102 protein-coding genes, 2 tRNA genes and 1 riboswitch (1 of these 105 running past the window's edge) are annotated in these 115,343 nt (G+C 52.9%); of the genes, 36 read left to right on the plus strand and 68 right to left on the minus strand.

From position 1 onward, the window contains the following. Positions 1-202: 202 nt before the first annotated feature. The gene (locus HUF18_RS00005) at positions 203-649 is read right to left on the minus strand and encodes a DoxX family protein (RefSeq protein WP_225690602.1); all 447 of its coding nucleotides are present in this window, start codon (positions 647-649) and stop codon (positions 203-205) included. 129 nt (positions 650-778) lie between these two features. Here HUF18_RS00005 and HUF18_RS00010 point away from each other — a divergent pair, with 129 nt between their 5' ends. Next, a complete protein-coding gene (locus tag HUF18_RS00010) occupies positions 779-1,678 on the plus strand; it encodes a LysR family transcriptional regulator (protein WP_225690603.1) in 900 nt (299 codons plus the stop codon). Between the two features lie 64 nt (positions 1,679-1,742). On the opposite strand, the gene HUF18_RS00015 is transcribed toward HUF18_RS00010, so the two are convergent. The 3 genes from HUF18_RS00015 to HUF18_RS00025 form a co-directional block, all read right to left on the minus strand. Beyond that, positions 1,743-3,776: a bifunctional 2',3'-cyclic-nucleotide 2'-phosphodiesterase/3'-nucleotidase gene (locus HUF18_RS00015; RefSeq protein ID WP_225690605.1), complete on the minus strand. Its 2,034-nt coding sequence runs from the start codon at positions 3,774-3,776 to the stop codon at positions 1,743-1,745. Positions 3,777-4,047: 271 nt separating this feature from the next. After that, positions 4,048-4,995, minus strand: coding sequence for an MBL fold metallo-hydrolase (locus HUF18_RS00020; protein WP_225690606.1), 948 nt, complete (start codon positions 4,993-4,995; stop codon positions 4,048-4,050). Between the two features lie 325 nt (positions 4,996-5,320). Continuing rightward, positions 5,321-5,917, minus strand: coding sequence for a TetR/AcrR family transcriptional regulator (locus tag HUF18_RS00025; protein ID WP_225690607.1), 597 nt, complete (start codon positions 5,915-5,917; stop codon positions 5,321-5,323). A gap of 85 nt (positions 5,918-6,002) precedes the next feature. Here HUF18_RS00025 and HUF18_RS00030 point away from each other — a divergent pair, with 85 nt between their 5' ends. Together HUF18_RS00030 and HUF18_RS00035 are read left to right on the plus strand one after the other, a co-directional pair. After that, on the plus strand, positions 6,003-6,794 hold the full coding sequence (locus tag HUF18_RS00030) for a crotonase/enoyl-CoA hydratase family protein (RefSeq protein ID WP_225690608.1): 792 nt from the start codon (positions 6,003-6,005) through the stop codon (positions 6,792-6,794). Positions 6,795-7,494: 700 nt separating this feature from the next. Then, complete coding sequence (locus HUF18_RS00035; RefSeq protein WP_225690610.1) at positions 7,495-8,430, plus strand: DUF4334 domain-containing protein; 936 nt, start codon at positions 7,495-7,497, stop codon at positions 8,428-8,430. Between the two features lie 109 nt (positions 8,431-8,539). Here the strand turns inward: HUF18_RS00035 and HUF18_RS00040 are convergent, their stop codons facing one another. From HUF18_RS00040 to HUF18_RS00075, 8 genes are all read right to left on the minus strand, one after another. Then, entirely contained in the window at positions 8,540-8,794 is a 255-nt protein-coding gene (locus HUF18_RS00040) for a DUF5676 family membrane protein (RefSeq protein ID WP_225690612.1), read from the minus strand. Between the two features lie 99 nt (positions 8,795-8,893). After that, a complete protein-coding gene (locus HUF18_RS00045; RefSeq protein ID WP_255605502.1) occupies positions 8,894-9,343 on the minus strand; it encodes a cation transporter in 450 nt (149 codons plus the stop codon). Between the two features lie 109 nt (positions 9,344-9,452). After that, positions 9,453-9,809 carry a cupredoxin domain-containing protein gene (locus HUF18_RS00050; protein WP_342453552.1) on the minus strand — a complete coding sequence of 119 codons (357 nt, stop codon included), beginning with the start codon at positions 9,807-9,809 and terminating at the stop codon, positions 9,453-9,455. Positions 9,810-9,820: 11 nt separating this feature from the next. After that, positions 9,821-12,052: a heavy metal translocating P-type ATPase gene (locus HUF18_RS00055; RefSeq protein ID WP_225690964.1), complete on the minus strand. Its 2,232-nt coding sequence runs from the start codon at positions 12,050-12,052 to the stop codon at positions 9,821-9,823. 168 nt (positions 12,053-12,220) lie between these two features. Next, entirely contained in the window at positions 12,221-12,775 is a 555-nt protein-coding gene (locus HUF18_RS00060; protein WP_225690614.1) for a c-type cytochrome, read from the minus strand. A gap of 57 nt (positions 12,776-12,832) precedes the next feature. Beyond that, positions 12,833-13,186 carry a hypothetical protein gene (locus tag HUF18_RS00065; RefSeq protein WP_225690616.1) on the minus strand — a complete coding sequence of 118 codons (354 nt, stop codon included), beginning with the start codon at positions 13,184-13,186 and terminating at the stop codon, positions 12,833-12,835. Between the two features lie 36 nt (positions 13,187-13,222). Beyond that, positions 13,223-14,134, minus strand: a complete 912-nt coding sequence (locus tag HUF18_RS00070; protein ID WP_225690619.1) for a copper resistance protein B — start codon at positions 14,132-14,134, stop codon at positions 13,223-13,225. Beyond that, positions 14,131-16,056 carry a copper resistance system multicopper oxidase gene (locus tag HUF18_RS00075; protein ID WP_225690622.1) on the minus strand — a complete coding sequence of 642 codons (1,926 nt, stop codon included), beginning with the start codon at positions 16,054-16,056 and terminating at the stop codon, positions 14,131-14,133. Before HUF18_RS00075 ends, HUF18_RS00070 begins: the two co-directional genes overlap by 4 nt. Before the next feature lie 166 nt (positions 16,057-16,222). On the opposite strand from HUF18_RS00075, the gene HUF18_RS00080 reads away from it, so the two are divergent. The 3 genes from HUF18_RS00080 (at position 16,223) to HUF18_RS00090 (ending at position 18,755) form a co-directional block, all read left to right on the plus strand. After that, positions 16,223-16,906: a heavy metal response regulator transcription factor gene (locus HUF18_RS00080; protein WP_145470515.1), complete on the plus strand. Its 684-nt coding sequence runs from the start codon at positions 16,223-16,225 to the stop codon at positions 16,904-16,906. Continuing rightward, positions 16,896-18,311, plus strand: a complete 1,416-nt coding sequence (locus tag HUF18_RS00085; RefSeq protein ID WP_225690624.1) for a heavy metal sensor histidine kinase — start codon at positions 16,896-16,898, stop codon at positions 18,309-18,311. Before HUF18_RS00080 ends, HUF18_RS00085 begins: the two co-directional genes overlap by 11 nt. 135 nt (positions 18,312-18,446) lie before the next feature. Next, positions 18,447-18,755, plus strand: coding sequence for a hypothetical protein (locus HUF18_RS00090; protein WP_225690626.1), 309 nt, complete (start codon positions 18,447-18,449; stop codon positions 18,753-18,755). Here HUF18_RS00090 and HUF18_RS00095 read toward each other — a convergent pair. Further along, positions 18,752-19,300: a PadR family transcriptional regulator gene (locus HUF18_RS00095; RefSeq protein WP_225690627.1), complete on the minus strand. Its 549-nt coding sequence runs from the start codon at positions 19,298-19,300 to the stop codon at positions 18,752-18,754. The two genes, HUF18_RS00090 and HUF18_RS00095, sit on opposite strands and share 4 nt — an antisense overlap. 113 nt (positions 19,301-19,413) lie before the next feature. On the opposite strand from HUF18_RS00095, the gene HUF18_RS00100 reads away from it, so the two are divergent. Then, on the plus strand, positions 19,414-21,438 hold the full coding sequence (locus tag HUF18_RS00100; RefSeq protein WP_225690629.1) for an NADPH-dependent 2,4-dienoyl-CoA reductase: 2,025 nt from the start codon (positions 19,414-19,416) through the stop codon (positions 21,436-21,438). Between the two features lie 250 nt (positions 21,439-21,688). On the opposite strand, the gene HUF18_RS00105 is transcribed toward HUF18_RS00100, so the two are convergent. From HUF18_RS00105 to HUF18_RS00130, 6 genes are all read right to left on the minus strand, one after another. After that, positions 21,689-23,521, minus strand: coding sequence for an ATP-dependent nuclease (locus HUF18_RS00105; protein ID WP_225690630.1), 1,833 nt, complete (start codon positions 23,519-23,521; stop codon positions 21,689-21,691). A 1,142-nt stretch (positions 23,522-24,663) separates the two neighbouring features. After that, entirely contained in the window at positions 24,664-26,244 is a 1,581-nt protein-coding gene (gene guaA, locus HUF18_RS00110) for a glutamine-hydrolyzing GMP synthase (protein WP_145470504.1), read from the minus strand. 66 nt (positions 26,245-26,310) lie between these two features. Further along, positions 26,311-27,795 carry an IMP dehydrogenase gene (gene guaB, locus HUF18_RS00115; protein ID WP_145470502.1) on the minus strand — a complete coding sequence of 495 codons (1,485 nt, stop codon included), beginning with the start codon at positions 27,793-27,795 and terminating at the stop codon, positions 26,311-26,313. 53 nt (positions 27,796-27,848) lie between these two features. After that, complete coding sequence (locus HUF18_RS00120) at positions 27,849-28,787, minus strand: alpha/beta hydrolase (protein ID WP_225690631.1); 939 nt, start codon at positions 28,785-28,787, stop codon at positions 27,849-27,851. Then, complete coding sequence (locus HUF18_RS00125) at positions 28,787-30,640, minus strand: Lnb N-terminal periplasmic domain-containing protein (protein WP_225690632.1); 1,854 nt, start codon at positions 30,638-30,640, stop codon at positions 28,787-28,789. Before HUF18_RS00125 ends, HUF18_RS00120 begins: the two co-directional genes overlap by 1 nt. 155 nt (positions 30,641-30,795) lie before the next feature. Next, complete coding sequence (locus HUF18_RS00130; RefSeq protein ID WP_145470496.1) at positions 30,796-31,269, minus strand: DUF3015 family protein; 474 nt, start codon at positions 31,267-31,269, stop codon at positions 30,796-30,798. Positions 31,270-31,474: 205 nt separating this feature from the next. On the opposite strand from HUF18_RS00130, the gene xseA reads away from it, so the two are divergent. From xseA to HUF18_RS00150, 4 genes are all read left to right on the plus strand, one after another. After that, entirely contained in the window at positions 31,475-32,896 is a 1,422-nt protein-coding gene (xseA, locus tag HUF18_RS00135) for an exodeoxyribonuclease VII large subunit (protein WP_446751461.1), read from the plus strand. Between the two features lies 1 nt (position 32,897). Further along, positions 32,898-33,788 (plus strand): M23 family metallopeptidase, encoded by an 891-nt coding sequence (locus HUF18_RS00140; RefSeq protein WP_225690634.1) that lies wholly within the window; start codon positions 32,898-32,900, stop codon positions 33,786-33,788. Then, on the plus strand, positions 33,781-33,990 hold the full coding sequence (locus HUF18_RS00145) for a hypothetical protein (RefSeq protein ID WP_145470493.1): 210 nt from the start codon (positions 33,781-33,783) through the stop codon (positions 33,988-33,990). Before HUF18_RS00140 ends, HUF18_RS00145 begins: the two co-directional genes overlap by 8 nt. Before the next feature lie 82 nt (positions 33,991-34,072). Next, positions 34,073-35,284, plus strand: coding sequence for an HD-GYP domain-containing protein (locus tag HUF18_RS00150; RefSeq protein ID WP_225690635.1), 1,212 nt, complete (start codon positions 34,073-34,075; stop codon positions 35,282-35,284). A gap of 18 nt (positions 35,285-35,302) precedes the next feature. On the opposite strand, the gene HUF18_RS00155 is transcribed toward HUF18_RS00150, so the two are convergent. Both HUF18_RS00155 and HUF18_RS00160 read right to left on the minus strand, forming a co-directional pair. Beyond that, positions 35,303-35,863 carry an acyl-CoA thioesterase gene (locus HUF18_RS00155; RefSeq protein ID WP_145470489.1) on the minus strand — a complete coding sequence of 187 codons (561 nt, stop codon included), beginning with the start codon at positions 35,861-35,863 and terminating at the stop codon, positions 35,303-35,305. Then, on the minus strand, positions 35,860-36,753 hold the full coding sequence (locus HUF18_RS00160) for an acyl-CoA thioesterase (RefSeq protein WP_225690637.1): 894 nt from the start codon (positions 36,751-36,753) through the stop codon (positions 35,860-35,862). Before HUF18_RS00160 ends, HUF18_RS00155 begins: the two co-directional genes overlap by 4 nt. A gap of 816 nt (positions 36,754-37,569) precedes the next feature. On the opposite strand from HUF18_RS00160, the gene trmA reads away from it, so the two are divergent. The 3 genes from trmA (at position 37,570) to HUF18_RS00175 (ending at position 41,077) form a co-directional block, all read left to right on the plus strand. After that, complete coding sequence (trmA, locus tag HUF18_RS00165) at positions 37,570-38,709, plus strand: tRNA (uridine(54)-C5)-methyltransferase TrmA (protein WP_225690639.1); 1,140 nt, start codon at positions 37,570-37,572, stop codon at positions 38,707-38,709. Beyond that, positions 38,706-40,094 (plus strand): ATP-dependent RNA helicase DbpA, encoded by a 1,389-nt coding sequence (gene dbpA, locus HUF18_RS00170; protein ID WP_145470483.1) that lies wholly within the window; start codon positions 38,706-38,708, stop codon positions 40,092-40,094. The genes trmA and dbpA overlap by 4 nt, the downstream gene beginning before the upstream one ends. Before the next feature lie 371 nt (positions 40,095-40,465). Then, on the plus strand, positions 40,466-41,077 hold the full coding sequence (locus tag HUF18_RS00175; protein ID WP_225690641.1) for a GNAT family N-acetyltransferase: 612 nt from the start codon (positions 40,466-40,468) through the stop codon (positions 41,075-41,077). 33 nt (positions 41,078-41,110) lie between these two features. Here HUF18_RS00175 and HUF18_RS00180 read toward each other — a convergent pair whose 3' ends face one another. The 3 genes from HUF18_RS00180 to HUF18_RS00190 all read right to left on the minus strand — a co-directional run bounded on the left by HUF18_RS00180 (position 41,111) and on the right by HUF18_RS00190 (position 46,242). Next, positions 41,111-42,940: a sensor histidine kinase gene (locus HUF18_RS00180; RefSeq protein ID WP_225690642.1), complete on the minus strand. Its 1,830-nt coding sequence runs from the start codon at positions 42,938-42,940 to the stop codon at positions 41,111-41,113. A 101-nt stretch (positions 42,941-43,041) separates the two neighbouring features. Beyond that, positions 43,042-45,252, minus strand: a complete 2,211-nt coding sequence (locus tag HUF18_RS00185) for an EAL domain-containing protein (RefSeq protein WP_225690643.1) — start codon at positions 45,250-45,252, stop codon at positions 43,042-43,044. A 234-nt stretch (positions 45,253-45,486) separates the two neighbouring features. After that, complete coding sequence (locus HUF18_RS00190) at positions 45,487-46,242, minus strand: TSUP family transporter (protein ID WP_225690644.1); 756 nt, start codon at positions 46,240-46,242, stop codon at positions 45,487-45,489. A gap of 103 nt (positions 46,243-46,345) precedes the next feature. Between HUF18_RS00190 and HUF18_RS00195 the strand changes: the two genes are divergently transcribed. Then, entirely contained in the window at positions 46,346-46,927 is a 582-nt protein-coding gene (locus HUF18_RS00195; RefSeq protein WP_225690645.1) for a hypothetical protein, read from the plus strand. An 88-nt stretch (positions 46,928-47,015) separates the two neighbouring features. Here the strand turns inward: HUF18_RS00195 and HUF18_RS00200 are convergent, their stop codons facing one another. The 3 genes from HUF18_RS00200 to HUF18_RS00210 form a co-directional block, all read right to left on the minus strand. Next, the gene (locus HUF18_RS00200; protein ID WP_145470470.1) at positions 47,016-48,413 is read right to left on the minus strand and encodes a solute carrier family 23 protein; all 1,398 of its coding nucleotides are present in this window, start codon (positions 48,411-48,413) and stop codon (positions 47,016-47,018) included. Positions 48,414-48,724: 311 nt separating this feature from the next. Next, positions 48,725-50,167: an exodeoxyribonuclease I gene (gene sbcB / locus HUF18_RS00205; RefSeq protein ID WP_225690646.1), complete on the minus strand. Its 1,443-nt coding sequence runs from the start codon at positions 50,165-50,167 to the stop codon at positions 48,725-48,727. Positions 50,168-50,193: 26 nt separating this feature from the next. Next, positions 50,194-51,165, minus strand: a complete 972-nt coding sequence (locus HUF18_RS00210; protein ID WP_145470467.1) for an alpha/beta fold hydrolase — start codon at positions 51,163-51,165, stop codon at positions 50,194-50,196. A gap of 254 nt (positions 51,166-51,419) precedes the next feature. On the opposite strand from HUF18_RS00210, the gene HUF18_RS00215 reads away from it, so the two are divergent. Next, on the plus strand, positions 51,420-54,146 hold the full coding sequence (locus tag HUF18_RS00215) for a DUF349 domain-containing protein (RefSeq protein WP_225690647.1): 2,727 nt from the start codon (positions 51,420-51,422) through the stop codon (positions 54,144-54,146). Positions 54,147-54,362: 216 nt separating this feature from the next. Next, positions 54,363-55,025 (plus strand): nitroreductase family protein, encoded by a 663-nt coding sequence (locus HUF18_RS00220; RefSeq protein ID WP_225690649.1) that lies wholly within the window; start codon positions 54,363-54,365, stop codon positions 55,023-55,025. 41 nt (positions 55,026-55,066) lie between these two features. Here HUF18_RS00220 and HUF18_RS00225 read toward each other — a convergent pair whose 3' ends face one another. From HUF18_RS00225 to HUF18_RS00290, 14 genes are all read right to left on the minus strand, one after another. Further along, the gene (locus HUF18_RS00225) at positions 55,067-55,657 is read right to left on the minus strand and encodes a DUF4349 domain-containing protein (RefSeq protein ID WP_225690650.1); all 591 of its coding nucleotides are present in this window, start codon (positions 55,655-55,657) and stop codon (positions 55,067-55,069) included. Positions 55,658-55,763: 106 nt separating this feature from the next. Continuing rightward, positions 55,764-56,447, minus strand: coding sequence for a hypothetical protein (locus HUF18_RS00230; protein WP_225690653.1), 684 nt, complete (start codon positions 56,445-56,447; stop codon positions 55,764-55,766). An 18-nt stretch (positions 56,448-56,465) separates the two neighbouring features. Continuing rightward, the gene (locus HUF18_RS00235; protein WP_225690656.1) at positions 56,466-56,828 is read right to left on the minus strand and encodes a hypothetical protein; all 363 of its coding nucleotides are present in this window, start codon (positions 56,826-56,828) and stop codon (positions 56,466-56,468) included. Between the two features lie 69 nt (positions 56,829-56,897). Continuing rightward, a complete protein-coding gene (locus HUF18_RS00240) occupies positions 56,898-57,569 on the minus strand; it encodes an SDR family oxidoreductase (protein ID WP_145470457.1) in 672 nt (223 codons plus the stop codon). A 184-nt stretch (positions 57,570-57,753) separates the two neighbouring features. Next, complete coding sequence (locus HUF18_RS00245) at positions 57,754-59,007, minus strand: oxygenase MpaB family protein (protein ID WP_225690659.1); 1,254 nt, start codon at positions 59,005-59,007, stop codon at positions 57,754-57,756. A gap of 110 nt (positions 59,008-59,117) precedes the next feature. Continuing rightward, positions 59,118-59,849 (minus strand): hypothetical protein, encoded by a 732-nt coding sequence (locus HUF18_RS00250; protein ID WP_225690661.1) that lies wholly within the window; start codon positions 59,847-59,849, stop codon positions 59,118-59,120. 147 nt (positions 59,850-59,996) lie between these two features. Further along, positions 59,997-61,136 (minus strand): acyl-CoA desaturase, encoded by a 1,140-nt coding sequence (locus HUF18_RS00255; RefSeq protein WP_225690664.1) that lies wholly within the window; start codon positions 61,134-61,136, stop codon positions 59,997-59,999. Positions 61,137-61,468: 332 nt separating this feature from the next. Further along, positions 61,469-62,692: an NADH:ubiquinone reductase (Na(+)-transporting) subunit F gene (gene nqrF / locus HUF18_RS00260; protein WP_225690666.1), complete on the minus strand. Its 1,224-nt coding sequence runs from the start codon at positions 62,690-62,692 to the stop codon at positions 61,469-61,471. A 12-nt stretch (positions 62,693-62,704) separates the two neighbouring features. Next, complete coding sequence (gene nqrE / locus HUF18_RS00265; RefSeq protein WP_145470449.1) at positions 62,705-63,319, minus strand: NADH:ubiquinone reductase (Na(+)-transporting) subunit E; 615 nt, start codon at positions 63,317-63,319, stop codon at positions 62,705-62,707. Beyond that, entirely contained in the window at positions 63,319-63,981 is a 663-nt protein-coding gene (locus tag HUF18_RS00270; protein WP_145470448.1) for an NADH:ubiquinone reductase (Na(+)-transporting) subunit D, read from the minus strand. The genes nqrE and HUF18_RS00270 overlap by 1 nt, the downstream gene beginning before the upstream one ends. A 1-nt stretch (position 63,982) precedes the next feature. Then, positions 63,983-64,780, minus strand: coding sequence for a Na(+)-translocating NADH-quinone reductase subunit C (locus HUF18_RS00275; protein ID WP_145470446.1), 798 nt, complete (start codon positions 64,778-64,780; stop codon positions 63,983-63,985). Then, positions 64,767-65,981, minus strand: coding sequence for an NADH:ubiquinone reductase (Na(+)-transporting) subunit B (locus tag HUF18_RS00280; protein WP_145470445.1), 1,215 nt, complete (start codon positions 65,979-65,981; stop codon positions 64,767-64,769). Before HUF18_RS00280 ends, HUF18_RS00275 begins: the two co-directional genes overlap by 14 nt. Positions 65,982-65,983: 2 nt before the next feature. Then, on the minus strand, positions 65,984-67,318 hold the full coding sequence (locus HUF18_RS00285) for a Na(+)-translocating NADH-quinone reductase subunit A (protein ID WP_225690668.1): 1,335 nt from the start codon (positions 67,316-67,318) through the stop codon (positions 65,984-65,986). Positions 67,319-67,651: 333 nt separating this feature from the next. Continuing rightward, positions 67,652-69,100: a glyceraldehyde-3-phosphate dehydrogenase gene (locus HUF18_RS00290; protein WP_222428604.1), complete on the minus strand. Its 1,449-nt coding sequence runs from the start codon at positions 69,098-69,100 to the stop codon at positions 67,652-67,654. Between the two features lie 180 nt (positions 69,101-69,280). Between HUF18_RS00290 and mfd the strand changes: the two genes are divergently transcribed. From mfd to HUF18_RS00305, 3 genes are read left to right on the plus strand one after another with little or no spacing between them, the layout of a single operon-like run. Then, entirely contained in the window at positions 69,281-72,745 is a 3,465-nt protein-coding gene (mfd, locus tag HUF18_RS00295) for a transcription-repair coupling factor (RefSeq protein ID WP_225690670.1), read from the plus strand. Then, the gene (locus HUF18_RS00300; protein WP_225690671.1) at positions 72,742-73,554 is read left to right on the plus strand and encodes a CsiV family protein; all 813 of its coding nucleotides are present in this window, start codon (positions 72,742-72,744) and stop codon (positions 73,552-73,554) included. Before mfd ends, HUF18_RS00300 begins: the two co-directional genes overlap by 4 nt. A gap of 7 nt (positions 73,555-73,561) precedes the next feature. Then, positions 73,562-74,095 carry a dihydrofolate reductase family protein gene (locus tag HUF18_RS00305; RefSeq protein WP_225690672.1) on the plus strand — a complete coding sequence of 178 codons (534 nt, stop codon included), beginning with the start codon at positions 73,562-73,564 and terminating at the stop codon, positions 74,093-74,095. An 85-nt stretch (positions 74,096-74,180) separates the two neighbouring features. Here HUF18_RS00305 and HUF18_RS00310 read toward each other — a convergent pair whose 3' ends face one another. Genes HUF18_RS00310 through HUF18_RS00325 form a run of 4 tightly spaced genes read right to left on the minus strand, consistent with a single transcriptional unit; the run spans position 74,181 to position 77,269 of the window. After that, positions 74,181-74,927 carry an S-methyl-5'-thioinosine phosphorylase gene (locus HUF18_RS00310; protein WP_222428603.1) on the minus strand — a complete coding sequence of 249 codons (747 nt, stop codon included), beginning with the start codon at positions 74,925-74,927 and terminating at the stop codon, positions 74,181-74,183. Positions 74,928-74,978: 51 nt separating this feature from the next. Next, on the minus strand, positions 74,979-76,049 hold the full coding sequence (nagZ, locus tag HUF18_RS00315; protein WP_225690673.1) for a beta-N-acetylhexosaminidase: 1,071 nt from the start codon (positions 76,047-76,049) through the stop codon (positions 74,979-74,981). Continuing rightward, on the minus strand, positions 76,034-76,576 hold the full coding sequence (locus HUF18_RS00320) for a L,D-transpeptidase (RefSeq protein ID WP_225690674.1): 543 nt from the start codon (positions 76,574-76,576) through the stop codon (positions 76,034-76,036). The genes nagZ and HUF18_RS00320 overlap by 16 nt, the downstream gene beginning before the upstream one ends. A 48-nt stretch (positions 76,577-76,624) precedes the next feature. After that, complete coding sequence (locus HUF18_RS00325; protein WP_145470433.1) at positions 76,625-77,269, minus strand: TetR/AcrR family transcriptional regulator; 645 nt, start codon at positions 77,267-77,269, stop codon at positions 76,625-76,627. A 266-nt stretch (positions 77,270-77,535) separates the two neighbouring features. Here HUF18_RS00325 and lexA point away from each other — a divergent pair, with 266 nt between their 5' ends. Continuing rightward, a complete protein-coding gene (gene lexA, locus HUF18_RS00330) occupies positions 77,536-78,135 on the plus strand; it encodes a transcriptional repressor LexA (RefSeq protein ID WP_145470431.1) in 600 nt (199 codons plus the stop codon). Between the two features lie 32 nt (positions 78,136-78,167). Then, positions 78,168-78,614 (plus strand): cell division inhibitor SulA, encoded by a 447-nt coding sequence (locus HUF18_RS00335; RefSeq protein WP_225690675.1) that lies wholly within the window; start codon positions 78,168-78,170, stop codon positions 78,612-78,614. Between the two features lie 110 nt (positions 78,615-78,724). On the opposite strand, the gene HUF18_RS00340 is transcribed toward HUF18_RS00335, so the two are convergent. The 11 genes from HUF18_RS00340 to HUF18_RS00390 form a co-directional block, all read right to left on the minus strand. Beyond that, positions 78,725-78,976: a hypothetical protein gene (locus HUF18_RS00340; protein WP_145470427.1), complete on the minus strand. Its 252-nt coding sequence runs from the start codon at positions 78,974-78,976 to the stop codon at positions 78,725-78,727. Between the two features lie 121 nt (positions 78,977-79,097). Beyond that, on the minus strand, positions 79,098-79,577 hold the full coding sequence (locus tag HUF18_RS00345; RefSeq protein WP_145470425.1) for a DUF6586 family protein: 480 nt from the start codon (positions 79,575-79,577) through the stop codon (positions 79,098-79,100). A 25-nt stretch (positions 79,578-79,602) separates the two neighbouring features. Further along, complete coding sequence (locus HUF18_RS00350; RefSeq protein ID WP_145470423.1) at positions 79,603-80,175, minus strand: YfaZ family outer membrane protein; 573 nt, start codon at positions 80,173-80,175, stop codon at positions 79,603-79,605. A gap of 204 nt (positions 80,176-80,379) precedes the next feature. Then, positions 80,380-82,281, minus strand: a complete 1,902-nt coding sequence (gene htpG, locus HUF18_RS00355) for a molecular chaperone HtpG (RefSeq protein ID WP_225690676.1) — start codon at positions 82,279-82,281, stop codon at positions 80,380-80,382. A gap of 40 nt (positions 82,282-82,321) precedes the next feature. Continuing rightward, positions 82,322-83,959, minus strand: a complete 1,638-nt coding sequence (locus HUF18_RS00360; RefSeq protein WP_225690677.1) for a bifunctional hydroxymethylpyrimidine kinase/phosphomethylpyrimidine kinase — start codon at positions 83,957-83,959, stop codon at positions 82,322-82,324. Beyond that, positions 83,956-84,819, minus strand: a complete 864-nt coding sequence (locus HUF18_RS00365; protein ID WP_225690678.1) for a thiazole synthase — start codon at positions 84,817-84,819, stop codon at positions 83,956-83,958. The genes HUF18_RS00360 and HUF18_RS00365 overlap by 4 nt, the downstream gene beginning before the upstream one ends. Positions 84,820-84,839: 20 nt before the next feature. Further along, on the minus strand, positions 84,840-85,073 hold the full coding sequence (gene thiS / locus HUF18_RS00370) for a sulfur carrier protein ThiS (RefSeq protein ID WP_145470415.1): 234 nt from the start codon (positions 85,071-85,073) through the stop codon (positions 84,840-84,842). Continuing rightward, entirely contained in the window at positions 85,064-86,206 is a 1,143-nt protein-coding gene (locus tag HUF18_RS00375; RefSeq protein WP_225690681.1) for an FAD-dependent oxidoreductase, read from the minus strand. Before HUF18_RS00375 ends, thiS begins: the two co-directional genes overlap by 10 nt. Beyond that, on the minus strand, positions 86,203-88,125 hold the full coding sequence (thiC, locus tag HUF18_RS00380) for a phosphomethylpyrimidine synthase ThiC (RefSeq protein WP_274704254.1): 1,923 nt from the start codon (positions 88,123-88,125) through the stop codon (positions 86,203-86,205). Before thiC ends, HUF18_RS00375 begins: the two co-directional genes overlap by 4 nt. Before the next feature lie 155 nt (positions 88,126-88,280). After that, positions 88,281-88,412, minus strand: a riboswitch (TPP riboswitch). 125 nt (positions 88,413-88,537) lie between these two features. Next, entirely contained in the window at positions 88,538-88,972 is a 435-nt protein-coding gene (locus tag HUF18_RS00385; protein ID WP_145470412.1) for a PaaI family thioesterase, read from the minus strand. Next, positions 88,969-89,463, minus strand: a complete 495-nt coding sequence (locus HUF18_RS00390) for a PaaI family thioesterase (protein WP_225690682.1) — start codon at positions 89,461-89,463, stop codon at positions 88,969-88,971. The genes HUF18_RS00385 and HUF18_RS00390 overlap by 4 nt, the downstream gene beginning before the upstream one ends. A gap of 305 nt (positions 89,464-89,768) precedes the next feature. Here HUF18_RS00390 and HUF18_RS00395 point away from each other — a divergent pair, with 305 nt between their 5' ends. From HUF18_RS00395 to HUF18_RS00425, 7 genes are all read left to right on the plus strand, one after another. After that, positions 89,769-90,572, plus strand: a complete 804-nt coding sequence (locus HUF18_RS00395) for an acyl-CoA thioesterase (RefSeq protein WP_225690683.1) — start codon at positions 89,769-89,771, stop codon at positions 90,570-90,572. Between the two features lie 142 nt (positions 90,573-90,714). Further along, positions 90,715-91,089 (plus strand): response regulator, encoded by a 375-nt coding sequence (locus HUF18_RS00400; protein ID WP_186436012.1) that lies wholly within the window; start codon positions 90,715-90,717, stop codon positions 91,087-91,089. 1 nt (position 91,090) lies between these two features. Then, entirely contained in the window at positions 91,091-91,711 is a 621-nt protein-coding gene (locus HUF18_RS00405; RefSeq protein ID WP_186436011.1) for a histidine kinase, read from the plus strand. A 3-nt stretch (positions 91,712-91,714) separates the two neighbouring features. Then, positions 91,715-92,683 (plus strand): GGDEF domain-containing protein, encoded by a 969-nt coding sequence (locus tag HUF18_RS00410; protein WP_225690684.1) that lies wholly within the window; start codon positions 91,715-91,717, stop codon positions 92,681-92,683. A gap of 111 nt (positions 92,684-92,794) precedes the next feature. Beyond that, positions 92,795-93,808, plus strand: a complete 1,014-nt coding sequence (locus HUF18_RS00415) for an AraC family transcriptional regulator (protein WP_225690685.1) — start codon at positions 92,795-92,797, stop codon at positions 93,806-93,808. Beyond that, positions 93,771-96,542: a hybrid sensor histidine kinase/response regulator gene (locus tag HUF18_RS00420; protein ID WP_225690686.1), complete on the plus strand. Its 2,772-nt coding sequence runs from the start codon at positions 93,771-93,773 to the stop codon at positions 96,540-96,542. Before HUF18_RS00415 ends, HUF18_RS00420 begins: the two co-directional genes overlap by 38 nt. Before the next feature lie 94 nt (positions 96,543-96,636). Further along, positions 96,637-98,292, plus strand: a complete 1,656-nt coding sequence (locus HUF18_RS00425) for an alpha-amylase family glycosyl hydrolase (RefSeq protein ID WP_225690687.1) — start codon at positions 96,637-96,639, stop codon at positions 98,290-98,292. A 9-nt stretch (positions 98,293-98,301) separates the two neighbouring features. On the opposite strand, the gene HUF18_RS00430 is transcribed toward HUF18_RS00425, so the two are convergent. Further along, a complete protein-coding gene (locus HUF18_RS00430; protein ID WP_145470397.1) occupies positions 98,302-99,138 on the minus strand; it encodes a prephenate dehydratase in 837 nt (278 codons plus the stop codon). Between the two features lie 387 nt (positions 99,139-99,525). Here HUF18_RS00430 and HUF18_RS00435 point away from each other — a divergent pair, with 387 nt between their 5' ends. From HUF18_RS00435 to HUF18_RS00445, 3 genes are read left to right on the plus strand one after another with little or no spacing between them, the layout of a single operon-like run. Further along, positions 99,526-100,521 (plus strand): hypothetical protein, encoded by a 996-nt coding sequence (locus tag HUF18_RS00435; protein ID WP_225690688.1) that lies wholly within the window; start codon positions 99,526-99,528, stop codon positions 100,519-100,521. Next, positions 100,518-101,351: an HAD-IIB family hydrolase gene (locus tag HUF18_RS00440; RefSeq protein ID WP_225690690.1), complete on the plus strand. Its 834-nt coding sequence runs from the start codon at positions 100,518-100,520 to the stop codon at positions 101,349-101,351. The genes HUF18_RS00435 and HUF18_RS00440 overlap by 4 nt, the downstream gene beginning before the upstream one ends. Continuing rightward, entirely contained in the window at positions 101,344-102,555 is a 1,212-nt protein-coding gene (locus tag HUF18_RS00445; RefSeq protein ID WP_225690692.1) for a glycosyl transferase, read from the plus strand. Before HUF18_RS00440 ends, HUF18_RS00445 begins: the two co-directional genes overlap by 8 nt. A 37-nt stretch (positions 102,556-102,592) precedes the next feature. Here the strand turns inward: HUF18_RS00445 and HUF18_RS00450 are convergent, their stop codons facing one another. Beyond that, the gene (locus HUF18_RS00450; protein WP_225690694.1) at positions 102,593-102,880 is read right to left on the minus strand and encodes a DUF6482 family protein; all 288 of its coding nucleotides are present in this window, start codon (positions 102,878-102,880) and stop codon (positions 102,593-102,595) included. 205 nt (positions 102,881-103,085) lie between these two features. Here HUF18_RS00450 and HUF18_RS00455 point away from each other — a divergent pair, with 205 nt between their 5' ends. After that, positions 103,086-103,697, plus strand: coding sequence for a TetR/AcrR family transcriptional regulator (locus HUF18_RS00455; protein WP_225690696.1), 612 nt, complete (start codon positions 103,086-103,088; stop codon positions 103,695-103,697). Between the two features lie 10 nt (positions 103,698-103,707). Here HUF18_RS00455 and HUF18_RS00460 read toward each other — a convergent pair whose 3' ends face one another. From HUF18_RS00460 to zwf, 5 genes are read right to left on the minus strand one after another with little or no spacing between them, the layout of a single operon-like run. Next, positions 103,708-105,447 (minus strand): sugar phosphorylase, encoded by a 1,740-nt coding sequence (locus tag HUF18_RS00460; RefSeq protein WP_225690698.1) that lies wholly within the window; start codon positions 105,445-105,447, stop codon positions 103,708-103,710. Positions 105,448-105,457: 10 nt separating this feature from the next. Continuing rightward, entirely contained in the window at positions 105,458-106,066 is a 609-nt protein-coding gene (eda, locus tag HUF18_RS00465; RefSeq protein ID WP_225690700.1) for a bifunctional 4-hydroxy-2-oxoglutarate aldolase/2-dehydro-3-deoxy-phosphogluconate aldolase, read from the minus strand. A gap of 48 nt (positions 106,067-106,114) precedes the next feature. Continuing rightward, the gene (edd, locus tag HUF18_RS00470) at positions 106,115-107,926 is read right to left on the minus strand and encodes a phosphogluconate dehydratase (protein WP_225690702.1); all 1,812 of its coding nucleotides are present in this window, start codon (positions 107,924-107,926) and stop codon (positions 106,115-106,117) included. Then, complete coding sequence (gene pgl, locus HUF18_RS00475) at positions 107,907-108,656, minus strand: 6-phosphogluconolactonase (RefSeq protein ID WP_225690704.1); 750 nt, start codon at positions 108,654-108,656, stop codon at positions 107,907-107,909. The genes edd and pgl overlap by 20 nt, the downstream gene beginning before the upstream one ends. 9 nt (positions 108,657-108,665) lie before the next feature. Then, positions 108,666-110,123, minus strand: a complete 1,458-nt coding sequence (zwf, locus tag HUF18_RS00480) for a glucose-6-phosphate dehydrogenase (protein ID WP_225690706.1) — start codon at positions 110,121-110,123, stop codon at positions 108,666-108,668. Between the two features lie 353 nt (positions 110,124-110,476). Here zwf and HUF18_RS00485 point away from each other — a divergent pair. Beyond that, positions 110,477-110,552 (plus strand) — tRNA-Asn (locus HUF18_RS00485). 9 nt (positions 110,553-110,561) lie between these two features. After that, positions 110,562-110,638, plus strand: a tRNA-Pro gene (locus tag HUF18_RS00490). A 417-nt stretch (positions 110,639-111,055) separates the two neighbouring features. On the opposite strand, the gene HUF18_RS00495 is transcribed toward HUF18_RS00490, so the two are convergent. Continuing rightward, positions 111,056-111,748: an FKBP-type peptidyl-prolyl cis-trans isomerase gene (locus HUF18_RS00495; RefSeq protein WP_145470378.1), complete on the minus strand. Its 693-nt coding sequence runs from the start codon at positions 111,746-111,748 to the stop codon at positions 111,056-111,058. Positions 111,749-111,866: 118 nt separating this feature from the next. Further along, a complete protein-coding gene (locus tag HUF18_RS00500) occupies positions 111,867-112,067 on the minus strand; it encodes a hypothetical protein (RefSeq protein WP_225690708.1) in 201 nt (66 codons plus the stop codon). Between the two features lie 165 nt (positions 112,068-112,232). Here HUF18_RS00500 and HUF18_RS00505 point away from each other — a divergent pair, with 165 nt between their 5' ends. Beyond that, a complete protein-coding gene (locus HUF18_RS00505; RefSeq protein WP_225690710.1) occupies positions 112,233-113,075 on the plus strand; it encodes a hypothetical protein in 843 nt (280 codons plus the stop codon). Positions 113,076-113,156: 81 nt separating this feature from the next. Here HUF18_RS00505 and HUF18_RS00510 read toward each other — a convergent pair whose 3' ends face one another. The 3 genes from HUF18_RS00510 to HUF18_RS00520 all read right to left on the minus strand — a co-directional run. Beyond that, positions 113,157-113,909 carry a TIGR04219 family outer membrane beta-barrel protein gene (locus HUF18_RS00510; protein WP_145470374.1) on the minus strand — a complete coding sequence of 251 codons (753 nt, stop codon included), beginning with the start codon at positions 113,907-113,909 and terminating at the stop codon, positions 113,157-113,159. A 243-nt stretch (positions 113,910-114,152) separates the two neighbouring features. Beyond that, positions 114,153-114,863: a phosphoribosylaminoimidazolesuccinocarboxamide synthase gene (gene purC / locus HUF18_RS00515; RefSeq protein ID WP_225690712.1), complete on the minus strand. Its 711-nt coding sequence runs from the start codon at positions 114,861-114,863 to the stop codon at positions 114,153-114,155. A gap of 48 nt (positions 114,864-114,911) precedes the next feature. Further along, positions 114,912-115,343 carry the 3' portion of an MBL fold metallo-hydrolase gene (locus HUF18_RS00520; protein WP_145470370.1) on the minus strand. It continues 330 nt past the right edge of the window, so the window shows 432 of its 762 coding nt (coding positions 331-762); its start codon lies off the right edge, out of view; it ends in the stop codon at positions 114,912-114,914.

Genomic DNA, 115,343 nt, shown 5'->3' on the forward strand with positions numbered 1-115,343 from the left:
ATACGACGTTGTTTTTTCATTGGACACCTCTTGGGTTGTGATTTTATCACCTAAGCGGGTGTCCGGATTGATTAGACCACTACAAAGATCCCCAAGTTGGGGCGCAGGGGCTTGCCCCGCAAAGGCTGTTCACATTCAACCGACTCTTAATGATTAGCTGAGTGAACAACGTTTCCGTTAAGCGGGCCTCAAACTCTGCAGTTCAGCGCAGACGCTCCGCCAGCACACGATCAACCGACAGCGCACCACCGCCCTGAATCGCCAGCGCAACGGTTACTGCAAAAAGCGTCAGCGCGTATTCGTAGCCGTTATTGCTCATAAACAGGCCATTGCTGATATGCACACTGAAGATCGCGATCAGCATGGTAAAAGCACTGACCACTGCCGCCGGACGGGTAAGCAGACCGAAGACCAGCGCCAGACCACCGAAGAACTCAGCACTGCCAGCCAATAAGGCCATCAGGTAACCCGGTTCCAGACCGATACTGGCCATCCATTGTCCGGTACCTTCCAGACCGTAACCACCAAACCAGGCGAACAGCTTTTGCGAACCGTGAGCGGCCAGAATCAGGCCAACCGGAATACGCAGGGCCAGTGCGGCCAGACCTGCATTGGTGTTCAGTACGCGTTGAATAAGTTGAGTGTTCATAATGTGCTCCCGCTGAGATGCGTTTGGGCTGAGGGGAATTCCTCACTGCTTGAATCCACTGTAGTTGTTTTCATTTTGGCGATAAATATCGCTATCATTGTTTAATTATCAACAAAATGAAGATAAACAATGGATCGCATCGACAGCCTGAAAGCCTTTGTTGCCGTAGTCAGCGAGGGTTCCTTTGCCCGCGCCGCCGAACGGCTTGATCTGAGCCCGCAGCTGGTCAGCAAATACGTGTCGCAACTGGAAGCGCATCTGAATACCCGCCTGCTTAACCGCACCACCCGTCAGGTCAACATTACCGAGGCCGGCAGCGCCTGTTTTCAGCGCGCGCAGCAGATACTGGCCGATATGGATGATCTGGAAAATCAGCTCGGCGAGCTGCAGAACACAGCGCGCGGCGTATTACGCATCAGCGCGCCGGTATCCTTTGCCATCAGCCATCTGGCAAAACCGCTCACCGAATTTCAGGCGCAATGGCCGGATGTGCGCATCGATCTGCAACTGAACGACCGCAAGGTGGATATTATTGAAGAAGGTTTCGATATTGCCCTGCGCATCGGCCGCCTGCAAAGCTCGTCACTCATTGCCCGGCACATCGCGCCAATAAGACTGGTGACCTGCGCCTCGCCGGAATATTTAAAACAGTACGGAACCCCACAAAGCCGCGCAGAGCTGAAAGACCATCGTTATCTGCATTACAGCTACGCCACGGAAGAAACCATTCTGGTGCCCGGGGCCGGTTTAAGCGGCCAGCTTAACAGCGCCTTTCAGGCGAATAACGGTGATGTATTAACCCAGGCAGCCATTGCCGGTGCGGGCATTGTGGTACAGCCCACCTTTATTGCCGGGCCGGCGATCCGGGAAGGAAAACTGCAGGTTATTTTACAAGGCTCAGAACCTGAAGCCATCGGCCTGTATGCGGTGTATGCGCACCGCCAGTTATTATCCGGCAAGGTGCGCAGTTTTCTCGACTTTATCAGCGATTATTACGGCGACACGCCCTACTGGGATAATTTTTCCTGACGACCGCTCGCCTGCAATTAAAAACGGGAGCCGCTGGCTCCCGTTTTTAATTCGCCGATAAAGCTTATTGCAGATTAATACTGTAAACACCAAAACCATCGGCATCAGTGCTGTTATAGGTAACAGCGGCGTTACCGGCAGCAAAGGCTTTTGCCGAGTCTTTTGCCGAACTTCTGAACACCACGCTGGTATTGCTCAGCGAGGTAAACGACCAGTTATTATCAGCTGATGGATCAAAACCCGTTACCGGATTCTGTTCGGTCATGGCGATCAGATAATCGGCAACGGTCTGACGATTCTCGTTCGGTGCATCAATTACAATTTTATCGCTGCTGACACCAGGGAAATGACCACCGCCACCGGCACGGTAATTATTGGTGACTACCAGAAATTCATCGGCATCGACAATAGCGGCATTGTTATAACGGACGTTTTTAATACGGTTGTGCGCCGCGTCAATCAGATTACCGGACACGTCGTAACGCGCTTCCTGACTGACATCAATCTCGTAGGTAATGCCGTCAATCACATCAAAGTTATAACTTGGGAAACTGGCATTAATCAGTTCAGAACCTGAGCTGCCAGGCACGATGGTATTAAACTGACCGGCTGACATTTCCAGCCATTCTTTAACGTCCGCACCGGTGAGCTTCATCACCTTCAGCGTGTTCGGATAAATATACAGGTCGGCCACATTGCCGTATGACACATTACCCGCACTCAGATCGGTAAAATCATCGGCGCCACCACGCCCGGCGCGGAATGGTGCACCGACCGACAGAATTGGCAGGCTGGCATATTCCGTACCCGCAACAATCGATTCCACGTACCAGGTCTGGGCATCAGTGACGACCTGAATAGACGGATCATCCTGCACCAGCGCAAAAAAGCTGTTTACCGGTGCCGAAATTTTGGCAAAAGGCTCACTCACCCACTGACGTACATCGGCATGATCCGCCGCGACAGCCGCTTCAATGCCGGCATGATTCGCCACCAACGAGGTAACAGAGCGGTCCGGATTGCTCTGCGAAATGGGTTTAAGGGTCGACTGGCTGTCGCTTACCTGCCACTGGCCATCCGTATTCAGCGCCAGCGTCATGTCGATATAACCCAGATATTTCCCCCAGTAACCAGGCATAACCGCCGGAATACCGTTTAATGTTCCCTTAACATTATCGATACCGGCAACGTTATCGTAACCGCTGTCACCCGGGAAATTACGATGCGCGTGGCCGAACATAATGGCGTCAATACCTTCAACCTGCGACAAATAAAGGCTGGCGTTTTCTTCGCCGCCGCTACGGGCCTCGGTGGTAATACCGGAGTGCGCGATGGCAATAATAATATCGGCACCTTCCTGCTTCATTTGCGGAACATAGTGCCTGGCCATATCGACGATGTCTTTGGCAATTACCCGCGTTTCCAGATTGTTTTTATCCCACTGCAGAATCTGTGGCGGCACAAAACCGATATAGCCAATGGTCAGGGTGTGGGCCAGACCTTCGCTGTCCAGCACCTGCTTATCCTGCAGCACATAAGGCTTAAAGTAAGGAATATCGTTCGTGCTGTCGTTGTCGGCATCATCAAAGAAAACGTTGGCGGAGATATAAGGAAAACCGGCATCGTCCAGTGCTTCTTTCAGGAAAGGCAAACCATAGTTAAACTCATGGTTACCGATGTTCGCCACGTCATAATCGAGCAGGTTCATCGCTTTATAAATCGGATGAACCTCATTGGTATTCAGCCCCTTAACCTTGGCAACATAATCACCCAGCGGGCTGCCCTGCAGTAAATCACCGTTATCCACCAGTACGCTGTTTTTCACTTCTGCACGGGCGGCATTGATCAGCGACGCCGTTTTCACCAGACCGACCGTGTCGTCCTGCGCGTTCTGGTAGTAGTTGAAATTCATGATATTGGCGTGCAGGTCGGTGGTTTCCATTACCCGCAGGATAACGGTAGCAGCCTTGCCAGCAGCATCTGTATTGCCGTTATTGCTATTGTCGCTGTTGTCATCGTCAGAACCACAGGCCGAGAGCCCCAGAGCAACGGCAGAATACAGGGCCAGACGGAGAAAAGGTGTACGGGTCGGTTTCATGGATCGGGCTGTCCTTAGTAGCAGAAAGCCCATGACACTAAAAGAGTTTAATGACAGTAAAGTTAATAGAAAATAACAGAATTAAGTCTGCGCCATGACAGCACAGCCAATAGAATTTATCTGTCAGAAACAGCAACACAGATAAACCAGACTGCAAGTGACACCAGTCACCTGCAGTCGCGCTGATACCGCGTCAGACTCATAGCAGAAGGTTAATGCCTGAGAGTTGATGACGAAGGGTTAATGACGGAAAGTTGAGGCAGAAAGCTGATCACGATAAGGCTTCCTGACGGCTGAGCCAGACCTCAAGCCCCTGCGCATTAAGCCGGGCATCAGTCGCCAGCCAGCGCCAGCGGAGGGCGTCATCCAGCGCCGGATTCAGCTCTCGCGCACGGGCCATCAGCCAGTCAAGAATGGCAGCGGCCATACGTTCAACCCGCCCTTCTTTGCGCTCCTTTTCGGCGCTGGCAATAGCCACAAAAGCATCCAGCGACGCCAGCAGTTGCGCCACATTGGTGTTATCAGCAGCAACCGGGCCGTAATGGGTGAGATACACCGCCGCAGGTTCCAGCGCAGCAATCCGCTCAATACTGGCACGCATAGCCTGCGGATCAAAATGCACCGGCGTGGTGGTCACAAACAACAGCACACCACCCTCTGCGGTATCAAAAATACGGTATGACACACCAAAGGTGTCGCCGCTGAACAGCGCATTGCTCAGCGAATCGTGAATACACACATGGTGCAGCGCGTGTCCCGGCGTATCGAAAAAGGTAAAGGTACGGCCATTAAAGTTCAGCGTAAAACCTTCGGCCGCCTCAACCACCCGCTCTGCGGTCACCGGAATTAACGCACCGTATAATTTGCGGTAATTTTCTTCGCCGTACACCGCCATGGTGCCGGCTTCGAGTTTTGCCGGGTTAATCATATGCGCCGCACCGCGCGGATGAACCACCAGTTTGGCATTCGGGCATTGTGCCATTAACGCCCCGGCACCAGCGGCATGATCGAGATGAATATGGGTAAGAATAATCCAGTCGAGATGCTCAGGCGTTAACCCCAGTTCGGCAATCGCCGCCAGCACATGCGGCACCGTATGGGCAGTGCCGGTTTCAATTAACGCCAGACGATCCCCCTGACGGATTAAGTAGACACTGGCCAGACCGTGCGCGACGTAATCGGCGTCGATCTGCATAATGCCCGCCGGATGCTGAATCATAATACTCTCCTCTGTTTGACTGACAGACTAAACAGCCCTGACGCTGTATACCATGACACATTAGTCGGCTGTCAAAAGTCGGCTATCAACAGTTCGCTTTAACGGTCGGCTTCATTTGAGTACCGAACCAGCAATCTCAGGCTTTCCGTAAAAATGGGACAAATACCATATCCGGCATAAGACAAGTAAAGAAAAGTATCGCTTTGCAAGATAGCACCTGGAAATAATTTAAATTCCGCCAGCTTTGCATATATGGAAGAATGGAAAGAACACCTTGTTTTGATAACAAATACTACTGACTAAACATATATCTGTCTGAAAAGACTCAACTATCCGTGGCGCCCTTAACGCGCATTCCCTGAGCAATCAGTAATATCGCTGCGTTAGCGGATTCATGGATATAAGCCGGGTCATGGTGAACTAACATCGATGATAATGCTCCCTCAAGTAAAAGAAAAACATAACGCGCTGTAGCCTCTGAGTTTATCAGGCCATAGCGGCGAAATTCTTCAGCGAACCATTCTTCGACATTTTTCTTGTGTAAAGATGCTGTTTTTATCGCCGGGTGGCCTGGCTTATTAGCTAATTCACCCACTGTTCTCTGAAACCCGCACCCTCTCCACTTCGGATGACTTGTCGTTTCTGAAACTCCGTTAAAAACCGCCCGAACTTTATCAGTAATCTCACCTTCTTCGTCATCAAACCATTTTTTATACGCCTGCAGGTTTAACTGATCTCTGGACCTCAGATACTCAGTAATCAGTTCATCCTTACTCTGAAAGTGATAATACAGTGTTCGCTTCGTAATACCGGCTTTTTCTGCAATGGCATCGACGCTTGTTGCTCTGATTCCTGTCATATAGAACAGCGTTTTGGCAGCATTCAGAATGCGTGTTTTCGTATCCTTCTTCGCATCAGCCATTTATGTATACCGTATAGTGAGTGTAAAAAATCCTAATCTACGAATATTATCTTTTCAACCACTAAATGCTTATAAGGATTACATAATGAAGCCGCTGATTATTATCGAAAAAAAGAGTGATATAGCATTCCTGACGTTAAATCGACCGGAAAAATTAAACGCCCTTAACTATGCAACAAATGATCTCTTGCTAGAACTTCTGGATGAAATTGAAAACGACACATCGATTCGCGCCATAATTTTGACAGGCGCAGGAGAAAGCGCTTTCTCTGCGGGTGGCGACATTCACGAATTTACCCAAAGTATCAAACAGGGAGGCGATGTCGCTGTGAGGGAATTTGTTCGTCGCGGACAGCAAATGACATCAAGAATTGAGTCTTTTCCAAAACCCATTATCGTTGCGGTGAATGGCATTGCATTTGGCGGCGGTTGTGAAATTACAGAGGCAGCACATCTGGCCGTCGCCAGCGAAAAAGCTATCTTCGCCAAGCCTGAAATAAACATCGGAATCCCCCCTACTTTTGGTGGAACCCAGCGCTTGCCCCGGTTGGCCGGGCGAAAGCGCGCTCTGGAATTACTCCTGACAGGCGATAGATTTTCACCAGAACGGGCATATGAAATGGGCCTGGTCAATCAGGTTGTCCCCCATGAAGATTTGATACCGACAGCCATTCAGCTGGCTAACCGTATATTGCAGCACTCCCCTTTAGCCACAGCCCGAATCATTTCAGCAGTAACCCGAGGCTTAAACACAACCATTGGTGAAGGGCTTGAAATAGAAAAAGAACAGTTCGCCCGCATGCTTCATACGGACGATATTATTACCGGACTGGACGCCTGGATTGAGCGTCGCAAGCCTGTCTACAGCGGTCGATAAAATTAAGGAAAATACAATTATCAGATTCACTTCAGAAATCAGTTATCCCCGTGCATATTCAAATATTTTACTGTTTGAATATGCACCTAATAGTAACCACATGAGTGGTTTAGCCTGACAAGTGGCTTCTATAAATGATCCTATACAGCATGATTTTTACCTTGTTTTGGTCCCTGATAAGCCGGACGCTGATATTTCACCGAAACCTATCTGCTCAGATAAAATTCAGAACAGAGAAAGCAACAAATACAAAACGATATCAGCCAACCCAGGCCGAGCAACGGATCAGGCTACAGAAATTACCTCTATGAAAATGGGGTTCCTTACCGGCAATCACATCCGCCTTCACATTTCCGAAGGTAGTATCAGGCTTATGCTTTATGCCCTCATAAAATGTTTGAATAATATCCTCCTTAAAATCAGGACTGCGAGGAAAAGCCTTAACGACAGATACCACCTGCACCAGAACAAGCAGCACGCGTTGTGGCTTTCCTGATGCCGATACTCTCAGACGCGCTTTTGTTCGCCTTGTGGGGATTACACCTGCGGAGTATCGGAAACGTTTCGCATCGATAAAAATTGATAAATAACCAGCTGCAGAAGTTCTGCACAACCCGGGTAGCCCACTCACCGACCCGAATGGCCCTTAACCGCGCTGTGCAATCAACCTGTTGTCAGCAGCAGACCTGACTTTTCCGGAATGTTTAATGCTGAAACAGCGCCGCTATTCTCTCGGGCGGCATCTCCCCTGACGTTATTCAGCTTATTTGCAGCGCCGTACTGCCCACCTCCATACGACCGACTTTGGGAAGAGGAACGACTGAACGGCTCTGGTGGTGCAAATATTTATGGCTTGACCCTCCCTCCTGTTTATGAAACCCTGAAAATCAAGAGTGACACGCCATTCAGTTTTAAAAGCATGGCACACCACTGGCCCAACAGAACAACAATAAAGGTAAAAATCCCTATGAATACCAAAGGTAAATTAGTCATCAACCTGCCAGGCATCCTGTATGACGTGGCGCAATGGGTAATGTTTCCGCTGAATATGCTGATCAGCGGCATGTGCCACCTTCAGCCTAAGTCATCGGTCTGGAATGAAGGCAAGTGGCAGAATCGGAGACTCGAAGGCTCTGGCAAACCGCTGGATCAAATCAAAACAGAGATCCTTGAACAGCAAGACATCGCTTATAACGAAGAAGATCTGGTTCGCCTGTACGATTCACTGCCCAATGTAAGCGCCAAAGAAGATCTGGTGGGTCGCTACTGGAAAGGAAAAATTTTAAGAACCAATGGTTCTGTATTGGATCTTGCCGAATGGGTAATCGTTCGCCCACTCAGCCTTCTGGGTATTAAGTGGGGTAAACGCTACCGTACACAACATCAGGGGGACCCACTGTTATTCCGCTGGGCTGACAAGCTGTACTTTCCGATCCCGATCTGGGGCAATGTTGGCATGACAGATATTCGCTGGCGTGAAGAAGCCACGGCCACAATGAATTATGATCATCAGCCCTGGAAAGATTATTTCAAACTGATCAGTAATGAAAATGGAAGCGTTGTACTTTTGGGTGTCTGGACCCATAAGCATATTGCCGGAGGATGGTTTACCCTGACACTGGAAGATTCTGAATAAATCAGACCCGATCCCATTGGTCGCGCTCAGAGTACAGCGCGCGACTGGTGGCTATTATGCTGTTCAGAACAACCTGCGCTTATGGCGTAAGCCGATATTGAACGGTAATTTAAAGCAATCGATTATAGATTGCGCTCAGCAGTGCCCCGGTAGCGCCCGCAATCGCTGACCAGGCAACCAAACCACCAATAAAGCCAACTACCGTCAGGTGCCAGCCCATATTTTCCAGCTGCATATGCACCATATGCCCGGACATAGATAACATAAGGCCCGGCAACAGACTCACCAAAGCGCTGCAGGCAAGCCACAAAACGGCTGCAGTCAGAGCACAAGCCAAAGCAAATTTTTGAGTATTCAGTTTCATATTTCACCATCCTTTTGGAAATCCAAAATAGCAAAACAAACATCAGCCATCGTATTCAGTACAGCGATACAATATCTGCACATCCCTGATCATTATCTATCAGCGTTTTCGTCCACTTCCCGGTGGGGATTTATGACAGCTCCAGGGCTCACGAATCGCGTTTTCTTTAACATTATCATCAACAAACTTGTAATAGCCTTCTTTAAAGTGCGTCCACCAGTCATGACTGACGGCGACATCATGGGCACTCAAAATGTCTTCTATATTGTCCAGATTAACTCTGGAAGCGTCATACGCAAGATTCAGCACCCGGCTTTTTTCGTCAAAGGATATGCAATCGAGACCGTAAAGCTGATCAATCTCAGCAATAGCTGCTTGCCGTTTGTTCTCGTCAACAGGCTCCAGTTGCAGATGACGCACCACCAGATTCACTTCTGATACGCCTAATCGGTGTTTTTTATCGCTCATATTTATTTCCTTCTCATCAGATGGAATTTTGTTAAAAAAGAGTGCCCGATATTTGGCATGATCTTTAATATTTTTACCCATCCGCCGTTGCCAGCCGAGTTTTACGGCGGTCAGTCAATTTCAGCGTTCTCTGTACGGTATTCGGCAACCACAACGGCTCCCGGACAAGCCAAAGAGCAGATAGCATCCTCTATTCCACCGTAAGCTGGCCGCGATACATCTGCATCTGGCAGTGAAAGGCGTACTCACCTTTAGACATCGGTGGTAAATCAATACGTTGGCGTTTGTTTAACGGCAAGGTCTCGCTGATATGTAAATCCGGTATCAGCAGTACCTCCGAACAGGGCGATGCGTCTTTACGCAAAAAATTAAGACTGACGGGCTGGTTGGCAGGAAGCCTGATACGCGCCGGCTGATAGGTGCCGTTTTCAACAATGATCAGCAATTCATCGTTACCCAACGTGGTTTGCGGCGGCTGATACAGCCAGAACCACCAGACAATCAGTGCAATTAACGCTAAGCCGGCCAGATTAATTAAGATCATCATGCCATTTCCCCTTAATGTTCCTGCGCTTTAAATAAGCGCAGACGGTTGGCATTGGTAACCACCGTCAGTGATGAGAATGCCATTGCTGCACCGGCAATTACCGGACTTAATAATAATCCGAAAAACGGATACAGCACCCCGGCCGCAAAAGGCACACCGGCAACGTTATAAAAAAAGGCACCCAACAGGTTCTGTTTAATATTACGCAGCGTCGCCTTACTGATGGCAATGGCATCGGCCAGTCCATGCAGCGAACCACGCATCAGGGTTATGTCGGCGCTTTCGATAGCGACATCAGTACCCGTGCCAATGGCAAAACCAACATCGGCAATGGCCAATGCCGGCGCATCATTAATGCCATCACCGGTCATTCCCACGACCTCGCCCAGCATCTGAAGCTCCTGTACTTTTTCGGATTTATCTTCCGGCAAGACCTCAGCAAAGAATTCTGTAATACCCGCTTTTTCTGCGACCGCTTTGGCGGTAGCACGGTTATCCCCGGTCAACATCACCACACGAATGCCACTCCGTTGCAGGCGTTTGATAGCAGCGATGGAGTCCTCTTTAATCGGGTCAGCCACAGCGATAATGCCCGCCAGGGTGCCGTTGACGGCAAGATACATCGGCGTTTTGGCATCGGCGGCCAGATGCTGAGCCTTATCAATAAAAGATCCCAGCGTAATGCTGCGCTCTTGCATCAGCTTTTCATTACCAAACAGCAGCTGCTGCCCATCGACGATTGCCTCGACGCCATGGCCGGCGATGGCGTTAAACTGACTCATCGCTAACAGGTCGATCCCCCGCTCGTTGGCAGATTCAACAATGGCCTGCGCCAACGGATGTTCAGAGCCAGATTCCAGGCTGGCCGCTAATTGCAGGGTACGTGTTTCATCCATCGCTGCGGCCGTGACAATATCGGTCACCTTAGGTGAGCCCAGAGTAATAGTGCCGGTTTTATCCAGAATCATGGCCGTAATTCTGGATGAGGTTTGTAAGGCTTCGCCGTTGCGGATCAGAACCCCCGCCTCTGCGGCCTTACCAACGCCGACCATCACCGACATCGGCGTGGCCAGCCCCAGTGCGCAGGGACAGGCAATAATCAGAACCGTCGTTGCCGACACCATCGCAAAAGCCACCACCGGTTCCGGCCCGAAATTCAGCCAGGCCAGAGCACTGACAATCGCAATGATCATAATAATGGGAACAAAATAGGCTGAAATAACATCGGCCAGCCGACCGATGGGCGGTTTTGAATTCTGCGCACGTTTTACCATATCGATAATCTGCGCCAGTGCCGTGTCTTTCCCCACCCGTGTTGCTTTGAACACTATGGAGCCAGTTTTGTTGATGGTGCCGGCCACCACTTCATCGCCCTCACCTTTTTCGACCGGCATGGGTTCACCGGTCAGCATCGATTCATCGATGCTGGTATGGCCGTCAGTCACTTCACCATCGACCGGGACTTTCTCACCAGGACGCACACGCACCAGATCGTGCAGCTCAACCTGTGAAATCGGAATATCTGTTTCATAACCATCGCGGATAATCCGCGCCGTTTTAGGTTGCAGTCCGATCAGACGTTTGACGGCTTCTGAGGTTTTGCCACGGGCTTTGAGTTCCAGCGCGAGGCCCAGATTAATTAAACCGATGATCATCGCAGTCGCTTCAAAATAGACGTGGCGTGCCATACCCGGCATCACATCAGGAGCCAACACCACCACCATCGAATAGATCCAGGCCGTACCTGTCCCCAGAGCAATCAGGGTATCCATATTTGCCGAATGATTTTTAAACGACTGCCAGGCTCCCACATAAAAATGCCGGCCGGAAAATACCATCACGGCCAGTGTCAGCAGCCCGACAATCAACCAGACTATGCGTTCACTGGTAGTGGTAACGGTCATTTCGCCAACGACCAGGCTATAGATCATCAGCGGTATCCCAAGGCCGAGTGCGATGATCATTTCCCGCATCAGGCGTTTGTAATAGGCCCAGTCGGCTTGCTCTTTTTCCGCCAGAGCGTCGCTTTCACTTTCCGCCTGCTGAACTTTGGCACCGTAACCGGCCTGCTCGACCGCCTTAATCAGAGCACTGGCATCGGCGCTGCCCTCAATGCTGACCGTGCGTTGCGCTAAGTTCATTTCAGCCTTAGTTACACCGGTTACATGTTGCAGTGCAGTCTCAATTTTTTTCACACAACTGGCGCAACTGGCACCTTCAACCAACAGTTCCTGCCGCGGCAGATGTCTGTCGGGTGACCGCGTTGATGCAGCACTATCCGTAGTCTCTGTAGCCACTTTGTTATCCTCTTGTCCGCAATATTCCACTTAAATAACAGGTCATATTCCCCCGTTTTCAGGCCGGGCCTGATCAGCGCAGCACTGCCGGAGCCAGTAGTTTTCCCGCTCAGGCTAGTGATGCCCGGAGCTGGCCTTATCCCTCGCCGTCAGAATCTGATATTGCTCTTCAGTCAGCTCCGGCAGACGTTGCAGGAAAGCCACCATAGCCCAGATGCGCTGATCGTCGTGGGTCTTACCCCAGGCAGGCATGCCAGAGGCTTTAATACCGTGTTTAATAATCCAGAACTGACGACGGGCAAGGCTTTGTTTATCGTCATCCGCATGTTCATGCTCATCCAGACCGGCGGTTAAATTGGGAGGCACGGGATACAAGCCAAGGCTCATATCACTATAGGTTTTTCCCGGCCGTAAATGACAGCCGGCGCACATCTCGTTGTAATCCGGACCACCGGCCAGCAGCCAATCAGCTGAATTGAGATCCGGCACATCAAGCGGGCGGGAGGCTCTGTCAATTGATCGCTCCCGTAACGTCTCCAGCAGCCAATAGGTCAAAGGGTTATGCGGCGTGTCGGCAGCCACGGAGTACACGCCGGAATAAATAAAGCCAAAACCCGCCAGCAGCAGAATAACGCCCGCCAGAATCATGCCCCTGATGATATTCAACATGATATTTCCTGCCCGGTCCTGATAGCCTCAGGGGTTATGCATCCTGTGCCGTCAGGATTAATGCCCATGTTGATCACCCCCATCATGCCCGCCGGATGTCTGGTGATGCCCGCTGTCATCTTTATGGGCAGAACCATGTTTCTGATCCTGCTTCTGATCCTGCTTCTGATCCTGCTTCTGATCCTGCTTCTGATCCTTTGCATTACCATGCATGGCCTCTGCGCATTTTTTCATCATCGCCTGCATCACCGGATCGGATGCGTTCATTGACGCCTGATGCATGTCCGGCATCGCACTGCAGTCAGGACTTTCACCTTTCGCCGCATGTTCAGAAGGATCATGGGCATTGGCCAGCGCCGAAAATGCAATGCCGGAAACCAGTACCCAAACAGCTGTTGATATTGTTTTCATGTCACACACCTTATGGTTGAAAAATGGTTATTACCGTTAAAACCAGAACCTTAATCCGGCCACCCAGTCGGCAGCGCGGGGACTATCACCACCGGCCCGGACCGCATCGGCGGTGTCGCCAAACCGGCCCTGCCATTCCACGCCCACATAGGGAGCGAACTGGCGGCTGAACTCATAACGCAGGCGCACGCCGGCATCGATGGCCGAAAGGCCACGGCCGATACCATTATCCGAATCAGACTTACCGTAGAGGGTCATTTCCGCGCGCGGCTGCACAATCCAGCGCTGCGTTAACAGCAGCTCGTATTCCGCCTCAACCTGCAACAGCGAACGTCCCTGCTCACCGGCATAAAGTGTGGCATCAACCTCGAACCAGTAAGGCGCAAGCCCCTGAATTCCCACTCCGAGCCAGTTACGGTCCGGGCCTGAACCACTGTCGTGGCGCACCCCGGCCTGCACATTCCAATAAGCGGTTACAGCATGGCTGTAGAACAGCTCGGTCTGGCTTTCTTCCAGCGTGCCGGCCACCACCTCGCCCTCAGCCTTGATTACAGCGCGATCGTAGCTGCCACCAAACCAGGCCTGGGCATCGTAGAGTCCGTAATCGCCGTCATCTGCTCTCACCGCCTCAAAACGGTTAAAGGCCACAGCCCAGAAATTGTGCTCATCGGCCAGACGTAAACGGGGTACCGCCGGCAGCACATAAGCACCGCTGTCCAGCGTCATGCCATTGGCATAGCTGTGCGGATCGCGGGCCTCGGCCGGTGCCTTGCCACCCTGCATACGCATCGTGCCCATCGTCATGGGTGCTGATTCTGCGTCCGCCACTGAAGAGGCTGGCATATCATCATGTGACATACCGGCCATGCTCTCAGCTTGGGCTGACAGGCTGTAACTGCTGATAACGATGGCGGCCGCCAGAACGGAGAGCTCTTTGTACATGCTCATGACACCACCACCTCGCGGAACATGCCCGCATCCATATGAAACAGCAGATGGCAGTGCCAGGCCCAACGTCCGAGCGCATCCGCCGTAACCTGAAAACTGATGCGCTGCGCTGGCTGCACCGGAATGGTGTGGCGGCGGGCAACAAACTCGCCGCGTTCGTTTTCCAGCTCACTCCACATGCCGTGCATATGCATAGGATGGGTCATCATGGTGTCGTTCTGCAGAATCACCCGCAGCCGCTCGCCGTGACGGAAATGCACCGGCGTAGACTGGCCGAATTCCAGCCCGTCAAAAGACCAGGCGTAGCGTTCCATATTGCCGGTAAGGTGCAGTTCGACTTCCCGTTCCGGCAGCCGCTTATCCAGCGAACCGCCGATGGTATGCAGCATATCCAGAGTCAGCACCCGGTGACCCGGCGGCCGCAATCCACTCTGGCTCAGGTCACGTAATCCGACACCCGGATCATCAAGATTTGTACGCGGGCTATCGACGCGCATATCGGTACCAGGCCCGTATTCGGTGCGGGCATGACGTACGGTTTGAGAAGGCTTCGCCAGTGCCCGGCTATCGTGGTTCATGGTCATGCCATCGTGATTCATGGTCATGCCGTCGTGATTCATGCTCATGCCGTCGTGGTTCATACTCATGCCGTCGTGGTTCATGCTCATGCCATCGCGGTTCATGCTATCCATCGGCATGCTGTCGTGGCTCATCTCCTTCATCTGCCCCATCGGCATGCTGCCGTGGCCACTGTGGTTCATACCGTTCATCTGGCCCATCATATCGGCCATGGTCAGCGGCTGCGGAGGGTCCAGCGCCGGCACAATCGCGGTCAGTCCGCTGCGCACTGCCAAGGTACCGCTGGCATAGCCGCTGCGGTCCATAGATTGCGCAAAAATGGTGTACGCATCCTCCTCTGGCTCAACCACAACATCGTAGGTTTCGCCCGGGCCAAACCGGAATTCATCTACCGTTACCGGTTCCACATCCTGGCCATCAGTCTGCACAACCGTCAGTGGCAGACCTGGAATACGCACATCGTAAAAAGTATTGCTGGCGCCGTTAACAAAGCGCAGACGTACTTTCTCACCCTGTTTAAACAGCCCGGTCCAGTTACCGGCAGGGGTTGTACCGTTCATCAGGTAGGTAAAGGTTTCTGCCGAAACATCGGCCAGGTCACCCGGACTCATGCGCATCTGATTCCACATGCGCCGCTGGGAAAGTGCCTGCTGCACCCCAACGGCGGAAACATCGTGGGCAAAATCAACAGCCGTTGGCTGGTTAAAATTGTAGTAATCACTCTGGTGCTTGAGCTTGGCGAACACCGCCATCGGATCTTCATCGGTCCAGTCTGAGAGCTGCACAACATAGTCCCGGTCGGCCGGGAAGCGCTCACCCGCAGCCGGCAACACGATGATACTGCCGTACATGCCGGTCATTTCCTGAAAGCCGCTGTGGGAGTGATACCAATAAGTGCCACTCTGTTGCACTTTAAAGCGGTAGGTAAAGGTTTCGCCGGGGGCAATGCCACGGAAACTGATACCCGGCACACCGTCCATCTGAAACGGCAAAATAATTCCATGCCAGTGAATCGAGGTAGGTACCGACAGACGGTTGGTCACGCGTATGGTTACCGTCTCGCCTTCACGCCAGATCAGCGTCGGTGCCGGGACAGAGCCATTAATCGTCGTCGCAGTCCGTACAACACCGGTAAAATTAACCCGTTGTTCGGCCACTTCGAGGTCGAAACTGGTGCCCTTCAGCAGCGGAACAGACGCACTACCCTCTGCGCCGGCCGCAAACGCGCGGGTTCCCATCAAACCAGACAGTGATAAAGCAACTCCGGCAGTCCCCAGCCCCTGAACAAAACGCCGTCTCGACAGCGGAGCATGGCCTTGTGTTAAAGAATATTTTTTATTCATAGACTCAGTCTTAATGTAAAAAATGAATTCAACGGATAGCCTGTAGAATAAGAGCCGGTAACTGACCTCAAAGTGACGCATTGATTACATTGATGTAATGTAACTGTCATCTTATCGTCAGCCACCGATAACTAGACTGCGCCACCTCTGACCTGGGAGTCTGCTGATGAAATTACTCATCATTGAGGACGAAGCTAAAACGGGCGAGTACTTACGCAAAGGGCTCACCGAAGCGGGGTTCTCGGTCTCACTGGCTAATAACGGACTGGACGGCCACCACCTTGCAGTCACCGAAACCTTCGAACTGATCATTCTTGATGTCATGTTGCCGGACATTGATGGCTGGCAGATATTGCGTTCGCTGCGTGAGCGTCATTGCGATACTGCTACGCTGTTTCTCACCGCCCGGGATTCGGTAGATGACCGCGTTAAAGGGCTGGAACTTGGCGCCGATGATTATCTGGTTAAACCCTTTGCCTTTGCTGAATTACTGGCACGCGTAAGAACCCTGCTACGACGGGGACAGCCCAAATCCGAACTGGATGAAATGCACATCGCCGATTTAACCCTGGATCTCAAACGCCGGGTTGCTCACCGCAATAAACAACGTATTAATCTGACCAACAAAGAATTTGCCTTACTGGAATTAATGTTAAGACGTCAGGGCGAAGTTTTGCCACGCTCCTTAATTGCCTCTCAGGTCTGGGATATGAATTTTGACAGCGACACCAATGTTATTGATGTTGCCATACGGCGGTTACGCTCAAAAATTGATGACGATTTCGAAACCAAATTAATTCATACCGTGCGCGGCATGGGTTATGTTCTGGACGCTCAGCGTGAAATCTGACCGCCGCCCCCTGTCATTAGCGCTGCATATGGCACTGCTGGTCGGTTTGGCCATCGTGCTTTGCTTTATCATTCTGGGTTTGCTGGTGCAACGATCAGTGTTGCACCATTTTAATCAGCAGGATGCCGATGAGCTCCGCGTGGTTGCCCTTTCGGTTGAAAAAGCGATTCTAGGGCTGGATAAATTTACCGGGCAGACACTGGAATCCCGGCTGCAAAATGCCGTTTCCGGTCATCACGGTATTTACTTTGCGGTGTTCGATAAGCAGGGATTACCCATTTATACAGGTACCGAGCCGGACTTTTCGCCACTGCTCAACAATGCATCCGTGATCAAATCAATTCGGGCAGACAATTTATATAAATGGCAGACCGGAGATCACCAATATCAGGGAGCAATACTCACACCAGAGTCACTGAATCGTTTTATTGATGGCGCTAAAATTGCGGTCGCGGTGACCACCGATTTTCACCACGATTTTATGCAGAATTTTCGTAAAACCCTGTGGGGCCTGATGCTGCTCGCCGGCATCCTGACAATTGTTGCGGCCTGGGTAGCTATTCGTATCGGCCACCGGCCACTCCACCGGCTGAGCAAAGAAATTCAGAATATTGATGTACACAACCTCAGCCATCGCCTGAATTCCGACCACGCCCCCGAAGAATTAAGCGAACTGATTCAGGCCTTTAATGAAATGATCAGCCACGTTGAAGAGAGCTTTCAGAAGCTTTCCCAGTTTTCAGCGGATATTGCCCATGAATTGCGAACACCAATTACCAACCTCAGCACCCAAACCCAGGTAGCGCTTAATAAAGACAGAAGCACAGAAGAATACCGCGACATACTCTATTCCAGCCTTGAAGAGTACGACAGACTCAGCGTTATGATCCGCGATATGCTGTGGCTGGCAAAAACTGACAATAAACAATTAACGCTGGAAAAAACCTCACTGAACCTGGCAGAAGAAATCAAAACGCTTACCGACTACTTTGAACCGCTGGCGGAAGAAAAACAGGTGCCGCTTAAAGTATCGGGTGACGCCGTAATGGCTGAGGTAGACCGCACCATGTTCCGGCGGGCTCTGAACAACCTGATATCCAACGCCATCAACCACAGTCCGGCGGGAGCAGACGTCGGTATCTTCGTAACACAGCAGGAAAATCAGGCGCTGATCACGATTGAAAATGGCGGGAAAAAGATCGATGAAAAACACCTGAGCCGGCTGTTTGACCGCTTTTACCAGACAGACCCTTCCAGAGGGAACAGCCAGCGTGAAGGTGTGGGGCTTGGTCTGGCAATCGTCAAATCCATTGCAGAACTTCATCATGGCTCTATCGAAGTGACATCGGTTCCGGATAAAACCCGGTTTATGCTCAGGCTGCCCATTAACAGCCCGAATCAGTAAATACCAACTCTTCAATAAACAGCCGATAAATGCCTGTATGGCGCAAACTATACGGTTGTGATTCTGAATAGACGCAGCTCTGCATCTCTGCACCTCTGAAACTCAGCACCTCTGCAACTATTTCCCCGGTAAAAAATGCTGTTCAATACCGCAGTTATTATTCTGCTGCTGAGTGCCATTGCGTTAACCATTAAGACTTTTCTTAATTTTAATCAGGCAAAACTGAACGATCTGAGCCGGGTAGCCCCATCTGCTGACCTGACTGGTTTTTACCTGCTCTGTGCAATCAACCCGCTGGCGTTTTCTGCTGTAATCAAGAAGGTGAGACGACGGTATAGCCGCGAGATTAGTTGCTCCGGGATAAGGTACGCGCAGGATTATAAGACAGGGCAACTGGCCACCATGCCACATTGGTTGACTGTAAAAGAGATTACCCGCGCTTAACCCTTTGCGGGTTCCAGCGCCTCCAGCAGCGCCAGCGCTTTTTCGCAAAAGCGGATATGCTCGCGTTCCGTAGCCAGACCGGACTGCAGAATCAGATATTGCAGTTGCTCGGCCGCCGACAATTCCCGGCCAGTGAAATCGCGCTGTTCAATGTCTTCATACAAAGCCAGCTGCGTGCGGTGCCGGGCCAGCCTGTGCAGCAGATCATTCTCAACCCCGGCGCCTGTGCCCAGTGCAGCTTCCGCCCTTAAGCGCACCATCATGGCATCGCGCAGAGGTGGCGGGTCATCCGCCTCCGCCACCCAGCGTTTAAGTTCCTGCTCACCCGCAGGCAAGACCTCGTAGCACCGCTTCCGGCCACGCGCGCCCTCTTCTGCAGTTGAGCGGACCCAGCCAGCAGCCTCCAGCTTGCCCAGCTCTTTGTATATCTGCTGATGCGTCGCCGGCCAGAAGAAGCCGATGGAACGCCCGAAGCGCCGCGCCAGATCCATACCCGAGCAGGGTTGCTCCAGCAACGAGGTCAGTAACGCATGAGGCAATGACATAGGTAACTCATTTAAGGATTTCCAGCGCAGGATAATGCTTTTATGCAACAAGTTGCAATTAAAGACTCCAGTGAGTATAAAGATGCAACTAATTGCATAAAAGGATCACCGTGATGACCTCGACGCTTTACCCTCACCTGCTTGCGCCACTGGATCTGGGCTTTACCACCCTTCGTAACCGCGTGCTTATGGGCTCCATGCACCTGGGCCTGGAAGAAGTTGAACACGGCTTTGAGCGTATGGCCGCCTTCTACGCCGAACGGGCCCGTGGTGGCGTTGGTCTGATCGTAACCGGTGGTATTTCACCGGATGAATATGGTGTTGTTTTTCAGGGGTCAGCCAAGCTGACGACCGAGGAAGAAGCCGAACATCACCGCGTGGTCACAGACGCCGTGCACGCCAATGGCGGCAAAATTGCCATGCAGATTCTGCACACCGGCCGCTACAGCTACCAGCCGAACCAGATTGCACCCAGCGCCTTAAAAGCGCCGATCAACCCTTTCGTACCGCGTGAACTGAGCCACGACCAGATTCTGGAAACCATCGAGAGCTTCGCCCGTTGTGCAGGTCTGGCACAGAGAGCAGGCTACGATGGCGTCGAAGTGATGGGCTCCGAAGGCTACCTGATCAACCAGTTTATTGCTGCGCGCACCAACCATCGTGACGATGAATGGGGCGGCAGTTACGAAAACCGCATCCGCTTCGCGATCGAAATTGTGCGCAAAGTGCGTGAACGTGTCGGACCGGAATTTATCATCCTGTACCGTCTGTCTATGCTCGATCTGGTCGAAGGCGGTTCAACCCTCGACGAAGTGATCCAGCTGGCCAAAGCCATTGAAGCCGCCGGCGCCACCATCATCACCACCGGCATCGGCTGGCACGAAGCACGCGTACCGACCATTGCCACCAAGGTGCCACGTGCGGCGTTCGCCTGGGTCACCAAACAACTGATGAGCGCCGTGAAGATTCCACTGGTCACCACCAACCGCATCAACACGCCGGAAGTGGGCGAACAGATACTGGCGGACGGCTGTGCCGACATGGTGTCGATGGCACGTCCGTTCCTGGCCGATGCCTTCTTTGTTGAAAAAGCCGCTCAGGGCCGCGCCGACGAAATCAACACCTGCATCGGCTGTAACCAGGCCTGTCTCGACCAGACCTTCGCCATGAAGATCACCTCCTGTCTGGTCAACCCACGCGCCTGCCACGAGACTGAAATTCCACTGCAGGACACCACCGCCGCCAAACGCATTGCCGTGGTCGGTGCTGGCCCGGCAGGATTGGGCTTTGCCGTTACCGCCGCCCAGCGTGGACACCATGTTGAGCTGTTTGATGCCGGCAGCCAGATCGGCGGCCAGTTCAACATTGCCAAAACCGTACCGGGCAAAGAAGAGTTCTACGAAACCCTGCGCTACTTCGGTAAACAGATCGAACTGACCGGGGTAAAACTCAACCTCAATACCCGCGTTACCGCCGAAGAACTGAAAGCCGCAGGCTTCGACGAAGTCGTACTGGCAACCGGTATTGTGCCGCGCACACCACCCGTGCCCGGCATCGACCACCCGAAAGTAATGAGCTATCTCGACGTACTGCGTGACCGTAAGCCCGTCGGCAAAAAAGTCGCGATTATCGGTGCCGGTGGTATTGGTTTTGATGTGGCCGAATTCCTGACCCACGAAGGCGAAAGCGCCAGCCTCAACACCGCTAAGTTCAATCAGGAATGGGGCATTGATACCAGCTATGCCACCGCCGGTGGTCTGAAAGCACCCGAAGTGGAAATGCCGCAACGTGAGATTTTCCTGCTGCAACGTAAGCAGAAAAAACTGACCGGGCCGGGCAAAACCACCGGCTGGATTCACCGCGCAGGGCTTGAAGCACGCGACGTAAAACTGATGCCGGGTGTCAGCTACGACCTCATTGATGATCAGGGTCTGCACATCACCATTAATGGTGAAGCCAAGGTGCTGGACGTCGATAACATCGTCATCTGTGCCGGTCAGGAATCTGAGCGCAGTTTATTTAACGAACTGCAGGACAGTGACCTCAGTGTTCACCTGATTGGTGGTGCCGACGTTGCCGCCGAGCTGGATGCGCGCCGTGCGATTGATCAGGGTGTGCGCCTGGCAGCAAAACTCTGATGCTGCCCCGCCCCCTTATTTTTTTTTAAAAGATAAGGGGACGATTTCCTATATTCAGAATCCAGCGCTTTGCCAAGCTGCTAGCACCAACATTTCCGAATTTCGATAAGAAACCCTGTGTGATTGAGCCATCATAGGGCTAACTTCTTTAGAGTTATATACTGGGGAAACTCTTGGTGGATTGAGAATTAGATACCTTGACCAACAAGTTTTGGTATCCGTTACAACACTCCACCTGTCACGTATAGCCTCACGAAGGAAACGCTTCCAGATGATCTAAATAAGGACTGCACAGTCGAATAAAAATCGACTTCCAATTACTAGGTAGATCTTCAAAGTTGTCTGGCCAATTATTCTGGATGTGTTCATAAGCTCTATAGGGCTTTTCTCTACTAGGCGCATCATATCCCAATAGGTTTTCGATACACTCTTCAATCATCACCCGCCGCCCTTCACCAGTTTCGGCAAGTATTGGGGCATTCATTGCTTCAGCCCTATGGACACCCCGATCTCGATCATGCATCAAGATATAATTCAACTCCAAGGCATTAAGGTATTTAGCAATCGAGATCATAACCCCCTTCCCTCTGGCTCTCAGAAACTCACAATTCCCGACAACCTTTGCCTTATCTTCTGCGGTCAACCTTTTTATAGTTTCCCTTATAGCCACTTCTTCAGTATCACCTTCAACAAAGATACTTTTCTTTGTAAAGAACATTCTTGATACATAATCATCCACTTTTAAGAGCATCTTTAAATTTTGCTTTTCATCACTTTGAAGAGATAAAAATGCATCTTCCAAATTAAATGAACTTGATGTAGAAAAATTTGTATTGGTAAGACTAAATTTCGTCAGACTTACACTTCTATCAGAAGCAAGATTCACCATGTACGGAGAATGTGTTGTAGCGACAATTTGACAGCCATCTCCTGCAAGCTCATACAGTGAGTCTCTCATCTGATTTGCAGCTGCCGGATGCAAGTATATTTCGGGCTCTTCGAAGCAAAATATCGTTGCCCTAGGATTGTCAGAATTCCTATTAATAAATTCTTGAACATATCTCAAAAGCTGAAATGCGGTTGCACGAATCATTCCATGCCCCTGATAATTTACAGCAGTTTTAACATTACTTTCCATTTCCACACTAAATTGAGGCTTTATTGATTTTTCTGGAACATCTAGTGACGCATTAACATGCACTGATGATTCCGGAAATAAATTACCAACCATCCCATTCAGTTCGTTCATTAATCTTCCAAAATCTGTTTCTCCATCATTTGGATCAAGCTCTGCAGCAAGATTACTAAGAAATTGCTGGGCTTGTGAATAATTCTCAGATTCCCTTCTGACTTGATCAAATAAGTCCCCAAGTAATGTTAACAACGCACCTCCTGGTCCCGTTAACTCAAAAATACATGACTCAGCTGGAATAAGTACAACCCTAGGGAGCTTCGATAGTACGTTACCAGGTATCCCACCCGGATTTTCTACCCAAGCCGGCTCTTGATCCAATTGAACATCCCAACATTCCGGTAAGTCATCGAATTTCGACTTCGTCGCCGACACGGTTAAGCTTTTGTCAAAATTTGCTTCACCGAAGTGGCTTTTAAGAAATTCTTCCGAATAATCCTCCCCAACCAAATCAGACACTTTAGAACACTCAGAGTAACGATCACTTCTTACCCTAGGATACTCCTTCATATATATTCTTGGTTTAGATTGGTTTAGAGACCAAACTTTTTTATAAATAATAGAGTTCCCGCTATCACCATCCAGTCGCTCCTGTACATTGATCACCCTTCCTTTAAACCCCAACCAGCTGTATGCCTCGGCTGGTAAATTACGGTATTCCGCTACAATCTCAACTTCATTCGCATAAACATAGCCCTCTTCATCGGCGCTATATTCCTTAGAAAAATCTTCTCGATCTATGTTTGAATTTTTGTGCAAATACTGAAGAGCAGAAAAGACACTAGACTTCCCTGCATTATTAGGACCAATCAAGAATGTGGTATCTCTAAATTTAATGCAGCAATTTTTCAGCTTTCTGAAGTTATTTATATTTATTTCATGGAGTCTCATGTAAACATCCTTATTCGAATGAGGAAGATCCTCTTAACTGCCCACTCACCTTCGGCACCGTTCCAAAACCAGCTTGAGTAAACTTACTTTTTCGCTGCACTTTTCAGCAGATTCAGGAAGGTCTTTTGCAGAAGACGTTTCACCATCTTCCTTAGCAGGCCTGTCAATCAGGGAAGGAGAAAAGAAGCTATTAATTACAACCCCATTTGAACCCATTCCCTAGAAACGAGCTTATATGACAAGCAAGGCGCACCTAATATATGAAGCACTGAACTTATACTGTCTAGCATTGAGTATTTAGTCAATGCTCTGAAGCGCGCAGCGGCTCCAACTCAGAACACCACCACCAACAACAAAAACGGCAGCCGAAGCTACCGTTTTTTATCCTATAAAGCGACAGCACTACCACGCGGAGCGTGGGAGCGAGTCGGAGCGTGGGAGCGAGTCGGAGCGTGGGAGCGAGTCGGAGCGTGGGAGCGAGTCGGAGCGTGGGAGCGAGTCGGAGCGTGGGAGCGTGGGAGCGTGGGAGCGTGGGAGCGTGGGAGCGTGGGAGCGTGGGAGCGAGTCGGAGCGTGGGAGCGAGTCGGAGCGTGGGAGCGAGTCGGAGCGTGGGAGCGAGTCGGAGCGTGGGAGCGAGTCGGAGCGTTGTAGCAAGCTCGAGCCGTCGTGGCTAAAAGCCACTCCCACAGGGCAGCGCCTGCTTTGAAATGCAGCTTCGCGTAATGGTTTTTATGCGCCTGTGGTCCGCCGCAGTGAACGACTATTTTTCTGATCCGCTGGGCATGGATGCCTAGCGAGCGCGCAGCGACAGGGATGTCGCATGGGCGCGTGGTCAGAAAAATTGAGCGAACAAGGATTACGGACCACACAGCGCGAAGCTGGGGTCCGGGGAGAAGTTTCCCGGATTGGGGCGCAGGGGCTTGCCCCGCATTGGCTTAAAATCAGATACAACAGCCAGTCCGCGCAGCGACTACAACTCAGAACACCACCACTCCCACCACCAAGCCACAGGCACTACCACGCGGAGCGTGGGAGCGAGCCGCCACCAATAAAAACGGCAGCCGAAGCTGCCGTTTTTATTATCCCGTCATGCGACAAGCACTACCACACAGAGCGTGGTAGCAAGCCGTAAACCTGTCGGTTTACTCCCACTCAATCGTCGCTGGCGGCTTGCTCGACACATCGTACGTCACACGGGAAACATGCTCGATCTCGTTAATAATACGGTTCGATACTTTTTCCAGCAGCTCGTACGGCAGGTGCGCCCAACGGGCAGTCATAAAGTCGATGGTTTCTACCGCACGCAGGGCAATCACCCACTCGTAACGGCGGGCATCACCCACCACGCCCACGGATTTCTGCGGAATAAATACCGCGAAAGCCTGGGAGGTTTTGTGGTACCAGTCGAAGTTATGCAGCTCTTCAATAAAGATGGCATCGGCTTCGCGCAGGATGTCGGCGTATTCTTTTTTCACTTCACCCAGAATACGTACACCCAAACCCGGACCCGGGAACGGATGACGGTAAACCATATCGTATGGCAGACCCAGTTCCAGACCAATTTTACGCACTTCGTCTTTAAACAGTTCACGCAGTGGTTCAACCAGTTCCATCTTCATATCGTCCGGCAGACCGCCAACGTTATGGTGGGATTTAATCACGTGGGCTTTACCGGTTTTGGAAGCCGCCGATTCAATCACGTCCGGATAAATCGTACCCTGAGCGAGGAAGTTTACGTCGGTCAGTTTGGTGGCTTCGGCATCGAATACTTCGATGAATTTGCCGCCAATGATCTTACGCTTGGCTTCAGGCTCAGATACGCCAGCCAGTGCATCGAGGAACAGTTTCTCGGCATCGGCACGGATAACACGTACGCCCATGTTTTTGGCGAACATATCCATAACCGCGTCGCCTTCGTTCTTACGCAGCAGGCCGTTATCGACGAATACACAGGTCAGCTGGTCGCCGATGGCTTTGTGCAGCAGCGCTGCAACCACAGAAGAATCGACACCACCAGACAGGCCCAGCAGAACTTTCTGCGTACCCACCTGAGCGCGGACTTTTTCGATCTGGTCTTCGATGATTTTTGCTGGTGTCCACAGCGCTTCACAGCCACAGATTTCCAGTACGAAATGTTCGAGCAGACGTTTGCCCTGCAGGGTGTGGGTTACTTCCGGGTGGAACTGTACGCCGAAGAAGTTTTTCTCAGCGTGGAACATACCGGCAATCGGGCAGCTTGGCGTAGAGGCCATCAGCTCGAAACCTTCCGGCATGCGCACCACTTTGTCACCGTGGCTCATCCATACGTCGAGCAGCGCTTTACCACTGGCGGCGTCGACATGGTCTTTGATGTCGTGCAGCAGACGGCTGTTACCTTCCACCGCAATCTGGGCGTAACCGAATTCACGGATGGTGGAGCTTTCTACTTTGCCGCCCATCTGTTCGGCCATGGTCTGCATGCCGTAGCAGATACCCAGTACCGGCAGACCCATGTTGAACACGACTTCCGGCGCACGTGGCGAACCTTCTTCGGTAACCGACTCAGGGCCACCGGCCAGAATAATACCGGTTGGGTTGTATTCGCGGATTTCCGCTTCGTCCATATCCCAGGCACGGATTTCAGAGAAAACACCAATTTCGCGCACACGACGGGCGATCAGCTGGGTGTACTGTGAACCGAAATCCAGAATCAGGATACGTTGAGCATGAATGTCTTGAGACATAACTAATTCCCGTAAAACGAAAGCGGGGATGCAGTGCATCCCCAGAAAAATCAAAGCCCGCCGGTGTTAACCCAGACGGTAGTTTGGCGCTTCTTTGGTAATCTGCACATCGTGCACGTGGGACTCTTTCATCCCTGCGGCAGTAATGCGCACAAACTGTGGTTTGGTACGCATTTCGTCGATGGTGGCACAACCGGTATAGCCCATGGAGGCACGTACGCCGCCCATCAGCTGATGCACGATATTGGTCAGCGGACCTTTAACGGCGATACGGCCTTCGATACCTTCAGGTACCAGTTTATCGGCACCGGCTTTTTTGTCCTGGAAGTAACGGTCAGAAGAACCCTGCGACTGATCCATGGCGCCCAGCGAGCCCATACCACGGTAAGACTTATAAGCACGGCCCTGGAACAGTTCCACTTCGCCCGGTGCTTCGTCGGTACCGGCCAGCATAGAGCCAACCATAATCACGCTGGCACCGGCGGCAATGGCTTTAGCGATATCGCCGGAGAAACGGATACCACCGTCGGCAATCACCGGAATACCGTATTTTTCCATCGCGGCGGCAACGTTAGCCACGGCGGAGATCTGTGGTACGCCCACACCGGCAACGATACGGGTAGTACAGATAGAACCCGGACCGATACCCACTTTCACGCCGTCAACACCGACCTCAGCCAGCGCAATCGCCGCTTCGGCGGTGGCGATGTTACCGCCAATTACCTGCACCTGCGGGTAGTTTTCTTTTACCCAGCGCACACGGTCAATAACACCGGTACCAAAGGCATTGGAGGTGTGGCCGTGGGCAGTGTCCACCACGATCACGTCAACACCGGCTTTTACCAGCGCGGCAACACGCTCGTCGGTACCGGCACCGGTACCCACCGCAGCACCGACCAGCAGACGACCCTGGTCATCTTTGGCAGCGTTCGGGTAAGCACGGGCTTTATCGATGTCTTTTACCGTCATCAGACCGGCCAGTTTGCCTGCGGCATTCAGCACCAGAATTTTTTCGATACGGTTAATATGCAGCAGGTCCTGTACGTCCTGGGCACTGGTGCCTTCCTGAACGGTAACCAGCTGATCTTTAGGAGTCATTACACTGGCGACGGTGGCGTCGAGGTTTTTCTCAAAACGCACGTCACGGCTGGTCACAATACCCACCAGCTCATCGCCATCCACAACCGGCATACCGGAGATGTTGTGCAGCTGAGTCAGCTCCAGCAATTCACGGATGGTGGTGGTGCTTGGCACGGTGATAGGGTCTTTAACCACACCGCTTTCGAATTTTTTAACCTTACGGACTTCCGCGGCCTGTTCTTCGATGGTGAGGTTCTTATGTACGATACCCAGACCGCCTTCCTGTGCAATGGCAATGGCCAGACGGGCTTCGGTTACGGTATCCATGGCGGCAGAGATCAGCGGGATGTTGAGCTGAATGCCACGGGTCAGGCGGGTTTTCAGGGTAACCTGATTGGGCAGAACTTCGGAATAACCGGGAACCAGCAGCACGTCATCAAAGGTGAGTGCATCCTGAGCGATTCGCAACATAAAGTGCCTTCCAGAACGAGGGTATGGGAAAGGCGCAGCATTATAACGAAAGCTCAGGGAGCGGTAAACGCCGGACAGCGTTGAGTTTGCAGGAAACTGAAGGTCGCCTCGCGCAGATCGGCAAAGGCAAAGGAGGCAATGTGGCCGCCGCGGCTGTCGAGCCAGCATAGCGCCGGTGCGGCGCTAACCTGTTGTGGGTCCTGCTGCTGGCCCTGTTGTGTGCCCTGCTGCGCACGTTGCGCGCTCATACGGGTAAAAATTTCGCGCCCCTGTTCATAAGGAATTACCCGGTCATCCGCGCTGTGCATAATCAGCGTCGGGATCGTAATATCTGCCGCATAATCTTCCGGGTCCCAGTCGGTGGGTACCAGAACGGTAAAGGGCCAGATCAGCCAGCCAATCAGGTTACTGCTCATTGCATGGCGGGCAACCGCACCAAAGCCGGTAAAAGGTGCATCGAGAATCAGCGCCTGAATCTGATACTGCTGTTGCGCACGGGCAACAAAATTAATCGCCAGCGCCGCACCAATACTCTGCCCTAACACCACCAGCTGTTTATCCGGATGCTGCGTGCGCAGCCATTGTGTAGCAGCTTCGATATCCTGCAGCACATCGGGCATCAGTGCCTGCCCTTCGGAGGCACCAAAACCGCGGTAATCCAGTGCCAGCACGCTGACGCCCTGCTGCGGCAACCAGTAAATACTGCGGCTGTGGCTGCTGATATTTTCGGCATTGCCGTGCAGATACAGCACCATAATGCCACTGTCTTCGCCTTGCGCCGGCAGCCACCAGCTGTGCAGCCGGGTGCCGTCATGGGCGCGAAGGCTAATGTCTTCGTAAGGCAGTGGCACATCGGCAGGGGTCGAGATCCAGACGGTCTGCGGATAGAAAAACAGGCCGGTGGTGGCGGTACAACCGCCCAGCATCAGCACAATAAGCAGCGCCGGTGCCAGACTAATTGGTCTGCGTAATACCCGCACCACCTGTCTCATCAGAAATACCACTGCATACCGGCGGAGACTTCACTGACACCTGCGGTGCCGGCATCAGTGGCAAACAACTGACGTTCAGCTTTTAAGCGTAACTGCAGATTCTGCCCCAGCGCATAACCACCCTCGGCACGCAGGCTGCGGCGTACGGTGTCATCACCGGTATTCAGCGGCTGCCAGTTGGCTTCGACCTGTGCCTGCACCTGCTCGTGCTGCAACAGCCAGCCAACACGCGGGCCGAAGCTGAGCTGGTAGCCATCTTCAAACTGGTTATCCGCCAGCAGCTGGGTTTCTGCCAGACCATACCAGCGCCCGAGCGCCGTCTGGTAAGCCCGGCCAAAGGCCACTTTTAAATAGCCATGCAGCTCAGCTTCAGCCCCCAGAAAACGCTCGGCACCGGCCGTTACCGCCCAGGCTACCGGACGCTGAAAATAGGTCTGATGACTGAGCGACAGCACATCCACCACTTTAAAGCGCTGCAGCTTAACGCCTTCATCTTCCCAGACACGCAGATCCCACTGCCCCATCTGAATCTGTGAGCCAGGCACAAAACCGGACGGCAGATCGAGGACATCGTGATAGGCAATACGCCAGCTCAGATCGCTGTAGGCCTGGGTCTCACCAGACGCACTCACCTGCCCGCCCCAGAGGCCAGCGCGGGAAGTGAGATGGCCCTGATCATCACGCACAGCAGGCATTGGCACATCGGTAAAATCCGCCGTCGCCGGACGTTTGGCCCGAGCTGACAGTAAGGCCAGGGTGCGTTTACGCAACACCGGATTAGCCTGCTTTTTCTTGATTGCCAGATAACGGGCATAAGCGTGGCTGAGTTCCAGTGCACGCACCTGATCCTGTGCATTTAAACCGGCGATCAGGCTTTCGATATCCTCGTCGCTGTCGACCAGAGCCTGCGCCGCAGCCAGTACTTCTTCATTCACCTGAGTGCTTTTAAATTCCATATCACTGGCGGCTGAAGGACGGTATTCGGTATTTTCCACCAGGTCGTTTTGCCATAACGCACGGATGGTATCGACAGGCACGGCTTTATAGGTAAAAGCCTCGGCTAAATCGGCGCGTTCTGAACTGGCATCGAGTAATGCCAGCAGACGATAAGAACAGTTTTCGTCAAAGAAAAAATAATCGTAATAAGTGTCTTTGGTTTCCCAGATGTGGCGCACAAACTGCGCGACTTCGGCTTCGGTAAAATTCAGCCGGTATTCCCACACATCGCGGTATTCCATGTGCTGATATTCATTGGTTTTTACGTAGTACGGCATCACCGATACCACGCCGGGGTAACCACCACTTAAACCTTTATAACTGAATACCAGTTCGTTATCGGTTGGGTCGGCATTGGCGGCAAAATTAACGCTGTAAGCCAGCAATTTGCTGCGCGAATCGTCGGCGCGGTCCATACGCACCAGCGTGTGGCCATACATCGACGACGGAGAATTAATATGGGAAGCCGGAAAAATAAGCGTTAATGCATGGGCGTCGAGTTCGTCGCGCCATTCTTCAAATGCCGGGCAGCGCTGATCGGTAAATGCCACGTCCGGTAATTGTTGTTTTAACCAATGATAACGTGCAGGAAACTGACACTGCGCCGATTCATCATCCGCCTGATTAGTTTGCAAAAAAGCATTCAGGTCGGCTTTTAATTCTGCCGCCGGATCTTCTTTGCCATCGGCAGCCAGAAAAAATTCCGGGCTGTCATTCTGACTCAGATGACGTCCTTTAAGCGGGTGAAGACGATAATGCAGTAAATGCGCCCATTGTGGTTTTTCAGCCAATGCTTGCAATGCGTCATCGTCTGGCAGAGATGTTGCTCCAGCACGCGCTGCGAACGATGCAGCCATTAAAAATCCACAAAGCCCCAGTATCCCTGACCAGCGCATAGCGTTATCTCTCCTTCTTTTTTAATGCATAAAATTCAGACAATAAAAAAGCGCGCCGGGGCGCGCTTTTTTATCAGGGCCTGTTTACTCAGAGTGAACAGGCCCCAATACCGGAATTAACCCAGGTATTTCTGCAGAGCAGCGTCTTGTGCCATTGCAGAAGTCATAGCTTCATAAGCAGTAGCAGAAGTAGCGTCAGCGTTGAACATGCTGTCGAAGTTAGACTGCATGGTGCGGTTGAAAGCAGCAGCGTCCTGAGCTTCAACACCGATTACTTCAGCCAGAGCAGCCAGAGTTTCGCCCTGACCTTTAGCAGCGTCCAGAGCCAGCTGGTCCATGTTGTCTTCCATGAACGCCTGAGCCAGTTTCAGAGGGCCGTTAGCGCCTTCACAACCCAGAGTACCGGAAGTCATACCGAAAGTCTGGTTACCGGAAGTACCGTTGGTGGTAGCAGCCAGTACGTGCTCGTGCCATTCGTTAGCATCTGGGAATACAACAGCTGAGCCCAGACCACAACCAGCGTATGGGTTAGCGGCAAACGCCAGAGTGGAAGAAGAAACCAGAATTGCACCTGCGATAAACTTTTTCATGGGCTATATCCTTGTGTCAGCCTATTTAAAATTTGATTCAGCTTGCGCTGAAGGCGTTAACACTAGCGCGTTATAACCATTCTGTCTATGCCATCAATAAGGATAAAAGTTTAATAGTGAACCCGCGCACATCCTTGATACACAAAAGAAAATCTCTGGCCAATACGGTCTGAGCATGGCAACCTCTGAACACATCTTACAACCGATATCTTTCACTTTTGTGCAAGCCACCAATATTTTCACCGTCAGCCAGCTGAACCAGCGTGCCAAACAATTACTGGAAGTTTCTTTCGCCAATGTCCGCGTTGAAGGAGAAATTTCGAATCTGTCACGTCCGTCTTCCGGCCACTGGTACTTCACCTTAAAAGACAGTGGCGCTCAGGTGCGTTGTGCCATGTTCCGCTCGCGCACCGCCCTGCTGAAATTTATGCCAAAAGAAGGCGATAAAGTTGAGCTGCGCGCCAAAGTCAGCCTGTATGAGAACCGTGGTGACTACCAGCTGATCGTGGATGCGATGAAACCCGCTGGCGAAGGTGCTCTGCTGCTGGCGTTTCAGCAGTTAAAAGATCGCCTGGCCATGGCCGGACTGTTTGATGACAAATACAAACAGCCCATGCCCTCAGTACGCCGGGTTGGCATTATCACCTCCCCGACCGGTGCTGCCATTCATGACATGCTGACGGTCTTCCGCCGTCGTTGCCCGACGATTGAGATTGATATTTACCCGACCCCGGTACAGGGGCGTGACGCCACGGCACACATCGTTGCCGCCATTGAGCGTGCCAACCGCGACAATAATGTCGATGTGTTAATCGTTGGCCGCGGTGGTGGTTCTCTCGAAGATCTGTGGTGTTTTAACGAAGAAGCCGTGGCCTGGGCCATTCACCATTCGCGCCTGCCCATTGTCAGCGCGGTTGGCCATGAAGTGGACTTTACCATTGCCGACTTTGTCGCCGATGTCAGAGCACCAACTCCGTCAGCTGCCGCCGAACTGCTCAGTCCGGATCAGAGCCAGCAGATTCGTCAGATCCAGCTGATCCATCAGCGCCTGCAGCGTGGAATGCAACGACAGTTGCAGCAGCAACAGCAACGCCTGTTGCGTATTCAGCAACGTCTGCGCGCACCGGGCCGCCTGTTGCAAAACCGTGCGCAACATCTCGACCAGCTGGAGATCCGTCTGCAACGGGCGCAGCAACAGGATCTGCAGCAGCGTTATCACCGCCTGCAGAAGCTGCAGCAGGCACTGGTGCATCAGCACCCGCAACGCCTGTTGCGTGAACGCCAGCAACAGGTCGCATTACTGGAAAAACAATTTACCCGCCTGATTCAGCAACAGCTGACCCAGCGCCAGCAGCAACTGGCCGCCCAGGCGCATTTGCTGAACAGCCTGAGTCCGTTGAACGTTCTTGGCCGTGGTTACTCTATTACCCAGCAAACCGATGGCCGTGTGGTGCAGCAGGCCAGTGAGATTGATGCAGGCCAGCGCATCCATAGTCGCTTACACAGTGGCTGGCTGGAGTCGGAAGTGATCGCCGTGCATACCGACAGTGCCGTGCCACAGCCAGAAGGCGCGAAAAAACCGCGTGTGCGGAAATCCACTCCCAGGAAGAAAACCAGCGAGGATTAACATGGCCGAACTCTTTCACAGCATGATGCAGTTTATCGTCTCGCTGTTCGCCGCCGGTTCGATCCAGAGTGCCACCCCGGTTCCTGCCGAAGGGCCCCTGCCGTTACAACAGAGTATTCCCGGCGGCCTGACGGTTATTCCTGTCGGCTATGGTATTCAGCCGCCGCAGGTAAGCTTCAATCAACAGAATGTGATGGTCATCCGCCCGGACGAGCAAAAACCCTGGCTGGCCATGGTTGGTATTCCACTCAGTCAGCAGCCCGGCGAAGCCAGCATCAAAGCCGGCAATAAAAACATCCGTTTTACCGTTAATGACCACGCCTACCCTGAGCAGCATCTGACGGTTAAGAAGAAACATGTGAACCCCAGCGCCGCAGAGCTGGCGCGTATCCGCAAAGAACAGGCACGGATGGCGGCGGTTTATACCAGCTTCAGCCCGGCACGCCCGTGGCAGCCTATGGCATGGCCCATTCGTGGCGATATGAGCAGCGCCTTTGGCCTGAAACGCTTTTTTAACGGTGAACAGCGCAACCCACACAGTGGGCTGGATATTGCTGCAACAACCGGCACGCCCATTCTGGCGCCGGCGGATGGTAAAGTGGTGCTGACCGGTGACTTCTTTTTTAATGGTAACAGCGTCTTTATCGACCATGGTCAGGGGCTGATCAGCATGTTCTGCCATATGAGCGTTATTGAGGTTAAAGAAGGCGAAGAGATTATTGCCGGTGAACGCCTTGGTCAGGTCGGAGCAACCGGCCGTGCCACCGGCCCTCATCTGCACTGGACAGTCAGCCTGAACAACGCCCGTATTAATCCGTTGCTGCTGATTTCTCCTCTGCAGGGTGGCAAAATTCTGTCAGCCACCGGACAAACAGGAGCTGCACATGAGTGATAAAAAACATCCCGGCACCGCTGGTTTACTGCCAGTTAAAGGCAGCGGCTGTGGCATCCGTCCCGACCCCGATGCACTGAATGACGATACCGGCTTTGATTTCAGTGCCGCCCGCAAATTACTGCAGCAACAGGATGAGCGCACCACGACCACCCCCGCTGAAGAAAGCAGCAATCCAGACACATCATCGCCGGTAAAATAGGCCGGCAATTACACCTTCCGATAAGACCGCCGACGGACGATCAGTGTCTATACTCAGAAAAGCCCTTTTCTGAAAGTCCGTTATGATCAAAAAAATCTCCGTTGACCAGCTCAAGCCAGACATGTATGTCTCAGACCTGAACTGCGACTGGATTCCTCACCATAACTACCAGAAAGAAGGTCGCATTCCCGACCAGAGCATTGTCGACGAAATCCGTCGCCGTGGTATCCGCGAAGTGTATATCGACACCAGCCGCGGTCTGGATGTCGGCGATAATGCTCTGACCGCCGCCGAAGTGGAGCGTGCCAACCAGCAGGCACTGGACAAAGCAGCCACCCTGAAACCCGATCAGAAAGCCCGCAGCGGTGTGCAGGAAGAACTGCTGAAAGCGAATAAAATCCATACCCAGGCCAAAGGTCTGGTCAGCAATGTACTGAAAGATGTGAAGCTTGGCCGCGCCATCGATGTCGGAGCCTTCGACCGTCTGGCCGATGGTATGGTCGATTCGGTGCTGCGTAATCACAACGCCCTCGCCTGCCTTGGCCGTATCCGCGAAAAAGACAATTACCTGCTCGAACACTCCATCAATCTCGCCGTTCTGATGGGCATCTTTGCCAAAAGCCTGAAGATTGACCGTGAGACCATGCACCAGGCGGTGGTTGGCGCCATGCTGCATGATATCGGCAAAGTGATGATCCCCGACGAGGTACTGCATAAACCCGGCAAACTGAACGACGATGAATTCGCCATTATGCGCAACCACGTGGTATTCAGCCGCGAGCTGCTGAAAAAGACACCGGGGGTGAGTGAGCTGACCATTAAGGTCGCTGCCCAGCACCACGAGCGTATTGATGGCAGCGGCTACCCGGAAGGCCTGCACGACTGCGATATCTGCCGCGAAGGAAAGATGTGCGCCATTGCCGATGTGTACGATGCCATCACCGCCGACCGCGTGTATCACAAAGGCTTGCCACCGACGATGGCGCTGAAAAAACTGCTGGAATGGAGCGGCACCCACCTTGATCAGACACTGGTGCACCGTTTTATCCGCTCAATGGGCATTTATCCGGTGGGCTCGCTGGTGAAGCTGAAAAGTCAGCGGCTGGCGGTGGTGATTGAAGCATCCGAAACCGATCAGCGCCTGCCACTGGTAAAGGTTATTTATAACACCAGCAGTCAGCGTTATCTGCCGGTTGAGATCATCGACCTGAGCAAACCGACCACTCAGGACGAAATACTGCAGGCCGTAGACCCGGCCCGCTTTGGTATCCGCCTGAACGATTTTATCGCCTGAAACAGAACCCACACAGCATCAGCTGCTGCGTTCTTCTTCCGCCTGCCGTTTGGCTCCCAGCAATTCGATTTTGGCCAGCACCTCAAGCGGTGCCGGTGGCGCTTCCTGCAACTCATCCGGCTCATTTTTCAGACGCGCGACGGCCTGCAGCATGCTCGCCAGCGAGCGCACCCGGCCGCCCTTCAGCACCGCAATGCGCGCCAGCGCTTTGGCATGTAAACGGCCATCGACCAGAAAACGGTGCTCCATATAGAAATACTTACGGTCCCAGTGCAGCACCCGGCTTTCCACATCCACCAGCGCCAGCGGTTTGATCTCACGCACGAAGGTTAAAGTCTGGCTGGCCAATACCGAGCGCCAGCCCTTGCGCACAAATAATGGGCCGGTGCCCAGGCGCAGAAAAAACTCGGTGCGCGCCAGATCCAGCCAGGCCGGATAACGGGTATTGGTTAAATGCAGATTCAGGTCACAATCCCAGGGCAAGACGCGGAAACGGGTATGAAATACATCCAGCGCCGTTGCCGGCTTGGCCCAGGGACGGCGGGCAAACATCAGGGCCGAGCGCAACATCTGGCTCATGCTTTGCTTTCACCGGATTTGGCGTTCAGATCAATCTTGCGCATCAGACCTTCCTGCGCCACCGAAGCCACCAGCTCGCCCTTCTGGTTAAACAGCTGACCGCGACAGAAGCCACGCGCACCACCGGCATTGGGGCTGTCGATGGCGTACAACAGCCATTCATCCATACGCAGCGAACGGTGGAACCAGACGCTGTGGTCCAGGCTGGCCACTTGCATGTCTTTCTGCGATACCGATACCGCATGCGGGTGCAGCGCGGTGGTAATCAGGTTGAAGTCGGAGGCATAAGCCAGCATGGTGGCGTGCACATTGGGGTTATCGCCCATGGGCGCATCGGCCTTCATCCAGGCGTATTTCACCGGCTCTTTTTTCTGTGGCGCAAAAATATTCACCGGGTCGAGCACGCGGATTTCAATCGGCTGGTCGGCGGTGTAAATATCGCGAACCCGCTCCGGGAAGTAATCGCGGAACATACGCGCCAGTTCCAGCTGCGACGGAATGCCTTCCGGGCCTTTGATATCGGGCATCGGATTCTGATGCTCAAAGCCCGCTTCCGGATGCTGGAACGAGCACATCATGGTCAGAATCGCCTTACCGTTCTGGCTGGCTTTTACCTGCCGGGTGGCAAAACTGCGGCCATCGCGCAGTACATCCACTTCAAATTCAACGCTGTCGGTCACTGTACCGGGACGCAGAAAATAAGCATGCAGTGAGTGTGGGGCCCAATCGCCTTCAGTCAGCGTCTGAATGGCTGCCGATAAACTCTGCCCCAGCACCTGACCGCCGAACAAATTACGGAAGCCCAGATCCTGGCTCTGACCACGGAAACGGTTTACGCCAATGGCTTCCAGCTTTAACAGCTCAATCAATTCTGCCAATACATTGCTCATACTAAACCCTGCCTTAACGGTCGGACGCGGGCGGATGTTGCTGCCCTGACGCCACCTTTTCTTATTAAAATCATCGCTGGCGGGCACTGTTGACCGGCCTGACCAGCTTTTTCTGTTTGTTAGGGCCTGTCGACACTAAGTAAATCCGGCCTGCTGAGAGCCAGTTTTTCTCAGAACAAGGAGAGAGGAGTGATATTAGCGGGCTAAATGAATGACGAGCGACGATGTTATTGGGGAAAACTGGCCTCAGCCCGAAGGGTTATGGCTAAAAATCCCTCATCCTGCGTTGCTGTTCGCTCGCTGAACCCGTTAGGCCACACTCTCAGCGCCTTGCCTGAGATATTTTTAGCCAATAACAGTCTGTTTAATTAGTGTCGACAGGCCCTAATGTTTCACACAATACGGATTCAGTACGGCGACACATTGGCCGCCGTGACATCCTCTGAATGAAGCCCTGATTGGATAAACCAATCATCCATCTGCGTCTTTATCTCACAACATGGCAGTCTGGCCCAGTGCCGCATCTGACAACTAGGCCTGCTAAAAGGCTGAAATTGCCATTCCCGGGGCATTTTGGGGAGATTATCCGTGCCTGATCGGCGACAAAGCGGCATCCTGAGGTTAAAACCGGCATCCTGAGGTTAAAAGATGCACAATAGCGTGCAATCCGTATAATACGCGGCCTTTTTGCAATGGGATTTTGCCTCCGCCCGCATCCGCAGATGCAACGCGATCCGGGGCCAAACCCACGTAAACAACGATACACAGGCACAATGCACCCGACTTCCGCACAACCCGATTTCACACAGGCGACCTATGCAACAGCGTGACCCCTACCAGCACCATGTAAACCCCGAGCATTATGCCGAGCTGCTGGAGGTAAAAGCACAGCGTCTGCGCGATCTGTTTGCCGACTTTAATCCGCCGTCATTACAGGTGCATGCCAGTGCCCCGAGCCACTTCCGCCTGCGCGCGGAATTCCGTCTGTGGCACGATGGCGACCGCTGTTTTTACGCCATGTTTGAGCCGGGCGATAAAAGCAAAGTCTATGAAGTGCGTGAATTTCCCATCGCCTCACATCTGATTAACAAATTAATGGTCCGCCTGCTGGAAGACATCCAGCCGAACGAGCTGCTGCGCCGCAAACTGTTTCAGGTCGAGTTTTTAACCACCCTGAGCGGTGATGCCCTGATCACGCTGATTTATCACAAGCCATTAGGCGATGAATGGCGCGCCGAAGCCGAAGCACTGCAGGCCCGTCTGGGCTTCCCGATTGTTGGCCGCTCGCGCAAACAAAAGCTGGTGCTGGAACGCGATTATGTTAACGAAGCCCTGCAGGTGGACGGCAAGACCCTGCACTACCGCCAGATTGAAGGGGGGTTTACCCAACCCAATGGCGAGATGAATCAGCAGATGCTGAGCTGGGCACGTTCTGCCGCCGCTGAGATTAACCATAGTGATAACAACGGCGAGCCGTCATCCGACCTGCTGGAGCTGTATTGCGGCAACGGTAATTTCTCCATGGCACTGGCCGATACCTTCCGCCGCGTACTGGCGACCGAAATTTCCAAAACCTCGGTCGCGGCCGCCCAGGTCAATATCGCCGATAACCAGCTTGATAACGTAGTGATTGCCCGTTTATCCAGCGAAGAATTTGTGCAGGCCCTGCGCGGCGAGCGCACCTTTGAGCGGCTGTCTGGTGTCGATTTAAGCAGCTACGATTTCCGTACCGTGCTGGTCGATCCGCCACGCGCCGGGCTGGATGATGAATCGGTGAAACAGGTGCAGGGCTACGACAATATTATTTATATCTCCTGTAACCCCAATACCCTGCACGACAACCTGCAGGTGCTGTGCAACACCCACGAGATCAGACGCTTTGCGCTGTTTGATCAGTTCCCCTATACCGACCATATCGAAACCGGTGTGGTCCTGACCCGGAAAACCCCTTCATGAACAGCACCGCATCTTCATCCTTCAGTCAGCTCGATCTGCCTGCCAGCCAGTTGCAGAATCTTGAGCGCATGGGCTACACCCAGATGACGCCGGTACAGCAGCAGACTCTGCCAGCGGCACTGGCCGGTCAGGATATTCTTGCTCAGGCCAAAACCGGCAGCGGTAAAACCGCCGCCTTTGGTCTGCCGTTATTAAGCAAAATTAATCCGCGCTTTTTTGGTGTGCAGGCGCTGGTGCTGTGCCCGACCCGCGAACTGAGCACTCAGGTGGCGGAAGAAATCCGCAAGCTGGCACGCTTTCAGGCCAATATTAAAGTGGTGGTCCTTTGTGGCGGTGTTTCTATTGGCCCACAAATCGGCTCGCTGGAGCACGGTGCGCACATCGTGGTCGGCACACCGGGGCGGATAAAAGACCACCTGCGCAAAGAAACCCTGAAAATTGACCAGGTGCAGACGCTGGTGCTGGACGAAGCCGACCGTATGCTCGATATGGGTTTTACCGACGATATTCATCATATTGTTGCGCACACCCCGGCCAACCGTCAGACCCTGCTGTTTTCTGCCACCTACCCGGAAAACATCAGCCAGTTAAGTGCCGAATTTCAGCACAACCCGCTGAATGTCAAAGTCGAAGCCGTGCATCAGAGCAACAGCATCGAGCAGCATCTGGTCATCTGCGAACGCAATGAAAAAGAACAGGCACTGGCACGGGTATTAAGCCACTTTGGTATTCAGCAGGCCGTGGTGTTCTGCAATACCAAACAGGCAACCGAAGAAGTCACCCAGATATTGCGCGACATGGGGTTTATCGCCCTCGCCCTGCACGGCGACCTGGATCAGCGTGACCGTGATCAGGTATATGTGCAGTTCAAACAGAACAGCACCAACTTTCTGGTTGCAACCGATGTCGCCGCCCGTGGTCTGGATGTTGATGATCTGCCAGCGGTGATTAACTACGAATTACCGCGCGACCCGGAAGTCTATGTACACCGTATCGGCCGTACCGGCCGTGCTGGTAAAGAAGGTCTGGCAATCTCTATTGCTACCGAACGCGAAGACTACAAACGCGCTGCCATTGCCGAACAACAGGGCCGCGATATTCCACTGATGCCAATCAGTGAACTCAGCGATGTTATGCTGCAGGCCGAAAAGCCAGCCAACGTCAGCCTGTGTCTGGCGGCGGGTCGTAAAGATAAACTGCGCCCCGGCGATATTCTCGGCGCCCTGACCTCACCCGGCGGTATTGCCGGCAGTGCCGTCGGTAAAATTGAAGTGCTGGATTACGCCGCTTATGTTGCAGTCCAGCGCGATCAGGCCAGAGTCGCCCTGAATCATCTGCAGAAAACCCGCATTAAAGGCCGTGCTATTAAAGTGCGCCGGGTTTAAACAGCAGGTAATGAGCGTAAAAACGGCTGCCGATGCAGCCGTTTTTTTTATTTACGTCACAGACATTACGAGAAGTGCCAGAAGCAGCAGCGCAGCGAGAAAAAGAAAAATATTCCCCAGTCCGCGACTTTCAGCCAGCTCCTGCTGATAACACTGAATAAAGGCTTCCAGCTCAGCGCCATCAGTAATATCCCGGCAATGCGGACAAGCTCTGGCCAGGTGCGGGAAAGATCGCATGCAACGTTGGCATTTTTTGGTAAACCGGATTTTAACCGGCAGTGGCATCCCTTTCATCTGTCCTTCTGTTTAATATTTTAGAAGTCATATCGTGACCGGTTATAATACGGCCAACTTTTGTCCAGCAGCAGAGTATGAATGATACTATGAATTACACCGTCATGCCTGATTCTTCCTTTTTACATCCTCTGCTGCTCCAGCCTGCGGCAGACGCCGATGTACCGGCACTCTGTGCATTGATGAATCTGTGTTATCGCGGCAGCGAAAACGGCACTGAAACGCAATTACAGGGCTGGACTTCAGAAGTCGGTCTGGTCGCTGGCCAGCGTATTCAGCCAGACGATTTACAGGCCTTTATTCATCGTGCGGATGTGAGTTTTTTCTGCATTAAAAATAATGCCGACATTATCGCCTGCTTTTCTCTGATACAAAAAAAATTACAACCACTGGAAAGCAAACAGGTAGCGGCATGTGAGTTCGGCAGCTTTGCCGTACATCCGCACTATCAGGCACAGGGGCTGGGTAAGCAGTTACTATCCTGGGGCGAAACCTTCGCCTCTGATCTGAATTGCACAACTATGCAGATGCAGGTACTGGCACCACGGGAAGATTTAATTGCCTATTATCAGAGACGCGGATATCAGCTGACGCCCTCACGGGCTCCTTTCCCCAAACAACTGGCGGTCGGTACACCATTGCAGGATGCATTGAGTCTGGTGCTGATGGAGAAAACCCTGCCGGCATAATAGCAGAGCGGCAAACAACAAAAACGAGGCCGATTAATCGGCGCTGATATGGCGCGGGAAAACGATCAAAAAGGACAGCCCGCCCTCTGCTGGTTCTTCGGCACGAATACTGCCATGCAACAGACGCGTTACCCACTGATGGACAAGGTGCAGACCCAGTCCGCTTGAACCCTGCCCCCGGGCACTGGTCACAAACGGATCAAACATCCGGCCGGCAATATCCGAGCGCACCCCGCTGCCATTATCTGATACGCGCAATATCACCTGATCCTGCTCATTAGTCTCAGCACGGAGTTCGATCTGACCGCCCGTCATATCAGCAAAACCATGCACCACGGCATTAACAATAAGGTTTTGCAGTATCTGTGAAACAATACCCGGATAACCGACAAGACGGAGGTCTTCGGCAATATGTGTGACGACTTTTACACCAGAGTGGGTGAGCATAACCTGTAAAGAGCGCAATAAATCGTCGCATACCTGGCGCAGACGAAATTCAACGATATCGTCACTGGCACGGTCGATTGCCAGACGTTTAAAACTCTCAACACGGATTTTTGCCCGTTTCAGATTCTCATCCAGTAATTTAAGTCCTTCCTGACTGTGGAGAATATAATCGGCCAGCGCCTGACGGCTTAATCCCGTATCAACAGCCTTAGTCAGCTGGGTCAGATGAGTTTCCAATGTTGATGTCAGCATCAGTGCTCCACCTACCGGAGTATTAAGCTCATGAGCAACGCCTGCGACCATCATCCCAAGCGCAGATAATTTACGTGTTTCAACCAATTCATCCTGCAGAATACTTTGCTCGTACAAGCTGATATCCAACTTTGCATTTGTAACTTCCAGTGCTTCTTTTTCCTGCTGGAGTTGTCGGTTAAGCAGGTAACGCTGGTACTGTTGCAGTAAATCATGGTGCAGTAAACGGCCACCAACCAGAATGATAACTGCGGCAAGTAATAATCCTGGCCATATCGACCGCCAGTTAACAGCCGACATAAATTCTGCCGTTGTCTGCACAATCAAATAGACCGGTGTGGCACTCTCCTGACTGGTGGATTGCCCAAGATTTATTTTCATGGCACTGATTAACTGACCAGCAAGAACCTCCCCTGAAATAACAGAAATTTTCCGCAGGCGTTTCCACAAAGCCTGATTCTGCACGCTCAGGTTATACTTATTCTGACCGAGGTCATGCCCCCACTCCTGCTCGGCTTGAGGGTGCAGAACCCAGTAACCACCTGCATCGGCAATCAATAAGGCTGACTGTTCCTCTGATAAATTACGCAGGGATTCCAGCAAGCGGCGAAAATCGTAATTAATCAATAGCAGCCCGGGTTGTTTTCCATCATCAACCCCAGTACGGATACCGGCACGGAGTGTTGGTTGATATGGCTGGACAATGGCTCCGTTTTCAACATTCAGATCCAGTCCGGAAAAATACACTGATGGTGGTTCTACCTGCATTGCATCACGAAAATAATAGCGACTGGCTTTATTCTGCAGCTCTGAATCTGGTAACTGACGCACGGAATTTTTATCAACGTCGATACGCACCCGCTCATTGCCCTGAATATCAAGCCAGCGGATCTGCAGAACATTGTCCAGAGATTGAGCAAACCCTGAGAATCGTTGTGCCAGAATCGCGGTGTTGATTGGCCCTTCAGCATTCAGCCCCTGATGAATATCACGATCATGGTAAAGCAGTGAGACAATATTACGCACATCGCCCAGCTCCCGGCTCAGGTGCACCGAGGCCGAAGCGATAATATGATCGTGCTTTTCGTTAATATCGTGGATATATGACTGGCGTAATAAATAGTTGACGGTAAATGCCGATACAAAAGCAATCAGTAACAGCAATAAGAGAAGCCGGATGCCCTGCTTTCGCTGCGCGGGAACAGAATAGTATGGAAAAACAGAAAGAGCCTCGGCGGCAAAACCAGAGGCCGGCTCCGTATGTTTCAGCGGTTCGTGTGAAGCCATGCAATCGCATCATCCACTGTCATTGGCCGGGAAAACAGATAGCCTTGCCCGACAGAACAACCAACCTGTTGTAACCACTCGCTCTGAGCTTTGGTTTCTACGCCTTCAGCAACAATATGATAGCCAAAACGCTGACCTATTCTTACAACCATTTCAACCGCATGCCGGTCTTCTTCTGACTCTTCGATTCCCTGAACAAAAGACCGGTCTATTTTTAATGTGGTTGCAGGTAGTCTGGTAATATGTGCAAGCGAGGAATAACCCGTTCCAAAATCATCGATACTGACAGACATTCCCAATGACATAAACCGGCGCAGCAATGTATCAAAACCACGGTAGTCGGTCATAGCCTGTGATTCCGTTACTTCAATATCCAATAAAGCAGGGTTGATGCTCTTCTCTTCAATAGCCTGAAAAATACTCTGGATATAATCGCGGTTATTTAAATCTGATACGCTGGCATTAAACGATACCGGTAGTTCAAAACCAGCATCAGCCAGCTGTTTTATGGCAGTAAAGGTCAGCTGAAGCACATGAAGATCAAGACTGCGGATTAACCCGGAGGCCTCTGCGAGGGGAATAAAAACATCCGGTGGAATATAGTCGCCATTGCTGTTCCGCCAGCGTAATAAAGCTTCAAAACCCAGTACCTTATTGCTCACCAATGCCACTTTAGGCTGCAGCATAATGAAGAGATCGCGATTCTGTAATGCCTGCTGTAACTCAAGTAATTGCAGATGACTGGCTGTTATTTTTTCGCGATAGCCCGGTGTATAGCCAATTAAGTTCAGGTTGTAACTTTCTCCTACTGACAACGTAACCTCAGCCAGATGTAAGGTTTCCTGAGGAGAAGCATCCTGAAGTAAATTCAGTTCGATTTTACAGAAGATTAACTGAATATGATGCTGCACGCCGGATAGCATCAGCGGCTGATCAAAAATCTGCAGTAACAACTCATCATCGGGCTGGCTGTCATGATTAAAAACCAGAGCAAATGAGCCTGTGCTTATCGTTGAAAAACAGCTGAACCCCGGCAGTTTCTGCCGCAAAGCTTCGCAGGTTGCTTTAAGCAGATTGTCACAATAGCGCTCACCAAAGGTGATCATCGCATCCTGAAAGCTTTTGATCTTCACCAGCAGCAGCACATTGTCGCGCCGGTCATCGTCGTTCAGAGAATCCAGCTCACGCAGTAAACCGTTACGGTTACGAATATTCAGCAGATCATCAAAATAGGCCAAACGACTGACCCGATTAAGCAGGGCAACGTTAGAAAAGCCACTGCGCACATTTTCGCTGAAAACCCGCAGCAAATTAATATGGGCAGGAGTCAGTTCTGCAATGCCATCAACCAGAACCAGATATTCGGCCCCATCAATAGCATGGGTTTCAAAATAAAGAACTGTATGATCTGCATGAAACTGGTGGCATTGCGCAGTAATGGCCGACCTTAATGTCGCCATCCGTTCATCAGCCGGAAAATCCGTAAGGTTTTTCTCAAGCATGCCATGATAGTCAACAGTCGTTGCGATCACCCTGGCATCACTTAACTGCATATTGCGGAAATGCCCCATACAAACAATACCGCTGACCCCCGCACCAATAATACGGCCAATATTAGTCAGCACTGCCTGGGTCAGTGAACCCAGTTCCTGTTTGCTGTGCAGATTACGGGAAGCATCTAATATCAGCTGCAAGCCCCGCTGCGCGCGGTTCAGCTCCATCATGTAGTGCCAGGTACGCAGATGACTGCCCACCACAGAATGCAGCTTTTCGCGGTTCAGGTCCGCTTTGTTCCAGTATTCATCAATGTCGTACTGACGCATGACGTCAGCCTCAGGAGCCACACCGGGTTGTCCGGTCAGCAGCACGATACGGATTGCCGAGTTGCCCAGAACCTCGCGAACAGAGCTGACCAGTCGCAGGCCGGCGTCATCCTGCTCCATCACCACATCCAGCAGCATTACGGCGATATCGTCATGCTCCCCAAGCAAATCGGCTGCCTGCGCAGCAGAGGCCGCGGTCAGAACCTCAACATCCTCACCTTTGAATTGCAGACCGCTTAAACCATGCAGCAATGAAGCCTGATAGACAGGATCATCTTCAACACTGAGAATCTTCCAGCTGGCATGAGCCTGTAGCGGGAATGTTTTACATTCATCGTCACTGAAAACGAAGGCATCATTAGACATGTGTGTGCTGTCCTTGTCTTACCGGATCAGCGGAAACTGAACCGATGAACACTGAATATTGAGCTTTATATAGTTATAGGAGATAGCATCGGATGCTGCCATTGATAGCAGCGATCAAAAACCGCTTTCCGATTAATTTGATAATAAATCAGACAAAAACCGCAGATTAACGCGTCAATTTCAGCCACTGAAGCATATCGGACCTTTTGCTGAAGTGTAGTAATGAGGCAGAAGTTAATTGTTAAGCAACAGGCTGATGCTCATGGCAATGCATACCGCAACGGTCATCAGACGGACAAACACCACGCCGCGCCGTACCGCCGTTGCCGCCCCCAGACGAGCGCCCAGCGCCTGCCCCAGCGCCATGCTTAAACCGACAACCCATGCGATCTGACCCGATAAAATAAAAATCAACAGTGAAACAACATTAGTGGTGAAATTCAGGAGTTTGGCATGTGCAGTGGCCTGCAGCATATTCATGCCACGCAGCTGACAATAACCCAGGGTGAAAAAGGTGCCGGTACCCGGCCCGAAAAAACCATCATAAAAGCCAACGGCCGGAACCGCACTGGCGTTAAATTGCCCGGCACTCAGCCTTGCGTTGGTTTCCTGTTCTCCTGCTTTACGTGCCAGCAGTAAATAAAGAGCAATCATGATTAAGGCATAGGGCATAACCGCAACCAGCAAGGCGCTGTCGAACCACTGCACAGCCACAGCACCCGCCGCCGCCCCTGCTGCGGTCAGGGCAATACTCCAGCGCTGCCTGCCGGGATTTACCAACCCTTCACGGATAAAAAACCGGGTTGCGGTAAAGCTGCCAAAGCACGCCTGCAGCTTATTGGTGGCAATCGCCTGCACCGGATTCAGCCCGGCGACCAGCAGGGCCGGGATGGTCAGCAGCCCGCCTCCTCCGGCAATGGCATCAATAAAACCCGCCGCACCGGCCACCAGCGCTAACAAAAGCAACACATCAACAGATAACTCAGGCATAGTATTCTTTGCGGAAGATAAACATTGATTATCATACGCGAAGGCCGGGGGTGCAGACAGGGGCGCTTTCCGGCCTGCTGCGATGGCGTCAGACGGAGCCTTTATGACCTCAGATATTCACCACACCCAGGACGGTAAACCGTTAAGTCACTCCGATACGGAGAAGCGACGGCTGGAACGTGATGCGGCCAAGCTCTTTATGCGGGCCTATGAGCGGGAATTTCATCAGCCAATCCGTCATATCTGGCATAACGAACCGGCCAAGCCGGATATTTCCTGTTATTTACAGGGCGAAGCGCTGGATCTGGAAATCGCACATTTATATGCCAGCGAGAATGAAGCACGTATTGCCTCTGGCGACCACCCGCGGGAAACCGATCATAATCACTACCATGGCGATGACCATCTGTGGAGTTATCTCGCCGACCTCGCCAGTCTGGAAAGCGGCCGTAAACTGCACACTGCACTTAACCGTATTCTGGTGAATAAAGCGCGCAAGCGTTATCACTCCAAACGCGTCTGGCTGGTCATCCGCAATGCCAGTCCGCTGTGGAACCGTGATGATTTTCTACCCATCGTCCGCCATCTGAAACTGCCCCACCATTGTTTTGAAAAAATCTGGTTACTACCGGATTTTCCCGGCGAGCAGGAGCTGATTGAAATCAGCCGTTCTGCGGCAAAATAATCAGCCGCCTTTATCAGCCAGAACAGTATCGCGAAAATAAAAAAGCCCCACTCCAATGAGCGGGGCTTTTCAGCACATCAATAAATACTTATTTACTTTCGGTGCTTTCCTGCGGGTCGGCGAACATAAATTCGTCTTCCGTTTTATGTTTGCCCATCAGTCTTGGGCGCTCAATCAGGAAGTACAGCAGCAGACCGATAATGACCGCATACACGGTGGATTTAGGATCCGGCATCGCCAGAGTTACCGCCACAATACCGGCCACACCACGTTCGGTTGGGTTACGCAGTTGTTCCATACCCACCATGATGCAGATATAAGCGGTCAGGATCAGCGTCAGTGACAGGGCAATCGGCAGTACCGGTTTAAACATGGTCACCAGTGGCAGACAGAACAGCGCGAGTAAGCCGGTCAGCCAGAAGGTACCACCACCACTGTAGATAGAATCCATCGCTTTACGACCCATAGCATAGCGCTCGGCTACGGTTGCGTGTGCAGCCGTCCACAGCGGACCAGCCAGACCTGGCCACGGAGCGAAGAAGGCATGAATACCATTACGGATCGCGGTAACAACGTGCACGCGGTCAACGTTGGTTTCAATTTTTTCGTCAGTACGGACCTTGTCGATACGCTCAACCAGAGTAAAACCAACAATGATGTCACCAAAGGCAATCACGTAAGCAATTAACGCAGTTGGAATGGCCAGCAGGAAAACATCCCAGCCTGGGAAGCCAACAGCAAAGGTCAGGTAATTAGCCATCAGTGCGAAGTCTGGCTGAGTGATACCCCACTGGATATCCGGCAGCGGATATTCACCCACAATCCAGCCGACAATCATGGCGATAATCATGCCCGGCACCATACCGAAGTTAGCAATACGACGGGCAATGGCTGACTGTTCAACGACGTTTTTAAACGACAGGGAAAACAGCACATAGGCTGAAACAACGGAACCGATAATCAGCGAAATCGGTGTCGCATCCACACGGCCACCGGTTTTTAATTCGCCCATTAAGGCGGCAATACCGGCACCGATAATAATGCCCGACTTCAGGGAGTTAGGAATCACCTGAACCAGTTTTGAACCCCAGCCGGTCAGACCGAGAATCAGGAAGATCAGCGTCACTTCAATCTGCAAAGCAAATAACGCTTTAATAGCATCCGGGCCTGGTTCAAAGCCGTTCAGAAACAGAATAACCACCGGAATCGCCGGCGTAATCCAGCCCGGAACCAGAGGTACACCCAGCAAAGCCGGCAGAATATAGCCAAGGCCCGCAATAAAGGTAAAAGCCAGAGCCGCTTCATACGGCATGCCCAGATATTTTTCCAGCAATGGAATCATGGCCAGACCAACCACAAACATTACCAGCCCCTGAATGGTTTCAGCCATTTCCCAGCGGTAATGAACAAAAGGCAGTCGGATCTTAAACGGTCCGGCAGGCCAATACGGTTGTTCGCCTCCCGGCGTACGTTGCTGCATTTGCATAAGTGCTCTCTTCCTCGTTTATTGTTGTTTGCGTCTGTTATGAGTTATCAGAGCGCGGACATTAAAGAATGAATAAAGCATTAGCGATAGCAGTGCACACCACCTTAGTCTTAAAATTAAACCAAGGTCGTACGTATTTTTTGTCTGCGGAAAAATACTGATTTTATCCAGTGATTTTTAAGCAACAGTGCTATGCCGGAAGCAGTAACAAAAGGCAATAATTGCCAATAGATACCCATGAAAAGGTTAAAAAAAAACGCCGTACCAAAAATCAGTACAGCGTTTTTTTATTGGCTGAAAGCACAGCTCAGTCAGTACGCATCGTAAGGATAAATCGATTCGGCATACACCTGCAGATCCTGAATCCACTGCAGTTTAACCGGGTCATCGGCTACCTGTTGTGCCGCCAATTGCAACTCACGGGCGAAGCGCTCGTAATTCATCACCGGTGATGCCGGGTCAGTGTGCATCAGACGCGCCATACGGTGCTGCTCCCAGCGCTCACGTTCGGCCTCGTTGAGTGTATCGGGAAAATTACGCGCACGGTAACGGAACAGCATTTCCTCGCCACGGCGATCCTTAAACGGTGCCGGCCAGTCGGCCAGATCCCAGGGCGATAACTCATGTACGGTCTGCATTGCCTGTTTATCGGAGGATGGGAAAAACGCATCGTACAGCTGGCTGTCGACATCGGTCGCCGGCGCAAACTCACGGCCGCTGAATACCTGATGCAGCTTGGCGGTTAAATCGGCACCGTTTTTAATCTGTGCCAGATGACGGCGTAAGGTTTCACCGCTCAGGTTCCAGCGCGCTGCCTGATCCGGCGTCAGGGTATTGGCCGGCGCCAGCACCGGCGCTTTATTGATATGAATTTCTTTTAGCGGCAGGCGGCTCATACCCTCAGGCATATCGGCGGTACGGGTAAAAACCCGCTGCTGTATCTCTTCGACACTTAATTCAAACAGTGGCGTTGGGTCCTGATGCAGGTCGAAGGCAATAAAGGAGTTTTTATTGCTCGGGTGCCAGCACAGCGGTACAACCACCGCCATACAACCCTGCTCAACCGGAAACATACCGGAAATATGCACCAGCGGTTTATGGTTAAGCACATCCACCAGCGCGCCGACCTGGGCTTTTTGCCGCAGACCATAGAGGTAGCGATACAGCTTAGGCTGCTTATCTTTAATCAAACGCGCCAGCGCAATGGTGGCACGCACATCAGAGACCGCATCGTGCGCCTTACCATGATCCAGGCCGTTGGCCGCGGTCAGGTGCTCGAGCTTAAAGCTTTTACGGCCGTCATCATGCTCCGGCCAGACAATACCCTCGGGGCGCAAGGCATAGGCGCAACGCACCACATCGAGTAAGTCCCAGCGCGAATTACCGCCCTGCCACTCACGGGCGTAAGGGTCATAAAAATTACGGTACAGGCCGTAACGGGTAAATTCATCGTCAAAACGAATGCTGTTATAGCCGGCGCTGCAGGTACCAGGCCGGCTGAATACGTCGTTAATGCGACCGATAAAATCGGTTTCGCTCAGACCTTTGCTCTGACAATCCTGCGGTACGATGCCGGTAATCAGCACCGCCTGCGGATGCGGCAGGTAATCGTCGCTCTGCTTACAGAACAGCTCTATGGGTTCTTCAATTTCATTCAGGTCTTCATCCGTACGGATCGCGGCAAACTGTGCCGGGCGATCCCAGGCCGGACTGGCGCCAAAGGTTTCGTAGTCGTACCAGACAATCGTATTCACACTCTTTTCCTCAGGCGCCTGAAACCTCAGTCGCCGCTTGCGGTTGCTGCCGGCAGGGTAAAGATTTTGCCGGTCTGCAGGAAGCTGCGTGCATCGCGGGCGCTCTGCACCGGCAGCTCTTCCATCGGCATATGGCCGACGCCTTCGTAGGTAATCACACTGACATTGGCCAGATCACGGCGGAAACGCTCCATAATATCCAGCGGTACCCACTCGTCTTCTTCGCCCCAGATCAGCAGGGTTGGTACACGGATCTCTGCCACCCGATCACCCAGATGCGGGTTATCGCTCTGCTCTTTCATGGTACGGAATACATTCACCAGCCCTTTACGGTTACCCGGACGCAGGGTCAGATCGTGGTAACGGTGAACCAGTTTGTCGTCGACCTTGCTGTCATCGCCGTAGGCCGCACGTACATTCATGCCCACCATAAAGCGTGGCATCATCAGGGTGCTCATCTCGCCAATCAGCGGCCAGGAAGCAAAATCCATAATAAACGGCATGTCCTGCGGATAACCGGCGGAATCCAGCAGAATCAGTTTTTCCACCCGGTCAGGACGGTGCAGCGCATAATTCCAGCTGATATAACCACCCAGCGAGTTACCGGCGAGAGACATCTTGTTCACGCCCAGTTTGTTCAGGAATTTATCCAGCTTGTCGACCATATAGCCGATGTTATAGCGCTCCATCTTCGGGTCCGGACCGGTCAGACCATGGGCCGGCAGATCCAGGCGGATAATGCGGTAGCTGCCTTTCAGTTCATCCACCCAGCCATCCCAGGTGTGCAGTGATGACGCCACGCCGTGCAGCAATACCAGCACCGGGCCCTGGCCTTCATCGCGGTAATGGATCACCAGATCATCGACCGCTAAAAATTTGGATTGTTCGTTGGTGTAGTTCTGGGTCAGCTCCGACAGCGGACGCGAGCCAACGCCCATAGATGCACAGCCAGTTAAAGCCAGCAGGCTGATCATCAGCAACAGTTGGATGGATTTCATGCGATACCCCGAGGTGATTTTCTTATTGTTTTAACCAGCGATGCCTGCGCGGTGCACGTCCTTTAATGCCGACAACGCCTTGTGCCACAGCCGTGCCAACCATAAGGCAACCGACCGGGCTGAACTTTATCACAGCTGTTTTCAATCGTCTTGCGCCACTGAGCGCGCTTTCTGCGAATAACAGCCCTTCCCTATTCAGGTGCGAAGGGTACAATGACCGCGCTTTTTTTTGTGACAGTTTGGACGGAATCCCGATGGCGTTATTCAAGAAGTTTTTCAGACCCAAAGTACGGATTGAGAAGTGGCAGGATGCAAACCCCGAAGTACGCCGACAGGCGCTGCAGGATCTAAAATCACCCGACCAACTGATCACCTTCGTTAACAACGAATCCCAGGCTGAGCTGCGTCAGCTGGCCATTGCCCGCATTGATCAGCACAGCGCCCTTGAGCAACTGCTGCACAGCGCCCGTGACGATGTGCGTCAGGCCGCCCGCAGCCGTCTGCTGACCCAGCTGCTGCCAGCCAACAACGACCTGAGCCAGATTCAGGATTCGCGTTTGTTAGTGCAGATTGCCGGCCTGACCGACGACAACGAACTGCGTCTGCAAGCCATTGCCCGCATCAGCGACGAACAGGAACGCCTGCAACTGGCGCGTACCCACGTTGTTGCCAAAGTGCGTCTGGCCGCCGCTGAAGGCATCGACAGCCCGGAACTGCTGCAGCAATTACTGGATCACGCACAGGGCAAAGACAAAGCCATTTACCGCCTGTGCAAAGACCGCCTGGCCGCTCACAAAGCCGTACAACAGGAACGTCAGGCACAGACCGATGCCATCGATAACCTGCTGGCGCAGGCGAAATATCTGAACAAGGTTGGCTATCACCCGGAATTTAACGGCAAGCTGCAACTGCTGAACAAGCAATGGCAGGAACTGCAGGCTCAGGCTGACACCACAACTGCCGCCAGCATCAATGCCGAACTGGCTCAGGCCAATGCCCTGCTCAGCGCCCATGCCGAAGAAGAACAGCGTCAGGCGGCCGCCCGTGCTGCTGCCAGCGAAGCCGCAAGCCAGCAGGAACAACTGCTGCAGCGCCTGAGTCAGCTGGCTGAAGATGCCGCCGCTGAGCCACAAACAGATATCAGCGCCGCCTTACAGCAGCTGCAGCAGGACTGGGATCAGGCCTTTCATCAGCACAAACCCGCCGCAGAACAGGCACGCCGCTTTGAAAATCAGCTGCAACAGTTACTGGCTCTGCAATCGGCCAATCAGCATTACAGCGCGCAGCAGGAAAAACTGCAGAAATGGCTGGATGCCCCCTTAGCCGATGATATGAACGGCCTGAAAAATACCGCCAAGCAGGCGCAGCAATGGCTGAAGCAACTGGCCTGGCCACAAGCCTTACCGGCCCCGGCCTGGCTGAATGCCATTCACAACAAACAGCAGCAGGCCGAAGCGGCCCTGGCGCAGCTGCAACAGCAACAACAGGCGCGGCTGAATACCCTCGACCAGCAGCTGAGTGCACTGGAACAGGCGCTGAACGATGGTCAGCTGAAAGACGCCGGTCGCCTCAGTCAGCAGGTACAGCAGAATCTGCGTCAGGTAGACAGCCAGGCTGCGCAAAGCGCTCAGCGTCAGTACCGCAGCCTCAGCGCCCGTCTGCAGGAAATGCGCGACTGGCAGGGCTTTGCCACCACACCGAAAAAAGAAGCGCTGGTCAGTGCCATGGAAGCCCTGATCAATGCCGATATTGATGCCGGTATTCTGGCCGACAAAATTCACGCCCTGCAGGAAGAGTGGAAAACCCTCGGCCACGCACCGGCCGATCAGGCACTGTGGGAGCGTTTTCAGGCCGCCGGCGATCAGGCTTTCGAGCCTTGCCGTGCCCATTTTGCCGCCATTGCCGAACAGCGTAACCGCAACGTTGAGCTGCGCCAGCAACTGACCGCCGAGCTGCTCAGTTACGAAGCGGCGATGGACTGGAGCAACGCCGACTGGAAAACCGTACAGAAAACACTGGATGCCGCGCGTGAAACCTTCCGCCAGTATTCACCGGTAGAACGTAATGCCCATAAGAGCACTCAGGAAGCTTTCCAGCAGGCCTGTGATGCCATTTATGGTCACCTGAAAGCCGAATATGACCGCAATCTGCAGGCCAAACAGGCACTGGTAGATAATGCCGCAGCACTGATTGAGCAGGACGACCTGAGCGGCGCCATTGATCAGGTCAAACAGCTGCAGCAGCAATGGAAAGCGATTGGCGTAACGCCCCGTAATCCGGATCAGAAACTGTGGAAGCAGTTCCGCGCCCATTGCGATGCGGTGTTTGCCCGCCTGGACGAAAGCAAAGCCGAGCGCAAAGCCCAGCTCGAACAGGTAGTCGGTACCGCTGAAGCACTGGTGCAACAGGCCGCCGAACTGCTGAACGGTGCCAGCGAAGCGCAATTACCACAACTGCGTGAAGCCCTGGCCGACATCAAACAACAGTTCTCAGCACTGGAGCTGCCGCGCAGCGCCCATCAGCGCCTGAGCAAACAGCTGCAGGACCACGAGCAGCAACTGCAGGACCTGCGCCAGCAGCAGCAGAAACAGGCCGAACAGGCACGCTGGGCCGGCCTGATCAGCCGTCTGCAGAACCTCGGCGCCGACGAGGCACAATGGACAGAAGCCAGCAGTGCTACCCTGCCACAGGGCTACGACGAAGCCTTGTTCAGTCAGGCCCGTGAAAACAGCAGCAAAGCCGATGAGAGCGCGCAGGATTTATGCATCCTGATGGAAATTCTGGCCGACAGCGACAGTGCCGACGCCGATAAAGCACGCCGTATGGCACTGCAGGTTCAGCGTCTGGCCGAAGGCTTAGGCAAAGGTCTGACCCCGGCGCAGGAACGTCAGCAACTGGTTGAACGCTGGCTGAATGCCAGTGGCAACCGCGATGCGGCACTGCAGCAGCGTTTTATTCAGGCACTGCAGGCCAGTCTCTGAGCCGCTGCCCTGAAGCATAAAAAATAAGGCCTGCGGCGGCACTGCGCCGCCGTGGGCTTTTCCGTTATCATCCCCCCTGCTCTCCGTCTTACCCTGCAGCTCCCTCTCAGTTACTGTCTTTATCTGACTCCTTTTCTGGCACATCTGCCCTGCCCGGAAAACGCGTTCACTGCTAACATCGGGTCGGTGTATTCACTGATAATAAGAGACTGAACGATGTCCCTGAGCGAAATCCTTAATTCCCGCTACTCTGTCCGTGCTTTTAAAAAAGATCCGGTTGAGCAAAGCATCCTCGAAGAAGTATTTACCGCCGCTCAGCGCGCGCCATCCAACTGTAATGTTCAGCCCTGGCAGACCTATGTGGTATCCGGTGCGAAAAAAGATCAGCTGAAAAACCTGTTAATCGGCACGGTCATGAAGCAACAACAACCGGAGCCGGATTTTAACTGGAAGGTCGCTTACGAAGGCATTCACCGCGAGCGCCAGTTCGGTTCAGCCAATGCGCTGTACAGCTCGATGGGTATTGCCCGTGAAGACAAGATGAAACGCAATATGGCGATGCTGCGTAACTGGGCATTTTTTGATGCACCACACGTGGCTTTTTTCACCATGGACACCTATCTCGATATTATGGGTGCGGTTGATGTGGGTATTTATGCGCAGACGTTAACACTGCTGCTGAAAGAACGCGGCATCGACAGCTGTATGCAGGGCGCGCTGGGACAATTCCCGCAGCCGGTGCATGAATTCCTTGAATTACCGCAAGGTCGTGGTGTGCTGTTCGGTATGTCGTTCGGTTATGCCGATGAAAATGCGGATGCCAATAAAACCCGCACCGACCGTGCTGCACTGCAGGATGCAGTGACTTTTGTCAGCTGAATAAAAAAACCGCTGCGGCAAGCCGCAGCGGTTTATCTTTTTTATTCAATCACAAATAATTTACTGACAGCCCAATACAAACCCCAGCCGATATAACCCAGCGGCCCCAGAGTCACTTTCTTTTCCAGCGTTACGCGGATTTCCGACAGCGCGACCTGCTGGCGCAGGACTTTGCGGCGGCCTTCATAGGTATCGATTTCGGTCTGCAGGCGGCTGATTTCTTTTTCAATCACCAGAATATCTTCGATCTTTTCTGCCCGATTGAGCAGCACTTTCATGCGTTCACGCAGGGCAATCAGGTTGGCCAGTCTGGCTTCATAATCAACAATCTCGCTGGTGACATCCTGAGTGCGGATATTCTGATCGCTGACCTCTCCCAGAGTACCCAGACGCTGAACGGTTTTATCAAACTGAACCTCAGGTACACGCAGCGACAGACGACGGGTTTTATCGCCTTCATCATAAGACGAATCGACATACCCTTCAGCCTCGTTCAGTACCGTTTTAACACCCCCAGATGCAGCGGCAATATCTTCAACTACCAAGGTCAGCGAAGCGGATTTGATGATCAGGCGACCATTCACCGGCGCTTGCGCCTGCTCAGCTGCGTCATAGCTAATATGCTGATTCATCGGAGCAGCGCAGGCCGACAACAGAAAAACGAAAACAAGCAGAGGGAGTTTAAAAAACAGATCCGGATATTTCATAGAGTCCTTTACGAATAACGGAGAAAGAATATTAAGGGGCCGGGCTGCTGACCACCGGATAGGCTAACTCGCCCCAGTCCTGATGCTGAGCTTCCAGCATAATATCGACAAACACCGGCACCAGCGTCTGCAGAAGATTGGCGCCGTCGATTACCTGCTCGCGGTTAACCCGGCTTTTATAAGTCGCACCGCCACGCACCACCTGATTATGCAGAACGAATAATCGGTCGAGTACGATGGTGAGTAATTCGGGGACTTTTTTGCGGCTTAAGCAATTCAGCGCGGCAACTGAGGATTCATCAAAGGCTTTACGCCAGTCGTCGTTACCGGCGCGCTGGCTGACCCAGAACGGCGCAAACACAAAAGGGTTTTTCAGCAGGGCTTTAACCGGCCCGGAATACTGATGCCAGAGGCAATGGTAGATTTTATTGTGCTGATCAAAACTGACCAGCTGCTGCACAAAACGCTGTACGGCGTGCTGATCTTCCAGCGGCTGACCGCCAACATCCACCGAACAACAGGCACTGAAGGCGATCCAGCCACTGATAAAACGCAGATCATCATCGTCCTGTTGTGCCTGTGCCGCCTGCAACCAGCTTAATGCCCGGTGCAGACGGGTCGAATGCAGCTCATTCAACAGATCACGCTGCGCACGCAGACGTTCTTTTAAAACGTCTGCATTAATGACGCCCGGCTCTGTGACTGAAACAGTCATCGCTCTGTTAAACCCTGCTCAGCCGCAGCAGTTCTCATGACCATCCGGAAAGTCGATGGCCATATAGATAGAGCTTTGCGGGAATTCGGCCGGATAAGCCATATAAAAATGCGTGTTCTCATCGGTTGGCCACCAGCAGGAAGCTGCACGGGGTACATCCACCAGGGTAATACGCTCAATACAGTACTGCAGGTTCAGACCCTGAGTTTCCGGGAAAATCTCAGCAAAGTCTGCCGGAAAACCTGCTTCAACGGTGTTCAGTTTGTCTTCGATTTTCAGTTCACGCAGTTTCTTTTCCCATTCCGGGTCTTGGCTGCATTCAACAAAAAAATCGGCCAGATAACGACTGTGGAATTTCTTGGTGATACGACGGTTAGACATGTTCTGTTCCTGTTATTTGTGTGTGCTTTCTGCCATATCGGCAGAAAGCAGAATCAATATGCGCTGTTGTTACCAGGGAAGGGGCTGGCCATTGGAATGCCAGAAACCACCCGTGTTGGACAGATTCAGCTCATCAATACGGGCTGCCAGACCTTCTGCCGCCTGCGCCGGAGTAATATCACCATTAAAGCCAACCATACGGGTCTGAACAAACCCCGGATGCAGCTGCGCCACAGCGATGCCGCGCGGCTCCAAATCAACGGCCAGCGATTTACCAAAAGCATTAAGAGCTGCTTTGGAGGCGCGGTAACCGTAATAACTGCCGGAGGTGTTGTCGGCAATAGAGCCCATACGACTGGTAATATTGGCGATTTTGCTGCCTTCGCCCATGAATGGCAGTAAAGCGCAGGTCAGTTTCAGCGGCACAATAGCATTAATATCCAGCTGCTGCTGAATGGTATCGAAATTCATTTCTTCCAGAGTTTCGTTACAGAACAGACCAGCATTATTGATCAGAATATCCAGCTCGCCTTCCAGTAATTGTTCAAGAATACTGGTGACCGCAAAAATGCTTTCATCGTTGGTCAGATCAATACCACTGATGACCTGATCGGCAATATCTTCCAGCTCATCGCTGGTTTCACGGCAAACACCGGTCACGGAATCCCCGCGGGCGGCATACAGCTTCGCCAGCTCCAGACCAATTCCCCGGTTTGCACCGGTAATTACTACATTTGCCATCAGGGCCTCCTGGTATTGGGTGTTCGTTGGCGTTTATACGCGATTAAGCGGCGGCAATACTACCCTGTTTTGCCGCTTCTTCACACCAACACCACCAATACGGAGTGTCCCATCAGCCCCCTGAACGGGCGACTGAATACACACCAGCTGAAAACATCAGACACATATAGATAACGGTATAAAATCAGCGGGTGAGTGTTTTCTTATCCGCAAAACTGACAGCCCGCCCCTGCAACCTGCTGTTCACAATATAAGCCTGCCCCTTACGGCCATACTGCTGCAGCCAGCGGTCAAAGCGTGGTGAAACCCGCGCCATGATGTCGGCCAGACGCATGAACGGAAACTGCAGTAATGGCAGCAGACCCAGCAAAGGTGTACGCGGTAAATCCAGTGCGCGACGAATGTCAGCAGGAATAAAAAATGTCGCGTAACTGCGGTGAAACCAGTAAACAAAGTACTGATAAAAACGGCTGCCCGGCACCTGGCGGAAACTTTCCAGATAAGACGCCGCCAGCTGGCGACTGTCAGCATCCGGGTTTACCCGGCTGCCGGTGGCAATGATGTACAGCCAGTCGATGCCCTGCTGACGGTTTTGCGGCAACAGTTCAATATCATCGCCCATCAGATACGCCACATAGCGCCACAGATGCAGTACGGCTTCCAGATCGCGGTTACTGAAACGCCAGCCAAGCATGCTCAGGCCGGTCATCATCATCATGGAAAACGCCACGTTGGTGGCCAGTGCATCGCCCTGATTAATCGGCAGGCCCCACTCTTCGCTGTTCCAGTCCGGGTGTTGCAGTAAACGCCGGCGCACCAGCGCATGCATGACGCGCACATGCACGGCAGCGCTGTAACCAGGCGCACCCCGCTCCAGCCCTCCCGGCGTAGTGACATCAAACCAGAACGAGGTGGTTTCCGACACTCGGTCAAACGAGCTGTTGCCGCTCAGGGCGCCGGTAAAAGCCAGCGGCTTGGAGATATCGCTGTTGGCATAACCGCCCAGTAAGGAGAAATCCCCCAGCGCGTACATAGCAAATCGGCCGCAGCGGTGAATGACGGCACAGGCATGGCTCAGCTTGTTAGCATCCAGCCAGTCGGGTGTTTGCTCGGCCTGCTGCAGCAGCGCTTTCAGCGCGGGGGTACGGTCATCGAGAATATGACTGCCATCGTGAATGGCTTTCTTCAGTAACTGCTGCGGATGAATGCCTGCGGCACGCAGCTCGGGATTAGCAAAAAGCTCAGCGGCGACCGCATCACCCAACTCATCACTGCGGTAATAGCTGGCAGCAACGGCGTCGGTCAGCTCTGCCGGAGGATTTGGTTTCTTCCCCATCAGCAGCTTCAGCCCCCAGGCAATTTTGCGGGATCGTCCCCGGCCCTGCTCTGCCAGATAAACAAAGCGCGGGGGATGTTGCGGGTGCGGTTGCTCGGACATAACAGTCTCTCTGCTGCGGTGATTGAATGATCACCGCAGTATTTCAGAAAGCCGGAAAACTGAACAATGACAGATCGGCCGATCTGTCAGGGAAGCAGCTGCGCCCGGTGTCAGGGAGCCGTTGACGATGCGCAGTTAGTGCCCGCTGCGGTTTCACAGTATTTCAGCAGGACCTTTTCACCATTACTATCCCAGGTCATGATGGTGTACGGATGGTCGCCATCTACTGGAAGACTGACAGCTACCGTGCGGCCACTGCGGTCCGCGCTGATCTGCGTTTCGATCAGGCTATCCTGCACACCTGCGGTATAGCCCTTCAGCGTCCATTCGTATTTCGAAGATTCGAGTGCGCGCACAAGGTGGCCATCTTCATACTGGTATTCGTTGTAACCACAGTCTGCAGATTGCTCCATGCGGATACTTAGCTCGTTTTCAGCATCGTAGCCATCTTGTGTGAAAAGCCAGATTTCACCTTCGGCATCATGGCTGTAGTCCAGATATTTAGTTGGCTGATCTTGCTCGTTAGTCCAGCGCGGCCCCGGATGCATTATTCCTTCCTTGCTGCCCGACACCATCAGCAAAATACCCAACTGAGCCATACCCACAAGATTCTCAGGATCAAGCCCACCACCAACAGGAAAACTGGAATAACCACCCTGGTAGGCAGAAAAGCTGCCGGCATATTCAGGCACCGGAATGCTTAAGTTCTGACTTTTATCGGCACTGCAATCAATTGCCTGAGTTCCGTTACCCAGGTCACCACCCTGATCACCGCCATCAGAAGAGTCACCAGCACCAGCACCACCGCCACACGCCGTTAACGCAAAAACAAACAGATACAAACCAAAGTGCTTCATTTTCTATTAACCATTCAAATTACTGATAAATATATTTTCAGTGATTAAGGGGCAATAAAAAACCCTGCAAGTTTAAACCTGCAGGGTTCGTCACAATACAGCCTTTAATCCGCTACGGATTGCGTCAAAAAATTAACCGGTGGTAAATTGTGCCGTCAATAACTTCAGACGCTTCTGCTGCATTTTCAGCGAGTATTCCAACTCTTTGTAACGCGTATGCAGAGCTGCCTTCTCCCATTTTTCCTGCAAATGGCGACGGGTTTCCTGATACTTTTCTGACTGCAGTTCAGTCCATTCGGCCAGCATCACTTTAAATTCTTCGTATTCTTTTTCCAGCAGGTGCGACCACTTGTCGGAATTTTTCGATTTCGCCAGACGCTCCTGAGCACGCTTAAACTGCATTTTCAGTTTGGCACGCTGAATTTTAAAATCCGGAACTACACGCAGATTTTTCGCCAGCCCAAGCATAGAGCAGCTTTTGATCAGCCATTTTGTCGGATCCCACTGCCACCATTTGATGCCATTACGGTAATCGGTCTGAAAGATATGGTGATAGTTATGGTAACCCTCACCAAAGGTCAGAAAGGCAAAGAAATGATTATCGCGGGCAGTGTTTTCATCGGTATAGGGCTGTGAGCCCCACTTGTGCGCGATGGAATTAATAAAGAAGGTAAAGTGGTGTGTGGTCACAATGCGCAGTACACCGGCCAGCAGGATCATGCCCCAGAGATCATCAAACATCAGACCCAGAGCAACCGGAATACCAATATTCATGCCCAGAGCGATCGGGATGTAGTACTTGTATTGCCACATCACAATCGGGTCTTTCATCAGGTTTTTAACGTTGTCGAAATTCACTACGCCGCTTTTATACTGACGAACCATCCAGCCCATATGAGAAAACCACAGACCACGTCTGGCGGAATACGGGTCCAGCTCGACATCATCAACGTGACGATGGTGAACCCGGTGGCCGGAACTCCAGTGCAGAATCGTGTTCTGCAGCGCCATGGCTCCGAACAGCGCGTACCAGAGACGCAGGCTCCAATGGGCTTCATAAGCATTGTGCGACCACAAACGGTGATAACCCGCAGTAATGGCAAGCTCAGTTGCCGAAGTCAGCAGGATATAAAACACCAGCGCTGCCAGCGTGTAGCCATAGGTGATCCCGTACCAGGGCACCAGTGTCAGTGCAGCCAGTCCCGTGACGGAGAACATAATGGCAGGAACCCAGTTTATGGGGGCAACTTCTTTATTATTGGTATCGCTCATAAGGCTCTTTCTTTATGGATATACAGACAACACGGAATACAGACCGGCTGTTAAATCTGTGTGACATGATACCTGATTGTAGCTATTCCGGCACCGCAGCGAACGTAAAGGCTTGCGCTAAATCATCCCGTCTGTCTATTTTCTGTACAGAATTCCCGGCAAACGGAGCATAAGCGCAGAGGGACTGGCGTCCCATAAAAATCAAGCCTCAGATTATTTACTATCAGGAATAAGTGAAAGTAAAAATACTTATAGGAGCCACTATCTGTACGCCCTGCTTCCCTGAGGCATAAAAAAACCGCGCAGTGCGCGGTTTTTCAGGGTTCCGGTGATTAACCACCGAAATCATCGAGCATGATATTTTCCGGTTCAACACCCAGACTCAGCAGCATGTTGATCACGGACTGGTTCATGATCGGAGGCCCACACATGTAGAACTCACAGTCTTCCGGTGCCGGATGGTCACGCAGATACTGTTCATACAGCACGTTATGGATAAAGCCGGTCAGGCCTGTCCAGTTATCTTCAGGCTGCGGATCAGACATAGCCACATGCCATTCGAAGTTATCGTTCTCGGCCGCCAGCTGATCGTATTCATCCTGATAGAACAGTTCACGCAATGAACGCGCACCGTACCAGAAGCTGATCTTACGCTTGGAACCCAGACGCTTCAGCTGATCGAAGATGTGTGAACGCATCGGCGCCATACCAGCACCACCACCGATAAACACCATTTCGGCATCGGTGTTTTTGGCAAAGAACTCACCAAACGGACCGTATACGGTTACTTTGTCACCTGGTTTCAGGTTGAAGACATAAGAAGACATGATGCCCGGATTAATACCCTTGCTGCCCGGAGGTGGGGTCGCAATACGGATATTAAATTTCACCAGACCACGCTCTTCCGGATAGTTAGCCATGGAGTAAGCACGGATGGTGTCTTCTTTATTGACCGCTTTCAGATCAAAGAAGCCAAAGCGTTCCCAGTCACCACGGTATTCTTCCTGAATGTCGAAATCAGAGAAATTGATTTCATACGGAGGACATTCCAGCTGAACGTAACCACCGGCACGGAAGTCTACGCTTTCACCTTCCGGCAGCTTCAGGGTCAGTTCTTTAATAAAGGTTGCCACGTTAGGGTTGGAAACCACGGTGGTTTCCCATTTCTTAACGCCGAACACTTCTTCCGGAACTTCAATCACCATGTCCTGCTTAACCGGTGCCTGACAAGACAGACGCCAGCCTTCGCGGGCCTCACCTTTGGTGAAGTGGGACTCTTCCGTTGGCAGCATTTCGCCGCCACCGCTTTTAATCACACACTTACACTGGGCACAGGTACCACCACCACCACAGGCAGAGGACAGGAAAATATTGTTGGCAGCCAGGGTTTGCAGCAGCTTACCACCGGCTTCCGTTTCAATGGTTTTCTCGCCATTGATCAGAATTTTTACGTTACCAGAGCTGACCAGCTTGGCACGGGCGCCGAGAATGATGAATACCAGTGACAATACAATCACGGTAAACATCACAACGCCGAGGATGATTTCAATATCCAAAATACCGACTCCTTACAGTGACACGCCAGAGAATGACATGAAACCCAGCGACATCAGACCAACGGTCATAAAGGTGATGCCCAGTCCCTGCAGACCTGCAGGAACGTCACTGTATTTCAGTTTTTCACGAATACCGGCCAGTGCAGTAATCGCCAGGGCCCAGCCCAGACCAGCACCAACACCGTATACCGCACTCTCACCAAAGGTGTAGTCACGCTCAACCATGAACAGCACCGCACCCATAATGGCGCAGTTAACGGTGATCAGTGGCAGGAACACACCCAACGCGTTGTACAGCGACGGAACGTACTTATCGAGTACCATTTCCAGAATCTGTACCATCGCCGCAATCACACCGATATAGGTCAGCAGGCCTAAGAAGCTCAGATCCACAGTAGCGAAATCCGGGCTGATCCAGGTCAGTGCACCTTCTTTCAGCAGCAGACCGTAAATCAGGTTGTTAACCGGTACAGTGATCGCCAGTACCACGATAACCGCTACACCCAGGCCGATAGCGGTCTGGATTTTTTTCGAAATCGCCAGGAAGGTACACATGCCGAGGAAGAAGGCCAGCGCCATATTCTCAACAAAGACCGCCTTAACGAACAGACTGATATAGTGTTCCATTAATGGCCTCCGGAATGCTCAGTGTTAGGCAGAATTTTGAACTCTGCAGTTTCCACCTGATCTTTCTTCCAGGTACGCAGTACCCAGATAAACAGACCGATAATGAAAAACGCTGACGGTGGCAGCAGCAGCAGACCGTTAGACTGGTACCAGCCGCCATCCTGAATCAGCGGCAGAATTTCGAAGCCCAGCAGTTTACCGGCGCCAAACAGTTCACGGATGGTACCAACGGTGATCAGCACGACCGAGTAACCCAGACCGTTACCGATACCATCGAAGAAGCTCAGCACCGGGCCATTTTTCATGGCAAAGGCTTCAGCGCGGCCCATTACGATACAGTTGGTGATGATCAGACCAACGAATACCGACAGCTGCTTACTGATGTCATAGGCATACGCCTTGAGGATCTGGTCCACCACAATAACCAGCGAGGCAATAATGATCATCTGCACGATGATACGGATATTGTTCGGAATGTGGTTACGGATCAGGGCGATACCAAAGTTAGAAAATGCAGTTACCGAGGTCAGTGCAATACACATCACCAGCGTAACCTGCAGACTGGTAGTTACTGCCAGCGCAGAACACACACCCAGAATCTGCACAGCAATCGGGTTTTTATTAAACAACGGGTCCAGCAGGACATTTTTCATATCAGACATATTAAGCCCCCTGTCCTTTCAGTTGAGTCAGCAGTTTGCCGAACGCCATATCGCCAACCCAGAATTTCACCAGATTATCGACACCGCGACTGGTCAGAGTCGCACCGGACAGACCATCGACCTGGTTCAGGTTGCCTTCGGCCGCACTACCTTTCACAACAGTGATAGCAAGCTCGCCTTTGGCGTTATGCAGTTTTTTACCAATCCACATGCCTTTCCACTTCGGATTGTCGACTTCACCACCCAGGCCCGGAGTTTCTGCGTGAGCGTAGAAACCGAGACCAGCGATGGTTTCCATATCGCCCTCAAGAGCGATAAAGCCATACAAGGTCGACCACAGACCGTAGCCATGGACAGGCAGAACCAGAGTGTCGATCGTGCCGTTTTTCTCAACCATGTAAACCGCAGCGTATTTCTCCAGACGCTTGATACTTGGCTTGTCTTCAGCACCAGACAGCTTGCGTGACAGCGCAGGCAGTTTGGAAGACTTACGCTGATCGAAGTTATCCGGATTCAGGTTAGCGGCACGGATTTCATCCAGCTCAGACTCGGTCGCAAAACGACCGGCTTCCAGATTCACAATACGGGTTGTGACCTGTTTGAACTGCTCAGCAACGGGCACGTCAGCCTGATACAGGCCAGCCGCCTGCAGTACTGCGGCTTTCTTGTCGTTAGCTTTGTTTTCGTTCTGCTTCTGACGCAGTCCGACCGCAGCCCCGGCTACGATAACGGAACACACCAGACACAGCAGAATGGCGACCACCAGGGTCTTCTGAATGCTGTCATTATTGGCTGACACGGGCAGTCCTCCGCTTAATATTTGCCTGAACCACGAAGTGGTCAATCAAAGGTGCAAACAGGTTGGCAAACAGAATCGCCAGCATCATGCCTTCAGGGAATGCCGGGTTAACCACACGGATCATCACCACCATAAAGCCGATCAGAGCACCAAAGAACCACTTACCTTTATTGGTCATGGAAGCCGATACCGGATCGGTCGCCATAAAGATCATACCGAAGGCAAAACCACCCAGAACCAGATGCCAGTACCATGGCAGTGCAAACATCGGGTTAGTATCAGAACCAACAGCGTTCAGCAGCAGCGTGGTGGCAACCATACCGATCATGACACCGGCAACGATACGCGCAGAGGCAATACCCATCACCAGCAGAACAGCACCACCAATGAAAATCGCCAGGGTGCTGGTTTCACCCATAGAGCCCTGAATCGTACCGATAAAGGCATCCATCCAGCTGACACCGTTGTCGATGATGCTCTGCACACCACCTTCTGCAGCGTTACTCAGAGCGGTCGCACCGCTGAAACCATCGGCTGCAGTCCATACCGCATTACCGGACATATTGGCCGGGTAAGCGAAGAACAGGAATGCACGGCCGGTCAGCGCCGGGTTAAGGAAGTTTTTACCGGTACCACCGAAAATTTCCTTACCGATCACCACACCAAAACTGATGCCAAGAGCCACCTGCCACAGCGGAATGCTTGGCGGCAGAGTCAGGGCAAAGAGCACAGAAGTAACGAAGAAACCTTCGTTCACTTCATGGCGGCGGATGGTCGCGAACAGCACTTCCCAGAAGCCACCAACAATAAAGGTAACGGCATACACAGGAAGGAAGTAGGCAGCACCAAAGACAAAGTTGTCCCAGATACTGGCGGCGTTATGAGCGCTGCCGCCCAGCAGAGCGATCAGCATTTCACGCCAGCCTTCAATCGCAGTACCAGCACCGGCAGCCAGTGCTTCGTTAGCCTGCAGACCGATGTTGTACATACCAAAGAACATGGCCGGGAAGGTACACAACCACACAGTGATCATGATGCGCTTCAGGTCGATACCATCACGTACGTGAGCCGTGTTGTTGGTCACGTTTGGTGGTGAATAAAGACCGGTGTCTACCGCTTCATACAGCGGATACATTTTTTCAAACTTGCCACCCTTTTCAAACTTGGGTGCCAGGCTGTCGAGCATACTACGCAAGCCCATGATTAACCCTCCGCCTGAATTCGGGTGAGATTTTTCCGCAGAATCGGACCGTATTCATATTTGCCCGGGCAAACAAAGCTGCACAGGGCCAGGTCTTCTTCATCCAGTTCCAGAGCGCCCAGATTGATGGCGGTATCCATATCTTCAACGATCAGCGCACGCAGCAGCTGAGTTGGCAGGATATCCAGCGGCATGATTTTCTCATACGCGCCCACCGGTACCATTGCACGCTCAGAACCATTGGTCGTGGTGGTGAAGGCAAAGGTTTTCTTCAGCAACTTGGACAGGTAGATAGGCATTACGGAGAAGCGGTTAGCACCCGGGGTCAGGTAATGCAGCATCGGACGTTCACGTCCTTCGCGCAGTACGGAAACCTGATTGTGGTAACGACCCAGGAACTGACTTTCGCCAGTGGCGGTACGGCCACCAAATACAGAACCGGAAATAATGCGGTTCTCGCCATCGGCCAGCTCACCCTCAGTCAGCTGTGCCAGACTGGCACCGACCTGAGTACGGACCAGACGCGGTTGCTTAACCTGAGGACCCGCCAGAGAGATCACACGGTCAGTGAACAGTTTACCGGTGGTAAACAGCTGACCCACTGCAATCACATCCTGATAACCAATGCTCCACACCACACGCTCTGCACTCACGGCAAACAGTGTATGAATATGGGTACCGGTCAGACCTGCCGGGTGCGGACCGGCAAATTCTTCAGTGGTTTCAACACCAGCCGTCGGGATATTGGCTCCCGGCGCTTTACAGACAAACAACGGACCTTCAGTCAGTTGCTTCAGCACGGTCAGACCGTTCTTGAACGCTTCAGCCTGCTCATTAATCACAAGCTCAGGGTTCGCCGCCAGTGGATTGGTATCCATGGCATTGACGAAAACCGCCTGCGGACGTGAACCCAACGCAGGAACGCGGGAAAACGGACGGGTACGCAGTGCTGTCCACAATCCGGAATTCACCAGATTCGCCTGAACATCATCAGCAGACAGCGATGACAACTGCTGCGGCGCATAACTCTGGAAGGTTTCTTCATCCGCGCCATCCACATCGATAACAACGGACTGGAATACCCGACGCTCGCCACGGTTAATGGCTTTTACCACGCCGGCAGCAGGAGCTGTGTACTGAACACCTTCGGTTTTTTTATCGGTGAATAACACCTGGCCTTTCTTGACTCGATCACCTTCCTGTACTGCCATTGTTGGCTTCATACCAACGTAATCTGCTCCGAGTACAGCTACTTGCGTAACGGCACGCCCTGCAGAAATGACTTGTTCAGGAGTTCCGGTGATTGGTAAGTCGAGACCCTTCCTGATATTGATCATACGCCTCGCCTAATCACTGTTGCTTCCAAGGTCGTTGCTCCCGGCGTGCAAAAAAAGACGCACAACACCCCCTCTCTCACCAAGGTTGCGGTACGTTCGATCACTTTTTACACAGGAAACAAGTACTTGGACTCATTTTCCAAGTTAAAAATCGCGCTAAGTATAATGACCGCTAACGGATTAATCCACCGGTCATCCCGGCAATTGACTACCCCTTTTGGCTTATCCGTACGGCCACAGCAAAACTGGTTAAAGCTTAGCCAATAAAAAAGCCGCTGCGATTGCAGCGGCTTCTTTTATTGAGCATTTAATACACAATCGGCTAAAGCTGGCTTACACCACCTTAGGGAAAGTCGGATACTCAACGCCACACACCTGCTGAGCAATACGCACAACCTGACGGCTGTAGCCGTACTCGTTGTCGTACCACACGTACAGGTTAACGTGGTTACCGTTAACGATGGTGGCTTTGGCATCCACGATACCGGCATGGCTGTTACCCACGAAGTCGGTAGATACCACTTCAGGAGAGTTCACCCAGTCGATCTGCTTCTGTACTGCAGAGTGCAGAGACTGTTCACGCAGGTAGTTGTTCAGCTCTTCAACCGTGGTTTCTTTTTTCAGGTTCAGAGACAGAATCGCCATAGAAACGTTTGGCGTCGGAACACGGATCGCATTACCGGTCAGTTTACCTTTCAGAGCAGGCAGCGCCTTGGCAACGGCTTTCGCAGCGCCGGTTTCGGTAATAACCATGTTCAGTGGTGCAGAACGGCCACGACGGTCACCACTGTGGTAGTTGTCGATCAGGTTCTGGTCATTGGTGTAGGAGTGAACGGTTTCAACGTGACCGCTGTTGATGCCATAAGCATCGTCCATCACTTTCAGCACCGGAGTAATGGCATTGGTGGTACAGGAAGCCGCAGACAGAATTTTGTCAGACTCTTCGATATCACCGTGGTTAATACCATATACGATGTTTTTCAGATCGCCTTTACCTGGGGCAGTCAGCAGTACACGGGCAGTACCTTTAGCCTGCAGGTGCTGAGCCAGGCCAGCTTCGTCACGCCATACACCAGTGTTATCGATAACCAGCGCGTTTTTGATGCCGTACTGGGTGTAATCGATTTCTGCCGGGTTGCCAGCGTAAATGATCTTGATGAAGTTACCGTTGGCGATCAGCGCTTCGTTTTCTGCATCCACGGTCAGGGTGCCACGGAAAGTACCGTGTACAGAATCACGACGCAGCAGAGAAGCACGCTTCACCAGGTCATCGCCTTTACCGCGACGAACAACAATAGCGCGCAGACGCAGACCACGGCCGCCACCGGATTTTTCAATCAGGATACGGGCCAGCAGACGACCGATACGGCCAAAACCGTACAGAACCACATCACGGTTCTCGCCATCCGGCAGATCTTTGCCGATCACATCAGCCAGTTCATCCTGCAGGAAGGCACTCAGATCACGGCCATTGCCTTCAGCGCGGAATTTAACCGCCAGCTTACCGATATCCACATGGGCACGGCCCACATCCAGCTCGCTCAGAGCGGCCAGAACCGGGAAAGTGTCGTGTACAGACAGTTCCTGCTTTTCCATATGACGCACAAAACGGTGCGCTTTCAGCAGATCGATAACAGAACGGTTGATAACAGGACGACCATAGATGGAAGTCACAACGTTTTTCTTGCGGTACATAGTACCAACCAGAGGAATCATAGATTCGGCGATGGCTTCACGGTCCATCCAGTCCTGCAAACAGGCTTCGCGCATGTCTTGGCTCACGGGTTCACCTTCCGTAAAAATCAGTGGGCAAATTCGGGGCGCATATTATGCCTGTATGTCAGACAATGCACAAACCTGAGCGCATTTCCCGGCGGCGGCCATTATGCAGAGGTTCCTTAACAGCCCCCTGCCCTTTGGTTACACTAGCGCGCTTATTTTTTGACTGCCTGAGGAGCCTGAATGGTCAGCCCATTCCATCCGGAACTACCCGCCAAAGCCGCCGAGCGGCGCTTCTGGGGGAATCTGCATGGCGCCAGCCAGGCTCTGGCCATCGCCAGTGCGGCCAGCCAGCAACAGGGGCTGACGCTGGTGATCAGTGCCGATCCGGCCAGTGCATTACGACTGGAAGAAGAAATCCGCTTTTTTGCCAGCGACCTGACCGTACTGCATTTCCCCGACTGGGAAATTCTGCCGTACGATGTGTTCTCGCCGCATCAGGATATCGTCTCCCAGCGGATTGCCACCTTAAGCCGCCTGCACGACCTGAAACAGGGCGTGCTGATTCTGCCGGTCACTACCCTGCTGCACCGCCTGCCACCGGCCAGCTTTTATCAGGGCCAGAGCTTTGCCCTCGATATCGGCCAGCGCTTTGACGTTGACAATACCCGCCTGCAACTTGAGTCGGCGGGTTACCATTGTGTCGATACCGTTTACGAGCATGGTGAATTTGCCGTACGCGGTTCGATTATCGATATCTTTCCGATGGGTCAGGACACCCCCTTCCGTATCGAGTTATTCGATGACGAAATCGAAACCCTGCGCACCTTCGATCCGGAAACCCAGCGCACTCTGGATAAAGTCGAGTCCATCCGCATTCTGCCGGCGCGTGAATTTCCGCTGAATACCGGTGCTATCCGTACCTTTAAAACGCGCTGGTTTGATTTTTTTGAGCACGACCCGAAAGCCTGCCCGGTGTACACCGACGTTTCTCAGGGCATTGCGCCGGCCGGTATCGAATATTATCTGCCGCTGTTTTTCAGTGAAGATCTGGCCAGCTTTCTCGACTATTTGCCGCGCAAAACCCTGGTGATTCACGATGCCCGGCTCGAGCAGGCAACCAACCAGTTCCGTAAAGACGCCGAACAACGTTACGAAAGCCGCCGCTACGACCGCCTGCGTCCGGTACTGTCACCGGCGCAATTGTTTTTATCCGCCGAGCAGTTATTTTCCGGCCTGAACGAATTCCCGCGTATTCAGTGGCAGGCCGATGCACCTCCGGAACGCGCCGGCAGCCAGCACTTTAATACGCAGGTGTTAAGCGACATCAGCGTCGATTCCCGTCTTGAGCAACCGCTGCAGCGCCTGCAGACCTGGCTGACAGATAACAAAGATCAGCGCGTGCTGTTCTGCGCCGAATCTGCCGGTCGCCGTGAGGCATTAAAAGAATTACTCGGCCGCATTCAGCTGCGTCCGAAAGATCAGGACGGCTGGACTGACTTTATTACCGGCAGCGAGCCACTGGGGTTAATTGTTGGCCCGCTTGATGATGGCGTCACCGTCAGCGACGGCCAGCAAACGCTGAGCATCATTACCGAAAATCAGTTATTCGGTCAGCGCATCCGCCAGACCCGTCGCCGCAGCAAACAGAAAACCGATTCTGAACTGGTCATCCGTGATCTGTCAGAGCTGCAACCCGGCGCGCCGGTGGTGCACCTCGATCATGGCGTTGGTCGTTATCAGGGCCTGCAGACGCTGGAAGCCGGTGGTCAGGTGAATGAATTTCTGGTGCTGGAATACGCCGGTAACGCCAAACTGTACGTGCCGGTTTCTGCCCTGCATTTAATTGCCCGCTACGGTGGCGCCGAACAGGGTGCGGCACCACTGAATAAACTCGGCACCGATAAATGGGCACAGGCGAAGCGCAAGGCGGCCGAAAAAATCCGCGATACTGCCGCCGAACTGCTGGATATTTATGCCCGCCGTGAAGCGCGTAAGGGCTTCGCTTTCAGCGGCCCGGATGAAGAGTACGAGCGTTTTGCCGCCGGTTTCCCGTTTGAGGAAACCCCGGATCAGCAGGCCGCCATCGATGCCGTCATTAACGATATGTGCTCGCCACGCCCCATGGACCGTCTGGTCTGTGGTGACGTTGGTTTCGGTAAAACCGAAGTCGCCATGCGCGCAGCCTTTATGGCGGTACAGAGCGGCAAACAGGTGGCCGTGTTAGTGCCCACCACCCTGCTGGCGCAGCAGCATTATCAGAATTTTGCCGACCGCTTTGCCGAGTGGCCGGTGAAGGTCGATGTGCTGTCGCGCTTTAATTCTGCCAAAGAAACCCAGGCCGCCCTCGACCGTATGCTCGAAGGCAAAACCGATATTGTTGTCGGCACCCATAAACTGCTGCAGAAAGATGTGAAATTCGATCACCTCGGTCTGCTGATTATCGACGAAGAACACCGCTTTGGTGTGCAGCAGAAAGAGCGCATTAAAGCCCTGCGTGCCGAAGTCGATATTCTGACCCTCACCGCCACGCCGATTCCGCGTACGTTAAATATGGCCATGGCCAGCATCCGCGATTTGTCCATTATCGCCACACCGCCGGCCAAGCGCTTAAGCGTCAAAACCTTTGTGCGCCAGCATGACGAACCGACCATTAAAGAAGCGGTTCTGCGTGAAATTCTGCGCGGCGGTCAGGTGTATTACCTGCACAATGAAGTTAAAAGCATCGAGAAAACCGCCCGCGAATTAAGCGAAGCCATTCCCGAAGCGCGCGTGGTGGTCGCACACGGTCAGATGTCCGAGCGTGAGCTGGAACGGGTGATGGGCGATTTTTATCACAAGCGCTTTAACGTGCTGGTGTGTACCACCATTATCGAAACCGGTATCGACGTGCCGTCGGCCAACACCATTATTATTGAGCGTGCCGATAAATTCGGTCTTGCCCAGCTGCACCAGCTGCGTGGCCGCGTCGGTCGCTCACACCATCAGGCCTACGCTTACCTGCTGACTCCGCCGCCGAAAACCCTGACCAAAGACGCCGAAAAACGCCTCGAAGCCATTTCGGCCGCGCAGGATCTGGGTGCCGGCTTTATGCTCGCCACCCACGATCTGGAAATCCGCGGCGCCGGCGAGTTGCTCGGTGAAGAACAGAGCGGCCAGATCGAAACCATCGGTTTTACCCTGTATATGGAAATGCTGGAACAGGCCGTAAAAGCCATGAAATCCGGTAAAACCCCATCCGCTGATCTGTCACTGAATCAGGGTGCCGAAGTGAATCTGCACATTCCGGCACTGATTCCGCAGGATTATCTGCCCGACGTTAACAGTCGCCTGACACTGTACAAGCGCATTGCCAGCGCGCGCGACGACAACGAGCTGAAAGAACTGCAGGTAGAAATGATCGACCGTTTCGGCCTGTTGCCGGATGCCGTCAAAAACCTGTTCCGTCAGACCTCATTAAAACTGAAACTGACACCCCTCGGTATTGCCAAGCTGGATGCCGGCGAGCAAAGTGGCCGCATTGAATTTGCCGCCGAAACCAATATCAACCCTTTCGTACTGGTAAAACTGGTGCAAAGCAAATCCGGCACCTTCAAACTCGAAGGTGGTCATACCTTGCGTTTCAACCTCAATATGACCAGTATCGATCAGCGCTTTAACCAGATCGATCAGGTATTAACCGAATTACAAAAGGACCCTAATCTGTGAGCCAGCTGTTTTGCCGTGCCTTTCTGCTTCTGTGCTCTGTTGCCCTGCCATTATCGGCCAGTGCCGCGCCCTGGTATCGGGTGGAAATGATCCTGGTCGCGTACGAAGACGAAAGCCTGATTGATCAGGAACTCTGGCCTGAAGTGCTGGAAACCAGCGCCACCGAGGACAATGAATCCGGCAGTTTGCAGACCGAAGCGGATACCACACCCGACTACACCTGGTGGCTGAGTCCGGCACGTTACCAGCAACTGCATAATGCATTATTTGCAGGCTTTGGTTTTGCCCGCATCCCGAAAGCGGAATGGCCTGCCCCTTTGCAGCCATTGGCAGAACTGAAAATGGCCAATGAAGCCGAACGCATTAATAAGCGCAGTGATATGAAAGTGATCTGGCATCAGGCCTGGGTGGAACCCATTCAGGAAGAAGGCCAGGCAATCCGCCACAACCTGAATGTGCGCCTGCAGGACAAACTGGATATTCAGCTGACCGGCAACTTTGAACTGCACCGCAGCCGTTATCTGCATATCAATACCGACTTACAGGTACAGCAATACGAAATCCACGAACCGGCCGAACTGAGTGCGCTGACCTTACCCGCCAGCGACAACCGCGCCGATTACCGCAACGACCTGCTGGCCCAGACAGATATGGAAGCGTCCATGGCGGTTGATTTACCAGCCCCAATCCGCGCTGCACGGGTACAACAGAGCCGCCGTATGCGCAGTAACGAGCTGCACTACATTGATCACCCGATGCTCGGCATTGTGCTGAAAATTATTCCCGTTGAACGTGCCGAAGACCTTTAAGCCGACCATGAAAATCCGCTCCTTTATCGCCTGCAGCCTGGATGGTTTTATTGCCCGGCCGGATGGTGCACTCGACTGGCTGGAAAATCCGGCCTTTACCATCGCAGAAGAAGATTTCGGCTATGCGCAATTTATGGCCGGCACCAGCTGCCTGGTGATGGGTCGCAATACGTTCGAAAAAGTCCTCACCTTTGGAGAATGGCCCTATGAGGGCACACGCGTGATTTTGCTCAGCCAATCGCTTAAAGCCCTGCCGGAAACACACCGGGATAAAGCAGAATTAAGTGCCGAATCACCACTGACCTTAACCGAACGCCTGCAGCGCGAAGGCGAAGACTCACTTTATATTGATGGCGGCCGCCTGATTCAGTCGTTTCTGCGCACCGGATTGCTCAACGAGCTGATCGTGACCCGCATTCCGCTGCTGCTGGGCCGTGGAATTCCGTTATTCGGCGAACTGAACTGCGATACCCTACTGACCCTGCTTGCCAATAAAAGCTACGCCAATGGTTTTGTGCAGAGTCATTACCGTATCGGTTGAGGCCCGCTGATATAAGAAATACCAAATAAAAAAGCCCGGAAATTCCGGGCTTTTTTATTTGTCAGTTTCAGCAAAAAATGACGTCTTAAATCCGCTTCAGCGTCGCCGCCAGCAAATCACGCACCTGCTGCATACCGCCACTTAATACTGCACGGATTTCATCCATGGTAATTTCGCCTTCGCTTTTACCGGCTGCAGGATTAACCACCAGACAGATACTCGCATAAGGAATACCCAGTTCACGCGCCAGAGCGGCTTCCGGCATACCGGTCATACCCACCAGATCACAACCGTCTTTTTCCAGACGGTTAATTTCGGCGATGGTTTCCAGACGCGGGCCCTGAGTCGCAGCGTACACGCCAAAATCACACACCGGCAAGGCAATATCGGCGGCGGCAGAAATTAAAGCCTGACGCAGATTTTCATCGTAGGGATGCGTCAGGTCGATATGATCCAGCGGGCGGAATTCACCATCAAAAAAGGTACCCTCGCGCCCCCAGGTGTAATCAACCACCTGATGCGGAACCGAAATCACACCGGATTGCATGGCCGGATGAATACCACCTACGGCATTCACCGCAATAATGGCCTCTGCACCCTGCTCCTGCAGCGCCAGTAAATTTGCACGGTAATTAATTTTATGCGGCGGCACTGCATGCGGGTGTCCGTGGCGCGCTAAAAACAGCACGGTTTTATCATTCCAGCGACCTTCCTGAACCGCCGATGAAGGCTGACCCAGTGCGGTATTGACATCATGGCTGACGGTAATTTCCGGACCTTCGAGTTGGGTTAAACCGGTGCCACCAATAATGGCTATTTTATTAATGCTCATATCATTCCAACGTATTCAGACGGCGTCTTTAAAGGCACCGTTATTCATTATTCAGCGCAGATTTTCCAGCTGCGGTAAGATCGCAGAGCGGCGTTCGGCCAGCATGTTTTCCGACATATCGTCTGCTGTTCCCTGTAACCCGCCTGCGGTGCCTTGCAACCCGGCAAGACTCAGCGTCTGCCAGCCCGGCTGTTGTAATTGTTCACGTACAGCAAGGATGACTTGCTGCGCGGCCGAACGGTCATTACACACCAACAGCGCATTGGCACCCGCACGCATGGCACAGCCGGCACGTTCGGCGTAACTGCCAACACTGGCCGCACCGGCCATGGATAAATCATCACTGAAAATCACACCATTAAACTGCAGCTCGGTGCGCAGAATATTCTGCAGCCAGTGCGCAGAAAAACCGGCGGTATTGTCACTGTCGACCGCCGGATAAATCACGTGGGCGGGCATAATACCGCTTAACAGCCCCATCGACATCAGCGCATGAAAAGGCCCGATATCGTTATTCAGTTCAATGCGCGAACGAGCGTCCACCGGCAGCGCCAGATGCGAGTCTGCGGCAATGGCACCGTGACCGGGAAAATGCTTACCTACCGCCAGCATGCCGGCCTCATTCATACCACGTACAAAAGCAGAAGCCAGCGCAATAACGGTATCTGCATCATGACCAAAGGCACGGTCGCCAATCACCTGAGACACATCGGTTTCAATATCCAGCACTGGCGCAAAGCTCAGATGCACTCCCTGCTGACGCAGCTCGGCGGCCATCAGCCAGCCCAGTTCATGGGCCAGGGTCAGCGCTTCGGTGCTGTTGTGCTGATATTCTTTTTCCAGCGCCAGCATCGGCGGCAGACGGGTAAAGCCTTCGCGGAAACGCTGTACGCGACCGCCTTCCTGATCCACGCACAATAATAAATCCGGGCGCAGGCTGAGAATATCGCGGGTCAAAGCCTTTAACTGCTGTGGCGACTGATAATTACGCGCGAAAAAAATTAACCCGCAGATTTCCGGCTGCAATAAAAATTCACGGTCGGCAGCGGTTAATTCTGTACCGTCAATATCGGCAACCACACCGATACACTGGTTTAAATTCTGTGTTACAGATTGCGGCATGGGATCCTCGAAAAACTGTGCGGCTGAATCCACACCGGCGTACCGGCACTGACCAGTTCAAATAATTCAGTAATATCGCTGTTACGCATACGGATACAGCCATGAGACAGTGGCTGGCCCATAGGTTCAGAGTCCGGTGTGCCATGGATATAAATATAACGGCGCATGGAATCGACATTGCCCATACGGTTGACGCCGACTTCCAGTCCCTGCAGCCACAGAATGCGGGTTAAAATCCAGTCGCGTTGTGGTTGCTGTAGCGCCAGTTCAGGCGAATAAACTTCACCGGTCGGGCGCCGGCCAACAAATACGGTGTTCAGTGGCAAACCGGCACCAATAGCCGCACGGACACGGTGCCAGCCACGGGGGGTACAACCGGAATTTTCCTGTTCACCGGCACCATTAAGCGCCGTGGAAACCGGATAAAGATGGCAGATACCGGCGCTCGACACGCGCAGTACCTGATCCGCAATGGAAACTTCTATTAATGTTTGCGGTAACGCAGATTGCGCAGCCGTGGGCGCCATAGCAAAGGCCTGTTGGTAAAAAGCGAAAAACGGAAAGCCCGGCTCCGCTCAACCAGCCTGATGCGGAGCGTTAAGACCGGATGCGAGGAAAGGTATCAATTTATCAACAACCTGCGCAATATCCGAACCCTTGCCCAGATCGTGTTCCGCCATCGCCGTCAGTGAATCGGCCCCCGACAATGTAAACACCGTCGCCCCCAGCATAAAGTGGATACGCCAGAAACGGTCTTCATCGGAAAGTTCAGGAGTCGCAGCCGTCACCAGACGCATAAAGGCTTTAAACACCGGGCCATATTCTTTCTGCAGAAAACGGCGTAAATGCCCCTGCCCCTGGGTATAAGCCAGTCCCAGCAGGCGCATAAAGATACCCAGGCGGCGCGGGCTGTCATGTCCGGCACGCAGCGCCGTCTGCGACAGCAGCATTAATATGCCCGGTAATTCCGGTACCTTGCCATCCAGACGTGCCTGTACGGCATCCAGCTCACGTTCCAGATCTTCGCAGAATGGCGTCAGGAAACGGGCAAATACCGCCTGAATCAACGCCTTCTTAGAGCCAAAATGATAATTCACCGCCGCCAGATTCACTCCGGCCTTCGTGGTGATATTCCGCAATGAGGTCTCGGCAAAGCCACGCTCCGAAAACAACTCCTCTGCCGCATTCAGGATACTTTTTACCGTATCTTTCTGTGCCATAACCCTGCATCTGCCTTATCACGCTGTCGCGGCTTTATTGCCATCGCCGACAGTACAAAACAACTGTTTCAAACATACGTTTAAAACGAGATTTAGGCAACCCCATATACGGCCAAAGGCTAAAAGCCTCACTCCATTATCCGGGTCAGTACAACGGCGGTGAATACACCGCAATCCACAGACCTCTGATAACAGGGGTTTACACTGGATAAAATACTGTATACATTTACACCATACTGTATGGATCAACAGACTGGATAAGCATCATGATCAAGCTCACGGCACGACAACAGCAGGTTCTGGATTTCATCCGCTCCTCACTGGAAGAAACAGGATTTCCGCCCACTCGCGCCGAAATTGCTGCCGAGCTGGGCTTTAAATCGCCTAACGCCGCAGAGGAACACTTGAAGGCGCTGGCACGTAAAGGTGCGATTGAAATTATGCCCGGCGCTTCCCGCGGCCTGCGCATTGTTGAAGAGCAGAACCCGGGTCTGCCGATCGTTGGCCGTGTAGCCGCCGGTGAGCCTATCCTGGCTCAGGAACACATCGCCGATTACTGCGAGATTCCACCCAGCTTCTTCCGCCCTTCTGCAGACTTCCTGCTGGAAGTTCATGGCGACAGTATGAAGAACATCGGTATTCTCGACGGCGACTACATTGCGGTACACAAAGCCGAAACCGCCCGTAATGGCGAAATCATCGTTGCCCGCGTCGATAACGAAGTAACGGTCAAGCGCTACGAGAAGAAGCGTAATCAGGTGATTCTGCACCCGGAAAATGACGACTTTAAGCCCATTGAAGTTGATCTGCGGGAAACGGAATTTGCCGTTGAAGGTTTATACGTCGGCGTTGTACGCCGCAGCTAACAGCAACTGTTCACAGGTTCGGGGTGATTGTTATGCGTCAGTTATTACTCGGAATGGAAGAAGCCGGCTTATCTCTCAGCAGCCAGCAACCAGGCAGAATGACCAGGGTCAGCACCAGTGCGCTGCGCGGCAGTCTGACCGAGGTCATCGTCAGTGAAGGCGGTGCGATTCAGCCCATGCATTTGCTGCCGATGCTGGCACAGTGCAATGCGCATAAGCGCTGGCTGATGTGGCTGAGCCCGCACCGTCCGATGAATAAAAGCTGGCTGGAAAGCATGGGCCTGCAGCATTCGCCGGTGATTCATCTCGATCTGTGCAATGACACCCAGCTGGCCCTGTGCAGCAAAGTTCTGGCGGCCGGCAACAGTCATATGATTGTTGAATGGCAGGGCGAGCTGAGCAACCACGAACGGCAGGTCATTCGCCAGCAGGCCGACCAGAGCGGCAGCCATGTGGTGCTGATTCAGCGCCGCCCCTGAAGCGTAGAAAACGACGAACACAAAAAAAGCCCTGATCTTGATCAGGGCTTTTTTATGCTTTCAGCACAGCTTCACACGTACAGACTGTAGGCAATTCACTACAGCACAGCTCAGTGCAATCGTTGCTGATACTCAGGGGTGTCGAAGTCTTCGCGCTCAACTTCCATACCGGAAAGCTCGCCGACTTTACGTACACCGGCTTCCAGCATTACCCGCGCAACATCCATATGATGCGCCTGCAGGCTGGCCTTGGCATCTTCGGAAAAATGAATACACACCAGTGCATCGCTGTCCTGATCGTCGGCACGACGCAGGGCGATATCACCATTGGAAAGTTCTACGATTTCAAAAAAGCGCGCCATAACCGCCTCTCAAAACTGGGCGCGGGAGTGTATCACAGGATGTTTTCAATAGCTTGAGCGACACACAGAACCGTTAGTAATAAAAAGTAAACGGTTCTGCATAAATATGCTCATCAAGGAGTCAGCTTTCCTGACGATTGGCGCGCTGGTCTTCAATCAGGCGGGTCAGATCCTGCAGCCAACCGGCAACCGGTGAGTGCGGGGTGGCAACCAACGCAATCCGGCCCTGAGCCTCAACCGTCTGTACGGCCGCTGCCGGCTGATTCATTCCGGACGGACGTCCCTGAGCATCTGCCGCTGCCAGCATCTGTGCCAGCCAGGAAAATCCATTCTCCGCCAGATGCTGCAGCTCGCGCATTTCGCCGGTGGTCAGCGGCGCATTCTGCAGCAGTGATTCCAGAGAGCGGACAGGCTGACGATAAGCAACCATATCACCCAGTTCGGCCAGGTAAGACAGCCAGGCATCGCGCAGCTGATACAGCGCACTCTCTTCCAGCGCCTGCTTCAAGGCTGGAGCAGCCGACTGCTGAGCAGCCAGCTGTTCCAGCAACAACCGGCACTGATAGAGTTTCTGATTGGTGAAGCCAATCCACTGCGACATAGCCTGCTCCGGCGGAAAATTGAGATTAAAAGTCGATGGTCAGACCGAAGTGAGCACCATCGCCCAGTTTGTAACGGTCATTAATATCTTCAATACGGATGCTGTTGTAACGATAGCCGCCATAGATTCGTGCCGTAGGCAGCAGACTGAACTGCAGACGGATATCGCTGTTGATCATGTTTTCAGCATCACCGAATGATACAACCGGCGGCGCGTAATAGGCATAGCCCGCCAGACCAACATCCGGAGCTGCCGGGAAGCTGTAGCGGAAAAAGCCACCAACCCCCATAGCCGCGCCATCAAAATCATCGGTGGTAAAGGCAATCACTTTTGCACCCACACCGATATACAGGTGACTGGTTGATGGGCGCACATCCACTACGTGCAATCCCGCAGAAACCATATCACCGTCATCTTCATGATGCAGCGCAGCCAGATTAATGTGCAGCCCGGAACCCATCTGGGTGGCATCGTAAGCAACACGGGCGACATCATCGGCCAGACTGATATCCAGTGAACCACCTGCCTGTACCAGAGTCGGTAAAACCAGTGCACCGGCCGTCAGAATTCCCTGAGCGGTCATACGCAACATTTTCATAGTATTCCCCAATAATCAGATCACAGTACCGGCTGCTGCGCGGATAACCCGTCACTGTTCTCCCACTAATGGAGGCAACAGACAGCAGCTGATTTTTATTTGCCGGCATAATAGCAGTGCGGCGGCAGTGGTTAAACCACGGCCGCCGCAAGCAAGGCCTGTTTGATTAATATCAACAGGCCCTTAGACCAGTAAACGCTGTAATTAACGCATTAAATCGAGCAACAGTTTGTTCAGGCGCGCGACATATTCCGCCGGCTGCTTTAACTGGCTGCCTTCTGCCAGTTGTGCCTGGGCATGAATCACCTGCGCTAACTCGGCAAAGCGGCTTTCATCCTGCTCGCTGTCAAGACGTTCGATCAGCGGATGCGACGGATTAATTTCCAGGGCCGTTTCAGGCTCCGGAACCGCCTGCCCCGCTGCTTCCATCAGCCGGCGCATATGACCACCCATATCGTACTGGCCAACCACCAGACAAGCCGGGGAATCAGTCAGACGCGAGCTGACACGGACGGTTTTCACTTCACCTTCGAGGGCTTTCTGCACGCGCTCAACCAGATCTTTATGGGTTTCTTCCAGCGCTTTTTGCTGCTCTTTTTCCGCAGCATCCGCCAGTTCATCCAGATCCAGTTCGCCTTTGGTTACATCCTGGAAGACCTTGCCGTCGAAATCGGTCAGGTGACCAACCATCCACTCGTCAACACGGTCGGTGAGCAGCAGCACTTCAACACCCTTAGTACGGAAATATTCCAGATGCGGGCTGCTGGACACCGCTGCGTGGTTGTCGCCGGTGATGTAGTAAATCTTTTTCTGACCTTCACGCATGCGCGCAACATAGTCTTCCAGACCGACATTCTGTACGGCACTGTCACTCTTGGTGGTGGCAAAGCGGAACAGCTTGGCAATTTTTTCACGGTTAGCGAAATCTTCTGCCGGGCCTTCTTTCAGCACATCACCGAATTCATCCCAGAAGCTCTGGTATTTTTCCGGCTCATTTTTCGCCAGTTTTTCCAGTGAATCGAGTACCCGTTTAACCAGCGCGCTGCGCAGGCTGTCGACCTGTTTGTCTTTCTGCAGAATTTCGCGGGAAACGTTCAGCGACAGGTCGTTGGAGTCCAGCACACCTTTCACAAAGCGCAGGTACAACGGCAGGAACTGCTCAGCGTCATCCATAATAAAGACACGCTGCACGTACAGTTTCAGACCACGGGTCGCTTCGCGGTTCCAGATATCGAACGGCGCCTTAGCCGGAATATACAGCAGACTGGTGTAATCCAGTTTGCCTTCCACACGGTTGTGCAACCACAGCAGCGGGTCGTTCCAGTCGTGGGAAACGTGCTTGTAAAACTCTTTATATTCGTCATCGCTCAGATCGGACTTACTGCGGGTCCACAGCGCCTTGGCCTGGTTAACCGCTTCCGGAATCTGTTTTTTCTCGCCGTCAGCGTCATCTTCACTGACTTCCTGCGGCAGATACACAGGCACCGCGATATGATCTGAATATTTTTTAATCAGTGAACGCAGACGGAAGCTGTCAGCAAATTCTGCATCGTCTTCTTTCAGGTGCAGGGTAATGCGGGTGCCGCGTTCAGTTTTATCGATGCTTTCCAGGGTAAATTCACCCTCACCGGCCGATTCCCAGCACACGCCTTCAGACGCATCATCACCGGCACGACGGGTTTCAACCGTGACTTTATCGGCGACAATAAAGGCCGAATAAAAGCCAACACCAAACTGGCCAATCAGTTGCGAATCTTTTTTCTGATCGCCGCTCAGTTTGCTGAGGAATTCGGCCGTACCGGATTTAGCGATGGTGCCGAGGTGATTAATCACCTCTTCACGGTTCATACCGATACCATTGTCTTCAATGGTCAGGGTACGGGCTTCGCTGTCAAAATCGATATGTACGCCCAGATCTGCATTACCTTCAAACAGAGCATCGTTCTGCAGGGCTTCAAAGCGCAGCTTGTCGCAGGCGTCTGAAGCGTTGGAAATCAACTCACGCAGAAAAATCTCTTTGTTGGAATACAAAGAGTGAATCATCAGATGCAGCAGTTGTTTAACTTCGGTTTTAAAACCCAAGGTTTCTTTGCTGGCTGCGGTCATGTTCGTCTCCTTTACAACGCGCCATAAAAAACAGTGTTGTTTAAATGGGGACGACGCAACGCTTTTCAAGCGCCGGAATACACTTACGCAAATCGGTCAGCCGCTGCGGCAGCGCTTCATCGTCGGTAAGCTCAGTTACAATGGCGACCGAATCAATGCCACTGGCCACGACCTGAGCAATATTCGCTGTTGTAATCCCGCCGATACAGGTCAGCCGATGATCGGTAAAACATTCGACCCAAAGGGCTAACGTTTCCGTACCCAAAGGCTGGTAACGCAACACTTTCGACAGCGGCGTAAACACCGGGCCAAAGGCGATATAAGACGGATTCACCCCGCGCGCACGGGCGATCTCCCAATCACTGTGGGTGCTGATGCCCAGTGCGATACCCGCTTCTGCCAGCGCCTGCAGATCCGCCGTGAGCAGATCTTCCTGCCCCAGATGCACACCAAAAGCCCCCAGCTCCAGCGCCAGCTGCCAGTCATCGTTGATAAACAAAGGTACTGCGGATTCTGCAGCATAATAAATGGCCTCAGCGGTCTGAGCTTTATGCTCTGCCCCCGGCGATTTAACCCGCCATTGCAGGCTGTCGATACCCAGCGCCAGCAGACGCTTAAGATGCGGCAGATTATCCACCAGCCCATAAAGCCCCAGAGGCTGCGGCAAGCGCGGAAAATGCACAGCCGATGCCCGCTGTTGCATAGGAACAACCTGCGGCCAGTCTTCGGCCACCGACTCACTCAGCGGCCGCGCCCAGGCATTGTGGTAACCATTAGCGCGCTCACTGGCTGAACGGATCGCCAGGCGTACCGCCGCCACGGCTCTGGTCAGGGCATCGTACAGCGTATAGCCCTGCGCCAGACCGCAGGCAATGGCACTGGCCAGATGACAGCCGGTACCGTGCGCCTTGAGCGGTAAGCGCCGGTGGCGGAATACAAAAGCCCTCAATAAATCCGGGCCTGGCAACTGATCACCGAAAGCAGAGCCTGATGCCGACGAGGGAGCCGCAAAGAACGCATCCTGAATCCATTCGTCAGATTCAGTACTGCCGGCCTGAGTGCTGTCTCCGCCGGTAATCAGTAAATGATTAACGCCCAGCGCCTGCAGTGCGGCAGAAATGTCTGCGCAATTATTTGGCTCGTAATCGTTTAGCGCGCAATTATTTGGCTCGTAATCGTTTTGTACAGTGCCGCCATCATCCTGCGCCTGCAATAACGTCAGCAGCGCCTGTGCTTCTGCCAGGTTAGGCGTCAGCACATCAACCCGCTGCAGCAGGGCCTGCAATGCGTCTTTCGGCCAGTTGGCCTGGGGGAAACCACCCTGCGAGGCCGACAGCACCGGGTCCCAGATGACGGGCCCGGGATATTCCTGCAGTTTCTCCAGTAACCAGGGCAGCAGCAGATTGCCCGGTGGCAGCCAGCCGATTTTAATTGCCTGCGGCCAGCCATCGGTTTTCAGGCTCTGCCATTGCTGCTCCAGCATCGCCCGCGACAGCACCTCAACGGCCTGCACGCCCTGACTGTTCTGCGCGGTTATGGCACAGATCAGCGTGGCGCAATCGGTATCCAGCGCCCGCGCCATGGTTAAATCCGCCTGACTGCCGGCACCGGCACTGCAGTCGGAGGCGGCAATACTCCAGATTTTTGCCCGGCTCACCGGGCCTGAACAGAGGCTCATACTCCGCCTCCGGTCTGATGCCAGAACGGCAGCCCCAGCGTCGGCGTGGAAGGCGATGCCTGATCACGCTCGCACATCAGGCCAGCACGATAGGCAGCCCGGCCGCCATCCACCGCCTGTTTAAACGCTCCCGCCATCGTGGCCGGATCATGGGCACGCGCCACCGCTGTGTTGAGCAGTACCGCATCAAAGCCCATTTCCAGCGCCGCCATCGCCTGAGAGGGTTTACCCAATCCGGCATCCACCACCAATACCGCCTGTGGCAGACGTTCACGCAGGGTTTTCAGCTGATACGGATTCATCAGTCCTTTGCCGGTGCCAATAGGAGCGCCCCAGGGCATCACCGCCGCACAGCCCAGCTCCAGCAGGGTCTGACACAGCACCAGATCGTCGGTGCAGTACGGCAGCACCTTAAACCCCTGCGCCACCAGCTCGCGCGCCGCATCCACCAGCTGCAGCGGATGCGGCTGCAGGCTGTAGTCGTCACCGATAACTTCGAGCTTGATCCAGTCGGTGGCAAACAGCTCGCGCGCCATCTGCGCCAGCAGAATCGCTTCACGGGCACTGTGACAACCGGCTGTATTGGGCAGCAGTTTTGCCCCGGTACTGGCCAGTTGCTGATGCAGCAGATGCCAGTGGCCATGTTCACTCACCTGCTCCTGTACCTGAGCAGCACTCTGGCGGCGCAGCGAGACGGTGACAAATCCGGGGGTTGCCGCGGCAATGGCATCACCCATCACCTGTGGTGACGGGTACAGGGAGGAGCCCAGCCACAAACGGCTGCTGATGGTTTGGCCGCCAATCTGCAGGGCGTCGGTGGAAATATCCGTACTCATACCTGCACTATTTTCTGTATTCATATCCTTCTCCAGAACCCTGCTCAGCCACCGGTAATGGCACCGAGAATATCGATGCAGTCATCTTCGTTAAGGTATGTACCCGCATAGAGCGCTGCACTGACGATCTGCTGGTTCACGGCAACAATAAAATTGCCACTCACAGCCGCATCCTCCGGCCGTATTTGCAGATAGCCAAGCTGTTGCAGCAATTGCTGCAGGCTAAGCCCTGTGCTGACCTGCAGATCACAAGAATCGCCATTAATAATCAGGCGCATGCTTCACCTCCGAAGGCGATGGCTTGCGAGGGGATAGACTTTGAAGGGGCGGACTGCCCGGTTGGCGCAGGCTCCAGTCCAAGAGCTAAGCCATGCTGTTGTTGCAGGCGCTGCAGCAGCGCTGGCGCCAGCAGATAACCGTGACGGAACAGGCCGTTAATGCTGAGCACCCCATCATCCTGAGCAAGGATCTGCGGACGATGATCGGCCAGTGCCGGGCGTAAATTGACGTCGAAGTTCAGAATCCGCGCTTCGGCAAGCGCCGGACTCAGGCAGTAAAGTGCACTGAGCATTTCCAGCGCGGAGCGCACACTGACCGGCGAGCGGTCTTCGCTTTCGATTTCGGTAGCACCCAGCACATAACGATGGCGCCCTTTCGGCACCAGATAGAGGTGATAACGCGGATGCAGCAACCGTATCGGCCGCGAAATCTGCACCTCCTGGCTTTCAATCCACAACACCTCACCGCGTACGCCACGCAGCTGTGGCAAGGCGGGTTTGGCGCCCAGTCCGCGACAATCGAGCTTAATATCGGCGTAAGGCGGGAAATCGTTCAGCGCTGTTAAAAAATAAAAGCGCGCGCCAAAGCTGCGGGCAGCCTGATGCAGAGCCGGTAATAACGCACGGTTATCGACCCAGGCTTCGTGGCGTAGCCAGAAACCTTCAGCAAGTTGTGGATTCAGCGCTGGCTCAAGGTCCTGCAACCGCGCCTGATTCAGACGCTGAATGGCGGCTTCGTTTTCACACCCGTCATCGGCGGGATTCCATAAACCGCCCTGACGCAGATCCTGAGCAAACTGCGCAAGCTCGGCCTGATCCGCCGGATGGGCCACCACCAGACTGCCGCTCTGGCCATAATGCACGGCAATGCCACTGTCGGCATGCAGCTCCGGTAATAACTGCGGCCACAGTTGTAACGACTGCAGGCCCTGCGCAAAGACATCCGGATGCGCCAGTGAGCGCTCGCTGTAAGGCGCGACCATCGCCGCGGCGGTGTGCGCCGCACTGGCGGGCTGATCTTCGGCGGCGGCTTCGTACACCTCCACCTGAAAGCCCTGACGGGCCAGACGCCACGCCAGCAAGCTGCCCATCAGGCCCGCGCCGGCAATACAAACCCGACGCTGCTCACTCATGCTTCGGCCTCCTGATACAGCGCACTGCCGCTGGCGCGGAATTCTGCGGCTTTTTCAGCCATACCCTGCTGCGCTTCTTCGCTCTGCAGCACGCCTTCGCTTTGCTGTGCGTCTTCAGCCTCCTGGGCCGAAGCAAAATCACGTACTTCCTGCGAGATTTTCATCGAGCAGAATTTTGGCCCGCACATAGAACAGAAATGCGCCAGCTTATGGCCTTCTTTCGGCAGGGTTTCGTCGTGGTAACTGCGCGCCGTATCAGGATCAAGGGCAAGGTTGAACTGATCCTGCCAGCGGAATTCAAAACGCGCCTTCGACATCGCATCATCGTGCAGCTGTGCGCCCGGATGGCCCTTGGCTAAGTCAGCGGCATGAGCAGCAATTTTGTAGGTAATTAAGCCCTGTTTAACATCATCTTTATTGGGCAGGCCCAGATGCTCTTTCGGCGTGACGTAACACAGCATGGCGCAGCCATACCAGCCAATTAATGCCGCGCCGATGCCAGAGGTTATATGGTCGTAGCCCGGTGCAATATCGGTGGTCAGCGGCCCTAAGGTATAAAACGGCGCTTCGTCACAATGCTCGAGCTGCATCTCCATATTTTCTTTAATTAAATGCATTGGTACATGGCCCGGACCTTCAATAAAGGTCTGCACATCGTGCTTCCAGGCGATTTTGGTTAATTCACCCAGGGTTTTTAATTCGGCAAACTGCGCTTCGTCATTGGCATCGGCAATGGAGCCGGGGCGCAGACCATCGCCGAGGGAGAAGCAGACATCGTAGGCTTTCATAATTTCGCAGATGTCTTCGAAATGGGTGTACAGGAAACTCTCTTTATGATGCGCCAGACACCATTTCGCCATGATCGAACCACCACGGCTGACAATACCCGTCACCCGTTTGGCGGTCAGCGGCACATGCGCCAGACGCACACCGGCGTGAATGGTGAAATAATCCACGCCCTGCTCGGCCTGCTCAATTAAGGTATCGCGGAATAATTCCCAGGTCAGGTCTTCGGCCACGCCGTTGCATTTTTCCAGCGCCTGATACAAAGGCACGGTACCAATAGGCACCGGTGAATTACGGATAATCCATTCGCGGGTTTCGTGAATATGGTCACCGGTGGATAAATCCATCACGGTATCGGCGCCCCAGCGGGTGGCCCAGACCATCTTTTCCACTTCTTCTTCGATGGACGACGTAACTGCCGAATTGCCGATATTGGCATTGACCTTGGTGCGGAAATTACGGCCAATAATCATCGGCTCGGTTTCCGGGTGGTTAATATTATTGGGAATCACCGCCCGGCCGCGGGCAATTTCTGAGCGGACAAATTCCGGGGTAATTTCCGCCGGAATCGACGCGCCGAAACTCATACCCGGATGCTGGCTTTTTTGTGCCTCATCCAGCTGTGCCCGGCTTAATGCCAGATTTTCGCGGATGGCCACATATTCCATTTCCGGGGTGATAATGCCCTGTCGCGCATAATGCAGCTGAGTGACATTTTTGCCCGCTAATGCCCGGCGCGGACGACGCTTAAGTTCAAAACGCAGTTTTTCCAGCGTCAGGTTCATATCGCGGATACGCGCATATTCGGAGCTGAAACCGGTAAGCTCCTCAGTATCGGCCCGTTCATTAATCCAGTTCTGACGCAGCGGTTGCAGCCCCTTGCGCACATCAATACTCACGGCCGGGTCGGTGTAAGGGCCGGAAGTATCGTATACCCGCACCGGCGCATTGGCTTCGGTTTTACCGTTAGCCAGCTGTGTATCGGACAGCGCAATTTCGCGCAGCGCGACCTGTAAATCGGCACGACTGCCCTGCACATAGAATTTGCTGGACGCCGGAAATGGCTGCAGAGAGAGTTCGTCAACACGCATCTGTTCGCTTAACGATGTATGCGCTGAATTGTTTTTGCCCATGCTCAATACCTTTTTAGCCGTCGCAGACGACGGAAGAAAAATAACGGCAGGCAGCGAAGAAAAGAAAAAGATGATCACAGGCAGCAGCAAAATACTGACAACCCGCACCGTAAACGGTGACTGACCGGGGTTTAAGAAATCGGCGACAGCCGCGAAAAACCCGCTTTTCTGTTCCCTACGCTGGCACTAACCAGATCAGGTTCAACGGGATCCGCAAACACATTGCGATCTCAACCTCTTTGATGTTTCAGCACGCTGAACATCCTGAGGCACCCCGACAGAATCGGCACAGAGTGTACGGCAGAGAAGACTACGCGGACAAGACACCCGGCGGGTTATTTATGCAAAACATCCACGCCGGGCAGGCATCAACGGCGGTCAGAAATGCCGCCGTAAGAGAAACAGCCGGACATTAACGCGCCAGCAGAAAATGCGCGCGGGCCGTGGCAATCGGGCTGGTGCGCTCGGTCTGCCAGGCGGTAATGGCGACGTTGGCGACGCGTGAGCCCTGACGCCAGACCTGACATTCAGCAAAGGTATCCTGATGACGTCCGGCACGCAGATAGTCGAGAGAAAAATCGATCATTTTCGGTAAGGCGGCAGTATCCATGGTCATCATCAGATGCAGTGACGCCGCCAGCTCCATAAAGCCGCCGATTACGCCGCCATGAATGGCCGGTAAAATCGGATTGCCGATATTGTCTTCGTTGGCCGGCAGATGAAACAGCACATCCTGACCAAAACGCTGAAATTTCAGGCCAATTAAATTGGCATAGGGAATACCATCCACCAGCGGCTGGAAATTACCGCTCTGCTGCGCCTGTTGCAGCACGGTTTCAAAACTCATTGTGCAGCTCCTGCAGCCGTTACATCATCGCCCTGCTCGATACGGGCACGGAATTCCGGTGGGGTCATATTTTCGCCGATACGCATAAAGGTGGCAGCACATTTGGCCACCAGATCGCGTTCCTCACCCTGAAATACTTCGCACTCGGTAAACACCACTGAGCTGGCCACGCGCGTTACCCGTGCTTCGGCAAACAGATCGCGGTTTGGTGTTGCCGCTTTCATATAATCCATGCGCAGATCCAGCGTTGGGCACAGCTCAAAGCCCGGCAGTGAGGAAAACACCGCCGTACCGCAGGCGGTATCCATCAGCGTGGTCAGGCTGCCGCCATGCACAGTGCCGGTGACCGGGTTGCCCACAATCTGTTCGCTGTATGGCAGGCGCATAACCAGTACATTGTCCTGCGCGCTTTCAACCGTCAGCCCCAAAACCTGACAGTGACGCAGGGTGGCAACGAAACGCTCGGCCCGTGTTTTAACCGATAAGCTCATAAGATCTCCGCTGAGGGTGATTGTGACAGCCAGACAGGCACAGCACGACTGTGTGAATTCTATCAGGAAATGGCCTGACCGGCGCAAAGGGCGCCCGTTATACCGGAAAGCTGAATTTTGGCAATGATCGCTTCGCCCGGTGTCGTTAACAGAATTGCTCACAACAAACATAAGAACTGAACGTTTTTCTCACCACCCTATAAGACAAACAAGCACCCTGTGCTATGGTTTGACGCCTGAGAAATATCCCCGATACACACCCGGATCAGCCTTTAAAAGGGATCTGCCCCTTAAAGAGAAATGCTATGAATTTTGACGATTACCTGCAGCAGGTTAATAAGCAGGATACGCTGGAAATCCATCCCAGCTGGGGTCAGGGCCGCACCACCTTTGGCGGCCTGTCAGCAGCATTAATCCTGCACCGCATAGAACAGGGTCTGGACGACGGCCAGGTGCTGCGTTCACTGAATGTCAGTTTTTGCGGCCCGCTCAATACCGCTGAACCTTTCACCCTCAGCAGCCAAAGCATCCGCGTTGGTAAATCCGTTGCTCACTATCAGGGCCAGACCGTGCAGCAGGATCAGGTTACTACGCTGGTTAATGCCTGTTTCGGCCGAGAGCGGGAATCGGATATCGAGGTTAAGCTGCCACCTGTCAGCTGTGGCACGCCGGGATCAGGTCAGGCCATGCCCTTTATCAAAGGTATAACTCCGGAATTTACCCAGCATATTAATTTCACCTATGTGGAAGGCGGCCTGCCCTTCACCAACAGCAAACACAATGTTATCCGTGGCTGGATGCGCTTTAACGATGGCGAACGCGCGCTGAGCAATGCCCATCTGGTCGCCCTGATCGATGCCTGGCCGCCAACGCTGCTGCAAAAGCTGAAAAGCCCGGCTCCCTGTGCCAGCGTGACCTGGAGCATCGAGATGGTGACGCCGTTAAGCCAGCTGCCACAGTTACCGGGTGGCAGCGACTGGCTCTGGTACGAGGCGGACATCCGCCAGGCTCACGATGGTTACGGCCATACTGAGGCCCGGATTTACACCGCCGATGGTGTGCTGCTGGCACTCAGCCGCCAGCTGGTGGTGGTTTACGATAAACGCTGAGGCCGTTCTTACTGTAGCCTGATACCTTCGTCTGACTATCAGGCTGCAACAGCAGTTTCTTCCCTCTATTCCTTCCGATTAGTTGCTCAATAAGCAGCGGGCAACTATTACTTAGTCATCAATTTCTCTGCCGATGACAGCTATGGCTACCAACGTTCTGATCTGCGATGACTCAAGTTTTGCCCGTAAACAAATGGCACGGGCGATCCCCAAAGAATGGGAAGTGGACATTCATTTTGCCGGTGATGGCGTGGAAGGCGTACAGGCCATCCGCGAAGGAAAAGGCGAAGTGGTTTTTCTCGATCTGACCATGCCCAATATGGATGGCTACGGCGTACTGGAAACCATCCGCAAAGAAGATCTGCCCGCCATGGTGATTGTGGTATCCGGCGATATTCAGCCCGATGCTCAGGACAGAGTCAAAAAACTCGGGGCAATGGCTTTTATCAAGAAGCCGATTGATGCCGATAAAGCCCGCGAAGTGCTGACCGAATATGGCATTCTGACAGGGGCCTGATATGAGCGTCACATCTACCGCAGTATCTCTGAACGAAGACCAGCGCGACTGTTATCAGGAGCTGACTAACGTCGCCATGGGCCAGGCCGCCGACCGTCTGGCACGACTGCTGGATGTCTATGTGGTGCTGCCGATTCCCAAAGTAAACCTGATTGAATCCAGCGATCTGCACATGGCGATTCAGGATGCTGAAACCGATTCGGCTATGTCGGCGGTATGCCAGGGATTTATTGGCTCCGGTATTGCCGGTGAAGCGCTGCTGTTATTTAACGACACCAGCTTCTCAGATCTGGCCGCACTGATGAATTATGGTGGCGAACTCGACCGTTACGGCGAGCTGGAATTATTAATGGACGTCAGCTCACTGTTAATCGGTGCCTGTATTCAGGGCATTGGTGAGCAGCTGGAGATTCACTTTAATCAGGGTCATCCGGTGGTGCTTGGCCAGCATTGTAAAGTCGATGACATTTTAAAAAGTGGCAATCATCAGTGGACCAAAACCCTGGCGATTGAAATTCACTACACCATCGAGCATGTGAATATCGATTGCGACCTGCTGTTGCTGTTTACCGAAGACTCGGTCGCGAAACTGAACAACAAAATTAATTATCTGCTGGATTAACGTATGACGGATTCAAACATTGAATTTGGTGACATCCACTGGCTGATGGATATTCTGCAGAATATCGACGTCGGTCTGGTGGTACTCGACCGCCAGTACAATATCCAGCTGTGGAATGGCTTTATGGAAAGCCACAGTGGCTTAAGCCCGCAAAAAGCCAAGGGCGAAAACCTGTTCGAGCTGTTCAACGAAATTCCCAAAGACTGGTTTATGAAAAAAGCGGAGCCGGTTTATCAGCTGAAAACCCGCACCTTTACCATCTGGGAGCAACGTCCGTATTTATTCCGCTTTAAAAATTACCGCCCCATTACCGGCCGCGCGTCGGTGATGTATCAGAACACCAGCATTATTCCGCTGGAGTCGATTAACCGCAGCGTTGATCATATCTGCGTGATTATTTATGACGTGACCGACATTGCCGTCAGCCGCGAAGACGTACAATCTGCGCATCAGACCCTGAATGAACTGAACCGCACAGACCAACTGACCGAGCTGTCCAGTCGCGGTTACTGGCTGAAAGATATTGAGCGTGAATTTCTGCGCTGCCAGCGTTCGGTATTACCAAGCACTCTGGTCATGTTTGATCTGGACGATTTCCGTACCATTAATGGCCGCTATGGTCACCAGGCCGGTGACGAGGTACTGCGCTCGGTATCGGAGGGCATACGTCAGACACTGCGTCAGACCGACCATGTCTGCCGTTTCGGCGGTGAAGTATTCGCTGCTCTGCTGGTCGATACCGATGAAGAAGAGGCCGTGGTCTTTGCCGAGCGTATCCGCAAAATGATCGAACGCATGGAAGTCAGGCATGATCAGCAAAGCATCCATGCCACCGCAAGCCTGGGTATTGCCCGTTATCAGAAAGGCTTCGCCAGTGCTCAGGACTGGCTGCAGGCCGCCGACAAAGCGCTGTATCACGCCAAAGAAAGTGGTCGTAACAAAACCACGGTCTATCAGCCCAAAGCACACTAAGCCGGCAGCCTGAACCTGCATGACATATATGCTCAACAAACCTTGCCATTCCTGATCAATAACAACAAAATCACATCCGGCCACTCCGGCCGGATACTGTGAGTTACAGGCATGTCGAGTCACTGGATACCCCGCCCTTTTATTGATGCGCCACTGCGCGGCGCTGCCGGTCTCGGTCTGGACCCCGAACAATTGTGGGCCGCTGCCGGGCTGGATGCTGCCATTCTGGCCGATCCTGAGGGACAGATTAATGCCAATGACTATGCCAGCCTGATGGCAACACTGTGGGCCCACAGTGATGATGAATTTATGGGGCTGGCGAAAGTACGCAGCCATTCCGGCACCTTTGCCATGATGTGCAAGGCCATCATCAGCTGTTCATCACTGGAGCATGCCCTGCATCGTGCCAGGCGCTTTTACGCATTGTTTGACGGCGCCCCCAATATCCGTGTTATTCGCGGTCCGCAGCTATCGCGGCTGCAAATTGAACATGACCCGGCTGCAGACCCCGATCACTTTCTCAGCGAATCCCTGCTGGCTATCTGGCACCGGCTGAGCAGCTGGCTGGTTGGCCAGGGTATTCCCCTGTTATCGGTGGGCTGCTGTTATCCGCCACCGGTGCATGCTGCGCTGTATCAGAACCTGTTTGCCACACCGGTTAAATTCAACGAAGACAGCACCTATCTGCTGATTCCCAGCCGGGTACTCAGCCTGCCGGTCAGTCAGACCGCGGCCTCCCTGCGCGCCTTTTTAAATCACTCTCCGGCTGATTTTCTTGCCCGGCCGAATCCGCATGAAAGCATGACGGGTAAACTGCGTCAGCTGTTTCGCCGTTACGATATCGACAGCCTTCCGGATCTGGCCGAAAGCGCCGCTCAGCTCGGTGTATCCAGTGCTACACTGAGGAGGCGCCTGCATGATGAGCAGATCTCCTTTCAGAAACTGAAAGATGAATGCCGGCTGGAGGAAGCCAGCCTGCGTCTGGCGCAGCAGGATACCAGTATCCGTGAAATTGCCGAGTATCTGGGCTACACCGAAACCAGCACATTCCACCGCGCTTTCAAAAAATGGATGGGACTGACACCGGGTGATTATCGCAGCCAACAACAAGGCATCCGCCGCTGATTCCGGTTATCTGTCGGTTATCCGGTTTGCTGCCTCCCTGATATTTCTGCTCTGCCTTTTTGGTCAGTCGGCGACTGCCCTTGCCGTAACACCGGCCAGCTGGACACTCAGCGAACAGGACTCTGGCCGTCTCCTCGGGCGCGAACTTGAGTACTGGCAGGAAGACAGCCAGCAAGCTCTTACTCTGGACGAATTAAAGGCTTTAAAACCCGAGTGGCGACGCCACCCGGATACCACTCCGAATTTCGGTTTATCGCCAGACGCTTATTGGTTCCGGCTGCGTGTAACATTGCCAGAAGCCAGTGACCAGTGGCGGTTAAGTATTGAATTCCCGTTGCTCGACCGGGTTGATCTGTATCTGCAGTTTGACCAGCGAACCATTCAGCAGGAACAGTTTGGTGATCGCTTGCCGTTCAGCCAGCGCCCCCTGCGACACCGTAATTTTCATATTCCCCTGCGGCTGAATTACGCCGGTGAGTACGAGATTTATCTCAGGGTACAAAGCGCAGGCTCTCTGCAACTGCCTGTTACCTTCTGGTTAAGGGACGAACAGGAAGCGGAAGCGGCCAGTGATTATCTAAGCGCCGGTCTGTATATCGGTTTTATTGCAGCCATTCTGCTGTTTAATTTTTTTATTGCTGCAACAACCCGTGAAATGTACATCCTGTATTTCACCTGCTTTCTGCTGGCTTATCTGCTTTTCTACATTTCACTGAGTGGTTATGGTTTTGAATATCTGTGGCCCGACAACTTATGGCTGGAAGAACGCCTGACCATTCTGGCTGTTGCCGCTGCCTGTATCTTTGCTACGTTATTTGCACGACGTTTTCTGCGCTTAAAACATAATCATCCACGCCTGCACCGGATTAATCAGGGCTGTTTATATCTGGCGTTGCTGGTGTTTATCCTTAATCCGTTTATTGATTATCAGCCCGCAGTAAAAATAACCATGGCGGCTACGTTTATCATCAGCCTGCTCAGTCTGATTGTTGGTATAAGCGCAGCCCTGCAGCGGACCTTATCCGGTTTATTGTATGCCGGCGGCTGGCTGACCCTGCTGCTGGGGGTTATCGTGCACAGCCTGAGTAAAGAAGGCTTGCTGCCCATTACGCCATTAATTGAATACTCTTCACACATTGGCTCCATTTTATTGGTCTGTACTCACAGCATGGCCATTGCCCTGCGTTTTTATGAAGAACGCCAGCAACATAAACTGACGCTGGAGCAGATGACGGAAGCACAGAGAGAAAGCCTGCGCTCGCGCTATCGCATGCAGGAAGCAGAACTGCAGCGTAAACAGACAGAACTGGAAAATCAGGCTAAATCGGTATTTCTGGCCATGATGAGCCACGAAATCCGCACACCGCTGAATGGCGTACTGGGGATGGTGCAGTTACTGGGGCAAACTCCCCTCGACCCGCAACAGCAACGCTATCTGGAAACCATCAGTACGTCCGGAGAATCCCTGCTCACCATTCTTAATGACATTCTGGATCTGTCAAAAATGAATTCCGGCAAACTGCAGCTGGAGATGCAGGAAGTACCTTTACATGAACTGATCAGTGACTGCCTGACGCTGTATTCCCAGCAGGCAAAAGAAAAAGGTCTGGTTCTGCTTGCCCATCTGCACCTGCCGCTGTATCAGACCATTCATACCGACCCAACCCGTCTGCGCCAGATCGTCAACAACCTGCTCAGTAATGCCGTTAAATTTACCAATAGCGGCAGTATTGTTCTGACCCTGCGTTTCAGTGAGCAGAAAATGCTGCTCAGTATCAAAGACACCGGTATCGGTATCAGCAAGGAATATCAAACGCGTTTATTTGAACATTTCAGCCAGGCTGATGCCTCTACCTCACGCAATTACGGCGGCACCGGGCTGGGCCTGAGCATCTGCAAACAGTTAAGCGAATTACTCGGTGGCGATATCAACGTTCACAGCCGCAGCGGCGAGGGCACAGAGTTTATTTTTACCCTGCCCGACTGCCAGCCAGATAATCCGGTGAATATTGAAGTCATTGATGCTGGTACTGTACATATTCAGCTGTCTAAGGCAGAAGAGCGGGAACTGGTTACCCGGTTTATGCGCGAGCTTGGTTTTCAGGTAACGGAACAGGCTCCGGCCGATCTTTTATTCAGTGACCAGCCCCCGGAGGAAAGCAACACTCAGCATTACCGGCGCCTGTTGTATTTATGCGATGAAAACAGCCCTGCACTCAATCCTTTGCAACAGATTGTGCGGCCGTTAAAAACGTCCAGCATAGTGCACCGTCTCAATGGCGTCGGTACGCAATACGGAAATAAACACATAGTACCGGCACAATTATTCAAAGATTGCCTGGTCTGGGTGGCTGAAGATAATCCGGTCAATCAAAAAGTGGTTGTCGGCATGCTGCGCAACCTTGGTCTTAAATATGAAATTTTTTCCGATGGCAGCAGCCTTATTAAGGCCTGGCAGGAAAAGCAACAGGCTCATCCGGATATGATTTTAATGGACTGTGAAATGCCGGTTATGGATGGATTTACCGCCACCCAGCGGCTGCGGGAGCATGAGCAGGAAGCCTCGGGCTATAAGCACATTCCGGTGGTTGCTCTCACCGCTCATGCCCTGCCTGAATACAAGGAAAAAGCCCTGAACAGCGGCTTTGATGATTTTCTCAGCAAACCCATCCGTCAGGAACAGCTGCGCCAGTTATGCCTGCGCTGGCTGCTGCCGCCACCCGACGGAACCTGATGGCTGTAAGAGCGGTAGTAATTACGCAAGGGCTTCATACCTCTGTCACAAAGCGCCGTCCATAATCGCCTTATTACTGACAGCAGAGGCCTTTATGAACTGGTGGCAACAGGGAGTGTTTTATCAGATCTATCCGCGCAGTTTTCAGGACAGCAGTGGCGATGGTGTCGGTGACCTGCAGGGCCTGATTCAGCGGCTTGATTATTTAAATGATGGCACTGAACAATCTCTCGGCATTGATGCCATCTGGCTGTCACCGTTTTTTCCATCCCCCATGCGCGACTTTGGTTACGACATCAGCGACTATTGCGCTATCGATCCGCAGTTCGGCAGCATGGATGATTTCGACGAATTACTGCAGCAGGCGCATCAGCGCCAGATCCGGATTATTCTCGATCTGGTGGTCAATCACACCTCCGACCAGCATCCCTGGTTCCAGCAAAGCTGCGATCCGGATTCTGATAAAGCCGACTGGTATATCTGGCATAAGGGTAAACAGCCGCCCAATAACTGGCTTGGCTGTTTTGGCGGGCGCGGCTGGAGCTTTAACGCTCAGCGTCAGGCCTGGTATTATCACTCTTTTCTGCCACAGCAACCCGACCTTAACTGGCGCAATCCTGCGGTTAAACAGGCCGTTAAACAGGTTATGGAGTTCTGGCTGGCGAAAGGCGTCGATGGCTTCCGTCTGGATGTAGTGAATCTGTATTACAAAGATGCGCAACTGCGTAATAACCCGACCGACTGGTTCAGACTGGCACGGCCTTATGATCGTCAGCGTCATATCTATGATCGTGATCAGCCGGAGATGCACAGTCTGCTGCATGAAATGCGGCACTGGATCGATGCCTGGCCAGAGCGGATGATGGTAGGCGAAGTGATGCTTGCCGATGCCGGCAACAGTGATTTACCGGCCAGTTATTATGGTCAGAATGACGAGCTGCATCTGGCCTTTAATTTTGAATTTTTACGAGCACCGTTTAAAGCCAGTGCCTTTCACGCCATCATCAGAAAATGGACGGAATTATTGGGCAGTGAAAACTGGCCTAATTACACATTAAGTAATCACGATTTTTGCCGTCATGCCAGCCGTTACCGTGCAGGTAAACTCACCCAGTCCCGCCTTGAAATACTCGCCGCCCTGCTGCTGACCTTACGCGGTACGCCGTTTTTATATTACGGCGAAGAAACCGGTATGCCGGAACAAAACGTTAAGCGCCGCGACCTGCAGGACCCGGTGGGTATCCGTTACTGGCCACTGCATCCCGGACGTGATGGCTGCCGCCGGCCGATGATGTGGGATGCTCCGCTTAACACTTTTACTCAGGGGCAGAGCTGGTTGCCGGACGAACCCGTCCCTGCGCACAGCGTTACCCAACAACAGCAAGACCCGCACAGCCTGCTGAGCTGGTATAAAAAACTGATCTGGCTGCGCAAAAAAACACCGGCCCTGCATCAGGGAAAACTGCGCCTTTTACAGGCGTCAGCGGATGTCCTCGCCTATGAGCGCAGTGGTATAAATGCCGGCCGTACGGAACGGCTGCTGATACTGCTGAATTTTTCCAACCGCACGCAATCCACCAGCCTGCACCCACAGGCGCTGGCCACTTGCCTGCTGAATAATAAAAAGAAGGATGAAAGAGAAACCTCAGCGGAGAGTCTGGATTTCCACCATGGCCGTCTGCAACTGCAGCCTCTGCAGGCTCTGGTGCTGCAATTACAGGATGATTATCCGCTGAAGGTTTATGTCTGACGATCTGCGTTAAACGCGGTAATCGTGCGCCGGATAACTGCCTAATATGCGCACTTCGCGGGCAAAGTATTCCAGCTCTTCCAGTGCCAGAATCATATTGTGCTGCTGCGGGTGCCCCTGAATATCAACATGAAAATGGCTGGCCTCCATGGTGCCGCCATCCATATAGCTTTCTAACTTCAGCAGGTTCACACCATTAGTGGCGAAGCCGCCCAGGGCTTTATACAGCGCTGCCGGAATATTGCGCACCGAAAACAGAATACTGGTGATGTAATCCATACCGGGCTCAGCCTGCTGATGCTCCTGCTCACGGCTGAACACCAGAAAACGGGTGGTATTACCGATTACATCCTGAAAATTATCATGCACCACGTTCAGGCCATACAGTTCGGCCGCCAGCGCCGAGGCAATGGCGCCACGCTTGCGGTTTTTGCCCTGACTCAGGTTACGCGCTTCCATCGCCGTATCAACCGCGGCCACCGCCTTCATGCCCAGATTAACAATGCGCTGATGGCACTGCGCCAGCGCCTGCGGATGGGAGGCCACCTCCTCAATATCGCTGAGGTTTACCCCCGGTAATGCCAGCAAACAGTGATTGACCGGTTCAAAATGCTCGGCAATAACAAACAGCGAGGTTTTCGGAATCAACCGGTAAATTTCTTCAACCCGCCCGGCCGTTGAGTTTTCCAGAGGAATCATCGCCCGGTCGGCAAAACCGGAAGCCACCAGCTCCAGCGCCGATAAAAAATCATCGCAGGCAACCGCCTCCCAGTGAGGGAACACCTTACAACAAGCCAGATGCGAATAAGCGCCGGCAGTGCCCTGATAGGCAACCCGTGGCTGCATGAAAATCTCCCCAAATTAATCGAACGGAACAATGTGCCAATGCATTGCCAAGCCAGACGATGCATTATCGCACCACCGCATTATTGCACCACCATGGGGCGCATGAAAAACACCAGCATAAAATGCACCAAAACAAGGCACTAACATAAATTTCAGGATATCCATCGACGTCCCGACATCAACGCCTGCCCGTGCAGACCGCCTGCCGTGCACTTCTGAGCTTATACAGCCCATTCTACCTCTGTTCAGGTTCACCAGAGCACATAAAAGCAGTGCTCTGGGTCAGTAAAATCAGGCGAAAAATCTTATCTGGCACAGTGCCTGCTCTGTCTCATTCAGGTATCTGCTCTACCATTAATTTAACCGGGACAGATAACAGGTATCGATATGAATTTTCAACCAACACTCTGGCCACAATCACTCAGCAGCGATCCACAACTGCTGGAACAATTACGCAGCGCTGGCGAAACAGAGTTGCAGGACTTTCCTGCCGCCTGGCTGAGCCAGTGGCCGGATGTCTGGGCGCCGCTTGCCGCCTGGCTGGCAAGCGAAAAAGGTCGTCTGCCAACAGAAGTGCCGGTTATTGGTATTCATGGTGGTCAGGGATCGGGGAAATCCACCCTGTGTAAAGCCCTGGCACTGGTATACCGCAAAGCTCTGGGCTGGAACACCGTAGTGCTGTCCATTGATGATCTCTACCTGACGCACTCCGAACGCAGCCAGCTGGCACTGAATATTCACCCGCTGCTGACCACCCGTGGCGTGCCCGGCACCCATGATGTGGCACTGGGCATGTTACTGACCCGTCAGCTGCGCAAGCTGAACGAAGGTGAACGTTTAATGATTCCGGTCTTCGATAAAATTCAGGATGACCGCCTGCCGGATAATTATTGGCATAAAGTGACGGGCCCGGTCGATCTGATCCTGTTTGAAGGTTGGTGTGTAGGCTGTCTGCCGGTTGCAGAAGAAGACCTGCAGGAGCCGGTCAACGGCCTTGAAGCCAGCGACGACAGCGACGGCCAATGGCGGCGCTGGGTCAATCAGCAACTGGCCGGCAGCTATGCCGAATGGTTCGCCCAGATCGACCGCCTGCTGATGCTGAAAGTCCCCGACATGAAAGCCGTACACCAGTGGCGCCGCGAACAGGAAGAAAGTAACCGCAAACAATCAGCAGCTCTGTCGCAGAACAAAATCAGTCTGAGTAAAACCACCGACCGCAGCCTCAGCGAGGCCGGGCTGATACGCTTTATTCAGCACTATCAGCGTCTGACCGAGAACGCATTACGCGAGCTGCCAGAGCATGCCGATCTGGTTCTGGAACTGGACACGCAGCATCAGGTTGCCGCCATTCACAGCAAAATCCCGGAGGTGGATAAGCCATGAATACATCCACACATCCGCACAAGACTCCGCCGGAACTGCCTTTGGTTGTGGTCACCGATCTTGATGGCTGTTTGCTGGACCATCACAGCTACAGCGCACAGGCGGCGGAAAAAGCCTTAAAAAAACTGCACAACCTGAATATTCCCTGCGTATTTAACAGCAGTAAAACCTTTGCCGAAATGCTGCTTCTGAGAGAAACGCTGGACAATCACGATCCCTTTGTTTGCGAAAACGGCGGTGCGATTTTTATTCCGAAAAGTAACGGTAATGGCTACAACAGCGAGATTCTGCACAGCAGTTATCTGGCCATACTGAAAGTGCTGCACAGTCTGCGTCAGCAGGGTTTTCAGTTCCGTGGTTTTAACGATATGACCGCCACCGAAGTAGCGGCATTAACCGGTTTATCGGTAGAAGACGCTCACCTGGCAAAACAGCGCAGCGCGTCCGAGCCTCTGGTCTGGACCGGCAGCGATGAGCAGCTCGCAGAATTTCGTCTGGCTCTGAGCAGCCACAACTTGCGTTTGCTCAGTGGCGGCCGTTTTCATCATGTGATGGGGCCTAACGATAAGGCCCACGGTCTGGAATTCTGCCGTCATCATTACGAAGCGTTATGGCAACAGCCGGTGAAAGTTGTCGCCCTGGGTGATGGCGAAAATGACCGCGCCATGCTCAGCGCCGCCGACTACGCCATTGTGATTCCCGGTATAAAAAACACCCTCGAACTGCAGCACCCACAGCTGCGGATTGCCAGTAAAGCCGGACCGGCGGGCTGGAATGAAACCTTACTTTCCCTGTTAGATGACCTGTTCAAGGAGGCTCATAGTGGCTGATTTTTATCAGAACGGCATTATTACCACTCTGCATAATCTGGTTGACCGTCCACTGGACGAATTAGAAAAAGAACTCATCAGTTTTTCACGTATCAGGCCCATGTCGCTGGTGCTGCCCTCTCTCTACTCCGAACTCAGCGGCCCGGCACTGGACAACATTATCAACGACGTTGCCAAAGTCCCCTACCTTAATGAAATCGTGATTGGCCTTGATCGCGCCGATGAAAAAGAATATGCCCATGCCCGGGAGTTTTTCTCGCGCCTGCCGCAGCATCACCGCATTTTATGGAACGATGGCCCGCGCCTGCGCAAAATTGATGAGTTGCTGCAAAATGAAGGTCTGGCGCCGAAAGAAATGGGTAAAGGCCGTAACGTCTGGTACTGCTATGGCTATGTACTGGCTTCCGGGCGCGCCGAAGCCGTCGCCCTGCACGATTGCGATATTGTGACGTACGAGCGCAGTATGCTGGCCCGTCTGATTTATCCGGTGGCCAATCCGGCATTTAACTATGAATTTGCCAAAGGTTTTTATGCCCGTGTGGCTGCACAGAAACTTAATGGCCGGGTCAGCCGTTTACTGGTAACGCCGTTGATCCGCGCCCTGAAAAAAGTCTATGGCTCTCTCGATTATCTGGAATATCTCGACAGCTTCCGCTATCCGCTGTCGGGTGAATTTTCCATGCGTACCGATGTGCTGAACGATATCCGCATTCCCTCCGACTGGGGGCTGGAAATCGGCGTGCTGTCGGAAATGAAGCGAAACTATTCAACCAATCGCATCTGCCAGGTCGATATTGCCGATGTGTATGACCATAAACACCAGCCTCTGTCGGAAAAAGACGCCAGCCGGGGGCTGTCGAAAATGAGCACCGATATCTGCAAAGCCATTTTCCGTAAGCTGGCCACTCAGGGAGAAATTTTTACCACCGAAACCTTCCGCTCAATTAAAGCCACCTACTTCCGCATTGCGCTGGATTTTGTTGAAACCTATTACAACGATGCGCGGATGAATGGTTTAACACTCGATCGCCATTCCGAAGAAAAAGCCGTGGAACTGTTTGCCGAAAATATTATGGCTGCCGGTGAGCATTTCCTCGCCAATCCGATGGAAACGCCCTTTATTCCCAGCTGGAACCGGGTAATCTCAGCCGTACCCGATATTCTCGACCGCATCTATGAAGCTGTCGAAGAAGACAATCACTGACGGGGTCAGTGATTGTCTACCGGCTGTTGGCGATGTATCAGTGAAAATACATCGGCAGGCGGTCAGCCTGGGGGCGCTCGGCGTTATTGATCATCTCGTCGTAGGGCAACTGCTGTACCATAAAACCTTTGCGTACACCCAGGCTGGCCAGCTTTCCGGAACACTCCGATAAGCCGCGGAAACGTACCGGCATGCCATCTTCCATCAGCAGGCTAAGACGCCCCATATAGTCCACCTGTACCAGATAGAGATCGCCCTCATTGGTGAGGATATTGACATCCACTCCCCCCTGACGCAGTGCTTTTTTAAGTTCTGACGTAGTCATATCACTTCTCCTGTGTCCGCAGACCCAAACCTATACAAGACATATACAACAATATACACAGACAGCCCTATAAGGGTTAAGAATTCTTTGCTATCAAAAAAACACCGACCTCTGTATTTGACAATATGCGATGATGCCCTCAAAAATGACGTCCCTTTCCGTTTTTACACCGCAGTCACCGCCTGTGGTAAACCGTTGGATAGTTATGGCTAATATCGCGTCACCTGAAAAAATTGCCCGCCGCCGCCAGGATATTCTGGATGCAGCCATCGATATTTTTGCTGAAAAAGGCTTCCATGCCAGTGGCATTGCCGATATCGCCACCCGCCTGGGTATTGGTCATGGCACGGTTTACCGCTACTACAAAAATAAGCGTGATATTTTTAACGAAATTCTGAATCTGCTGCTGAGTGAGATGTCGACCGTCGTGCAGCAGGACCCACCCAACACCAACTCGCTGGCTGAATATCAGCAGCAACTGGAGCGTATTGCTGACCGGTTAATTGCTATTTTCCGCGAACGGCCGCAACTGGCACGCATCGCTTTTTATGAATCCTATGGGGTGGATGCCGACATCAGTGATGCGGTAAACCGCATTCAGGAATTATTCGCTGAATTTACCGCCTACTATCTGCAAAACGGTATCAGCAAAGCCTTTCTGCGCAACGAAATGAATACCGCCATCGCCGCACAACTGGTCACCGCTATGCTGATGGAAACGGTTAAACATGTCGCGCTTAATGACTTCAGCGATGAGCAGATAGAGCCCTGGCGGCACGAGATTATCCGCCTGATGATCGGCGGCCTCAGCCGCTGATGCATTCCCCTTACAGACTCTGCGTCAGCCATACCGTCTGATACGGCGCCAGAGTTAATATCTCCGTTGCGGCAATATCCGCCTCATGATGACTCAGAAAATCGGTCAGTCCACCGGGTAAAAAGCCCAGACTGGCCAATGGCAGCTGCAGAATACGCTCCGTCACATTTGACAGCGCATACAGTGTCTGACTGCTATCGACGCTGGTGCGCTTAACAATAAATAAATCGGAATTAATCCGTACAATGTCCTGCCTGGCATCCGGGTGAAAAGCCTTCTGCTCACGGCGTATTCTGATCATACGGCGTAATTCCGTAAAGACTTCCGCCTGGGGTGTCACCGGATTATTCAGCAGGCATTCCAGTTCATGTTTATCCCAGATTTTACGGTTAATAGAACGAGTGCGGCCGGTTTGTTCAACATGATCCAGGTCGTTCGGAGTGGCGACCAGGCTGTGAATGTACAACGCCGGAATTCCCCTCAGGGCCAGCATAATGGCCTGCGAACACAGGAAACGCTGCACCTGAAAATGATCGCTGCCGCGCCGTGTGCCCATGCAGGCATCAAACAAGCTGATATTGATTTCATAAGGGCTCTGACTGCCATCGGGGTTGGCTTTCATACTGACAAAGCCACCAAAACGGTGCATGGAATCAATCAGGTCCTGCACTTCACGCTCCGGTAAAATTCCCTCCACCGGGCGCACTCCGATCCCATCATGGGAAGCGGTAAAATTCAGATACGTACAGCCCGGTGGCAGTGGCGGTATTTTATCCGCCCAGTCAGTCAGAAAGCTGGCGTTACCACGATTCAGGGCATGCAGAACCAGCGGTGGCAGGCCGAACTGATAAACCATATGCGCTTCATCGGACTGACCGAAATAACTCAGATTTTCAGCGACCGGCACATTGGTTTCGGTGATTAAAACCACTTCCGGTGCGGCATAATCGAGCACATCACGCAGCAGTTTTACCACCTCATGGGTCTGCGGCAGATGCACACAGCGGGTGCCGATTTTTTTCCATAAAAAAGCAATGGCATCCAGACGAATAAAGCGCGCACCACGCTCCACATACAACAGTAATATCTGAATAAATTCGAGTAAAACGGCGGGATTTTCAAAATTCAGATCGATCTGATCTTCACTGAAAGTAGCCCAGACATGACGTACGCCACGGTGGGTATGAACCGGGGTTAATAATGGTGTATTACGCGGACGGGTGACCGCCGAAACATCGGTTGCGGGATCTGTTTCAATAAAATAATCACTGTAGGGCTCGCGGTTGGCGATGTAATCTACAAACCATAAATTCTCACGCGAACAATGATTGATCACCAGATCCATCATCAGATCAAAATCTCTGGCGATGGCACTGATATCCTCCCAGCTGCCCCAGTCGGGATTGACCTGACGGTAATCAATTACCGAAAAACCATCGTCCGAACTGTAGGGAAAAAACGGCAGGATATGCACATTATTAACCGTGTCCTGCAAATGAGCGCGTAAAAAATCGCCCAGTGTCTGCAGCGGAATCTCACCACTGTGCTGAATACTGTGGCCGTAGGTGATCAGAATAACGTCCTGCTCCGACCAGCGTTCCGCTCTGGCTGTACTTTCCTGCCGGGCTGTATTGTCAGAAAACTGCTGGCACAGACGCAGAATATTCTGCGCCAGCTCCTGCAGGTCATTCCGCTCAGAATAAATACGTTCCAGGCGTTGTTTAAAACCGCTCAGTATTGGGTCATCCATAGGTTCTCAGTTATCCGGCAATGGCCATCGTAGTAATGGCTTGCCAGTTTCGTGCCGAGACGGCCTCTGCCGGTGTCAGCCAGCTGCCGCCCACCGCAAAGACATTATTCAGTGCCAGATAATCCTGATAATTTTTCTGACCAATACCGCCGGTCGGGCAGAATTTCACATCGGCAAAGGGGCCTGAAAAGGCTTTCAGCATATCGATGCCTCCGGCAGCGGCGGCCGGAAAAAACTTTTGATATTTAAAGCCCGCAGCCCGCGCCTGCAACACTTCGCTCGGGGTTGCCACACCGGGCAGATAAGGGCCTCCCCAACGACGGGCACATTCCAGCAACTCCGGCGAAATGCCCGGACTGACAACGAACTCGGCGCCCCGGTTCAGTGCATCTTCCATCTGCTGTGCACTGGTTACGGTGCCCACGCCGACAATAGCTCCGGGAACTTCATGCTTTATCCGCGTGATGGCTTCCAGTCCATGGCGGGTACGCAGGGTAATTTCCAGCAGACGCACACCGCCCTGCACCAGCGCCTGCGCCATCGGCACCGCGTCTTCCGGATCTTCAATCACCATAACAGGCACCAGAGGCTTGGCGCGGTCCAACCATAAATCCCACATCACGATTCTCCTTAAACGTACCCTGAATACTCGGACGAGTGTCCTGTTTTAATCCCAGCCGACAGACAACGCGCCCTGATCGGCCGGAGTGACTAATTTGCGCAAGCCGGCGAATAACTCGCGGCCAACCCCGGTCGCCGACAATACGGGCGGCTCATGGGCCGGACGCTGAGCAAAACCTTCGGCCAGCACCGTCAGTTCACCATGATGGCCGTCGAGGCGAATCACATCACCATCCTGAACCCTATCCAGCCAGCCGCCGGCATAAGCTTCCGGGCAGACATGAATGGCCGCCGGGACCTTGCCAGAAGCACCGGATAAGCGCCCATCGGTCACCAGCGCCACACGGTAGCCAGCCTCCTGCAGATTGGTCAGCGCCGGTGTCAGCTGATGCAGCTCCGGCATGCCATTGGCTTTTGGTCCCTGATATTTCAGTACCACCACCACATCGCAGTTGAGTTCACCATTGCGGTATGCGTTAAGCACCGCTTCCTGGGTTATAAATACCCGCACCGGAGCTTCGACCTGCCAGCGGTCATCCGGCACCGCCGACACTTTCATGATCGCCCGGCCCAGATTGCCCTGCAGCAATTTCATGCCGCCTTCGCGCATAAAAGGCGCATGGGCAGGTGCCAGCACCGATAAATCAAGACTCTCAGCTACCGCCGGGCGCCAGCTCAGCGTGCCCTCTGAATTCTGATACGGCTCCTTAAAATACGGCTCCAGGCCATCGCCCATAATGGTTTTAACATCGGTATGCAGCAGCCCGGCGGAAGCCAGTTCGCGCATTAAATAGGCCATGCCACCACTTTGCTGAAAGGCGTTGATATCGGCCTTGCCATTGGGATAAACCCGCGTCAGCAGCGGTACAACATCCGACAGATCGGCCATATCCTGCCAGTCGATCAGAATACCGGCCATACGTCCGATCGCCGGTAAGTGAATGCTGTGATTGGTCGAACCACCGGTCGCCAGCAGCCCCACCATGGCATTCACCAGCGTGCGCTCATCCACCATCTGCCCCAGTGGCATAAAGTCTGGCGCCAGAGCAGTAAGCTCGCTGACACGCTGGGCCGCGGCGGCGGTTAATGGCGCGCGCAACGGATCATTCGGATTAATAAACGAAGACCCCGGTAACTGCAGGCCCATGATTTCCATCAGCATCTGATTGGAATTGGCGGTGCCATAAAAGGTGCAGGTGCCGGCACTGTGATACGAGGCCATCTCGCTGTGCAGCAGCTCATCGCGGCCAATTTCTCCGGCGGCATAGGCCTGCCGGACTTTGGCTTTATCGTTGTTACTGATACCGCTGGGCATGGGGCCTGCCGGTACAAATACCGCCGGCAGATGGCCAAAGCGCAGAGCAGCCATCAATAACCCCGGTACAATTTTGTCGCAGATGCCGAGCAGCAGCATGCCGTCGAACACCTGATGTGACATCGCCACCGCTGTACTCAGCGCAATCACATCACGGCTGAATAACGACAATTCCATCCCTGTTTGCCCCTGAGTGACACCATCACACATCGCCGGCACGCCACCGGCCATCTGTCCGACATGACCACAGGCCGCCAGTGCTTTTTTCAGTTGCTGCGGGTAATCGCGATATGGCGCATGGGCCGACAGCACATCGTTATACGCACTGATGATGGCAATATTGGCGGCACGGTGATTCTGCTTCAGGATCAGTTTTTCAGTATCTGAGGATGCCGCATAATCATGGGCCAGATTGGTACAGCTCAGCTGTTCGCGCACGGGCCCCCGGGCAACGGCCAGTTCTGTTTGTGCCAGATAAGCAGCGCGGGTGGCTTTGCTGCGCTGGCGGATGCGTTCGGTAACATCAAGCAGTAAGGGGTGCATCAGGCTCTCCGTGTAAATTTTCCCGGCGATAAACACTCAGGCCGACCTGTGACTGAAACAAAACCCGGCGCACCGGCATGGCCGCGGTGTTACCTGCTTCAGCAGCGTCGCAGGCAAGACTGAACACGTGGTTTTTATCGTCACCGTCAAATAACAAAAACAGATGGCGGCAGTTCGCCAGCAAACTCCAGGTCAGGGTCATACGTGGCGGCGTGATCTGTTCGTCGCTCACCGGGCAACACCAGGCGCCGGAGTTGCCATCCAGACAGCGCGGCAGTGCCTGGCTGTGTGGAAACCAGCTCGCCGTATGACCATCGCTGCCCATACCCAGTACGGCATAATCGAGCTGATCAATCTGCTCGTGCAGGGTATTTTCACAGTCCATAAAGCCCTGCTGCGGTGAGGCTGCCTTGTTTTTTAATGGCAGAAAGTAAGCCTGTGCCGCCTGATGTTGCAGCAGATGCTCACGCACCAGCGCAGCATTGCTCTGCGGATCATGCTCGTCCACCCAGCGTTCATCCACCAGCGTAATCAGAACTTTCTTCCAGTCGATCTGCTGCTGCGCCAGCTGCTGAAAAAAACCGACCGGCGTCTTGCCACCGCTGACCGCCAGGCAAGCCCGGCCACGGCGTTCAATGCAGCGCTGCAGACGCGTCGCCAGATCACCCGCCAGCTGTCTGGCCAGCGTGTCACTGCTGTTAAAGCGCAGATCCTGCATTCCGTTCAACATAGGCATTCCTCAGCTGTTTTCATCCCACAGACGGCCATCTTTGGCCAGCAGTAAGGTTGCTGCTGCCGGCCCCCAGGAACCCGAAGTATAGGGTTCAGGCCGCTGTTCAGAATCGTTCCACGCCTGAAGAATCGGATCGACCCAGCGCCATGCCTCAAGTAATTCATCGTCGCGCAAAAACAGCGTGGCATTACCGCTCAGCACATCAAACAGCAGGCGCTCGTAGGCTTCCGGCACCCGTGTCTGCTTATGGTTGGCCGGATTCAGACTGAGGTTCATCGGCCGCACATTCATGCCCGGCCCTACCCGTTTTTCGCACAGCATCAGGCGGATACCTTCATCCGGCTGCAGGCGGAAGATCAGTTTGTTCGCCATGGTATTTTTGTGCTGCATCGGGAAGATAGAGTGCGGAATGGCCTTAAAATGCACCACGATTTCACAGGCCCGGTCCGCCAGACGCTTACCAGTACGTAAATAAAACGGCACCCCTGCCCAGCGCCAGTTATCAATCTCGACTTTTACTGCGACAAAGGTTTCGGTCATGCTTTTTGCCTGCACACCGGGTTCATCGCGGTAGCGTGGTACCGGCTGACCGTCTGACACACCAGCATCGTACTGACCACGAACCACCTTATCACTGACCGCCTCTGCCGTAATGGCCTTCAGGGATTTGAGCACTTTTACCTTTTCATCACGCACCGCATCCGGCTCCAGCCGGGCCGGTGGTTCCATCGCGGTAATACACAGCAGTTGCAGCAGATGATTCTGAAACATATCGCGCATGGCGCCGACCTGATCATAAAAACCTGCACGTTTTTCTACGCCCAGAGATTCAGAAATGGTGATCTGAATATGATCGATGTACTTCTGATTCCACTGGGATTCAAACAGGGAGTTGGCAAAACGCAGCACCATCAGATTCTGTACCGTTTCTTTGCCCAGGTAATGATCGATACGGTAAATCTGTGACTCCGCAAAGTATTCAGCAACGGCGTTATTAATTGCCTGAGCGGAAGCAAAGTCATGGCCGATGGGCTTTTCCAGCACGATCTTGCTCTGGCTGAGAATCAGGCCACTGTTATGCAGACCACGGGCTATACCGGTATAGAGATCGGAACCGGTGGCCAGATAAAAAATACGGTTGATATCACCGGGCATCAGAGCGCCGGCCAACAGGCTGTACTGGCTTTCATCACTGAGGTCGACGGTCAGACAGTGCAGGCGCTCGCTGAAACTCTGCCAGCTGCTTTCTTCCAGATATTCAGTCGCGACATGCCGCTTAAGTGCAGCGCGAACCATCTCGGCAAAATCGGTGGCGCCGATGTCCCGCCGGGTGGTCGAGTAAATCCGCCCGGCCGGCAGACGCCCGTCACGATGCAGCAAATACAATGCTGGCAGCAGCTTGCGTTGCGCCAGATCCCCCAGGCCACCAAACAGAATCAGCTCGAATGGAGCATTGATATGCATCCGCTATCTCCTTTGCAAAGAAATCAGGGCTTTCCTGTCACTCGTTAACATCTCATCAAGTGCAACCGAACACCAGCCTAAGGCACAATCCGGACTTCCGTCTGTCAAAACCATGGCAATGACTGATGATCCGGATAAAGTGTGACATGAATTACTCTGCCAGCGCCGCATCTTCGGCCGCTTTGTCCGCTGACGACCATACACCGCTGAACGTCCCCTTAATCCACTTTAGCCGAGGCACACAGACAGAATGCTGCTGATGGTAAAATCTTCGCTAGTTTTTTGTTTTTATTGAAAAAAGGTGTTGACGAACAACAGTCCCCTCCGTAATATACGCCTCGCTGTTACGAAGTTCCCCGATAGCTCAGTCGGTAGAGCAGTAGACTGTTAATCTATTGGTCGTTGGTTCAAGTCCAACTCGGGGAGCCAAACAGCATTCGGGGTATAGCGCAGTCTGGTAGCGCGCCTGCTTTGGGAGCAGGATGTCGGGAGTTCGAATCTCTCTACCCCGACCAACTTTACACTCTTAACATTCCTTTCTTTTATTCTTCATACTTTTCCACTAGCTTGTGACATCAATTATGTTAACTTGCGGGAACTGCTGTGAATTCCGTTGCTCAATCAGCTCAATATCCTGTTACCTGCCCTGCCTGCAATACTATCAATGCCAAACGTGCTGCCGAGTTGCTTCAGCATAAAATGCTCGACTGCCGGAAATGCGCATCCACCATTGCCATAAACGAAAATCAGCTAAACAGTTTGCGCCGTACACTGGCCGATATGGGCAATTATCTGAGACAGGGCCAACCGGCCACTAAGCACACCGATTAGTGCGACAGACAACAAAAAATCAAGAAGATAAGAAAAGAGACAAACAGAAAACAGCAGAAAGAGCAGGTGCGGCATACACCGCACCTTGCAACTGGCGTTAATTATTTAACGATATCCAGCAGCTCAACCTCAAACACCAGAGCGGAGTTTGCAGGAATACGCGGGCTTGGGCTACGCGCACCGTAAGCCAGCTCAGCAGGAATAAACAGCTTCCACTTGTCACCGACTTTCATCATCTGCAGCGCTTCAACCCAACCACGGATAACACCGGTAACCGGGAACTGTGCAGGCTCGCCACGCTCAACAGAACTGTCAAATACAGTGCCATCAATCAGAGTACCGTGATAGTGCACACGAACAGTATCAGAAGCTTCAGGCATTGGCTGACCATCAGCCGCAGCAACCATAACTTCGTACTGCAGACCGGATTCAGTCACAGTCACACCTTCACGCTTGGCATTTTCAGCCAGGAAATCCTGACCCGCTTTTGCAGCGGCGTCATTCAGTGCTTCCTGCTTCATGGTTTGCTCTTCACGGATTTTATCAAAAGCCGCTTTAATCACATCTTCACCGATACGTGGCTCAGCATTTGCCAGGGCATCTTTGATACCTGCAGCAATCGCATCAGCATTCATGTCGACTTCTTCACGAGACAGCTGACGACCAATATTCAGACCAACGCCATAGCTCGCCTGATCAACATGATTTTCTAACTTCACAGAGTCCTCCTGACCGCAACCGGCCAACAACAAAGCACCCAGAATGACCGCAGGTGCTGATTTAATCAGATTCATGAAAATTCCTTGCATGAGTTATCCAAGAGGCCAGTACACTACTACAAGCCTGTAGTAATTCCTATGACAGCAAAAGCAATACGAAGTTTTTCCGTGCAAACAGAGAATCACACCACATTCAGCAGGCAAAATTACCGTTTTTAGCCCGCAGCTCGCATTCCCGTTTGATGTTTTTGCAGACCTGAATTTCAGCCTGTGACAGACCCGTCGCCATCTGGCAACGATAATGACGCTGGCGCAGTTCGGCATCCGGTATATTTCCCAAACCTTCACCGCAGCCCAACAAGCTCAGAAACAACAGACAGAACAGAACCTTCACAGCATTATCCAAATGCATATTTTCGCCAAGATTCGCACAGCACCGCAGCAGTGTCCAGCGCACCGGCTGCAACCTGTCGGCAAAGGAATATCCTTTCCGTCACACAAAGGGGATAAAAGCAGGATATAATCCGCCGCAAATGAGAAAAATAAAGGAGATACCACCATGCGGATGCTGATTATTCTGGCCTGCATACTGACACTACAAGCCTGCTCCGGCCCATCCAAAGAAGAACTACGCCGTATGCAGCTGCTTGAAGCGCAGCGCGCGGAACAGGCCGCCCTCGCCGCACAAAAAGAAGCACAGGAGCGCGAAATCCGCACCCGCGAACGTCTCTCTGATGCGCGTACGGCCTGGAGCAAAAAAACTCAGCTCAGCCAGCAGCAGATCAACACTCTATTCAGCAACAGCCCGGAAGACGACCTGTCGTCTGATAAAATCTATTACGTACAATTCGATCTGCAGCCGGCCAAATACAACTACGGTCAGAACAAGCAGAGCTTTACCATTGTTGGTATGCGCAACTTACCGAACAGCGCCGTTTATGGCCCGTTATTCCCGGATGAAAAAGCCCAGTATCAGCCAGGGCAGCTGGCCAAATCCGTACTGGAATTTGCATTAAAAGAAGAAACTGAAATTAACCGCATTGGTCAGGAAGTTCTGCGCGACCGCGGACAACGCTGGGTTGCCGCCGTTCTGAATTTTAAAAATTATGATTCACTGGTTAACCAGAACAACAGGCAAAGTGCTCTCTGGCGCTGGGAGCCGGGTTTATTTGATGACCTGTCCTGGGATGTAACACCGGAAGTTGCCTACCCCTACACCTCGGAGCGTACCCTGAGCCTGCAATTAGGCCTGCGTTTCTGCCTGCTGAAAGACCGTTGCTACCTCGACTCGGATTACCGCAAACATCCGACTCATGCCGTACGCGCAGAGGTTATCAGCGTTCTGGTGGCCAGCCATAAGAAAGGCGAAATTCTGGCGGAGTTTATCCGCGAAAAAGAATAGCCTGACGGCAAGCCATAAAAAAAGCGGCCATGATGGCCGCTTTTTTTATGCTGACATATCAGCTCTTATCAGAAGCACTTATCAGAAACCCAGTGCCAGAGACGCACCGAAGTAAGCACCGGACACATCGAAATCGGTATCGATGTCAGCCAGGTCTTTGTCGGCTTTCAGATTAATGCTGCGGTAACCGGCTTCCAGACCGATATCGACAACAGGAATCGGCAGATCATAACCGATGCCATAACTGATATCGCTCAGCTTATTACCACCCATACCGATGTAGTTAATATCGGCAGAAGCGTACAGACCGAACGGGCTGTCGATTTTCACTTCACCGTATACCAGCGGCATTACGAAATCGAGATCAACACTTTCGTTCACACTGCTGGTTTTTCCACTGACTTCCGCAACGCCATCAAACTGACGGGCGGTCAGACCAAAATTAATATCAACAAAAGGCACCGGTAATGGCAGACCCCAGTACAGAGTCAGATCAGAGTGACTCAGATCCAGCGTACTGGTGACATTCTCGTTGAAGGTCTGATCAGCAAACTGAGCGTTAATATTACCGTCGCCTTCCAATTCCAGTGAGGTCTGCTTCAGCTTCAGATTAGGAATAAACGGCAGCGGGTGCTCAAAAAATACGGTCAGCTGCTGGCCATTGTCAGAATCGATATTCAGGCCATCTTTTTCAACAGAAACGCCCTCATCAATCTGGCCACCGGCTTCGGCATTCCAGACGCTGGCTTTGGCACCGACGGTAAAAAGTAAATCAGCTTGTGCGGCTACTGGTGTCATAGCCAGCAGAAACGCAGCGATTGCAGTCTTTTTCATGGAGATATTCCCGTTCTTATGATTTATCCAGTCAACCGTCAGTGCGGCCGAGTGCAGCTAGTTTGCCCGCAAATGGCACGAATGCCAATTCTTTGCGCAGCCAGCAAGAAATACTTCACAAATAAGGGAGGAGATGCAACAGGGAAAGAAACACAGAGAGGAAAATAAAACGAAAAGAAAATGCGCTCTCCACCGCCAGAAGACGGTGAAGAACGGACAGCCGGAAATCAATCCGGCCGGTAATCAGAAGGTCACGCCGATACGACGACCCACTTCTTCGTAGGCTTCAACCACACCGCCCAATCCCTGACGGAAACGGTCTTTATCCAGTTTCTCACGGGAATCTTTATCCCACAGGCGGCAGCCGTCTGGTGAGAATTCGTCACCCAGAACAACTTCACCTTTAAACAGGCCGAATTCCAGCTTGGAATCAACCAGCAGCAGGCCACCTTCAAGGAAAATCTGCTTCAGTACATCGTTCACTTTGAAGGTCAGGTCTTTCATACGCGCCAGATGCTGATCTTCCACCCAGCCAAAAGAACGGGCGTGGTATTCATTGACCATCGGGTCGCCCAGCGCATCATTCTTCAGGAACAGTTCGAAGGTTGGCGGAACCAGATCGATTCCCTCTTCCACACCCAGACGACGGCACAGAGAACCTGCGGCGATATTACGCACCACACACTCCAGCGGAATCATATCCAGACGCTTAACCAGCGCATCGGTATCCGACAGCAGGCGTTCAAAATGTGTCGGAATGCCGGCTTCAGCCAGCTTAGTCATGATGTAGGCGTTGAACTTGTTGTTCACCATACCTTTGCGGTCCAGCTGCTCGACTTTCTTGCCATCGAAAGCGGAAGTATCGTTGCGGAACTCCAGCACCATGTAGTCCGGATCGTCAGTGGTATACACAGACTTCGCCTTACCTGAGTAGAGTAATTCACGCTTTTCCATGGGGTTCTCCGAGGATGATCTTAAATGGTGGATCTTAAAAACCGGTTGTTACAGCTGCCGCCAGTCGGATACCTGATCCTGTTGCAGCAAAGATACTTCATGCGGCGCACATTGCAGCGCCTGAGACAGTGTCTGGCTGACCAGAGCACGGTCGTTATTCTTTTCACTGATATGACCTGCCGTGACATGCTGCAGGCCGTCCCACTGCACGCGACTGATCAGCTCAGCACACTGCTGATTACTCAGATGACCAAAATTGCCGGCCACTCTGGCACGCAGGCTGGGCGGATAAGGACCATTCTGCAACATCAGCGGATCGTGGTTGGCTTCAACCTGTAAGGCATGGCAGCGCTGATAAACATTCACAATATGCGGCGTTAACGAACCAAGATCCGACAAAACACCGAGGCGTTTTTCCGCGCTGTTTTCCAGTACAAACTGCAGAGGCTCTTCCGCATCGTGAGGCACCACGACCGGCAA

The sequence above is a fragment of the Thalassolituus sp. ST750PaO-4 genome, from assembly GCF_020320405.1.
Taxonomy (GTDB): domain Bacteria; phylum Pseudomonadota; class Gammaproteobacteria; order Pseudomonadales; family Oceanobacteraceae; genus Venatoribacter; species Venatoribacter alkanivorans.

Excerpts from the sequence above, each read along its gene's own strand:
- HUF18_RS00210 (WP_145470467.1), bottom strand. The coding sequence starts at position 51,165 with ATGAAATCCATCCAACTGTTGCTGATGATCAGCCTGCTGGCTTTAACT.
- zwf (WP_225690706.1), bottom strand. The coding sequence starts at position 110,123 with ATGCATATCAATGCTCCATTCGAGCTGATTCTGTTTGGTGGCCTGGGG.
- trmA (WP_225690639.1), top strand. The coding sequence starts at position 37,570 with ATGCAACAGCGTGACCCCTACCAGCACCATGTAAACCCCGAGCATTAT.
- HUF18_RS00235 (WP_225690656.1), bottom strand. The coding sequence starts at position 56,828 with ATGTCTAACCGTCGTATCACCAAGAAATTCCACAGTCGTTATCTGGCC.
- HUF18_RS00035 (WP_225690610.1), top strand. The coding sequence starts at position 7,495 with ATGTTTAATGCTGAAACAGCGCCGCTATTCTCTCGGGCGGCATCTCCC.
- HUF18_RS00430 (WP_145470397.1), bottom strand. The coding sequence starts at position 99,138 with ATGCAGCCACGGGTTGCCTATCAGGGCACTGCCGGCGCTTATTCGCAT.
- nagZ (WP_225690673.1), bottom strand. The coding sequence starts at position 76,049 with ATGCCGCAATCTGTAACACAGAATTTAAACCAGTGTATCGGTGTGGTT.
- HUF18_RS00245 (WP_225690659.1), bottom strand. The coding sequence starts at position 59,007 with ATGTCCGAGCAACCGCACCCGCAACATCCCCCGCGCTTTGTTTATCTG.
- HUF18_RS00150 (WP_225690635.1), top strand. The coding sequence starts at position 34,073 with ATGATCAAAAAAATCTCCGTTGACCAGCTCAAGCCAGACATGTATGTC.
- HUF18_RS00255 (WP_225690664.1), bottom strand. The coding sequence starts at position 61,136 with ATGAGCGATACCAATAATAAAGAAGTTGCCCCCATAAACTGGGTTCCT.
- HUF18_RS00050 (WP_342453552.1), bottom strand. The coding sequence starts at position 9,809 with ATGATGATCTTAATTAATCTGGCCGGCTTAGCGTTAATTGCACTGATT.
- HUF18_RS00010 (WP_225690603.1), top strand. The coding sequence starts at position 779 with ATGGATCGCATCGACAGCCTGAAAGCCTTTGTTGCCGTAGTCAGCGAG.
- HUF18_RS00385 (WP_145470412.1), bottom strand. The coding sequence starts at position 88,972 with ATGAGTTTTGAAACCGTGCTGCAACAGGCGCAGCAGAGCGGTAATTTC.
- HUF18_RS00160 (WP_225690637.1), bottom strand. The coding sequence starts at position 36,753 with ATGAGCAATGTATTGGCAGAATTGATTGAGCTGTTAAAGCTGGAAGCC.
- HUF18_RS00390 (WP_225690682.1), bottom strand. The coding sequence starts at position 89,463 with ATGAGCTTATCGGTTAAAACACGGGCCGAGCGTTTCGTTGCCACCCTG.
- HUF18_RS00100 (WP_225690629.1), top strand. The coding sequence starts at position 19,414 with ATGACCTCGACGCTTTACCCTCACCTGCTTGCGCCACTGGATCTGGGC.
- htpG (WP_225690676.1), bottom strand. The coding sequence starts at position 82,281 with ATGACCGCAGCCAGCAAAGAAACCTTGGGTTTTAAAACCGAAGTTAAA.
- HUF18_RS00060 (WP_225690614.1), bottom strand. The coding sequence starts at position 12,775 with ATGTTGAATATCATCAGGGGCATGATTCTGGCGGGCGTTATTCTGCTG.
- HUF18_RS00335 (WP_225690675.1), top strand. The coding sequence starts at position 78,168 with ATGCGTCAGTTATTACTCGGAATGGAAGAAGCCGGCTTATCTCTCAGC.
- HUF18_RS00045 (WP_255605502.1), bottom strand. The coding sequence starts at position 9,343 with ATGGGTAAAAATATTAAAGATCATGCCAAATATCGGGCACTCTTTTTT.
- HUF18_RS00375 (WP_225690681.1), bottom strand. The coding sequence starts at position 86,206 with ATGAGTGAGCAGCGTCGGGTTTGTATTGCCGGCGCGGGCCTGATGGGC.
- HUF18_RS00455 (WP_225690696.1), top strand. The coding sequence starts at position 103,086 with ATGGCTAATATCGCGTCACCTGAAAAAATTGCCCGCCGCCGCCAGGAT.
- HUF18_RS00410 (WP_225690684.1), top strand. The coding sequence starts at position 91,715 with ATGACGGATTCAAACATTGAATTTGGTGACATCCACTGGCTGATGGAT.
- HUF18_RS00240 (WP_145470457.1), bottom strand. The coding sequence starts at position 57,569 with ATGGCAAATGTAGTAATTACCGGTGCAAACCGGGGAATTGGTCTGGAG.
- HUF18_RS00280 (WP_145470445.1), bottom strand. The coding sequence starts at position 65,981 with ATGGGCTTGCGTAGTATGCTCGACAGCCTGGCACCCAAGTTTGAAAAG.
- HUF18_RS00285 (WP_225690668.1), bottom strand. The coding sequence starts at position 67,318 with ATGATCAATATCAGGAAGGGTCTCGACTTACCAATCACCGGAACTCCT.
- HUF18_RS00225 (WP_225690650.1), bottom strand. The coding sequence starts at position 55,657 with ATGAATCAGCATATTAGCTATGACGCAGCTGAGCAGGCGCAAGCGCCG.
- HUF18_RS00030 (WP_225690608.1), top strand. The coding sequence starts at position 6,003 with ATGAAGCCGCTGATTATTATCGAAAAAAAGAGTGATATAGCATTCCTG.
- HUF18_RS00075 (WP_225690622.1), bottom strand. The coding sequence starts at position 16,056 with ATGAATAAAAAATATTCTTTAACACAAGGCCATGCTCCGCTGTCGAGA.
- HUF18_RS00400 (WP_186436012.1), top strand. The coding sequence starts at position 90,715 with ATGGCTACCAACGTTCTGATCTGCGATGACTCAAGTTTTGCCCGTAAA.
- thiC (WP_274704254.1), bottom strand. The coding sequence starts at position 88,125 with ATGGGCAAAAACAATTCAGCGCATACATCGTTAAGCGAACAGATGCGT.
- HUF18_RS00025 (WP_225690607.1), bottom strand. The coding sequence starts at position 5,917 with ATGGCTGATGCGAAGAAGGATACGAAAACACGCATTCTGAATGCTGCC.
- HUF18_RS00325 (WP_145470433.1), bottom strand. The coding sequence starts at position 77,269 with ATGGCACAGAAAGATACGGTAAAAAGTATCCTGAATGCGGCAGAGGAG.
- nqrE (WP_145470449.1), bottom strand. The coding sequence starts at position 63,319 with ATGGAACACTATATCAGTCTGTTCGTTAAGGCGGTCTTTGTTGAGAAT.
- HUF18_RS00080 (WP_145470515.1), top strand. The coding sequence starts at position 16,223 with ATGAAATTACTCATCATTGAGGACGAAGCTAAAACGGGCGAGTACTTA.
- HUF18_RS00510 (WP_145470374.1), bottom strand. The coding sequence starts at position 113,909 with ATGAAAAAGACTGCAATCGCTGCGTTTCTGCTGGCTATGACACCAGTA.
- dbpA (WP_145470483.1), top strand. The coding sequence starts at position 38,706 with ATGAACAGCACCGCATCTTCATCCTTCAGTCAGCTCGATCTGCCTGCC.
- HUF18_RS00405 (WP_186436011.1), top strand. The coding sequence starts at position 91,091 with ATGAGCGTCACATCTACCGCAGTATCTCTGAACGAAGACCAGCGCGAC.
- guaB (WP_145470502.1), bottom strand. The coding sequence starts at position 27,795 with ATGTTGCGAATCGCTCAGGATGCACTCACCTTTGATGACGTGCTGCTG.
- HUF18_RS00395 (WP_225690683.1), top strand. The coding sequence starts at position 89,769 with ATGAATTTTGACGATTACCTGCAGCAGGTTAATAAGCAGGATACGCTG.
- HUF18_RS00140 (WP_225690634.1), top strand. The coding sequence starts at position 32,898 with ATGGCCGAACTCTTTCACAGCATGATGCAGTTTATCGTCTCGCTGTTC.
- HUF18_RS00070 (WP_225690619.1), bottom strand. The coding sequence starts at position 14,134 with ATGAGCATGTACAAAGAGCTCTCCGTTCTGGCGGCCGCCATCGTTATC.
- eda (WP_225690700.1), bottom strand. The coding sequence starts at position 106,066 with ATGTGGGATTTATGGTTGGACCGCGCCAAGCCTCTGGTGCCTGTTATG.
- HUF18_RS00220 (WP_225690649.1), top strand. The coding sequence starts at position 54,363 with ATGTCCCTGAGCGAAATCCTTAATTCCCGCTACTCTGTCCGTGCTTTT.
- HUF18_RS00095 (WP_225690627.1), bottom strand. The coding sequence starts at position 19,300 with ATGTCATTGCCTCATGCGTTACTGACCTCGTTGCTGGAGCAACCCTGC.
- HUF18_RS00365 (WP_225690678.1), bottom strand. The coding sequence starts at position 84,819 with ATGAATACAGAAAATAGTGCAGGTATGAGTACGGATATTTCCACCGAC.
- HUF18_RS00340 (WP_145470427.1), bottom strand. The coding sequence starts at position 78,976 with ATGGCGCGCTTTTTTGAAATCGTAGAACTTTCCAATGGTGATATCGCC.
- HUF18_RS00175 (WP_225690641.1), top strand. The coding sequence starts at position 40,466 with ATGAATGATACTATGAATTACACCGTCATGCCTGATTCTTCCTTTTTA.
- HUF18_RS00130 (WP_145470496.1), bottom strand. The coding sequence starts at position 31,269 with ATGAAAAAGTTTATCGCAGGTGCAATTCTGGTTTCTTCTTCCACTCTG.
- HUF18_RS00105 (WP_225690630.1), bottom strand. The coding sequence starts at position 23,521 with ATGAGACTCCATGAAATAAATATAAATAACTTCAGAAAGCTGAAAAAT.
- thiS (WP_145470415.1), bottom strand. The coding sequence starts at position 85,073 with ATGCGCCTGATTATTAATGGCGATTCTTGTGATCTGCAGGTCAGCACA.
- HUF18_RS00345 (WP_145470425.1), bottom strand. The coding sequence starts at position 79,577 with ATGTCGCAGTGGATTGGCTTCACCAATCAGAAACTCTATCAGTGCCGG.
- HUF18_RS00320 (WP_225690674.1), bottom strand. The coding sequence starts at position 76,576 with ATGGCGCCCACGGCTGCGCAATCTGCGTTACCGCAAACATTAATAGAA.
- HUF18_RS00440 (WP_225690690.1), top strand. The coding sequence starts at position 100,518 with ATGAATACATCCACACATCCGCACAAGACTCCGCCGGAACTGCCTTTG.
- HUF18_RS00185 (WP_225690643.1), bottom strand. The coding sequence starts at position 45,252 with ATGTCTAATGATGCCTTCGTTTTCAGTGACGATGAATGTAAAACATTC.
- HUF18_RS00120 (WP_225690631.1), bottom strand. The coding sequence starts at position 28,787 with ATGAGACAGGTGGTGCGGGTATTACGCAGACCAATTAGTCTGGCACCG.
- HUF18_RS00350 (WP_145470423.1), bottom strand. The coding sequence starts at position 80,175 with ATGAAAATGTTGCGTATGACCGCTCAGGGAATTCTGACGGCCGGTGCA.
- HUF18_RS00270 (WP_145470448.1), bottom strand. The coding sequence starts at position 63,981 with ATGTCTGATATGAAAAATGTCCTGCTGGACCCGTTGTTTAATAAAAAC.
- HUF18_RS00450 (WP_225690694.1), bottom strand. The coding sequence starts at position 102,880 with ATGACTACGTCAGAACTTAAAAAAGCACTGCGTCAGGGGGGAGTGGAT.
- HUF18_RS00495 (WP_145470378.1), bottom strand. The coding sequence starts at position 111,748 with ATGAATCTGATTAAATCAGCACCTGCGGTCATTCTGGGTGCTTTGTTG.
- HUF18_RS00195 (WP_225690645.1), top strand. The coding sequence starts at position 46,346 with ATGACCTCAGATATTCACCACACCCAGGACGGTAAACCGTTAAGTCAC.
- lexA (WP_145470431.1), top strand. The coding sequence starts at position 77,536 with ATGATCAAGCTCACGGCACGACAACAGCAGGTTCTGGATTTCATCCGC.
- pgl (WP_225690704.1), bottom strand. The coding sequence starts at position 108,656 with ATGTTGAACGGAATGCAGGATCTGCGCTTTAACAGCAGTGACACGCTG.
- HUF18_RS00435 (WP_225690688.1), top strand. The coding sequence starts at position 99,526 with ATGAATTTTCAACCAACACTCTGGCCACAATCACTCAGCAGCGATCCA.
- edd (WP_225690702.1), bottom strand. The coding sequence starts at position 107,926 with ATGCACCCCTTACTGCTTGATGTTACCGAACGCATCCGCCAGCGCAGC.
- HUF18_RS00005 (WP_225690602.1), bottom strand. The coding sequence starts at position 649 with ATGAACACTCAACTTATTCAACGCGTACTGAACACCAATGCAGGTCTG.
- HUF18_RS00125 (WP_225690632.1), bottom strand. The coding sequence starts at position 30,640 with ATGGCTGCATCGTTCGCAGCGCGTGCTGGAGCAACATCTCTGCCAGAC.
- HUF18_RS00215 (WP_225690647.1), top strand. The coding sequence starts at position 51,420 with ATGGCGTTATTCAAGAAGTTTTTCAGACCCAAAGTACGGATTGAGAAG.
- HUF18_RS00360 (WP_225690677.1), bottom strand. The coding sequence starts at position 83,959 with ATGAGCCTCTGTTCAGGCCCGGTGAGCCGGGCAAAAATCTGGAGTATT.
- HUF18_RS00200 (WP_145470470.1), bottom strand. The coding sequence starts at position 48,413 with ATGCAAATGCAGCAACGTACGCCGGGAGGCGAACAACCGTATTGGCCT.
- HUF18_RS00310 (WP_222428603.1), bottom strand. The coding sequence starts at position 74,927 with ATGAGCATTAATAAAATAGCCATTATTGGTGGCACCGGTTTAACCCAA.
- HUF18_RS00145 (WP_145470493.1), top strand. The coding sequence starts at position 33,781 with ATGAGTGATAAAAAACATCCCGGCACCGCTGGTTTACTGCCAGTTAAA.
- HUF18_RS00190 (WP_225690644.1), bottom strand. The coding sequence starts at position 46,242 with ATGCCTGAGTTATCTGTTGATGTGTTGCTTTTGTTAGCGCTGGTGGCC.
- HUF18_RS00505 (WP_225690710.1), top strand. The coding sequence starts at position 112,233 with ATGCGGATGCTGATTATTCTGGCCTGCATACTGACACTACAAGCCTGC.
- HUF18_RS00015 (WP_225690605.1), bottom strand. The coding sequence starts at position 3,776 with ATGAAACCGACCCGTACACCTTTTCTCCGTCTGGCCCTGTATTCTGCC.
- mfd (WP_225690670.1), top strand. The coding sequence starts at position 69,281 with ATGGTCAGCCCATTCCATCCGGAACTACCCGCCAAAGCCGCCGAGCGG.
- HUF18_RS00155 (WP_145470489.1), bottom strand. The coding sequence starts at position 35,863 with ATGAGCCAGATGTTGCGCTCGGCCCTGATGTTTGCCCGCCGTCCCTGG.
- HUF18_RS00305 (WP_225690672.1), top strand. The coding sequence starts at position 73,562 with ATGAAAATCCGCTCCTTTATCGCCTGCAGCCTGGATGGTTTTATTGCC.
- HUF18_RS00065 (WP_225690616.1), bottom strand. The coding sequence starts at position 13,186 with ATGAAAACAATATCAACAGCTGTTTGGGTACTGGTTTCCGGCATTGCA.
- guaA (WP_145470504.1), bottom strand. The coding sequence starts at position 26,244 with ATGTCTCAAGACATTCATGCTCAACGTATCCTGATTCTGGATTTCGGT.
- HUF18_RS00415 (WP_225690685.1), top strand. The coding sequence starts at position 92,795 with ATGTCGAGTCACTGGATACCCCGCCCTTTTATTGATGCGCCACTGCGC.
- HUF18_RS00090 (WP_225690626.1), top strand. The coding sequence starts at position 18,447 with ATGCTGTTCAATACCGCAGTTATTATTCTGCTGCTGAGTGCCATTGCG.
- HUF18_RS00040 (WP_225690612.1), bottom strand. The coding sequence starts at position 8,794 with ATGAAACTGAATACTCAAAAATTTGCTTTGGCTTGTGCTCTGACTGCA.
- HUF18_RS00230 (WP_225690653.1), bottom strand. The coding sequence starts at position 56,447 with ATGACTGTTTCAGTCACAGAGCCGGGCGTCATTAATGCAGACGTTTTA.
- HUF18_RS00425 (WP_225690687.1), top strand. The coding sequence starts at position 96,637 with ATGAACTGGTGGCAACAGGGAGTGTTTTATCAGATCTATCCGCGCAGT.
- purC (WP_225690712.1), bottom strand. The coding sequence starts at position 114,863 with ATGGAAAAGCGTGAATTACTCTACTCAGGTAAGGCGAAGTCTGTGTAT.
- HUF18_RS00020 (WP_225690606.1), bottom strand. The coding sequence starts at position 4,995 with ATGATTCAGCATCCGGCGGGCATTATGCAGATCGACGCCGATTACGTC.
- HUF18_RS00460 (WP_225690698.1), bottom strand. The coding sequence starts at position 105,447 with ATGGATGACCCAATACTGAGCGGTTTTAAACAACGCCTGGAACGTATT.